This is a genomic window from Mesorhizobium sp. P160187 (genome assembly GCF_057766425.1).
Map to the genome: position 1 here is coordinate 1,010,563 of NZ_JBYMDX010000004.1, position 112,800 is coordinate 1,123,362.

The following is a 112,800-nucleotide window of genomic DNA, read 5'->3' on the forward strand; positions in this document are numbered from 1 at the left end:
GCCTATTTCGCCGACGACAAAGGCCGCATCGTCACCGAGATGTCGGTGGTGCGCCATGGCGAAGAGCAGATGACTCTGATCACCGCGGCGGTAGCGCAGTGGCACGATTTCGAATGGCTGAAGTCGCGCCTGCCGAAGGACGCAGCTTTCACCCTCACCGACAGGACCGAAGACTATTCGACGCAAATCCTCGCCGGCCCCAGTTCGCGCAAGATCCTGGCCGAGGTCTGTGGCGCGGATCTCTCGCTGCCCTGGCTGACGCATCAGGAAACCACCATCGCCGGCCGCTGGGCGAAGCTGGTGCGGGTATCCTTCGCCGGCGAACTCGGCTGGGAAATCCACACCAAGGTGGGAGACACCGCCGCCATCTTCGACGCCGTCTGGACGGCGGGACAAAAACACGGTCTGAAACCGTTCGGCATGTACGCGCTGGATTCGCTGCGCCTCGAAAAGGGCTACCGGACCTGGAAGGGCGACCTGTCGACCGACTATACGGTCCTGCAGGGCGGGCTCGAGCGCTTCGTCAAATGGGACAAGCCCGACTTCCGCGGCAAGGCAGCCCTGCAGAACGAAAAGCAGCAAGGCGTGAAGAAGCGCTTCGTCACGCTGGTGGTCGAAAACCCAGGCGATTGCGACGCGCCGTCCGTGTCGACGCTCTGGCATGACGGCAAGATCGTCGGCGAGACGACGTCCGGCGGCTGGGGGCATCGCATCGACAAATCGATCGCGCTCGGCATGCTGCGCGCCGACCTGGCTGAACCCGATACCGCGATCGAGATTGAAATTTTTGGCGATCGTTTCAGGGCGGTCGTGCAGAAAGACGAGCCGCTGTGGGATCCGAAAAACGAAAGACTGAGAGCATGAAGAAAGTCATTCTCACCGATGGCGGCATGGGCCAGGAACTGGTCCGCCGCAGCCGCTCCGAGCCGACGCCGCTCTGGTCGGCCAGGGTGCTGATCGACGAGCCGGATCTGGTGCGTGACCTGCATGCCGAATTCATCCGGGCCGGCGCTCGCGTCATCACCATCAACACCTATTCGGCAACGCCGGAGCGGCTCGCGCGGGAAGGAGCAGAAGACCTCTTCAAGCCTTTGCAGAAGCGCGGCATCGAATTGGCAAGACAGGCACGCGACGAGGCAGGCGATGCAGCGATCGCCGGCTGCCTGTCACCGCTGTTCGGCAGCTATGCGCCGGCGCTGACCATATCGTTCCAGGAGACGCTGGACATCTATCGCCGCATCGTCGCAGAGCAGGCCGATGGCGTCGACCTGTTCCTGTGCGAGACCATGGCCTCAGCCGAGGAAGGCCGTGCGGCCGTTACCGCTGCGTCGGAAAGCGGCAAACCTGTCTGGGTATCTTGGACGCTCGCCGATCACGGCGCGGCGCGGCTGCGCAGCGGCGAAACAATAGCGGCAGCGGCGGACGCCCTCGACGGCCTGACGGTTGCAGCGCGCCTGGTGAATTGCTGCCGGCCAGAAACTATCGCCGCGGCACTGCCCGAATTGATTGCCCTCGGCGGCCCGGTCGGCGCCTATGCCAATGGCTTCACCTCTGTCGAAGCGCTCAAGCATGGCGGAACGGTCGAAGTGCTGCACGCACGCCACGACCTTGATCCGGATGCCTATGCCGACCAGGCGCTCGGCTGGGTCGCCGCTGGCGCCACCATCGTCGGCGGCTGCTGCGAAGTCGGCCCTGCCCACATCGCCGCGTTGCGCGATCAGCTCGAACAGGCCGGCCACGAAATCTCGGGAGTATCCTGATGCCCAGACCCTCATCGCGCATTTCCGGCATCGTGCCTTCGGGCAAAGATGGCTGGGAGGTCCACACCGAGGCATGGGCCCGCAAGGAGGCCGGCCAGGACATCATCATGCTGTCGGTCGGCGACCATGATTTCGATACGCCGAGCCAGACGATCGAAGCCTGCGTGACGGCGGTTCGCGGCAGCAACCACCACTACACCCCGCTTCCCGGCGTTCCGCGCCTGCGCAGGGCGATGGCGGCGGCCTCGACCGCTTGCACCGGGGTCGAGACGGCACCTGACCAAGTCATCGCCACGCCGGGCGGCCAGGCTGCCCTTTACGCGGCCGTGCAGGCCGTTCTCGACCAGGGCGACCACGCTATCGTGGTGGCGCCCTACTACGCGACTTATCCCAACACGTTCAGCGCCGCCGGCGCCAGCTTCACCGTCGTCGAGACACCGGCCGAAGACGGTTTCCAGCCGCACGCCGAGATGATCCGCGCGGCGCTCAAGCCCAACACGCGCGCCATTTTGATCAACACGCCGAACAACCCGACCGGCGCCGTCTATTCGCGTGAGCGTCTGGAAGAGCTGGCCGAGATCTGCCGCGAGCACGATCTCTGGCTGCTGTCGGACGAGGTCTACTGGACGCTCGGCGGCGGCGAGCACATCTCGCCGCGCGGCCTGCCCGGCATGGCCGAGCGCACGCTGGTCATCAATTCGATGTCCAAGAGCCACGGCATGACCGGCTGGCGCATGGGCTGGCTGACCGGCCCGACGCAGATGATCACGCTGTTGACCAATCTCAATCTGGTGACGACCTACGGCCTGCCGGCCTTCATCTCGATCGCCTGCGCCGAGGCGCTGGAGAACCGCTATGGCGTCAAGGAAATCGCCGAGCGCTATGCGGCGCGCCGCACCGTCCTGCTCGACGCCGTGCGCGGCATGAACAATATCAGCGTGCACGGCTCGGAGGGCGGCATGTATGTCATGCTCGACATCTCCGCCGTCGAGCCCGACGACGAGAAATTCGCCTGGGCCTTTCTCGACCAGGAGAGTGTCGGCGTCATGCCGGGTTCCAGCTTCGGCAAGGCCGCTGCCGGCCACATCCGCATCAGCCTCTGCCAACCGGAGCCGGTGCTTCAGGAAGCCGCAAAACGCCTGCGCCGCTTCGCATCCGGCTATCGCCGCGAGGCCGCATGACCAGAAGCATTCCCACCAAGGCCCGCGCGGTTATTATCGGCGGCGGTGTCTCCGGCTGTTCGGTCGCCTACCACCTGGCCAAGCTCGGCTGGACCGACATCGTGCTGCTCGAACGCAAGCAGCTGACCTCGGGTACGACCTGGCACGCCGCCGGCCTGATCGGCCAGCTGCGCGGCTCGCAGAACATGACGCGGCTGGCCAAATATTCGGCCGACCTCTACGTCAAGCTGGAAGCCGAAACGGAAGTCGGCACCGGCATGCGCCAGGTCGGCTCGATCACCGTGGCGCTGACCGAGGAGCGCAAGCACGAGATTTACCGGCAGGCCTCGCTCGCCCGCGCCTTCGATGTCGATGTGCGCGAGATTTCGCCTGGTGAAGTCAAGGAGATGTACCCGCATCTCAACGTGTCCGACGTGGTCGGCGCCGTGCATCTGCCGCTCGACGGCCAGTGCGATCCCGCCAACATCGCCATGGCGCTGGCCAAGGGTGCCCGCCAGCGTGGCGCCGCCATCGTCGAGAATGTGAAGGTCACCAAGGTCCATACCAAGGCCGGTCGCGTCACCGGTGTGTCGTGGGCGCAAGGCGAGGACCAGGGAACGATCGAGGCCGACATCGTCGTCAACTGCGCCGGCATGTGGGCGCGCGAGCTCGGCGCCCAGAACGGCGTCACCATCCCGCTGCATGCCTGCGAACATTTTTATCTCGTCACCGAGCCGATCCCCGGGCTCGGTCGTCTACCGGTGCTGCGCGTTCCCGATGAATGCGCCTACTACAAGGAAGACGCCGGCAAGATGATGCTCGGCGCCTTCGAGCCTGTGGCCAAGCCCTGGGGCATGGACGGCATCCGCGAGGATTTCTGCTTCGACCAGTTGCCGGAGGACATGGAGCATTTCGAGCCGATCCTCGAAATGGGCGTCAACCGCATGCCGATGCTGGCAACCGCCGGCATTCACACCTTCTTCAACGGCCCCGAAAGCTTTACCCCCGACGACCGCTATTATCTCGGCGAAGCGCCGGAGCTGTCGGGCTACTGGATGGCGACCGGCTACAATTCCATCGGCATCGTCTCGTCCGGCGGCGCCGGCATGGCGCTGGCGCAGTGGATCAATGACGGCGAAGCGCCCTTCGACCTCTGGGAAGTCGACATCCGCCGGGCCCAGCCATTCCAGAAGAACCGTAGGTATCTCAAGGAGCGTGTCTCCGAAACACTCGGCCTGCTCTATGCGGATCACTTCCCCTACCGGCAGATGGCAACGTCCAGGAATGTCAGGCGCTCGCCCCTGCACGAACACCTGAGGGCGCGCGGCGCGGTCTTCGGCGAAGTCGCCGGCTGGGAGCGCGCCAACTGGTTCGCCCGCGAAGGGCAAGAGCGCGAATACCGCTATTCCTGGAAGCGGCAGAACTGGTTCGACAACCAGCGCGAGGAACACCTGGCGGTCCGCAACAAGGTCGGCCTGTTCGACATGACCTCGTTCGGCAAGATCCGTGTCGAGGGCCGCGATGCCTGCGCGTTCCTGCAAAGGCTCTGCGCCAACGACATGGACGTGGCGCCGGGCAAGATCGTCTACACTCAGATGCTCAACCAGCGCGGCGGCATCGAGAGCGATCTTACCGTGTCGCGGCTGTCGGACACGGCCTATTTCCTCGTCGTACCGGGCGCGACGTTGCAACGCGATCTCGCCTGGCTGCGGCGGCATGTCGGCGAGGAATTCGTTGTCATCACCGATGTGACGGCGGCAGAAAGCGTGCTCTGCCTGATGGGTCCGGATGCGCGAAAGCTGATCCAGAAAGTCAGCCCTAACGATTTCTCCAACGACAACAATCCGTTCGGCACCTTCCAGGAGATCGAGATCGGCATGGGCCTCGCCCGCGCCCACCGCGTCACCTATGTCGGCGAACTCGGCTGGGAGCTTTATGTCTCTACCGACCAGGCTGCCCATGTTTTCGAGGCGATCGATGAGGCGGGGGCGGATGTCGGCCCGAAACTTTGCGGCCTGCATACGCTCGATTCCTGTCGCATCGAAAAGGCGTTTCGGCATTTCGGCCACGACATCACCGACGAGGACAATGTGCTGGAGGCCGGCCTCGGCTTTGCGGTCAAAACCGCCAAGGGCGAGTTCATCGGCCGCGATGCGGTGCTGAAGAGAAAAGAAGCCGGCCTGTCGCGCCGGCTGGTGCAGTTCCGTTTGAAAGACCCTGAACCCCTGCTCTTCCACAACGAGGCGATCCTGCGCGACGGCAAGATCGTCGGCCCGATCACATCGGGGAATTACGGCCACCATCTCGGCGGCGCGATCGGACTGGGCTATGTGCCCTGCCAGGGCGAGAGCGAGGCGGATGTGCTGGCCTCGTCATACGAGATCGAGATCGCCGGCGAGCGTTTTGCGGCGGAAGCATCGCTGAAGCCGATGTACGATCCCAAGGCGGAACGGACGAGGATGTAGCACCTTTTTACCCTCCCCTTGTGGGGAGGGTCGGCTCGCAGTCGGAGCGAAGCGGCGATTGCGAGACGGGGTGGGGGTGCGCCCTACGAGACCCCCCACCCCGCTTCGCAAAAGCCGCCTTGCGGCACTTGCTGCGCGACCCTCCCCACAAGGGGTAGGGTGAAGAAGCTTAAAACCGCTCCAGCTTCGCCCGCACTTTCACCAGAAACGCCGCCCTCGTCCTTGGCGTCGAGGCGTCCATCAGGTAGTGCGCCAGGAAAAACGTCCGGCAGCGGCGGGCGCACAGCGCGCGCATACCGCGCAGCAAGGTCTTGCGGCCGGGCTGGCCGACGACGACGCTCCACCAGGTCGGCGCGCCGCAGGTGGTAATGACGCCGACCCTGGTGACATGTGTCATCAGCGACGTGATGCGCCCCTTGCCCAGCTTGAAGGCGACATCGGTCGCCCAGACCCGGTCGAGCCAGCCCTTCAGCATGGCCGGCAGCCCGTACCACCAGGTCGGATAGATGAACAGGATCGCCTCAGCCCAGGCGAGATGCTCGAAATGCGGTTTTAGGGCCGGATCCTCCGGCGCCCGCTCATTGTAGGCGCGTCGCTCTTCGCAGCCCATCACCGGATCGAATTTCTCCGCATAGAGGTCGAGCAGCCGCACCTCCCAGCCGCGTGCCTTCAGCACATCGACTGCGGCATCTCTGATGGCGGCGCAAAAGCTTTCGGGCACCGGATGGCAATAGACCACCAGCACGCGCATCAGAATTCATCCATCCCGGCCGCGACCTTGGCCATGAAGGCTGCCCGCGTCTCGTCGGTCGACAGGTTCATCGAATAATGCGCGAGGTAGGACACCGAGGCGCCGGGCCTGATCGTCGCGCGCAGCATCCGCTTGACCAATCTGCGTGGCGGATCGCCCATCAGCATGGCGCGGAAGCGGCTGCCGCCATAGGTGGTGACGGCGGTCAGCTTGCGGATGTTGTGGAGCGAAGGCTGCGCCTTGCCGTCGACCAATTTGAACGACACGCCGGGCAGAAACACGCGGTCGAAAAAGCCTTTCAGGATGGCCGGGAAGCCGTAGTTCCAGACGGGATATGACAGCACCAGCGCCTCGGCCTTGAGCAGCCGCTCGACATAGGGCGCGGCCGGGTCCGCAGGGCTGCGTTGGTTATGATAATCCAGCCTCTCCCCGCGCGTCAGCCTGGGGTCGAAATCCTCTGCATAGAGATCGCAATCGTCGACCTCATGGCCGGCGGCCGTCAGCCGCTCGACGATCGTGCGGTGCAGACCTGCATTGAAGCTGGTCTCCACCGGGTGTGCGTAGAGGACGAGGACTTTCATGGGGAAATACTTGCGAGGTGGGCGCGAGGCACCCTCCTCTGCCCTGCCGGGCCGCGGCGTTCAGGCTGCCAATCTCCCCCCTTGCGGGGGAGATGTCCGGCAGGACAGAGGGGGGTGCTCAAGCTCAAACCTCTGCTCATTCTGCTTTCTGCAAACCCCTGAACAAAAAAGTCCGGCCCGAGCGATAGTCGTAATCCGGATTTTCCCAGGCGATCATCTTGCCGGGATTGAGCAGGCCTTGCGGATCGGTCTCGCGCTTGAAGGCGAGCTGGATTTCATCCGTCTGCTTCATGCCGCCCTCTTCCAGTGTGTAGCGGTGCGGGTTGAAGATCGGGCAGCCGTTCTCCTCATGCAGCCGGATGATTTCGTTGAGCCGCGCCTCGGTGGTGAATTTCACCAGCGGCAGGCCGAAGCAGGTGATGTTGCCGTCGAGGCGCACGAATTCGAGATGCGAAAAGACCTCGTTCGGAAACATCGCGTCCATCTTCTCCACCAGCGCCAGCTGGTTGGGAAACGGATAGAGCGATTGCAGATAGGTGATCGCGGGATCGACCCGCAGTGCCCTGAGCGTGGTGTGGTTCCACGCCAGTTCGAAGCCCGGCGGCAGGCCCTTTTTCTCTTCGTCCGTGGCCGTCGCCGCATTGAAGATGACTTCGCCGCCGGTGCGGCGGGTGAAGGCGAGGAACGCGTCTAGCCCATGCCGGGCAACCATGACGACGCAGATGCTTTGCCCGTCCCGGAAGAACTTCTGGTGGCGCTTGAAATAGAGCTGCGGCACGGGCGCGGCGATCGGCGTGATCAGCTTGGTCAGGATGCCGTCCTGGCGTGCCAGCGCGTTGCCGTAGCGGGCTGCCGGCATGAAAGCGTCGAAGCCGACGATCACGTCGATCCATTCATAGGCTGCAGTCAGCGGCATCTCGAGCTCGGTGATGATGCCGTTCGTGCCATAGGCGTGGGTGACCTTGTGCAGGTCCTCGCCGGTGAGTTCGAGCGCCTTCGGCTCCGCCTCCATAGTGACGACGCGCAGGCGCAGCACATTGCCGAAATCACGCAGACCGCCGAAATTGATCGAACCGACGCCGCCCGAGCCGCCGGCGATGAAGCCGCCGATCGAGGCGGTGTTGTAGGTCGACGGCGACAGCCGCAGTTCCTGCCCGGAATGCGCGCGCGTCGCTCTGTCGATGTCGGCGAGGATCGCGCCCGGCCCGGTGACGACGCGGCCCGGCGCTATGGCCTTGATCTCGTTCATCTCGGCAAGGTTCAAAACCACGCCGCCCGATAGCGGCATCGCCTGACCGTAATTGCCGGTGCCGCTGCCGCGCGGCGTCACCGGAACGCCATGACGGTGGCAAGCGGCAAGCACGCGGATCAGTTCGGCCTCGTTCCTGGGCGTCACGATCAGGTCGCCGGTGACGTGGTCGAGCTGCTGCTTCAGCACCGGGCTGTACCAGTAGAAGTCGCGGCTCTTCTGCTGGACGATGGCCGGATTGTCGTCGAGCTTTATCCCGTCGAGATCGCGTTTGAGCGCCGAAACATCCATCATTCCACCATCAGTTCGTCGAGCTCGGCATAGTCGGGCAATTGCCTGTCGATCGCTCGGCCGTTGCGCACGACGATGCGATCCGATTCGGGCCGCGACAGCAATTCCGTCCAGCTCCGCCCTTTGAAGACGATGAAATCGGCGCTGCCACCGGCTGTCAGTGTCCCGACACCGTCGAGCCGCATCACCTTGGCCGGCGTCGCCGCCACCGTCTGCGGCCAGTCGCCGACCGGATGGTCGAAATGCAGGATGCGCGTCGCCATGCGGTAGACCTCCAGCATGTCGAGATCGCCATAGGCATAGAACGGATCGCGGGTGTTGTCGGAGGCCACCGCGACCGGGATGCCCCTCGCCTTCATCTCATGCAGCAGCGTCACGCCGCGCCAGCGTGGCGTGGTCTGGTCGGCACGCCGGTCCTGCAGATAGAGATTGCACATTGGCAGCGACACCACCGCCAGCCGCGCCTTGGCCACCTTGTCGAGTGTATCGAGCACGTCGAGATCCGGCTGGCGCGCCAGCGAGCAGCAATGTCCCACCAGCATGTTGCCCTCAAAACCGTTCCACAGTGCCGCCTCGGCGATCTTCTTCAGCGATATCGCCGCGATGTCGTCGGTCTCGTCGGCGTGGAAATCGAGATCGAGCCCGTGCTTGTTCGCCTCGGCGAACACCTTGTCGAGAAGCTCTTCGAGATCCGGCACCATATAGGTGACGACGCCGAGCACGCCCTTGGCCGCAGCCACACGCTTGGCCAGCCTCTCGAACCACTTTCTGTCGCGCACGCCTTCGATGCCGAGCAGGCAGGCTGCCTGCAATTCGATGCGGCCGCGCCATTTCTCCCGCATCGCCTCGAACACCGGCCAGGAGATTTCCTCCTGTGGCGGCACGCTGTCGAGATGCGTGCGCAGCGCCTTGGTGCCGTGCGCGTAGGCCGAGCGCAAAGAGAAATCCATGCGCCGCGCCACGTCCTCGGCGCTCCAGCGCGCTGCACGGTCGGCGCTGGTGGCATTGAGCGCGCCCATGAAACTGCCGTCGGGATTGGGTTTGCGCGGCCAGATATGGCCCTTGTCGATGTGGGTGTGGCAATCGACGAAGCACGGCAGGATGATGCGGCCGGCAAGGTCGATGGCGGTGGCTGGCGCTTTTGATTTCTTGTGCGCGGCGATGCTGGAGAGCTTACCGTCGGCGACGGCGATGTCGGCCAGCGCGAAGCCGTCAGTATCGTAAGTGGTGGCAAGACCTGATGTCAGCGACCGGTGAAGGCGGACGTTGGTGAGATGGTACGAGCCAGAGGTCGGTATCAAGGACCGCCCCCCTCTGCCCTGCCGGGCATCTCCCCCTCAAGGGGGGAGATTGGCAGCTTTGCCGACGACGTCCAATCTTTGACCTCAACCTTTGGCGAAAACCGATGTGACATCCAATCTCCCCCCTTGAGGGGGAGATGGCCGGCAGGCCAGAGGGGGGTGTTTCGCGCCAGCATCTCAATCACGTCACCCAACCCCCTACCGCTCATGCTTCAGCGCGCTCTCGTGCCAGCGGCGCAGGATGAGATGCGACACGAGCGACAGCACCAGGAAGATCAATATGCCGGTGAGCGAGATCAGGATCAGCGCCGCGAAAAGCCTTGGCGCGTTGAGGCGGTAGCCGGCCTCGATGATGCGCGACGCCAGCCCCGACGACTGCCCCTGCGCGCCCGCGACGAACTCGGCCACCACGGCGCCGATCAGCGACAGGCCGCCGGCTATCTTCAAGCCTCCTAGAAAATACGGCATGGCCGCCGGCAGTCTGAGATAGCGCAATTGCTGCCAGCGCGTCGCGCCGTTGAGCTTGAACATGTCGCGCAGATTGCGGTCGACCGAATTGAGGCCGAGCGTGGTGTTGGACAGGATCGGGAAGAACGCAACGATCCAGGCGCAAAGCAAAAGCTTCACCGTCTGGTTGTCCACATAGATGTTGATGAGCGGGAAGACCGCCACGATCGGCGTTACCTGCAGCACGATGGCGAAGGGAAAGAACGACATCTCCACCCATTTCGATTGCGCAAACAGCACCGCCAGTCCGACGCCGCCGACGACCGCGAGCAGCAGGCTGAGAAAGGTTATGCGCAACGTGACCAGCAGCGCGGAGAACAGGAGCCCGGCATCGCTATAGAGCGTCCACAGCACCACGCCGGGGCGCGGCAGGATATATTGCGGGATCGCGTTCCACACGCAGATGCGGTCCCACAGCCAGATCGCCAGGATCATGATCGCCAGCGGCAAGACCCACCGGCCGATCCGCTCCAGCCGCTCCTGGCGTACTCGGCCGGCCTCTTCCGCGTCGAGCGTTGCGGCATTCTGGTCAATGGCCGTCATGGTGCGGTCCGGCTGATGTGTTGATGGCGTTGACCAGGATGTCCGAGGCCTGGCGGCAGAGCGCGGCATAGTCGGGCGAAGTGCGGAACACCTCGTCGCGTGGATAGGCGGCATCGATTGCCAACTCGGCATGGACGCGGCCCGGCCGCGCCGCCATGACGACGACGCGGTTGGACAGGAACACGCTTTCGAAGACGCTGTGGGTGACGAAGACGACGGTGAAGCGCTCGTCCTGCCACAGCTCCAGAAGGTCGTTGTTGAGCTTGAAGCGGGTGATCTCGTCGAGTGCCGCGAACGGCTCGTCCATCAACAGAATGCGCGGCTTCGTCACCATGGCGCGTGCGATCGAGACGCGCATCTTCATGCCGCCGGAAAGTTCGCGCGGCACGGCGTTTTCGAAACCGGTCAGGTGCACCCGCTCCAGCATCTCCATCACCACCGGCGCCGCTTTGGCACGCGACACGCCTTTCAGCCTGAGCGGCAGCCAGACATTGTCGAAGACATGGGCCCAGGGCAGCAGCGTCGGTTCCTGGAAGACGAAGCCGATATTGGCGCGGTCGATCGAACCGCCCCAGTCGAGCTGACCGGATGTCGGCGTCGACAGGCCCGCGATCAGCCTCAACGCCGTTGACTTGCCGCAGCCGGACGGCCCGAGAAGGCTGACAAAATCGCCCTCGCGGATGGCGAGATCGACGTCGCTCAATGCAGTCACGCCATTGGAAAACACCTTGCCGACATGGCGCAGCGTCAGCAGCATCGGGCCTTCACCCGATGCCGTCATGGGCGCCTGCGCCATCTTTTCCAGCTTCACGACTACTTCTTCAGCTCGATCCCGACACCTTTGTTGATGAAGGCCAGCGTGTAGGCCTTCTTGATATCGATGCCCTCGGGCGTGACCTTGGCCTTGACCATCTTGTCATAAAAGCTCTTGATCCGGTCTTCGTTCATGGCGCCGATGCCGAGCTTTTCGGTGTCGCCGGAATCGGCCAGGCCGAACTTCTTCATCTGCTCGATCGAGAAGGCAATCTGCTCGTCGCTCATGTCGGGATTGTCTTTCTTGATCATCTCGTTGGCGGCCTTGTTGTCGCCGTAGAGGTAGTTGTACCAGCCCTTGGCCGAGCCATCGACGAAGCACTGGACCACCTCCGGCCGCTTGTCGATCGTGTCCTGCATCACCTCGATCGTCGTCGAATAGGTGTCCCAGCCATAGTCGGCGAGCAGGAACTGGTTGGGCACGAAGCCGCCTTCCTTCTTGACCGCAAAAGGCTCCGAGGTGACGTAACCCTGCTGGATCGACTTCTTGTTGGCCAGGAATGGAGCGGTGTTGTAGGTGTAGGGCACGCGCTTGGCGGCATCGAAACCGAGTTCGATGACCATCCACTGGAAGAAGGTCTGGACGCCCTCGTCGCCGAGAATGTACTGGTCGGCGTTCTTCAAATCCTCCCACTTGTCCAGCCCCTGCCCCGGGTGGGACATGATGACTTGAGGGTCCTTCTGGAAATCGGCGGCGACGACGCGCATCGGGATGCCCTGCTGGACGGCGTCGAAGGCCGACAGCAGATTGCCGCCCATGTAGAAATCGAGCTTGCCGGCCAGCAGCAGCGGCCGCCCGCTGACCTGCGGACCTCCCTGCGAAATCGTCACGTCGAGGCCACATGCAGCGTAGGTGCCGTCGGCGACGGCCTGGTAGTAGCCGCCATGCTCGGGCTCGGCCAGCCAGTTGGTGCCGAAGGTGACCTTCTCGTTTGCTGCCGCGCCGAACGTGCCGGCTCCAAGCAGCGCGACCGCAAGCGCTGAAATCTTCTGTTTTCCGTACATCGACACCACCCTTTGTTGGCTCCGGAGCGTCACGCGCCGGGCTCGACACCATTGATCCAAGAAGCAAGACACATGCCACCGCCCGGGCCGCCTGCTTGCGCGGCAGTCACTGCCAACACCGGACGGGTCATGCTGTGCGGGAGGCATCGTGCCTATTTTTTGGACGCCTGTCCACAATCGCCCTTGTGCCATGCACCACATCTTGAACGTACTATCGGTCACGTCTTAGGCTGGTCTCGCAGACAGGAGATTGCCATGTTCAGATACCTCGCGCCGAAGTCGATCAAGCCGCCTTTCGCCCGCTACAGCCACGGCGTCGAGGTGCCGCCAGGCAAGCGGCTGGTTCTGTGCTCCGGCCAGGTCGCCATCACGGCGGACGACGAGATCCCCGAGGATGCCGGCGCGCAGGCCGAGCTCTGCTTTCAAAACATAGCGGCGATTCTGGCTGAAGCCGGGCTGGGGCTAGGCGACATCGCGCGCATAAACGCCTACGTCACCGACCGCGCCTTTCTGCGGCCCTATATGGACGTCCGCGACCGCTTGTTTGCCAGCCCCGCGCCCGCCTCGACGCTGATGATCGTGTCAGGCTTTGCGCGGCCGGAATTCAAGGTCGAGGTCGAGGCGATTGCTGCCGGGTGATCGACAGGCGACGTTTGGCGCGCTAGGTCTCCCTCACAGTCAAGAGGCATGACATGACCGTTGCAAACAGACGCGTGTGGTGGGGCGACTACCGGACCACCGAATACGCCGCGATCGATCCGGAGGCGACGATTGCCGTGCTGCCGGTGGCGGCGATCGAGCAGCACGGCCCGCATCTGCCTGTATCAACCGACACCTCGATCATGAACGGCATGCTGGAGACGGTCATCGCCCGCCTGCCCGGCGATCTCGACATCCGCATCCTGCCGGTCCAAACGGTCGGCAAGTCGAACGAGCATCTGCAGGCGCCGGGCACGCTCACCCTGCCGGCGGCCACCCTGGTCGATGCCTGGACCGAGCTTGGCCTGTCCGTTGCCCGCGCAGGCGTAAGGAAACTGATCGTCGTCAACTCGCATGGCGGCAATGAAGAGATCATGGGCATCGTCACGCGCGAGCTGCGCGTGCGTGAGAGGATGCTGGCGGTGAAGACCAGCTGGCAGCGCTTCGGCCGCCCCGCCGGCATGTACACCGAGCTGGAAGACCGCCATGGCATCCATGGCGGCGACGTCGAGACCTCGTTGATGCTGCATTTTCGCCCGGAGTTAGTCGACATGGCCAAGGCCGACAATTTCGCCTCCAAGGTCGCCCGCGCCGAAACCGAATTTGCGCTGCTGCGCCACACCGGAACGCACGCTTTCGCCTGGATCGCTGGGGATCTCAACCCCAACGGCGTGGTCGGCGATGCCAGCATTGCCACGGCCGAGAAAGGCCGACTGACGGCGGAGCATCAGGCCGACGGCTTCATCACCCTGTTGAAGGATGTGCGCAAGGCGAAGCTTGCCGACTGGCTGGCATAGCGGGCCGCCTTAGCCGTCGATCTTCAACACGAAAGGCGTACCCTCAAAAGCATCGGCGCCGCGTCCGATCGCCTCGATCGCTTCGATCATGCGGCCTTGTCGTGAGAGCAGAGCATCCGCGACGGCGATCAACCGTGGATTGGGTGTCGCCGAGGGCGAAAGCTTCCGCAATGTCTGCGCAAGTTCGACTTCGTCGCGCTTCGGGGCGAGCGCCGCCGCAATGATATAGGCCGAGGCGGTCGAGCGGCTGATGCCGGCATAGCAATGGACGACCATGGGTTTGGCGCGGTCCCATTTCCGGGCGAAATCGAGCAGATTGCGCACATGGCCTTCGCCGGGCATGGTCATGCCGTCCTGCGCCACCGCGATGTCGTGCATGACCAGATGCAGGTGGTTTTCCCTCGCGATTGAGGCCGGCCGCGTCACCTCGGTGCCGGCAGCGAGCAGCGACAGCACGCGCTCGGCGCCGCTTTTGGCCACCGTCTCCTCAAGCTTTGCCAGCGAACAGATATGGATCATGGCGCGATCTCCTTCGACCCATCGTCGCGCCGTGCGTGCCAGTCGGCAAGCGCCGATTCGAGCCGCTGCCATTCCTCCTGACTTCCAGGCAGCCCCGCGCGGAGCACCTGGGGACGCTCGGAAAAATGCCTGAGCAATATGCCGCGCTCACCGAGCGTCGAAAACAGCCCCGGTGCATCGGCAAGCCGGAGATAGCGAAACAGCGTCGTGCCGCCGGCGACAGCAACGCCAAAGCGCGAAAGCAGCGCATCGAGCCGCGCCGCATCCTGCGCCAGCCGCCGCCGCATGTCGGCCTGCCAGCCGCTGTCGGCAAGCGCGCGGATGCCGTATTCGAGCGCTGGGCCGGCGACCGCCCAAGGGCCGAATTGCGTTTCAAGCCTTTCGACCGTCACCGCATCGGAAAGTGCGAAGCCGAGCCGCAGGCCGGCGAGACCGAAGAACTTGCCAAACGAGCGCAGCACGACGATGCCGCCCCGCCCGACATCGCCGGCCAGGCTTTCCGCGTGCGGGCCGACATCCATGAAGGCTTCGTCGACGACCAGCAGACCGCCTATGGCGCGCAATGTCTCGGCAAGCCGAAGCAGCCTTTCCCGCGACACGACTCGCCCGTCGGGATTGTTGGGATTGACGACGATGGCAATTTCGCCTCCGGCAAGCGCCTCGAAATCGTCGACCTCCGCCACCGCATGGCCGGCAATCGCGGCGGCCCTGGCATGCTCGGCATAGGTCGGCCCGAGCACCAGCGCCTTGCCGGGGCTGACCAGCGAGGCGACGCGCGGCAGCAGGATCTGCGTGCCCGGGGCGACCGCCACATTCTCGGCCGAAGGCGCGCCATAGGCGCCGGCCGCGACCCTGGCCAGCTCACGCAGGCGCGCGGCCTCCGGCAATCGTGACAGGGCGGTGGCGGGCAGCTCGAAAAGCGGGTAGGAGTGCGGATTGATACCTGTCGAGAGATCGACGAAAGGTTGTGGCGCGTGAGGGAAGAGCGCCCTCGCCCGGCCAAGGGATCCACCGTGATCCACCACAGTAATCGCTCCATCAGAAAGCTTCATGTCGATCCTGATCGCTTTCCTGTCGCTCGCCATCGAACGCATCCTGGGTTACCCGGACTGGCTGTTCCGTGCCGTCGGGCATCCCGTCACCTGGTTCGGCAGGCTGATAGCCTTTCTCGACCTCAGGCTCAACCGCGACACTGATTCCGACGCGCTGCGTCGCCGCCGCGGCGTGCAGGCGCTGCTGGTGATCGTGCTGGTGCCGGCGGCAATCGCCTTCATCGTGCAAATCCTGCTCTGGCAGCTCTTTCCTGCCGGCATGATCATCACGGCAATCCTGGCCTCGTCGCTGCTGTCGCAAAAGAGCCTTACCGAACATGTCGAGGCGGTGGCCGATTCGCTGGATACCGGCGGGCTGGCGCTCGGCCGCATTGCGGTTGCGCGCATCGTCGGCCGCGATCCCGAGAAGCTCGACCATGCCGGCGTCAGCCGCGCCGCCATCGAAAGCCTGGCCGAGAATTTCTCCGACGGCATCGTTGCGCCCGCCTTCTGGACAGGTGTCTGCGGTCTGGCCGGCGGCGTCGCCTACAAGGCCGCCAACACCGCCGATTCGATGATCGGCCACCGCACCCCGCACCACGAGGCCTTCGGCCGCGCGGCGGCACTCTTCGACGACTGGATCAACCTGCCGGCGTCCCGGCTGACCGCGTTGCTGATCGTTGCCGCCGCCTTTCTCGTTGACGGCGCCGATCCCCGCAACGCCTGGCAAGCAGTGCGGCGCGACGCCAAAAAGCACCGCTCGCCCAATGCCGGCTGGCCGGAAGCGGCAATGGCCGGCGCACTCGGCCTGGCGCTCGCCGGCCCGCGCAGCTATCGCGGCGTTGTCGTCGAGGACGCCTATATGGGCGAAGGCGGTAGGCGCGCGGCGGAAAGCCAGGACATCAGGCAGGCGCTGAAATTGTACCAGGTCGCCGACTATCTGCTGATTGGGCTGTTCGGGTTGCTGTCGGCGGTGCTTATCGCGGTGACGTTCTGAGAGCTTACCGTCGCCCTTCCTCAACCCCGGCGGCTGGGCATAGGCGCTAAGATAGGTATTGCCCTGCGGAATCGGGTGTGATTCTACACTGCGATGACACACGAATCGCTTGTTGATGACGGCTGGGCCGAGACTATTGAGCTTCTGGGCGGCGAAGAGTTGATCGCAGCAAGCGCCCGCGAGACGAAGGCGTTCCTGCGCCCGCGCGGCGTCAGGTCGGCGAGCGACCTGTTGCGCCTGACACTGGCTTACTGCCTTGGCAAGGTTGGCATGCGGGGCGTCGTGGCCTGGGCGGCGGCGAGCGGGATTGCCGACATTTCGGACGTGGCGTTGCTCGGCCGGCTGCGCAATGCAGGACCATGGCTGCAGCAGTTGATTGGGCACCTTTTGAAGCGCGAGGATGCAGGTTTGGCCAAAGGCCGACTGGTTCGCATCCTCGATGCGACAGCGGTTGCCAAGGCCGGTGCGTATGAGAAGAAGAACAATGGTCTTTGGCGCATGCACTGCGCCTTTGAGCTTGAGCGCGAGCAGTTCGACTTCCTCGAGATCACCGACCAGAGCGAAGCCGAGTTGATCGACCGCGTGCCGGTGGTGCCGGGCGAGATCCGCATCGGTGACCGCGCCTATCTGCAGGCCGAGCGGATCGCCAAGGTGATGGCGCAAGGCGGCGATGTTGTTGTGCGCGCGTCGTGGAAAAACGCGCGATGGCTCGACGCCAACGGCAGGGCGTTCGATCTCATCGGCTACCTGGAGAACTGCCGGGAGGAAGTCTGCGAAACGCCTGCCCGGCTGGCACTCAAGAAGGGCGAGCCTGTGAAGATGCGCCTGATCGCCTTGCGCAAATCCGAGGCCGCGGCACAAGAAGCGCGGCGCAAAATCAACAAGGAAGCCAGGGCCAAGGGCAACAAGGTTCAACCGCAGACGCTGATTGCGGCCGGCTTAGTCCTGCTTGTGACCTCGCTTGACCGGGAGGAGTTTCCCGCCGATACGGTCTTCAAGCTCTACCGCATGCGCTGGCGCATCGAGCTCGCCTTCAAGCGCCTGAAGAGCCTGATCGGGCTGCGCTCTCCTCCCGCCAAGGACCCAAGGATCGCAAAGCCTTGGATCTTTGCACACTTCCTCATCGCGCTTGTGACCGAACCCCTCTCGCAGGAGTTGGGTGTCTCTCCCCCTTGAGCGACGGGCGCCCGCTACTGTGGCGCGCAACCCGCCAGATCGTCGCCTCTCTGATCGCGACCATCTTTACTCAACCTTCCTTGGCGGCCCTGCGCCAAAATCTCCATGCCTTGCGATATCGCTGGCGCGAACCACCACGAAAGCGCAAGTTTCAGTCCATGCCAAAGCTATCTTAGCGCCTATGCCTTTGAGGGGGAGATGGCCGGCAGGCCAGAGGGGGGCGCGAAGCGCCGGGGTGGGGGACTGCGCCCTACGAGAACCCCCACCCCAATCCGCTTTGCGGATCGACCCTCCCCACAAGAGGGAGGCTAAGAAATCGCACAAGGGGGAGGTAAGCGCCCTAAAACTCAATCCCCTGCTGTGCCTTCACGCCGGCCGAAAAATGATGCTTCGTCACGCCCATCTCCGTCACCAGATCCGCCGCCTCGACCAGCGCCGGCTTGGCGTTGCGGCCGGTGACGACGACATGCAGACCTTCGCGCCGCGCTTTCAGCGCCGCCACCACTCTGTCGAGATCAAGATAGTCGTAACGCAGCGCGATGTTCAGTTCGTCCAGCACGACGAGGCTGATCGAGGGATCGGCGATCAGCTCCAGCGCCTTGGCCCAGGCGGCTTCGGCCGCCGCAATGTCGCGCTTCAGATCCTGCGTCTCCCAAGTGAAACCCTCGCCCATCGTGTGCCAGACGACGCGGCCGCCAAACGCCGCGAAGGCATCCTTCTCGCCGGTGTGCCATTTGCCCTTGATGAACTGGACGATGCCGACGCGCTTGCCATAGCCGAGCATGCGCAGCGCCAGCCCGAAGGCAGCCGTGGTCTTGCCCTTGCCGGGTCCGGTGTTGACGATCAGCAGCCCCTTCTCGACCGTCTTTTCCGCGACCTCGGCGTCCTGCACCGCCTTGCGCTTGGCCATCTTGGCGCGATGGCGCTCTTCGTCTTTTGCGTCGATGTCAGTCATTATTTCACCTTGAGCGGCAGCCCCGCCACTATCAGAAGCACCATATCAGCTACCACCGCGATCTGCTGGTTGAGCCGGCCGGCGGCATCGCGGAACCGGCGTGCCAGCGCATTTTCGGGCACGATGCCTTGTCCGACTTCGTTGGAGACCACGAACCACGGTCCGCGCGGCCGCGAAAGCACATCGGCCAGCCGCCGGCACTCCCCCTCCAGATCATGATCGGCCAGCATATGATTGGTTAGCCAAAGCGTCAGGCAGTCGACAAGCACCGGCTGGCTGTCCGGCAATGCCTCGAGCGCACCGGCAAGATCAAGCGGGGCGTCGATGGTCGCCCATCCCTCGCCGCGGCGCGAGCGGTGCTGCGCGATGCGCTCGCGCATTTCGCCGTCATAGGCTTGCGCGGTGGCGATATAGGCCCATGGCGGCGGCAACGCCGTTGCCAAAGTTTCGGCATGCGCGCTCTTGCCAGAGCGCGCACCGCCGATGATGAAGGTCAAACTGCGATCAGGCAAAGCTGTCGCGCAGGCTGGTCGCGGTGCCGGTGAAGCGCGCGCGCACTATGCCGACAACTGCGCCGAGCACCAGCCAGAACACCAGATTGGTCAGCGTCACCGCCACCACGAACTGATGATGCAGGCCCTCCGGGATCGGCGTTACGAAACTGTCAGGCTGCGGCGCGCCGACAATATGCGGGGCGACGATCAGGACGACGGCGAGCACGGTCAGGGGCGCCGACGTGCGGAAGGTGATAAGGGCAAGACCGATCGCGGTTGCCATCACCGTTGCCCACCACCAGATCTGGCGCTGTATGAGATCGGCCGCCGGCATTGCCGGCAGTTCCGGCGGCAGGCCGAGCCCCGGCGCCAGCGTGAACACGGCAAAGCCCGCCAGACCCCAGAACACGCCCTGGCGCCAGCTGCCGATGCCGCCGGCGAATTCGGAAACCGCCACCAGGACCAGCGCGAAGCCGATGCCGGTGACGATATTGGCGACGACACTGAAGGCGAAACGCTCGAAGCCGTCGGCCGGTGCCCAGCCTTCGTCCTCCGCCGGCGCGGCTGCTTCAGCCGGTGCTGCGCTGCTCACCGCATTTTCCGCCGGCGCGGCGGTGCTCATGGCATTGGTGTCCGCAGCGTTGGCGGCGGGCACCGCGGCATGCTGATGCTCGTGGCCGCCACCAGCCTTTTCGTAGACCTCCGCCTTGAGGATCAGCGGCACGGTGGCGTAGGCCTGCATGCAGGCGAGAGCGACACCGGCCACGAGCCCTGCGATCGCCGCGATGAACACGACGTTGCGAAACAGGTTCATGATGTCAGATCCTCGTCAGTGGCAGGGAAACGCCATCGAATGGCGATAGTCGTGCGCCGCATTGTGGACCGCATCGATGTGGGAGAAACCGACAACGCCGACGACGAAAATGCCCAGAAACGCGCTAAGCACGAGCTGCATGAAGCGCGACTGCGAGGAGACGGAAGCGCCGAGGGAGACGGAAGCGGTATTCATATCTTGTCCTTTCGCCCTCCACCCGAGGGCATCGAAGTCAGTTCCCTGTCGCCGGCAGGTCTCCTGGCTCGCGGATCAGCGCCCTTCCCCACCTTCCCGAAGAAAAAATCCCCAGTGGCTTGGAGAGGACTACCGCACACAGTTGCGGGGGCAGCCACGGCATTGGGCAACAAGTCAGCCCTCACCGCATTCCCTCTTGGTCCCTAACGGAACCGACGACATGCATGACTATAGGCTGAAACGGCCGCATCCGGCAAACCAAATTCCGCCGGCCAACAGCGCGAATGCGCCATGCGGCGTTACGGGTTCAACGCGGTGATCCGCTCGGCAACCAGCCGCTGCAGCCGCCACAGATGGCGATCGTGAATGCCGCGCTCTTCAAGGTTTTTCACCGTGTTGTAGAGATAGTCGGCGCCCGACCCCCAGTGCCCGCAGGACGTGGCCAGCCTTTACCTTGCCCTCGTCGAGCGGGCCGGAATAGGTCAGGCCGTTGCGGTTGATGACGAAGGCCAATGCCCTGAGCGGTCCGGCCTCGCTTTCAAGCTTCAGCATGCGCGGCCGGTAGCTTGTCGGCTTCAGCGTGACTTCGCGCCGGAAAAGCCGGCCCAACTGCTCGCGCCGGTTATTGTCGGTCAGCCGAAAGGCGACGCCCTTGCATTGTCCGCCACGGTCCAGCGCCATCATCAGGCCGGGGCTGTCCTTGGTGCCGCGCCAGCGCGTCATGTTCATGCAAAAGGACCGATGCCAGCCGCGCGCCAGCGCAACGCGGTCCTCGACATAATCTATTTCCGGTTTCCAGATCAGCGAATCCATAGCCGAACAGCCATAGCGGTTCGCTGTCCGGGAGTTCGACCTGCAATTCATCCAGCAGCGCGTCATAGTCGGCTTCATCGAGATGCATCGCGTCCGGATCCGGCCCGGGGTCCCTGATCTCGCGCCAGCAGCGCGCGACCAGCTCCGGCGTAAGCGACATCTGTCGTGCGGCCACTTCCGAATCCCCCCAATTTCCGAATGTCCCGTGTCCACGACATGATTATGCGCCGCGCCTGCAACCGGCAATGCGGCACTCTGATTGACAAACGATTTGCCGGGGTGTCGGCTGACGCTTCATAGGAAGCCAGCCATGCATCCCAGCCCGAGCGAGCGCGACCCCATAACGGCCTGAGCCGGGCCGAACCGACGCTACCGTCGTCGGCCTATTGGGATAGCGAGGCTTACCAGCGCGATCTCGACGCCATCTGGCACAAAAGCTGGCTGCTCGTCTGCCGCGAGGCCGACCTCGCCCAGCCGCTGGCGTTCAGGACATTCCGCGTCGGCACGCAGGAAATCGTCATTCTGCGGGACGAGACCGGCGAACTGCGCGCCTTCCACAACACTTGCCGGCATCGCGGCTCGCAGCTTTGCCAGAAAAGCGAGGGCCGGCTGAAAGCGCGGCTCATCACGTGCCCCTACCACGCCTGGTCCTACTCGCTGCGCGGCGATCTCGTGCGCGTTCCCTCGAAATCGCTGCCAGATGGTTTCGACAAGGCAGATCATCCGCTCTACCGGGTGGCGCTGTCGGTGTGGCGCGGCTTTGTCTTTGTGAACCTTCAGCAGGCTGCGGCCGGCTCCGCCGGGACCTCCTTCGATCCCGCATCCGGCGACCTCGCCAACTGGCCGCTGGAAACGCTGGTATCAGGCAATGTCCTGCGCAAGGTGATGAACTGCAACTGGAAGATCTTCTGGGAAAACTTCAACGAGTGCCTGCATTGCCCGGGCGTCCACAAGGACCTGTCTCGGCTGGTGCCGATATACGGCCGCGGCCTGATGAGCCGGCACGACGACCCCGACTGGGTCCGCCATGCCGACAATGACGCGCCGGAGTTTTCGGGTGGCCTGCGCGCCGGCGCCGAGACCTGGTCGCGCGACGGACATGCCCATGGCCCGGTCTTACCGGGCCTGACGCCAGCCGAGCGTGCGGCCGGACAGACCTATGCCACCAGCCTGCCCTCGATGTTCATCGTCGGCCATGTCGATTATGTCAGGACGGTGCGACTGATGCCGCTCGGTCCCGAACAGACCGAACTCACCGCCGAATGGCTGTTCGCGCCCGAGGCGCTGGCTGAGACGGACATCGACAATGTCGTCGCCTTCGGCACCCAGGTGCTGGAGGAGGATGCCGCGATCTGCGAGATCAATCAGAAAGGCCTGCGCTCGATGCGCCACCAGGCCGGCGTGCTAATGCCGGAGGAGTACGATCTGCATCGCTTCCACAACTGGGTGCGCGAGCGGCATGCGGCCTCCTGATCAAAGCGACTTCGGCAGATAGCGCCAGGTGATAAAGCCGCAAACCGCGGCCAGAATGCCCAGCGTCACGAACACCGAGCCGAGGCCGAAAAACGCCAGCACCACCGAATAAACCAGCGGCGGCGTCAGCTCGGAAAAGTCGAGATAGGTGCGGTAGACCGCGGCCATCTGCGCCCGCTCATAGGACCGCACCGAGCGCATGAAGGCGGTCGAGCCCAGTGCATCGAGCGCGATGGTGAAGAAGGCGCCGCAGAGCAGGAAAAAGCCCGTAAGCAGCGGCGCGGTAGTGCCGACCGCGCCCGCCGCAAGCAGCGTCGCCGACATCGCGAAATAGGCGAAGGTCATGGTGCGCCGGCCGCCGAAGCGTTTTCCCGCTTTGCCCCAGAAGATCGCCATGAACAACAGCGCATTGCCGGCCGAAACCAGCAGGCCGCCGGCAAGCTTGCCCTCGCCGGTAATCACCATGAACAGCGGCCCGTAGACGAAGAACGTCGTCCAGAAGCAGGAGCGGCCGAAGGCGATCAGCCAGGCCAGCCTAAGCCTGGGTTGTGCTACGAAGCGGCCGATATTGGCCAGCGGATTGGCCGGCCGTGTCTTGCCCGGCCGGATCGACCGGTTGTCGCCCAGCCTGTAGGTCCAGAACAGCGCCAGCAAGGCCAACGCAAACACCGCGACCGCGCCATGCGCGGCATAGATGCCGTAGCGTGTGTAGAGGAAGATGCCGAGTGTCGGCCCGCCGGTCCAAGCCAGCATCGACCACGCCATGCGCAGCGATTCGGCCTGCATGAAATCGGTCTTGCGGATGTGATCCATGATGTAGAGGTTGAGCGTGATCGACAGCGCGCTCGCCCCCATGACGCGGCACAGCATGCCTGCCAGTTGCCCGGCAAGCGTGTGGGTGACGAAGAACAGCGAGCCCATCGCCAGCAGGCAGGCGCCGGCGGTATAGACCCAGCGCCGGGCAAACCTGCGGATCAAGATCGGCATGAACAAGGTCACCGACAGGCCGAGCAGCGCCACGATGGTGTATAGGATCGAGACGATCTGCTCGTTGTGCAGAATCTCATAGGCCTGGATCGGGATGACGCTCGATACCGTGGCGCGGGCGAAGGATTCGACCGCATAGAGCGAGGCAAAGGTGCGGGCATCCGCCGGACGCAGGGCCGGAAGCCAGATCGGATGGCGCACATGGGTGGACATTTGATCCCCAAATCAGACTCGCAGCCCAAATCTGCGCTGGCGCTTCCTCCGCCGGTAATAGGAAACCGACCCCTTCCCGGCAAAAAGCGAATTCGGCCAAAGGCTTTCCGGCTCTGGCCTAAAGCGCCGCCCGATGCAGCCGCACGGCGCGACCCGGAGCGTAGAGGGCGGCCTTCTTTTGTCCGGTGCAACCGTGATAGTCGTCTTTGGGGCTGAATCAGATCGCGAGACCATGAGCATCCATACCGCACCCCCTGGAGATCAACTGAAGCGAGATCAACCGAAGCGCATCGTCGCCATCGATGTCGTACGCGGCATCGCGCTGATCGCCATGGCGAGCTACCACTTCACCTGGGATCTCGAAAATTTCCACTACACCGATCCCGGCCTCACCGCCGTCGGCTGGTGGAAGATCTATGCGCGCTGCATCGCCTCGACCTTCCTGTTCCTGGTCGGCGTCAGCCTGTTTCTCGCGCATGGCAGGCAGATCCGCTGGACCGGCTTCTGGAAACGCTTTGCCATGGTCGCCGTCGCGGCAGCCGCTATATCGGCGGTCACGTACTTCATCACGCCGGACAGCTTCATCTTCTTCGGCATCCTGCACGAGATCGCGCTGGCCAGCCTGCTCGGCCTTTTGTTCTTGCGGCTGCCGTCCTTGCTGACGCTTTTCGTGGCAGCTTTGGTGATCGCAGTCCCCCTCTATCTCCGATCCGAAGCCTTCGATCATCCGGCGCTGTGGTGGGTCGGCCTGTCGGCGATCAACCCGCGCTCCAACGATTACGTGCCGCTGTTTCCCTGGTTCGGCGCCGTACTTCTCGGCATCGCCGCGGCAAAGTTTGCGTCCACCACCGGCCTGCTGGCGCGGCTGGCCACGCTGGGATCAGGAAGCTGGACCAGGCCGCTCACCTTCATCGGCCGCCACAGCCTGGCTTTCTACCTGATCCACCAGCCGCTGCTGTTCGGCTGCGTCTGGCTGTTCTCGCAGATTGCGCCGGCGCCCGTCGAAACAAGGGAAGTGATCTTCCTCAAGGAATGCCAGGTATCTTGCGAACAGCAGCGCGACACGGAGTTCTGCACCAGCTATTGTGTGTGCATGCTGGACACGCTGCAAAGCGAAGCGGCATTCGACCGGCTCTACAATGGTGACCAGACCCCGGAGTTCAAAGCGCATCTCGGTGAACTCGCCGGCATCTGCACCGCAAGGACGGAGGAGAGTCCGATGACGCAGGGAGGGCAACAATGACCGACAAGCTCACAAAACCCGGGCTGGCAAAACCCGATCTACCGAGACCACGGCTGATCCCATGGCCGCCGCTGATCTACATCGCCGCCATTGCCATCAGCATCGCGCTCGGCCTGTTCTATCCCCTGCCCTGGATCGGCGACCTCTTGGGCGACCTTTTGTTTGCCGCCGGCTTTGTGGTGCTGTTTGCCGTCGCAGCCCTCTGGTTCACCGCTATCCGCACCATGATCCGGGCCAAAACGACGATGAACCCCAATGGCTTGCCGGAGCATCTGGTGACGTCTGGCCCGTTCGGCGTCACGCGCAACCCGATGTATCTGGCCAACACGCTGCTTTTGATCGGCGTCGCCTTCGTCTCGGGGATCATATGGTTCCTGCCGCTGGCCCTGATCGCGGCTTTTGCAACGCAGAAGGTCGCCATCGAGAGCGAGGAGAAGGTGCTGTTCGCCAAATTCGGCAAGAAGTACCGCGACTATGCGAAGCGGGTCAGGCGCTGGATCTGAGGCGGCGTGTGGTCGCCGGCAGGGCCGCACACTTCAGCGATTAGCCGAAACGGCTGTCTCGTCGTCATCCACGGGCGAAGCAAGGAGCGCAGCGACGCAGCGCAGACCCGAGGATCCATGCCGCGACTTCCAAGCGCCGCCATGGTCCAGAATTCTGCAGCGCTGCACTCCACGGCCAATGTCACGGAATGGATTCTAGGGTCTCCGCGGCGGAGCTTCGCTCCTGCTTCGCCCTAGAATGACGAAGTGTGGAAGGCCTCCGCTAATCGCGAACGTTTGCGACGGGCGCGCAAACGCTCGACGGTCCGCTCAGGTATTCACCCCCAGCTCCACCAGCCGCTCGACGCAAGACTCCTCAGCCTGGTCGAGCTCCGCCAGCGTCTCCTCGAGATCGCGGCGCTTCTGCCTGAGATCCTCGCGCTTTTCCTCGATGCGCTTGATCATCAGGTTGAGTTGACCGACCTCGCCGGGCGGTTCCTTATACATCTGGATGATTTCGCGGATCTCGTTGATCGAGAAGCCGAGCCGTTTCCCGCGCATGATCTGGCGGATCAGATGCCGGTCCGACGGACGAAACAGCCTTGTGCGGCCACGCCGCACCGGTTGCACCAGCCCCTCGTCCTCATAGAAGCGCAGCGTCCGCGTCGACACGTCGAATTCGCGGGTCAGTTCGGTGATCGAATAATATTCCCGCATCTTTGCTCCAAATGTCGGAACATCGGAAAACACCCGGTCGCCCGGGATTCCAACGCATTCCGATCAACCCCGTTCCAAGCCGGACTCGGCATGAAACCCCGCGCAAGCCTCGCACCACATTTACGTAAAAGTCAATTGAACCCGCAACGCCTCTTTCTCAAGGGATAGCGAACCACCAGGTGGCCAGCCCCAGGAAGGCAAAGAAGCCAACGACGTCGGTGACGGTGGTGACGAAAACCGCCGACGCCACCGCCGGATCGATCTTGAACCGGTCGAGCAATAGCGGGATCAGGATACCGGCAAGGGCTGCCACGAACATGTTGATGATCATCGCCGCCGCTATGATGCCGCCCAGATTGGCATCGCGGAACCAGACGGCCGCGACGATGCCGATCAGCACGGCGAAGATGATGCCGTTGATGGAACCCACGCCCATTTCGCGGCGGATGATGCGGCCGGCATTGTAGATGTCGAGGTCCCTGGTCGCCAGCGCGCGCACGGTGACGGTCATGGTCTGCGAACCGGCATTGCCGCCCATGCCGGCCACGATCGGCATCAGCACGGCCAGCGCCACGATGTGCTCGATGGTGCGGTCGAACAGCCCGATCACCGAAGCCGCGAGGAACGCCGTCAATAGGTTGACCAGCAGCCAGGGCACACGCGAGCGCGAGGTCGAAAGAATGCTGTCGGACAACTCTTCGTCGCCGACGCCGCCCATGCGCAGCAGATCTTCCTCGGCCTCCTGCTGGATGACGTCGACGACGTCGTCGATGGTCAGCACGCCGACCAGCCGCTCGTTCTCGTCGACCACGGCGGCGGACAGAAGATCGTATTGCTCGAAGTCCCGCGCCGCCTCTTCCTGGTCCATGGTGGCCGGAATGGCGTGCCTCGTCTCGTGCATCACGTCTCCGACCTTGGTCGTGCGCTTGGTGCGCAGGATCTGGTCGAGGTCGATGGCGCCGAGCAACTTGAAGCTTGGATCGATGACGAAGATCTGGCTGAAGCGCTCGGGCAGGTTCTTGTCTTCGCGCATGTAGTCGATGGTCTGGCCTATGGTCCAGAACGGCGGCACGGCGACAAACTCGGTCTGCATGCGGCGACCGGCCGTCTCTTCCGGGTAGTCGAGCGAGCGGCGCAGCCTGATCCGCTCGGTGAACGGCAACTGCGACAGGATCTCGTCCTGGTCTTCCTTTTCAAGGTCTTCGAGAATGTAGACCGCGTCGTCGGAATCGAGGTCCTGCATGCCCTGGGCAATTTGCTCATTGGGCATATTGTCGACGATATCGCGGCGGATCGCCTCGTCGACCTCGGTCAGCGACGAGAAGTCGAAGTCGGCTCCGAGCAGTTCGACAAGGGCGCGACGCTGTTCGGGGTGCAGGGCCTCCAGCAGATCGCCAAGTTCCGACTGGTGCAGGTCGTCGACTTCGCGCTTCAGCGTCGGCGTATCGCGATCGGCGATCGCCGCCCCGATCTGGGCCAGGAATGATGACAGGACGGCGCCGTCCTCGCCATAGATGTCGGCGTGGGCATCGTCAGCGGCTTTGGCGCCGGTCTTCTGGTCGTCCTGGCGTTCCACCAGCGGCTCCCGCCATGGGAATTTCGGAAAAGGTGCCTGTCAGGTCTAGCGCGCAACGCACGGGAATATCAAACGAAATGCGCCCCGCCCTGCATATGGGGAGAGAGCGATTTCATCAGGATATGACGCCGCCCAGGATTCAGGCGGCGCGACAGCACATGTCGCTGGGGAAAGAGCACCCGAGCACGGTTGGGGCAGAATTGTCATGATGCAGGTCCTGCCATCTGCCGGACCCGCCCAGGCCAGGAACCAGAACAGCCGGAAGCCCTTGAAGATCAGGTCACAGACGCAGAAGGCAATCGAGGAACGGCGCGTGCGCGTGGTCGTCGCCGAACGCAATCCGCTCGTCATATCGGCGCTGCGCGACATGCTGGACTGCGACGGGCGCTTCGATCTCAGGGCCTGCGTGCAAAGCGGCAGGCATTTTCTGGACTTGGCAGCCGAAGCGGAATTCGACGTCGCCGTTATCGGCTGGAAGCTCTCCGACATGGACGGCGCCGATGTGCTGGCCGAGGTTTACAGCCGCAAGCTGGGCGTGCGCATCGCGGTGTTTTCCAACGACCACGACATCGGCATCCTGAAGCAGTGCGTGCGGCTCGGCGCCCAGGGCTACTGCTTCCAGTTCGACGATCCGGCGATCATCTTCGAGACCATCCTGGCCGTCGCGCATGGCCGCATCTGCATCCCCTACATCGACATCAACAAGGTCAACGACACACCCTTGTCGCTGCTCACCGTGCGCGAGCGCGAGTTGCTGGCGGTGCTGTCCGACGGCTGGACCAATCTGCAGATCGCGACGCGCACCGGGATTTCGGAGAACACGGTGAAATACCACCTCAAGAATCTCTACGACAAGCTCGACGTCCGCAACCGGGCGATGGCCGTCGCGCTCTACGCGCGGGAGAGGCGTACCCAGAAGCAGCCGTTGGGGTAGGCGAGCGACTGGCCGCGGGTAGGTCACCCGGGTAGGCAACCCCCACCCGCGCGCGGCAAGATGTTACCCCTTGAGGTGTTGTTGCCATTAGCCGTCGAGACGAAACTACCCTCACCGCTTTGCTGGATCAGGAGGAGTTCGCGACATGGCCGGTTTCACCCATCTTTTCATTCCCGGACCGACCAACATCCCCGAACAGGTCCGGCAGGCGATGAACCTGCCGATGGAGGACATGCGTGCAGCATCCTTCCCGGATCTCACGCTACCGCTGTTCGAAGACACCAAGACGGTGTTCAAGAACGAGACCGGCCGCGTTTTCATCTACCCCTCCTCCGGCACCGGCGCCTGGGAAGCGGCGATGACCAATGTGCTCAGCCCCGGTGACCGCGTGCTGATGTCGCGCTTTGGCCAGTTCTCGCATCTGTGGGTCGACATGGCCGAACGGCTCGGCTTCGAGGTCGATGTCATCGACTGCGAATGGGGAACCGGCGTGCCGCTCGAGCTCTATGCCGAGCGGCTCAGGGCCGACAAGGCGCACCGCATCAAGGCAGTCTTCTGCACGCAGAACGAGACCGCGACCGGCGTGACCAGCGACGTCGCCGGCTGCCGCGCCGCGCTCGATGACGCCAACCACCCTGCTTTGCTCTTCGTCGACGGCGTCTCGTCGATCGGCTCGATCGACTTTCGCCAGAAGGAATGGGGCGTCGATTGCGCGGTCAGCGGCTCGCAGAAGGGTTTCATGCTGCCCGCCGGCCTCGGTTTCCTCTCCGTCAGCAAGAAGGCGCTGGTGGCCTCGCGGAGCGCCACCCACCGCCGCTGTTTCTTCTCCTTCGAAGATATGATCCGCGCCAACGACGCCGGCTATTTCCCTTATACGCCGGCTACTCAGCTGCTGCGCGGCCTGCGCGCCTCGCTCGACCTGATCGCCGAGGAAGGGCTGGAAAACATCTTCGCCCGTCACCATCGCCTCGCCGAAGGCGTGCGCAAGGCGGTCGACGCCTGGGGCCTGAAGCTCTGCGCCAAGGCGCCGAAATGGCACTCCGATACGGTCAGCGCCATCCTGGTGCCGGACGGCGTCGACAGCGGCGATGTGGTCAAGCGCGCCTACCAGAAATACCAGACCGCGCTCGGCGGCGGCCTCAACAAGGTGATCGGCAAGGTCTTCCGCGTCGGCCATCTCGGCTGGCTGAACGAGGTGATGGTGCTGGCCTCGCTCTCGGCCGCCGAAATGGCGCTGCTCGACTGCGGCGTACGGCTGGCGCCCGGCTCCGGCGTCGGCGCCGCCATCCAGCACTTCCGCGCCTCGGCCGCCGTGCCGGTCGCCGAAGCCGCCTGAGGGAGCCAACGATGAGCCACACCATCAACCATCTGAAGAAACTCCGCCTGCAGCGCAGCGAACTGGCGGTTCCCGGCTCCAGTCCGGAAATGATCGACAAGGCGGCCAACAGCGCCGCCGACTTCATCTTCCTCGACATCGAGGACGCCGTCGCCCCGCCCGACAAGGAGCGCGCCCGCAAGAACATCATCCAGGCGCTCAACGACATCGACTGGCGCGCCAAGGGCAAGACCGTCTCGGTGCGCATCAACGGGCTCGACACCCATTACATGTACCGCGACGTGGTCGACGTCATGGAGCAGGCCGGCGACCGGCTGGACACCATTTTGGTGCCGAAGGTCGGCGTGCCGGCCGACCTCTACATGGTCGAGGCCATGGTCAACCAGATCGAGATGGCAAAGGGTTTCAGGACCCGCGTCGGCCTCGAGGCGCTGATCGAGACCGCGCTCGGCATGGCCAATGTCGAGGCGATTGCCGCGACACCCGGCCGGCTGGAAGCCATGCATTTCGGCGTCGCCGATTATGCGGCAAGCTGCAAGGCGCGCACGGTCAACATCGGCGGCCTCAACCCCGACTATCCCGGCGATCAGTGGCATTTCGCTCTGTCGCGGATGACCGTCGCCTGCCGCGCCTATGGCCTGCGCGCCATCGACGGACCGTTCGGCGACTTCTCCGATCCGGAGGGGTACATCGCCGGCGCCAGGCGCGCCGCCGCCCTTGGCATCGAAGGCAAATGGGCAATCCATCCCTCGCAGATCGCGCTCGCCAACGACGTCTTCTCGCCACCGGAAAAAGAGGTGACGCGCGCCAGGCGCATCCTCGAAGTGCTGAAGGAGGCGGAGGCGCAGGGCAAGGGAGCGGCCGCACTCGACGGCAAGATGATCGACGCAGCGTCGGAACGCATGGCGCGCAATGTTTTGGTGGTCAACGAGGCAATCGAACGGGCCAGCCAATTGTCTAGCGAGCCGCGTGTCGCCGCGCATTGACCGTTCAGGGAGGACAAAATGGACATCCACGAATATCAGGCCAAGGAACTGCTGGCACGCCACGGCGTGCATGTGCCGCGCGGCGGGCTGGCCTACAGCCCCGAGCAGGCGACTTACCGGGCGCGCGAGATCGGGGGCAGCAAATGGGTCTTGAAGGCGCAGGTGCATTCCGGCGCCCGCGGCAAGGCCGGCGGCATCAAGCTCTGCGCCAATGACGAGGAAATCTCCAACGCGGCCGAGGGCATGCTCGGCCGCAAGCTGGTGACCCAGCAGACCGGCCCGCGCGGCAAGCTGATTTCGCGCCTCTATCTCGAGGAAGCCGTCGATATCGCGCAGGAGCTCTATGTCGGCTTCGTTCTCGACCGCAAGGAAGAGCGCGTCATGATCGTGGCGTCCGCTGCCGGCGGCATGGAGATCGAGGACATCGTCGAGAAGGCACCGAACTCCATCCTGCGCACATCCGTCGATCCCGGCGTCGGCATGCAGCGTTTCCAGGCCCGCGAGATCGCCTTCGGCCTCGGCCTCGACCACAATCTGATCGGCAAGGCGACCGAAACCATCTTCGCCTGCTATCAGGTGTTTCGCGACTACGACGCCTCGATGCTGGAGATCAATCCGCTGGTGGTGACCCGCGACGGCAATTTGATCGCGCTCGACGCCAAGATGTCGTTCGACGAGAACGCGTTGTTCCGACGGCCGGAAATCTCCGAGCTGCGCGACAAAAGCCAGGAAGATCCGCGCGAAACTTTTGCCAGCGACCGTGGCCTCTCCTATGTCGGCCTCGACGGCAACATCGGCTGCATCATCAATGGCGCAGGGCTCGCCATGGCGACCATGGACATGATCATGATCGCCGGCGGCGAACCGGCCAACTTCCTCGACATCGGTGGCGGCGCCTCGCCCGAGCGGGTGGCGAAATCCTTCCGCGCCGTGCTCGGCGACAAGAATGTCGAGACCATCCTGGTCAACATCTTCGCCGGCATCAACCGCTGCGACTGGGTCGCCGAAGGCGTCATCAAGGCGATCCGCGAGGTCGGCGTCAACGTGCCGCTGGTGGTCCGTCTCTCCGGCACCAGGGCCGAGGAGGGTCGCCGCATCCTGGCCGATTCCGGCGAGGCGGTGATCGTTGCCGACACGCTGGCCGAAGCCGCCGAAAAGGCCGTCGCCGCATGGCGCGCGGCCACTAAGAAAAAAGCAGCCTGAGGGAGGTCGAGAAAATGGCAATCCTGCTCAACCGCAGCACCCGCGTCATCGTCCAGGGGTTCACCGGCAAGATCGGCAGCTTCCATGCCGAGGACATGAAACGCTACGGCACCAAGCTGGTCGGCGGCGTCACGCCCGGCAAGGGCGGCCAGAAGCATCTTGGCCTGCCCGTCTTCAACACGGTCAAGGGCGCGGTGCGCGAGACCCGCGCGGAGGCCAGCATCGTCTTCGTGCCGCCGCCTTTTGCCGCCGATTCGATCATGGAAGCGGCCGACGCCGGCATAAAACTCTGCGTCTGCATCACCGACGGCATCCCGTCGCAGGACATGATGCAGGTCAAGCGCTACATGCTGCGCTACCGCTACGAGGACCGCATGCGGCTGATCGGGCCGAACTGCGCCGGCGTCATCACGCCCGGACAGGCGCTGATGGGCATCATGCCCGGCAGCATCTATCTGCCTGGCCGCGTCGGCATTGTCGGCCGCTCGGGAACCCTGGGCTACGAGGCGGCGTCGCAGATGAAGTCGCTCGGCATCGGCGTCTCGACCAGCGTCGGCATTGGCGGCGACCCGATCAACGGCTCGTCCTTCAAGGACATGCTGAAACTGTTCGAACAGGATGACGACACCGACGCGGTGGTGATGATCGGCGAGATCGGCGGACCGCAGGAAGCCGAAGCCGCGATCTGGGCGCGCGATAATATGCGCAAGCCCCTGATCGCCTACATCGCCGGCCTCTCCGCCCCCAAAGGCCGCCGCATGGGCCACGCCGGCGCCATCATCTCGGCCTTCGGCGAGTCGGCGCAGGAAAAGGTCGAAATCCTGAAGGAGGCCGGTGTGATCATCGTGCCGACGCCGTCCTCGTTTGGTGAGGTGGTCGCCGATACGCTGTCACGTATGAAGAAGGCCGCCTGAACAGCGGCCTTCGCGTTCGACCGCGCCTCATGCCGCCTTGTCGGCTGCCGGCTTCGCGACCTTGGTGCGGGTGGCGCTGCGGCGGCCGTCGACGCTGACCGGAACGTCGCCGTCGACCGTGGCGCGACGCACCACCCGGTGCTGGTCGCCATAGTCGTTGACGGCGTAGTGCTGCGTCGCGCGGTTGTCCCAGATCGCCACATCGCCGGCCTTCCAGCGCCAGCGCACGGTGTTCTCCGGCGCGGTGACATAGGACTGGAAAACCTCGTAGAGCTTCGCCGAATCGCTTTTGGAAAGACCGATCAGCCGTTGCACGAAATTGCCGAGCAGCAGCGTGCGCTCGCCTGTTTCGGGATGGACGCGGACGACGGGATGCTCGGTCTCGTAGATCGTCGAGGTGAAGATTTCCTCGAAGTGCTTCTTTTCCGCAGCACTCGCACGCGGCCGCACCGCGGCGTAATCGTAGGCGTTGCTGTGAACCGCCCAAAGATTGTCGGCGAGCAGCTTCAACGGCTCGGGCAGATCCTGATAGGCGGCCGCGGTGTTCGACCAGATGGTGTCGCCGCCGGCCGGCGGTATGACGACGCCGCGAAGAACGCAGAATTTCGGATAGGCGTCGACGAAGGTGACATCGGTATGCCATTGGTCGGCGCGACCGCCGCCACGGCTGGAATCGAGTTCGAGAATGGACGCCGTTCCCTTGACGGGACCTTGGGTCGGATGCGGGACGAGGTCGCCGAGACGCTGGCAAAGCGCTCCTGCCCGGCATCGTCGAGATGCGCCTGGTCGCGGAAGAACACCACCTTGTGCCGCAACAGGATCTGGTTGATCGCCGCGACCGTCTGCTGTGGCAGGTCGCCGGAGAGCCGAATGTTCCTGATCTCTGCGCCGACGCGTCCGGTAAGCGGGACAATATCGGAAACCGGGATGATCTGCTCTACGGGGGTAAGTCTGGTCATGGGAACCTCTTCCTCTAAAGCCGCGGGCTGGTGGCAATGCTCCGCCGTCTGCCGGCCGCATAGCGATCGGCGGAGCAACTCCCTCATCGGGAGCCGACTTGCTTGGCAACGAGAGCACTGATCTCAGCTCAGGAGGCGAAGGCCGCCAAGACTTGCGAGCAGTACCGAGATCCCATTCAAAGCGTAATTCTACAAATTCCATAGACATTTCTTTTCAAAGTTCGGCGGCCCTGAGAAAAATGCCTTCTGTCCAATTCGTTCGTGAGCGGCAGGCGGTGGAGCGCTGCGCGACGCGGCCCGCACCAGTAGTGACGCTGTCGTATCCCCTTCGATATTGGAGATGGCGGGTGAATTGCATGCCTGATATTGATGGCTTCCACGCATCACGCAGGCGCCGAGATGACAGACTCCGATAAGGCTGACGCTGTCGAGCAATTGCTCGATACGCCTGACCTCGCCACCGCGCTGGAAAGCGACCAGTTCAAGAAATTTCTCGACCAGATGCCGATCGCGATCGCCGTCTCGGAATTGATCGCGAAGGAACGTGTCGTCTACGCCAATCCCGAATTCGAGAAGCTCTCGGACCTCAAGGCGCCGAAGCTTGCGCGGGAAAACTGGGCGGCCCTTTCCGGCAGGGGGCTTCATCGGCAGAAGGACAGGCCGCTCGCCGAGGCTGTCGTTGAAGACACCGATTTCGTCGGCACATTTCGCCTCGAGCGCGGCGAGGACAAGCCGGCAATCGTCGACGTTTATTCCAACGTTATCGAGGACGACAACGGCAAGCTCTGCTTCCGGCTGGTGGCGCTTGTCGACGTCACGGCACACGGTGAGACCGAGGACGCGCGACCCGCGGAGGAGCTCATCCGGGAGAAGGACACCCTGTTGCGCGAACTGCAGCATCGGGTGAAAAACAATCTGCAGATGATCACCGCTTTGATCCGGATGGAAACCCGCAACGCCACCGAACCGGACCAGAAGCGTTTCGAAAGGCTTGCCGGCCGGGTAGACGCATTGGCAATCCTCTACCAGACATTGTCGGCTGACCAGCAGAAGGATGAGGTGGATCTTGGCGTGTATCTTAGCCAGATCGCGTCCGCCGTCATGGCGTCGCACGCAGTCGAAGGTATCCGCCTCGACCTTAAGGTGGATACCTATCCGGTATCCATCAACGTTGCCATGCCGACAGGCCTGGTCGTCAATGAGTTGCTGACCAACGCTCTCAAACATGCATTCGTCGGGCGCGATGGCGGCACGATCACGCTGCACAGCGTCGTCAGCGGCGATGGTTGCCGGGTGACTGTCGCCGATGATGGGATCGGTCTGCCGACGGGTGAGACCTGGCCCAGGCCAGGCAAGCTCGGCTCTTTGATCGCGCGGTCGCTGACCGAAAATGCCAAGGCGCAATTCGACGTCAAGTCGAGTGCCGGCGAGGGAACCAGGGTCACCATCGTCTTCAAGCGATCGGCGGCGACGGACTGAGGCTATGCAACGGCGCGCCGGCAAATCCCGGCCGGACAGGTGCTTCGGGCGCTCGCGGGTGTGGCCTTAAGTCGCAAACGATTTGGCTGCAGAAGCGGGGCGCCGGGCTTCTTTGACGGTGCGATAAGCACCATATGTGGTCCACAGCCCTCCAAAACGAGAGAAGCTCGCTCCGGCGGGTCGCACCGCGGCCGTCAGCCGGCAATGGCTATGAACCAGGAAACTGAAAACCATCATGCATGAAAATATCAGACCAGCGTCTAGAGACGTCCCCCTCATTCAGCTAGGCCTCAACCAGTGCCGCTTCCCGGTGAGCGAAGACCGCTCGGTACCCGGTGGCTACCGGTTTTGTGCCGGGCCAACGTCGCCGGATCGCGTCTATTGCGATCACCACCACACCGTCGTGACGGCCGTTGACCCTCGTCGAGCCCGTCCGGGTCTCCATTTCCCGCAACGACGCGCCGCTTAGGTCGCCCAGAAAGCCGTCCCCTGCCCCGCCACCCGGTGCAGGAGGCTGGCAGCGCGAGCTAACGTGTTCGCGTTGCGGTTTCTGCAAACTCCTGTTGCAACTCTGCAGCGGCCGGTTCAATCGCCAAAGCGATGATTCGGCCTCGACAGCCTGAAGTCGCAACGATTAAATGGCCGAAAAATAACTGGTGCGGTCGAGAAGACTCGAACTTCCACGGGTTGCCCCACAGCGACCTCAACGCTGCGCGTCTACCAATTCCGCCACGACCGCCCGTGGTAGGAGCCGGAACGAACCGGCTCGCGGCGTGTAGCAAATCGTTTCCGGCGAAACAAGGGCGCCGCGCGCAATAATCGCCGCGAATTGGCATATCGGTCTCTACAGCGCCGCGCGTCCTGTGGTACGCGCAAAGGACGGCGAACTGGACGTTTCAGCCGGATACCGCCATATGAAGGGCGAATGCATTCCGCCCCAGAGCGCAAGGCGGTTTTGCCAAGCGGCGTGCATTAAGCGAAAAACGAAAAGCCATGACCGAACGCAGCCAGATCGCCACGTCGTTCCTGCCCTTGCCCGGGTCAGCGCCGGTCGAATGGCGCATCGAGCCTGGCCTGGCCGGCTACACCGATGCGCTGGCCCTGATGGAAGCGCGCGCCGAGGCGATCCGCACGGGTGCGGCCGCCGAGATGGTCTGGCTGGTCGAGCATCCGCCGCTTTACACCGCCGGCACCAGCGCCCGCATCGAGGATTTGATCGACCCCGACCGTTTCCCGGTGTTTGCCGCGGGGCGCGGCGGCGAATACACCTATCACGGGCCGGGGCAGCGGGTTGCCTATGTCATGCTTGACCTGAAGCGCCGCCGCGAGGATGTGCGCGCCTTCGTCGGCGCGCTCGAGCAGTGGATCATCGGCACGCTTGCCGCCTTCAATGTACGCGGCGAACGCCGCGAGGACCGCGTCGGAGTCTGGGTGGTGCGGCCCGAGCGCCCGTCCCTGCCCGACGGCTCGCCGGCTGAAGACAAGATCGCGGCCATCGGCATCCGGCTGCGGCGCTGGGTGAGCTTTCATGGCATTGCCGTCAATGTCGAGCCGGATCTCAGCCATTTCAGCGGCATCGTGCCATGCGGCGTGCCGGATCACGGCGTCACCAGCCTCGTCGACCTCGGCCTGCCCGTGACCATGGCCGATTTCGACCTGGCGCTGAAATCCGCCTTCGAGGATGTTTTCGGGGCAGCGGAGTCAACTTCTGCAGAACCGGCTCGCAAGGCCGGCTGAGTCTCGCCTCGACCAACGCTCAAAGCAACCGCGCCGAGGCCCACAACAGCCCGAAACCGTGAATGGCGAAGACGGCCAGCAGCGCGCCGGCCATGGCGAAACGGTCGAAGATGCGGATCGGCTTCAATTCGTGGCGCGGTTTTACCCCGCTACCCACTGTCATCAGGCTGAGGATGGCAAAGACGGCGCCCGCCACCAGCAGAAAGGTTTGGGAAAAGCCGGCCAGCCAGCCAAGCCACAGCAAGGCCGAGAGCAGGGAAAACGAGGCGAGCGCCAGGGCGACCGGCCCCGGGCAGATCTGGCGCAGTACCTGGCCGCCGTCGAATTTCCAAACCGGCACCAGATTGGCGATGTTGAACAATGCGGCAAAGCCCGCAAGCGTCGCCAGAAGGGCCGCGGCAAGCCGATGTCCCTCGCCGGACGCGAGCCCGCTGGCGGCGATCAGCAGCGGAACCAGGAACGCGGAAAAGCCGGCGCCCATCAGCGCCACGAAGGCGACCTCGAAGCGGCTGTCATAAGGCCGGCCACCAATGGCGAGGCCGCCGAGCAGCGGGATAAAGATCATCCGCGCCTTGCGATGACCGGTCAGCCGAAAGGCCGCCATGTGGCCGAGCTCATGCAGGGCGACCACCGAGGTCAGGATCGCGGCCAGCGCCAGGCCGCCGAGATTGAGCCCGAAGAACGGCCACAGGATGAAAGCCGAAAGAACGGCGAAACCGACCTGGCTCAGCGGATGCTCGAACCAACCGCCCTTGCGATATTGTCCGGTCCTCGCCCAGATCTCCAGCTTGCCCAGCTCGCGGCGCATGGCGAAGTAGCGGAACACCAGGAAGGCGACGCCGCGATAGCGATCGGTCTGGCTGAGCGTGACGCGCGTGCCGGCGCCTTCCGAGGTGAGTTCGGTGGTCTCGTAAAAATCCTTCCAGAACGACGCGTCGAGCGCGGTATCCTCGATGACCCGCATCGAAAAACGACTGCCTTCGACGACGTCCTCGAAGCGCGACCCGCGCTCGATCGGCTGGCCGTCGCGGCCTTCCCAGGACAGCAGGATGCGGGTCGTGCCCTGCCCGTCCAGCGGCTGGGCCTTCAGTATCTCGCCGGACCAGCCGGCATCACTGCCTAGCGGCCACAGCGCCTGCCAGAGGCGCTGCCGGTCCATTGCGACCACGCGGCTGAGCCTCACCGTGCGCAAACCGAGCGGCGCGGTCATCAAAAGGAAAATCAATCCGAGATTACCGGCCACGAGAAGGGCCGTCACGATCGGCGACACCTGAGATTTTTGCTCCCTGTATTTGGCAGGGCACCCTAGCGGCACGGCGGCAAGAAAGGCTTAACGGCACAACGCCCCTCCTGCCCGCCTAAAACACTGTGGCGAACAGCAGTTGCATCACATGGCGCCGATCCAGACGGCCATGGAAACGAGAAATGCACTCATGCACACCAACGAAACGACGTCCTGAACAAGATCGCTCATAACTCTCTCCTGTTGTTGCTATGTTCGTATTTTGTTCTAACTTTGTTCGAAAGTCAATGAGCGGAAAGCGGCATACCGACGAATCCTGGCAGCCGGTTTGGGCAGGGTTAAGGAAAGGTTGACGGGGTGACGGCAGTGCTGACGCAGGGCGCATCGCATGCCTTTGCGATCGGCCGAAACGCCATCACTTCGTCATCCTAGGGCGGAGCAAGGAGCCCAGCGACGCGGCGCAGACCCTAGGATGACGAAGTTGGGGCCTACAGCGGAACGACCTTACCGTCCGCCAGCGTCACCCGGCGGTCCATGCGCGAGGCGAGCTCGTGATTGTGGGTGGCGATCAGCGCGGCAAGGCCGGACTGCTTGACCAGCGCGCCAAGCGCCTCGAAGACATAGGACGCGGTGACCGGGTCGAGATTGCCGGTCGGCTCGTCGGCCAAAAGCAGCAAGGGCGCATTGGCGACGGCACGGGCGATGGCGACGCGCTGCTGTTCGCCGCCGGACAGCTCCGACGGCCGGTGCGAAGCGCGCTTGCCGATCTGCATATAGTCGAGCAGCTGTGCTGCGCGCTCCGACGACTCCTTGCGCGAAAGCCCTTTGATCAGCTGCGGCATCATGATGTTTTCGAGCGCCGAAAACTCCGGCAGCAGATGATGGAACTGATAGACGAAGCCGACATCGTTGCGGCGGATTGCCGTGCGTTCGTCGTCGGAGAGCCGTCCGCAGGCGCGGCCGGCCAGAATGACGTCACCGGCGTCGGGGCGCTCGAGCAGGCCCGCCGTATGGAGCAGCGTCGACTTGCCGGTGCCCGACGGCGCCACCAGCGCCACCATCTCGCCGCGCTTCAGCGAAAAGTCGGCGCCGTTCAAAATGGTGAGCTTGCGCGGCCCCTGGACATAGTGCCGCTCGACGCTCTTCAGCTCGATAATGATCTCGGACTTCATTCGTATCTCAAGGCCTCGACCGGATCGAGCCGTGCGGCGCGCCATGCCGGAAACACGGTCGCCAGGAAGGACAGGCCGAGCGCCATCAGGATGACATAGGTGGTCTCGCGCGGGTCCATCTTTGCCGGCAGCTGGCTGAGGAAATAGAGCTCCGGATTGAACAGCACCTTGCCGGTCATCCAGGAGAAGAACTGGCGGATGGATTCGATGTTCGTGCAGATGAGAACCCCGAGCAGCACGCCGGCGAGCGTGCCGGTGACGCCGATCGCAGCACCCGTCATCAGGAAGATGCGCAGGATGGCGCCGCGCGAGGCGCCCATTGTGCGCAGGATGGCGATATCGTGGCCCTTGTCCTTCACCAGCATGATCAGGCCGGAGATGATGTTGAGCGCCGCCACCAGCACGATCAGCGTCAGGATCATGAACATGACGTTGCGCTCGACCTGCAGTGCTGAAAAGAACGTCTCGTTGCGCTGGCGCCAGTCGACCATGTCGATCGGCCGTTGCGCCGCCGCATCGACCAGCGGTTTCAGCGCGTCGACATTATCGGGATTGTCGACATAGATCTCGATCGTCTGCGCTCTGCCGTCCATGTTGAAATAGAGCTGCGCTTCGGAAAACGGCATGTAGACGATGGAGCTGTCATACTCCGACATGCCGACCTCGAAGATCGCCGCCACCTTGTAGCCCTTCAGCCGCGGCGTCGTGCCCATCGGCGTCACATCGCCGTCCGGCGAGATCAGCGTGATGGTGTCGCCGAGCACAAGGCCGAGATTCTCCGCCATGCGCTTGCCGATGGCAACGCCATCGCCGGAGTCGAAGCCGTCAAGCGTGCCTTGCTTGACGTTTTGGGCGACGATGGCGATCTTGCCGAGGTCTTCGGCCCTGATACCGCGCACCAGCGCGCCCATGCCGCCGCCGACATTGCCCTGCGCCAGCACCTGGCCGTCGATCAGCGGGATCGCGTATTTGACGCCGGCCACGCCGTTGATGCGGGCTGCGACCTGCGCATAATCCTCAAGCGGCGAATCCAGCGGCTGCACGATCAGATGGCCGTTGACGCCGAGGATGCGGGTCAGAAGTTCGGCTCGAAACCCGTTCATGACAGCCATGACGACGATCAGCGTGGCGACGCCCAGCATTATGCCGAGGAAGGAGATCGAGGCGATGACCGAGATCACCGTCTCCTTGCGGCGCGACCGCAAATAACGCCAGGCGACCATGCGTTCGAACATGGAGAACGGGCCGGCGACCGGAGACTTGGTGACCGGAGACTTGTCAACCGGAGACTGGGCTACCGAAGACTTCGCTGCCGCGGCTTCGCTCATGCGGTTGCACCGAAGCGTTTCCTGGCCTCCGCGACCGGCAGCGTCTCGCGCTCGCCGGTCCGGCGGTTCTTGATCTCGATCTCGCCGGCGGCCACGCCGCGCGGCCCGACGATCACCTGCCAGGGCAGGCCGATCAGGTCTGCGGTGGCGAACTTGCCGCCCGGCCGCTGGTCGGTGTCGTCGTAAAGCACATCCTTGCCGGCGCCGGTGAAGGCGGCGTAGAGCTCGCCGCAGACGCGGTCGCACTCGGCGTCGCCGGCCTTCATGTTGATCAGGCCGATGTCGAACGGCGTCACCGCTTCCGGCCAGATGATGCCGTTGTCGTCATGGCTGGCCTCGATGATCGCCGCCACCAGCCGCGACGGACCGATACCGTAGGAGCCGCCGGAAACGAAATGATCCTTGCCGTCGGGCCCGGTCACCTTGGCGCCCATGGGCTTGGAATATTTGTCGCCGAAATGGAAGATGTGGCCGACCTCGATGCCGCGTGCCGAGACCCGGTCGGCTTCGCCAAGCTTGTCCCAGGCCGCCTCGTCATGCATCTCGTCGGTGGCGGCGTAAGGCGTCGTCCACGTCTTGACGATGTCGGCGATCTCGCCGTCATTGCCGAAGTCGGTTTTCTCGCCGGGCACCTGGAGCGACAGATATTCGCGGTCGCAATAGACCTGGCTCTCGCCGGTGTCGGCCAGGATGATGAATTCATGGCTGAGATCGCCGCCGATCGGCCCGGTGTCGGCCCGCATCGGAATGGCCTGCAGCCCCATGCGCGTGAACGTCCGGAGATAGGATACGAACATGCGGTTATAGGCGGCCTTCGCGCCCTCGAAATCGAGGTCGAAGGAATAGGCATCCTTCATCAGGAATTCGCGTGAACGCATGACGCCGAAGCGCGGCCGCACCTCGTCGCGGAACTTCCACTGGATGTGGTAGAGGTTTAGCGGCAAGTCCTTGTAGGACTTGACGTAGGCGCGCACGATCTCGGTGACCACTTCCTCATTGGTCGGACCGTAAAGCATGTCGCGGTCCTGCCGGTCCTTGATGCGCAGCATCTCCTTGCCATAGTCGTCATAGCGGCCGCTTTCGCGCCACAGATCGGCCGACTGGATGGTCGGCATCAGGATTTCCAGCGCGCCGGCGCGGTTCTGCTCCTCGCGGATGATGCGGCAGACCTTGTCCAGCACCAACTTGCCCAGCGGCAGCCAGGAAAAGCTGCCCTGCCCCTGCTGGCGGATCATGCCGGCACGCAGCATCAGCCGGTGCGAGACGATCTCGGCCTCGCGCGGATTTTCTTTCAGGATGGGCAGGAAAAACTGCGACAAACGCATGGACAGGTCCGTGAGAGAGGAGGCTGCGCCGGAATCGGCGCGGCTGGCTTGCTTGCCCCGGCTTCATAGCTATTTCGTGACGGAATGGAAACCCGACCGGCCGCATCGGTCCGAAATCGCAAAAATCGATTCTTCTTCCAAAGACCTTCGCACCGAAAACGATAATGCTTTTGATGTAAAATGATGACCCTGACTCCGAAGTGCTCACACACGCTTTGCGCGTCCGGGCGACGCGGCACACCTGACCAGATTAAGGCGGCAGCCCCGGTGTTGTTCGTTTCGCAAGCAAAGCCTGCCGCACTATTGTGCACTGCAGCACAGATTGCCCGATTGCGGGCAAAATTCTGCGTGACAATTTCATCAGGGTTAGGCTAGTGTGCCCCGATAACCGAGAGGGTGGAGAAAAATCTGCTCTCCTACGCGGTCAAAGTCTTGGGAGGATGCGATCTAGGCGCGGTTACCCGCTGCCGCCGGAAACCGGAAAACAGATCGGAACGCGTTTAAATTGCAAGGCCTTGTGCCTTGCATTTTTTTTGCCGATCATCTGGTTAGATCAACCTGTTCCCAAATCAGGTGAGCTTGCGCAGCCTGACACCCAGCCGTGATTCTAATGCGGGTGGGCCATGCCTGGCCGCCGATTGCGCATCGCAAGCTGGTGAGACAAAACCTGAGTTTGGCGCTTCGAAAACAGGCACGAACACCCCACCCGATCTGTCGGCGGGAAAGTGTTAGTTATCCGGTGTCTGGCTGGCTTCGGGGATGAAGTGGGGGACTTCGTCGAGGCTGTAACCCAGCCCGTGCGTCAGGCTGTAGAAAACCCCCATGACGACAGCCGTGACGATGGTGGTGCGGATCACGGCGCGCAGCATATGCGGTCCGCGCGGCGCGCTCGCAACCGTGCCCAGCGTCACGTCATGGTCGTCATCCTGCGTCTTGACGCTGAACGGCAGCACGATGAACAGCATCAGCCACCAGGTGATGAAGAACAGCGCGGCAAACGAAATCCAGCTCATGCCTGCTCCAGTTCGACCAGCGTGCCGAAGAAATCCTTGGGATGCAGGAACAGCACCGGCTTGCCGTGGGCGCCGGTTTTGGGATTGCCGTCGCCCAGCACGCGGGCGCCGCTCGCTTTGAGGTGATCGCGCGCGACAAGGATGTCGTCGACCTCGTAGCAGACATGATGCATGCCGCCCGAGGGGTTCTTCTCCAGAAAGGCCGCGATCGGCGACCGTTCGCCCAGCGGCTCCAGGAGTTCGATCTTGGTGTTGCCGACATCGACGAACACCACCGTCACGCCATGCTCGGGCAAAGCCTGCGGCGCAGTCACCCGCGCGCCAAGTGTATCGCGATAGGCCGCGATCGCCGCGGCCAGGTCCGGCACGGCAAGCGCTACATGGTTCAGGCGTCCCAGCATGAAGTGCTCCACAAGTTAAGGGAGTAGGGAATGGGCAGTAGGCAGTAGTGATACATCTGCATTGTTCTCCACTGCCTACTGCCTACTGCCTATTCCCTCACCTCGTCACAAACACCGTCACCAGCGGCTTCTTGCCCCAGGCTTCGTTGGCGGCGCCGCGCACGGCGCGGCGCACCGCTTCCTGCACCAGGTCGAGGTCCTTGCGGCGCTGGCGAGGGATCGAGTCCACCGCGCCGACGGCCGCGTCGAGCATCAGATCTTCCATGTTGTCGCCGCGGGCATCGGCCTCGGCGACGCCGATGGCGACCAGGTCTGGATCGCCGGCGAGCTCATATTTGTCGTCGAGCACGACATTGACCGCGACATGGCCGGCGAAGGATAGCTTGCGCCGGTCGCGTATGCCCATCGCCTGGTCGGTGCCGATCAGCCTGCCGTCCTTGTAGATGCGGCCGAACGGCACCTGGTCGATGATCGTGGCCGGACCCGGCGCCAGCCGCAGCATGTCGCCGTCGCGCACCTGCGCCACCTGGCCGATGCCGGAGGTCGACATCAGCGACCCCTGCGCCACCAGATGCGCGGCTTCGCCATGCACGGGAACGCCGATCTGCGGCCGCACCCACTCATACATCCTGCGCAATTCGCTGCGGCGGGGATGGCCGGAGACATGCACAAGCGCGTCGCCATCCTCGATGATCTTGATGCCGAGGTCGATGAGGCGGTTCTTGATCTCGAGGATCGCCTTCTCGTTGCCGGGAATGGTGCGTGAGGAAAACACCACCGTGTCGCCGGCGGTCAGCGACACCGACTTCATCTCGTCGCGCGACAGCTTTGCCAGCGCCGCCAGCGCCTCGCCCTGGCTGCCGGTGCAGATGATGACCAGGTTCTCGCGCGGGATGAAGCCGAAATCCTCCTCGGCGATGAACTCCGGCAGCCCGTCCATGTAGCCGAGCTCGCCGGCGACATCGATGACCCGCTTCAGCGAGCGGCCGAGTACCAGGCACTGGCGGCCGGCATCGCGCGCCGCCTTGGCGATGGAGACGATGCGTCCGACATTGGAGGAGAAGGTGGTGACGGCGACACGGCCGACAGCGCTCTGGATGACGCCCCTGAGGCCTTCGCCCACCGCCACTTCCGACGGCGATTCGCCTTCGCGCAGCGCATTGGTCGAATCGCAGACCAGCGCCAGCACACCCTTGTCGCCATAGGCGCGAAACCGCGCCTCGTCGGTTTTCGGACCGATCGTCGGTTCCGGATCGATCTTCCAGTCGCCGGTATGGATGACGGTGCCGGCCGGCGAGGTGATCGCCAGCGACATCGGCTCGGGGATCGAGTGCGCCACCGGAATGGCCTCGATCGAGAACGGGCCGACAGTGAATGTTTCGCCTGCCCGGTAGATCGTCACCGGAATTTTCTTCGGCGCGCCCTGCTCGCCCTGGCGCTTGGCGTCCAGCAGGCCGGCGCTGAACGGTGTCATCCACACCGGCGCCTTCAGCTTCGGCCAGATGTCGAGCAGCGCCCCGTAATGGTCTTCATGCGCATGGGTGATGATGATGCCGCGCAGGCCGGCGAGGTTCTCCTCGATGAAGCGCGTATCGGGCAGGATCAGGTCGACGCCAGGATGCGCCGCATCGGGAAAAGTCACGCCGACATCGACGACGATCCACTCGCGCGCGCTAGGCGGCCCATAGCCGTAAAGGGCGAAGTTCATGCCGATCTCGCCGACGCCGCCGAGCGGCACGAAGACGAGTTCGGCGTTTTGCGCTTTCGCCATCAATTTTCCCTTCCCGGCCCTTGCGGCCAGCCCCTAAATCTTTGCCGACGCGACGGCGCCGAAATGCACGTCGCCGGCGGCTACCGTCACGACCGACCCCTCATCATCGCGGATCACGAAACGGCAGTCCGCGTCAATGGTCTCGAAGGTACCGCGCACCACATTCCCGTCAATCCTGACAGCAACCTCGCCGCCAAGCCCCGCCGCGCGCGATAGCCAGCGACGCCGGATGGCGTCGAGCCCGCGTCCGTCATCCCACAGCCGGGCATTGTCGGTCCAGGCATCGGACAGCGCCAAGAACAGCGTTTCGGCGTCGCATGTCGCGCCCAGCGCCTGAAGCGATGTCGCCGGATACGGCAAATCCGGCGGATGCGCCACCACATTGACGCCGATGCCCACCGCCACCGCGAAACGGCCGCCATCGAGAATGGCCGATTCCAGCAGGATGCCGGCCAGCTTGGCGCCGGAGGCCAGCACATCGTTCGGCCATTTCAGCTCGAAGCGGTTCTGCCCCTGGCTGGCGCCGTCGAGGCCGATAGCGATCCTGCCCTTCGGCACCACGGCGTCGAGCGCATCGGCCAGCGACAGGCCGGCGACGAAGCCCAGCGTCGCCGCCAGACGCAACTCACCGCCGGTGATGACCAGCAATGTCGCCGCCAGATTGCCCTCGGGCGATACCCAGGCCCTGCCGCGGCGGCCACGGCCGCTTTCCTGCTTCTTGGAAACGACCCACAATTTGCCGGGATCGCCTGCCCTTGCATGGTCCAGCGCCAGCGTGTTGGTGGAACCCACACTGTCATGCGCCTCGAGCCGGAACCCTTCCGTCTCAGAGGTTGGAGCCAGCCGAAATGCCATCCGGTCAGAAAAATGTCTTGGCGGCGGCTTCGGCGTAGGTCGCGATCGGACCGCCGATCAGCACATAGAACAGCACGAAAGCGCCGGAGACACCAAGCACGAGGCGCAGCTCAACCGCCATCGGCACGAAGCCGCCGGCCGGTTCGTCGAACCACATGATCTTGATGATACGCAGATAGTAGAACGCGCCCACGACCGAGGCCAGCACGCCGATGATCGCCAGCGCATAGAGGTTGGCGTTGATGGCGGCGAGGAAGACGTACCATTTCCCCCAGAAGCCGGCGAGCGGCGGGATGCCGGCCAGCGAGAACATCAGGATGGTCAGGATCGTCGCCATGATCGGATTGGTCGACGACAGACCGGCGAGATCGCTGATCTGCTCGACATTGCCTTCCTTGCGCCGCATGGCGAGGATGAAGGCGAAGGTGCCGAGCGTCATGACGAGATAGATCAGCATGTAGATGGCGACGCCGCGCACGCCGGCCTGGCTGTTGGCGGCAAGGCCGACCAGCGCATACCCCATATGGCCGATCGAGGAGTACGCCATCAGCCGCTTGATGTTGGTCTGGCCGATGGCGGCAAAGGAGCCGAGCGCCATCGAGGCGATCGAGATGAAGACGATGATCTGCTGCCAGTCGGAAGCGATCGGCTTGAAGGCGCCCATGGTGACGCGCACGATCAGCGCCATCGCCGCCATTTTGGGGGCAGCCGCCAGGAAAGCGGTGACCGGCGTCGGCGCGCCCTCGTAGACATCGGGCGTCCACATATGGAACGGCACCGCGGAAATCTTGAAGGCAAGGCCGGCCAAAACGAAGACCAGGCCGACGACGAGGCCGAGCTGGCGCTCGCCGCTGCCCAGCGCGGAGGAAATTTCCTGGAAGCCTACATTGCCGGTGTAGCCGTAAATGAGGCTGATTCCGTAAAGCAGCATGCCCGACGATAGCGCGCCGAGCACAAAATACTTCAAACCGGCCTCGGTCGAACGCAGATTGTCGCGATTGATCGCGGCCAGCACGTAAATCGCCAGCGACTGCAGCTCGAGGCCGAGATAGAGCCCGATCATGCCGTTGGCCGAGATCATCAGCATCATGCCGAGCGTGCAGAGCAGGATCAGCACCGGGTATTCGAACTTGTCGAAATGCTCCTGCCTGGCGAAGCGCATCGACATCACCAGCGTCACCGCCGAACCGATCAGCGACAGCACCTTCATGAAGCGGGAGAACGGATCCTGGATGAAGGCGTTGCCGTAGGCTGCGCCCTGTCCCGTGGGAAAGATCAGCCATAGGCCTGCGATCACCAGCACGGCGACGGCAAGGACAGTCACCAGAATGGCAGTGTTGGCGCGCGAATAGGCGCCCACCATCAACAGCGCCAGCGCGCCGATGGCGAGGATCAGCTCCGGCGTCGAGAGCGAAAGGCTGGAATAAAGGTCCGGCGTCATGGTTCGCAAAACCTCTGGTCAGTTCGCCGCCGCGGTCTGCGCGGCGCCGATGGATGCGGTGACATTGGTGACGAGCGCCTTGACCGACTGGGCCGTGGCATCGAAGACGGGAGCGGGATAGACGCCGAAGAAGATGACTAGCACGACCAGCGGGTAGATGATCGCCTTCTCGCGCGTCGACAGATCGAGCAGGCCCTTCAGGCTTTCCTTGGTCAGCGCGCCGAAGATCACCCGGCGGTAGAGCCAGAGCGCGTAGGCCGCCGACAGGATGACGCCGGTGGCGGCGAAGAAAGCCACCCAGGTGTTGACCCGGAACACGCCGAGCATGGTCAGGAACTCGCCGACGAAACCTGACGTGCCCGGCAAGCCGACATTGGCCATGGTGAAGATCAGGAACACCGTGGCGTATTTCGGCATGTTGTTGACCAAGCCGCCATAGGCGTCGATCTCGCGCGTGTGCATGCGGTCGTAAATGACGCCGACGCACAGGAACAGCGCGCCCGAGACGAGGCCGTGGCTCAGCATCTGGAAGATCGCGCCCTGCACGCCTTCCTGGTTCATGGCGAAGATGCCCATGGTGACGAAGCCCATATGGGCGACGGAGGAATAGGCGATCAGCTTCTTCATGTCCTCCTGCATCAGCGCCACCAGCGAGGTGTAGATGATGGCGACGACCGACAGCGTAAACACCAGCGGCGCGAACATTTCCGAGGCCAGCGGGAACATCGGCAGGGAAAAGCGCAGGAAGCCGTACCCGCCCATTTTCAACAGGATGCCGGCCAGGATCACCGAGCCCGCCGTCGGCGCTTCGACGTGGGCGTCGGGCAGCCAGGTGTGCACCGGCCACATCGGCATCTTCACCGCGAAGGAGGCGAAGAAGGCCAGAAATAGCCATGTCTGCATGTGGGCCGGGAAGTTGTGGGTCAGCAGCGTCGGGATGTCGGTGGTGCCCGCCTGGAAGAACATCGCCATGATGGCGAGCAGCATCAGCACCGAGCCGGCCAACGTGTAGAGGAAGAACTTGAACGAGGCATAGACGCGGCGCTTGCCGCCCCAGACGCCGATGATGATGAACATCGGGATCAGGCCGGCCTCGAAGAAGACGTAGAACAGCACGATGTCGAGCGCGCAGAACACGCCGATCATCAGCGTTTCCAAGAGCAGGAAGGCAATCATGTAGGCCTTGACGCGCTTGTCGATCGCTTCCCACGACGCCAGGATGCAGAGCGGCATCAGGAACGTCGTCAGGATGACGAACAGCATCGAAATGCCGTCGACGCCCATATGGTAGGAGATGCCGGAATCCAGCCAGGCAAACTTCTCGACGAACTGGAAGCCGGCCTGCGAATTGTCGAAGCCGGTCCAGATGAACAGCGAGATGATGAAGGTGGCCGCAGTCGTCGTGAACGCGATGGCGCGGATGTTGCGACGCGCATTCGGGCTGTCATCCCTGATGAACAGGATCATCAGCACACCTACGAGCGGCAGGAAGGTGACCAGCGAGAGGATTGGCCAGGCGGTCATCAGAGCATCATCCAGGTGACGAGTGCGGCCACGCCGATCAGCATGGCGAAGGCATAGTGATAGAGATAGCCGGTCTGCAGCTTGACGACGCGGTCGGTGACGTCGACGACGCGCGCCGAAATGCCGTCAGGACCGAGCCCGTCGATGATGGTGCCGTCGCCGGTCTTCCACAAGAACCTGCCCAGCGCCTTTGCCGGCCGCACGAACAGGACGTCGTAGAGCTCGTCAAAGTACCATTTGTTGAGCAGGAAGGCATACAGCAGCCGATGGTTGGCGGCGACGCTCCGGGGCAGTTCCGGCGAGCGGATGTAGAACTTCCAGGCGACTGCAAAGCCGATGACCATGGCGACGAACGGTGCCAGCTCGACCCACAGCGGCAATTGATGGATGTCGTGCAGGATGTGGTTGTCCGGCAGCGTGAACAGCGACGCCTTCCAGAATTCGGCATAGGCTTCGCCGATGAAGGCGCCATGAAAGATAACGCCGGCAAACAGCGCGCCCGCAGCCAGGATGAACAGCGGCACCAGCATCACCGGCGGCGATTCATGGACATGGTGCATGACGTCGTGGCTCGCCCGTGGCTCGCCGTGGAAGGTCATGAAGATCAGCCGCCAGGAGTAGAAGGAGGTGAAGCAGGCAGCGATGACCAGCAGGACGAAAGCGAGGCCGGCGACCGAATTGTGGCCGGCAAAGGCAGCCTCGATGATGGCATCCTTGGAGAAGAAGCCGGCTGTGCCGATGACGGTCACCGGAATGCCGACACCGGTCAGCGCCAGCGTGCCGATCACCATCATCCAGTAGGTCTTCGGAATGAGCTTCCGCAGGCCACCCATCTTGCGCATGTCCTGCTCGTCGGACACGGCATGGATGACCGAGCCGGAGCCCAGGAACAGCAGCGCCTTGAAGAAGGCGTGCGTGAACAGATGGAAAATCGCCGCGCCATAGGCGCCGACGCCGAGCGCGACGAACATGTAGCCGAGCTGCGAGCAGGTCGAATAGGCGATGACGCGCTTGATGTCGTTCTGAACCAGGCCGACGGTCGCCGCGAAGAAGGCGGTGAAGGCGCCGATGAAGGTCACCACCGTGAGTGCCGAATGCGACAGTTCGAACAGCGGCGACAGCCGCGCCAGCATGAACACGCCGGCCGTGACCATGGTGGCGGCATGGATCAGCGCGGAAACCGGGGTCGGTCCTTCCATGGCGTCCGGCAGCCAAGTGTGCAGCGGCACCTGCGCCGACTTGCCCATGGCGCCCATGAACAGCAGCAGGCAGACGATGGTCATGGCCGCCTGCTTGTCCAGCGCATAGCCGAGGAAGGTCAGTACTGCCGCCCCTTGCGGCGCGCCTTCGGCCGGAATGAACGTCGCGGCATTGGCGAAGATGGTGCCGAGATTGACCGAGCCGAACAAAACGAAGACGCCGAAAATGCCGAGCGCAAAACCGAAATCGCCGACGCGGTTGACGACGAAGGCCTTGATGGCCGCGGCATTGGCCGACGGCTTCTTGTACCAGAAGCCGATCAGCAAATAGGACGCGAGACCCACGCCTTCCCAGCCGAAGAACATCTGCACCAGATTGTCGGCCGTCACCAGCATCAGCATGGCGAAGGTGAACAGCGACAGATAGGCGAAGAAGCGCGGTCGGTTCGGATCGTGGTGCATGTAGCCGATCGAATAGATGTGGACCAGCGCCGACACCGTGTTGACCACCACCAGCATGACCACCGTCAGCGTGTCGATCCTGAGCGCCCAGGACGCGTCGAGCCCGCCCGACTGGATCCAGCGCAGCACCGGCACGGTGAACACCTCGCCCTCGCCGAAGCCGACGGAGAAGAAGGCGACCCAGGACAGCACGGCCGAGATCACCAGGAAGCCCGAGGTGATGTATTCCGATGCCTTGGCGCCCAGCGAATTGCCGAACAGACCGACGATCAGGAAGCCGAGCAGCGGAAGGAAGACGATCGCTTGATACATGTTAGCCCCGTCAACCCTTCATCTGGTTCACGTCTTCGACCGCGATCGAGCCGCGGTTGCGGAAGAAGACGACGAGAATGGCAAGACCGATGGCCGCTTCGGCGGCGGCGACCGTCAGCACGAACAGGGCAAACACCTGGCCGACGAGATCGCCCAATGCCGCCGAGAAGGCAACGAAATTGATGTTGACCGCCAAAAGGATCAGCTCGATCGACATCAGGATGACGATGATGTTCCTGCGGTTCAGGAAGATGCCGAACACGCCCAGCGTGAACAGGATCGCCGATACGGTCAGGTAATGTGCGATGCCGACGACCATCTCAGAGCCCCTCGCCCGACTTGACCTTGCGGATTTCCATGCCTGTCGCCGGCGTGCGGCCGACCTGGGCGGCGATCGACTGCCGCTTGACCCCTTCCTTGTGGCGCAGCGTCAGCACGATGGCGCCAATCATGGCGACCAGCAGGATGAGGCCCGAAATCTGGAAGTAGTAGAGGTAGTCCGTATAGAGGATGTCGCCGAGTGCTGCGGTGTTTGTCCGCGCGGCAAGATCCGGGATGGGTTTGGAGACCGTCGAGGCCAGTTGCGGCGCGAAGGTGTAGCCGCCGAGCACCACGATCAGCTCGGCCGCCAGGATCAGCCCGACCAGCGCGCCGATCGGCGCATATTGCAGGGCGCCTTCCTTCATCTCGGCGAAGTCGACATCGAGCATCATGACGACGAACAGGAACAGCACCATGACCGCGCCGACATAGACGACGAGCAGGATCATCGCCAGGAACTCGGCGCCGGTCAGCATGAACAGGCCGGCGGCGTTAAAGAAGGTCAGGATCAGGAACAGCACGGAATGCACGGGGTTGCGCGACGAAATGACCATGAAGGCCGACGCCACCGCGACAAAGGCGAAGAGGTAGAAAAAGGCCGCCTCTAGTCCACTCAGCATTGGGGATCCCCCGGGTTCCTGTCCAAACAGGACATCCGTCCTGTTTGATTTCTGCGACCGCCTCAGGCCGGCAAGTTGCGTTGTCCTTAGACGAGGGCCCTCGCCCCGTCCATGCGTCAAATGTCAGCGGTAAGGCGAGTCCAGCGAGATGTTGCGCGCCAGTTCGCGCTCCCAGCGGTCGCCATTCGCCAGCAGCCTGTCCTTGTCGTAGTAAAGCTCTTCGCGCGTCTCCGTCGCGAACTCGAAATTCGGCCCCTCGACGATGGCGTCGACCGGGCAGGCTTCCTGGCAGAAGCCGCAATAGATGCACTTCACCATGTCGATGTCGTAGCGCACGGTGCGGCGCGTGCCGTCATTGCGGCGCGGGCCGGCCTCGATGGTGATCGCCTGCGCCGGACAGATCGCTTCGCACAATTTGCAGGCGATGCAGCGTTCCTCGCCATTGGGATAGCGGCGCAGCGCGTGCTCGCCACGGAAGCGCGGGCTGGTCGGCCCTTTCTCGTGCGGATAGTTGATCGTTTCCTTCGGCGCGAAGAACTGGCGCATCGACAGGAAGAAGGCGCTGACGAAATCCTGCAGCAGCAGCGATTTTGCGGCCTGGCCAAAAGCGGACATCACGCAAACCCCGTGATTTTGAGGAAGGCCGCGGTGGCAACGACCATGAACAGGGAGATCGGCAGGAACACTTTCCAGCCCAGCCGCATCAGCTGGTCGTAGCGGTAGCGCGGCACGAAGGCCTTCACCATCGAGAACATGAAGAACATCAGGCAGATCTTGAGCACGAACCAGATCACGCCGGGCACCCAGGTGAAGGGGGCGAAGTCGAAGGGCGGCAGCCAGCCGCCGAGGAACAGGATGGTGGCCAGCGCGCACATCATCACCACGGCGACGTATTCGCCGAGGAAGAACAACAGGAACGGCGTCGAGGAGTATTCGACCATATGGCCGGCGACGAGTTCCGACTCGGCTTCCACCAGGTCGAAGGGCGGGCGGTTGGTCTCGGCCAGCGCCGAGATGAAGAAAATGACGAACATCGGGAACAGCGCCAGCCAGTGCCAGTCGAGGAAGCTGTTGGGCAGGCCAAGCTTGGTGCCCAGCCCATCCTGCTGCGACAGCACGATGTCCGACAGGTTGAGCGAGCCGACGCAGAGCAGCACGGTGACGATGACGAAGCCGATCGAGACTTCGTAGGACACCATCTGCGCCGCCGAGCGCAGCGCGCCGAGGAACGGGTATTTCGAGTTGGACGCCCAGCCGCCCATGATCACGCCATAGACCTCGAGCGAGGAGATGGCGAAGACGTAGAGGATGCCGACATTGACGTTGGCGATCCCCCAGCCCGCATTGACGGGAATGACCGCCCAGGCCGAGATTGCCAGCACGGCCGACACCAGCGGCGCCAGCAGGAACACGCCCTTGTTGGCGCCGGACGGAATGACCGGTTCCTTGAAGACGAATTTCAGCAGATCGGCGAAAGCCTGCAGCGTGCCCCACGGGCCGACGACGTTCGGGCCGCGGCGCAATTGCACCGCCGCCCAGATCTTGCGGTCGGCGTAAAGCAGGTAGGCAACCCCGATCAGCAAAACGACGATCAGCACGACCGACTTTAAAAGGATGATCAGCGTCGGCAGCACGTAGAAGGAGAAGAAGGTGTCCATGTCTACTCTGCCGCCTGCCTGAAGCCGTTTTTCGCCAGCGCCGAGCATTCCGCCATGACGGCGGAGGCCCGCGCGATCGGGTTGGTCAGATAGAAATCCGTGACCGGCGAGGTGAAAGTGCCCTTGTTCAGCCGCCCGCCGAGCTTCGCCACCCTAGCGACGTCATCGGCATTGCCGGCTTCGACATGATCGATGCGGGCGAGATGCGGGTATTCGCCATAAAGTTTGGCGCGCAACTGCTGCAGCGAATCGAAGGGTAGTTTCTTGCCCAGCACATCGGACAATGCCCTCAGGATCGCCCAGTCTTCGCGCGCGTCGCCCGGCGCGAAGCCCGCGCGGTTGGTCTGCTGCACGCGTCCCTCGGTGTTGACATAGGTGCCGGACTTTTCGGTGTAGGCGGCTCCCGGCAGGATGACATTGGCGCGGTGCGCACCGGCGTCGCCATGCGTGCCGACATAGACGACGAAGGCGCCGCCGGTCTTGGACATGTCGACCTCGTCGGCGCCGAGCAGGAACAGAACCTCGCTCTCCCCCAGCATGCCGGCAACGTTCTTGCCGCCCTTGCCAGGCACGAAGCCGACATCGAGACCGCCGACGCGCGCGGCCGCAGTGTGCAGCACGGCAAAGCCGTTCCAGTCGGCGCGCGCAGCGTTGACGGCCGTGGCGAGTTTCGCCGCCTGGCCGAGCACCGCCGCGCCGTCGGCACGCGACAGCGCGCCCTGGCCGACGATGATCAGAGGATGCGTCGCCTTCTTCAGCACCTGGAAGAACTTGCCATTGCCGTCGGCCAGATCTTTCAAGGACTCCGGACCGGCGCCGAGCTGTTCGTAGTCGTAACGCGTGTCGCCGACCTCGCCGATGACGCCGACCGGCAGATTGCCGATCCGCCAGCGCTTGCGGATGCGGGCATTGAGCACCGAGGCCTCGAAGCGCGGATTGGCGCCGATGATCAGCACCGCGTCGGCCTGCTCGATGCCCTCGATGGTCGGGTTGAAGATGTAGCTGGCGCGGCCGAGCGCCGGATCGAGTGCGGCGCCGTCCTGGCGGCAATCGGTGTTCCTTGAGCCCAACGCAGCCATAAGCTGCTTCAGTGCGTAGATTTCCTCGACGGCGGCAAGATCGCCCGAAATCGCGCCGATTTTCTCGGGCGCGGCATTCGACACCGCATCCCTGATCGCAACGAACGCTTCGGCCCAGCTGGCCGGCGCCAGCTTTCCGTCCTTGCGGACATAGGGGCGGTCGAGGCGCTGCGTTCGCAATCCGTCCCAGATGAAGCGGGTCTTGTCGGAAATCCACTCCTCGTTCACCGCTTCATTGACGCGCGGCAGGATGCGCATCACCTCCCGGCCGCGGCTGTCGACGCGGATTGCCGAGCCGACGGCGTCCATGACGTCGATGGATTCGGTCTTGGTCAGCTCCCACGGCCGTGCCTGGAAGGCGAAAGGCTTCGACGTCAGCGCGCCGACCGGGCAAAGGTCGATGACATTGCCCTGCAGCTCCGAGGTCATGGCGCTTTCGAGATAGGTGGTAATCTCGGCATCCTCGCCGCGGCCGATCAGGCCAAGCTCGGAAATGCCTGCAACTTCCGTGGTGAAGCGGACGCAGCGCGTGCAGTGGATGCAGCGGTTCATAACCGTCTTGACCAATGGGCCGATATACTTGTCTTCGACCGCGCGCTTGTTCTCGTGATAGCGCGAGGAATCGACGCCGAAGGCCATCGCCTGGTCCTGCAGGTCGCATTCGCCGCCCTGGTCGCAGATCGGGCAATCCAGCGGATGGTTGATCAAGAGGAATTCCATCACCCCTTCGCGGGCCTTCTTGACCATCGGCGTGTTGGTGAAGATTTCAGGCGCCTCACCATTCGGACCCGGACGCAGGTCGCGCACATTCATGGCGCAGGAGGCCTGCGGTTTGGGCGGCCCGCCCTTCACCTCGATCAGGCACATGCGGCAATTGCCGGCGATCGACAGCCGCTCATGGAAGCAGAAGCGCGGCACTTCCGCGCCGGCGTCCTCGGCCGCCTGCAGCAGCGTGTAGTGGTCGGGTACAGTGATCTCTTTCCCGTCGACCTTGAGCTTTGCCATCAATTGCCCCCGGCGGTCTGCGCCGTCTCATATGCCTGAAACAGATCGCTCAGCCTGATGCCATTGATCATCATGCCGGCGACTTCAGCGTTTTCTATCTTCAGATTGCTCATATTCACATTGCTGAAAAACGCGTTCGAGAGGTTCGCGTCGTCCACCACGGCCGCCGACAGGTCGACGTTGTGAAACTGCGTGTTCGACAAGTTCACATCGTCAAATCTGGAGTTGCTGACGATGGCATTGCGCACATCGAGAACATCGCTCCTGTCGTGGATCTCCATGCCTGCCACCCCTACTTCTTCGCCTTGGCAGCCAGCGTCAGCGCCGCGGCCTGGCGGGTCCACTCGTCGCGGCCGATGCGGCCGGTGAGCGACAGGTAGTCCTCGACCCAGGCGATCTCTTCCGGCGTCCACGCCGCGATCTGGGCAAAGGTCCAGATGCCGAGGCCGTTCAGCACCTTTTCCAGCTTCGGCCCAACGCCGGTGATCGCCTTGAGATCCGACGGCTTGGCCGGACGCGCCATGGCCTTGGGCTGTCTGAAATCCTCCGGCATCAATCCGATCGTCGCGCCTTCGGCGACGGCATCGGTCTTCTCCGGCTCGGCATCGACGGTGCGAGCGGCAATATCGGTCACATCCTGGGCAAAACTCTGCGCCTCGGCGATCAGGGTTCTGGTCGCCGCGCGCGCCTTGGTGGCCGGCGCGGTCTCGGAGAACTCTTGGGTGCGCTGCTCGAAATCGTCGATGATCGGCTGGAAAATCCGCTGCGATGCCTCGGCAGCACCCGACAAGGCGCCGAGCCACACGCCAAATGCATGGTTGGCAAGGCCGAAGCCCAGCGCCGACATCGCGGCGGCACCAGCGACAGGATGCGCGAGAAGGTTGACGGCGCTGGCCATCTCCTTCGGCATCATCCTGGTCAAATCCTGGTTCATCTTTTCAAGCTGGTCCAAATTGGGCATCAAAGGGTTCGAATACTGCGCCATAGACATCTCCTGGTCGTTTCTTCGCTTGCCCCGCCCCGCTGTGTCAGTCCCGGGCTTGCGCCCGTATTTCAAATCTACTCAGCCGCCACCATCACCGGTTCGGCCCGGTGCGCGTTGCGCGAAAACTCGTCGATGCGCCGCTCCACCTCGCCGCGGAAATGCCGCATCAGGCCCTGGATCGGCCATGCCGCGGCATCGCCCAGCGCGCAGATCGTATGACCCTCCACCTGTTTGGTGACGTCGAGCAGCATGTCGATCTCGCGCTTCTGCGCCTCGCCGCGCACCAGCCGCTCCATCACCCGCCACATCCAGCCGGTGCCTTCGCGGCATGGCGTGCACTGGCCGCAGCTCTCATGCTTGTAGAAATAGGAAAGCCTGGCGATCGCCTTCACGATATCGGTCGATTTGTCCATGACGATGACAGCCGCCGTGCCGAGGCCGGATTTCAGGTCGCGCAAAGCATCGAAATCCATCGGCGCATCGATGATCTGCTCGGCCGGCACCAGCGGCACCGAAGCGCCGCCCGGAATGACCGCGAGGAGATTGTCCCAGCCGCCGCGAATGCCACCGCAATGCGTCTCGATCAGCTCGCGGAACGGGATCGACATCGCCTCTTCGACGGTGCACGGATTGTTGACATGGCCCGAGATGCAAAACAGCTTGGTGCCGACATTGTTGGGGCGGCCGAAGGACGAGAACCAGGCGGCGCCACGGCGCAAAATGGTCGGCGCGACCGCGATTGACTCGACATTGTTCACGGTAGTCGGACAACCGTACAAGCCGACATTGGCTGGGAATGGCGGCTTCAGCCGGGGCTGGCCCTTCTTGCCTTCGAGGCTTTCGAGAAGTGCTGTTTCCTCGCCACATATATAGGCGCCGGCGCCGTGATGCATGTAGATGTCGAAATCGTATCCGGACGTGTTGTTCTTGCCGATCAGCCTGGCCTCGTAGGCCTCGTCGATGGCGCGCTGCAGCGCCTCGCGCTCACGGATGAACTCGCCGCGCACATAGATGTAGGCGGCGACCGCGCCCATGGCGAAGCCGGCGATGAACGAGCCCTCGACCAGGGTGTGCGGATCGTTGCGCAGGATATCGCGGTCCTTGCACGTGCCGGGCTCGGACTCGTCGGCGTTGACAACGAGATAACTCGGCCTTCCATCGCTCTGCTTGGGCATGAACGACCATTTCAGCCCGGTCGGGAAGCCGGCGCCGCCACGGCCGCGCAGGCCGGACGCCTTCATCTCATTGACGATCCACTCTCGCCCCTTGGCGATGATGCCGGGCGTGTTGTCCCAGGCGCCGCGCGCCATCGCGCCGGCCAGTGACTTGTCGAAGAGCCCGTAGATGTTGTTGAAGATGCGGTCTTTGTCAGCCAGCATGACTTACCTCTTTCCCCGCAAGACGATCGAGACCCACACCAGCACGCCTATGCCGGTCGCGGCCATCGATTCCAGGGTATCCGAAAACGGCAATTCGACGAGGCGCCGAAGCCCCTCCAGAAGGATGTTGGCAGCAGCGATGCAGACAACGCCGATGACAATGCTGCGCAGCGACAGCAAAGATCCGGTGCTTTGCGCTTCAGCCATCAACGTGGCTCCTTGCCGAAGACGCGGATGTATTCGGCGACGCCGCCCTTGGCGAGCGCCTTGGCCTGCTTGCCCCAGTCGTCGCGCTCGATGCGGCCCTGGAAAGCGAGATATCCATCCACCCAGTCGCGCTCGGCCTTATTCCAGGATGCGACCTGTGTGAAGGTGAAGATGCCAAGCGAATGAAGGATGCCCTCGATCTTCGGGCCAATGCCCGAGATCAGCTTGAGATCGTCGACCGCAGCCGGCCTGTCGATTCCGGCCGGACGGCTCTTGTCCTCGAGCGACGGCTTTGCGGGTCTGGCTGTCGGCGCCTTGACGGTCGGGGCCACCGGGGCGTTGGCCGCTGGCGCCTTGAATTCCGGAGCGATGAAGGCAGCTGCCGGCGTGGAGGTGGTCTTCGGGCCATTACGCTGCTTGGCGACCTTCTCGACTTCAGGCGCCGCGGTGTTGGCGTTGGCGGCCGAATGCAGGGGCGCCGGGACGCTCGCCGCTTTTTCCGCCGCCGGTGCAACCTTGGCCCTGGAGGGCGACTTCAACGCCGAGCTGGTTTCCGGCGCATCGGTTTTCGGTTTGCCGGCGTTGGATGGCGCGACCGGGGCGGCCGCTGCAGGAGCGGCAGGAGCCGGAACAGGCGCCGCAATGATTGCGTCGGGCGCCGCGTGGGCAGCCTTGCTCGCCGCCCTGGCTTCCTTGTCGCGCGTTGCTTTGAGGATCGCCTTTTCGCTCTTCAGCGTCGTCAGGCCAGGCGCCGGCTCCGAGCCGGTTCTGCCGTTTTGCGGTCCCGTGGGAACCGAGGCGCCCTTGCCCGCATCGTAAAGATCGATGATTTCGGCCAGCCGCTCGGGGGTGAGATCCTCGAACGTATCCTTGAAGACCATCACCATCGGCGCGTTGACGCAGGCGCCGAGGCATTCGACTTCCTCCCACGACAGTGTGCCCTTGTCGTTGGTGTGGAATTGGTCGTGATGGATTTTCGAGCGGCACACATCCATCAGCGCTTCCGAGCCGCGCAGCATGCAGGGCGTGGTGCCGCAGACCTGGATATGTGCGCGCGTGCCGACCGGATTGAGCTGGTACTGCGTGTAGAAGGTCGCGACTTCGAGGCCGCGAATGCGCGGCATGCCGAGCATGTCCGAAATCGTCTCGATCGCCGCCTTGGTGACCCAGCCTTCCTGCTCCTGCGCAATCATCAGCAAGGGAATGATCGCCGACTGCTCGCGGCCCTTCGGATATTTCTTGATCCATTGCTTCGCAACCGCCGCATTCGCCCGGTTGAAGGCGAAGGAGGCTGGCTGGACGCTTGCTTCTGCGAGACGGCGGACTGACATTTAGCGATCGGGCCCCTGCTCTGCTACGAGAGCTATTGCGGTTTCACATTCTTTCTGATGAGAAAACGGAATGCGTTCGGCAGATCGAGCAACACTCGCAAATCGCTCTGCGGGCAACATGTATTGCCACAGCCCCAGAACAGTTTGCCTTACTTGAGGCGAGATCCATGCCATGACCGCATCAGCGTCGATGTCATCGTCGAACAAGTGCTCGTAAAAAGCGACACCAGCCGCATTCCAAATCTGTTTGTTCGGGTGAACGGCAGCCCATTGGGCGAACCCGTGCATTCTACCCAGCTTGTCGACGTCATTGTCGCGGTGGGCAAGGCGCGTCTTGGGTAGCAGGGTAAAAAAGAAGTCATAGATCGAACAGTGCTGAGTCGAGTTGTAAGAAGCCTCTGCGAACTCGACCGGCAGCATGGCTTTTGCCAATTCGCGCCACCGCGGTAGGGCAGCGTCGGCATTCCCTCGAACACCGACCTGAGAGCGCACTGTAGGATTGGCTGCCGCCATCACCGATCAACCTCCCCGAAGACGATATCGAGGGAACCCAGGACGGCAGTGACGTCGGCCAGCATGTGGCCGCGGCAGAGGAAATCCATGGCTTGCAGATGCGCGAAGCCGGGCGCGCGCAGCTTGCAGCGATAGGGCTTGTTGGTGCCGTCGGAGACGAGATAGACACCGAACTCGCCCTTCGGCGCCTCGACGGCAGCATAGACCTCGCCGGCCGGCACGCGATAGCCCTCGGTGTAGAGCTTGAAATGATGGATCAGCGCTTCCATCGAGCGCTTCATCGCCTGGCGCTTCGGCGGCACCACCTTGCCGTCGAGGTTCGACACCGGCCCGGTGCTCTCCTTGCCGAGCAGAAGGTCGACGCACTGGCGCATGATTTTCGCCGACTGGCGCATCTCTTCCATGCGCACGAGATAACGGTCGTAGCAGTCGCCGTTCTTGCCGATCGGGATGTCGAAATCCATCTCGGAATAGCATTCATAAGGCTGCGACTTGCGCAAATCCCAGGCCGCACCCGAGCCGCGCACCATGACGCCGGAAAAGCCCCAGGCCCAGGCGTCGGCAAGCGACACGATACCGATATCGACATTGCGTTGCTTGAAGATGCGGTTGCCGGTAAGCAGCCTGTCGAGGTCGTCAAGCGACTTCAGGAACGGGTCGATCCACTTGCCGATGTCCTCGACCAGCTTCGCCGGCAGATCCTGGTGCACGCCGCCGGGACGGAAATAGGCCGCATGCATGCGCGAACCGGAAGCGCGCTCATAAAACACCATCAGCTTTTCGCGTTCGACGAAACCCCACAGCGGCGGCGTCAGCGCGCCGATATCCAGCGCCTGCGTCGTCACATTGAGGATGTGCGACATGATGCGGCTGAGCTCGGAATAGAGCACGCGGATCAACTGGCCGCGCTTCGGCACTTCGATGCCGAGCAACCGCTCGGTGGCGAGCGCGAAGGCATGCTCCTGGTTCATCGGTGCGCAATAGTCGAGCCGGTCGAGATAGGGCACTGCCTGCAGATAGGTTTTGTGCTCGATCAGCTTTTCGGTGCCGCGATGCAGCAAGCCGATATGCGGATCGACGCGGTCGACCACCTCGCCGTCAAGCTCCAGCACAAGACGCAAAACACCGTGCGCCGCAGGGTGCTGCGGTCCGAAGTTGATGTTAAAGTTGCGGACGGAGGTTTCAGCCATTCTGGCGCCTCTGGCGAAGAGTCAGTAGTGAGTAGTGAGTAGTGATCATCAATCTCAATGCCTGCTTCATTCCGCCTGCTTGGCCTGCACCGTTCGGATAAGAGATCTCATCATTTTTCCAATCTCTTCGCATCGCAGCGGCAGCTCAATCTCATTGTCTTTTCGCAGCAGGCCAACCCGACATGCCAGCAGTATGTGTGTCTCCAGTTCCTTCAACGAGCCTTGCGCCATGCGCAAAAATTGAACGAACGACCCTCTGTTCTCCCGACCGTATCCCTCCGCGACGTTCGCTGCGACCGAAACCGCCGATCGGCGCATCTGAGAGGTCATGCCGTAAATCTCATCCCTCGGAAACTCTTTGGTGAAACGGTAGCAATCCTCAGCAAGCGTCATCGCCGATTGCCACACCTTCAAGTCGCGATAAGATTCGATCCGTTGCTCCAAATCTTTTGCTACTGACTACTCACTACTTCCTACTCACTGTTTCGCCTTCTCATCGCCCGGCAGGACGTAGTCCGTCCCTTCCCATGGCGAGAGAAAATCGAAGTTCCTGAATTCCTGCTTCAATTCCACCGGCTCGTAGATCACGCGCTTGGCTTCGTCGTCGTAGCGCACCTCGACGAAACCGGTCAGCGGGAAGTCCTTGCGCAGGGGATGGCCCTCGAAACCGTAGTCCGTGAGGATGCGGCGCAGGTCCGGATGGCCGGAGAACAGCACGCCATAGAGATCGTAGGCCTCGCGCTCATACCAGTCGGCGCCGGGATAGACAGCGGTGAGCGACGGCACCAGCGTCTCTTCGTCGGCCTGCACCTTGATGCGGATGCGCAAATTCTGCTTCGGCGAAAGCAAATGATAGACGACATCGAAACGCTTGACGCGCGACGGGTAGTCGGCGCCGCAGATATCGATGATCGAAATGAACTGGCAGCCCGAATTGTCACGCAGGAAGCTTGTCACCTCGATCAGATTGTCTGTAGCAACCGAGATCGTCAGTTCGCCATAGGCAAGCACCGCATCGGTGACGCGGCCCGGCAGCTTTTCGCCGAGATAGGTCGACAGTTCGCTCAGGGATGCGGCCATGGGTCTACCGTTCGATCGTGCCGGTGCGGCGGATCTTCTTCTGCAGGAGAAGAATGCCGTAGAGCAGCGCTTCGGCGCTCGGCGGGCAGCCGGGCACATAGATGTCGACCGGCACGATGCGGTCGCAGCCGCGCACCACCGAATAGGAATAGTGATAATAGCCGCCGCCATTGGCGCAGGAGCCCATCGAGATGACGTAGCGCGGCTCCGGCATCTGGTCGTAGACCTTGCGCAAAGCGGGGGCCATCTTGTTGGTCAGCGTTCCCGCCACGATCATTATGTCCGACTGGCGCGGCGACGCGCGAGGAGCCACGCCAAACCGCTCCGAATCATAGCGCGGCATCGAGGTGTGGATCATCTCGACGGCACAGCAGGCGAGACCGAAGGTCATGAACATCAGCGAGCCGCTGCGTGCCCAGGTGATCAGCGCCTCGGTCGAGGTGACCAGAAAACCCTTGTCGGCCAGTTCATTGTTGATCTCGAGGAAGAACGGATCGTCGGAACCGACCGGACGTCCGGTATTGGGGTCGATCAGGCCTTTGGGCTTCGGCGCGACGAGCGTTCCGGAACTGTCGTTCAATCCCATTCCAGCGCTCCTTTTTTCCACTCATAGGCAAAGCCGATGGTCAGCACCGCCAAAAACACCATCATCGACCAGAAACCGAGCATGCCGATCTTCGAGAACGACACCGCCCACGGAAACAGGAAGGCCACTTCCAGATCGAAGATGATGAACAGGATCGACACCAGGTAGAAGCGGATGTCGAATTTCATCCGGGCATCGTCGAACGAGTTGAACCCGCACTCGTAGGCGGAAAGCTTCTCCGGATCGGGATTGCGATAAGCCACCAGGAACGGCGCGATGATAAGCGCCAGGCCTACAACTGCGGCCACGGCGATGAAGAGGACGATGGGCAGGTATGAACTGAGGAGTACGTTCATGCTCGGCTTTCCGTTGGCGGCCAATCCACTTTGATTACAGCAACCAACCCTAATGCGGAAGCGCGACAGTTTAACCGCTGAACCGTTTTAGGTGCCTTTGCTGCAACGCGGCGAGGGTTAGCGCACGGCTTTCAGCGAAGCAAGTCAAACCTTGTTCAAAAGACAGTGCTGGACGGCAGGCCGGGAAAAACTGGTCCGATCTCCTCCTGTTTGATTTCCTTCATCTTTCACTCCACTTTTGTCTCCTGACACGTCTCCCGCCATTTGCCTGCTAGCATGACAGGAATCGCCGGCTAAAGGCGGGAAAATGGTTCGAGGCAAGACACTTTGACGAAGGACAAAATCTCACTCCCCACGGCCAGGCGCATCGCGCTCGCCGCGCAAGGATTTCTCGATCCCCGCCCGGTCGGCACGCCCGATCGCCGCCACCTCGCCCGCGTGCTGTCGCGCACCGGCCTGCTGCAGATCGATTCCGTCAGCACCGTGGTGCGCGCCCACTATATGCCGCTCTATTCGCGCCTTGGCCCCTACCCGCTCACCCTGCTCGACAATGCCGCAATCACCCGCAAGCGCACCGTGTTCGAGTACTGGGCGCATGAGGCCTCGTTCCTGCCGGTCGAGACCTACCCGTTGATGCGCTGGCGCATGCAGCGCGCCGAGCAGGGCGACGAAATGTATCTCGGCCTCGCCAAATGGGGCCGCGAGCACGCCGCCTATATCGAAGAGATCTACCGCGCGGTCGCCGAGCGCGGCCCGATTGCCGCTTCGGCACTGGAAGGCCAGAAAGGTTCGGGCGGCTGGTGGGGCTGGAGCCACGCCAAGCACGCCTTCGAATGGCTGTTCTGGGCCGGACGCATCACCACGGCGCACCGCCGTGGCTTCGAGCGTTTCTACGACCTGCCCGAGCGCGTTCTGCCGCAGGCGATCCTCGATCTGCCGGTGCCGGCGGCCGAGGACGCGCACCGCGAATTGCTGCGCATTTCCGCCCGCGCCCACGGCATCGCGACGTCGGGTGACCTGCGCGATTATTTCCGCTTGTCGCCGGCCGACATGAAGGGCCGGTTGGAGGAACTGGTTGAGATGGGCGAGTTGCTGCCGGTAAACGTCGAAGGCTGGGACAAGCCGGCTTACCTCTATAGGGACGCCCGCCTGCCGCGAAAGATCGAGGCCCGCGCGCTACTGGCGCCCTTCGATCCGGTGGTCTTCGAGCGCTCGCGCACCGAGCGCCTGTTCGATTTCCACTACCGCATCGAGATCTACACCCCGGCTGACAAGCGCCAATATGGCTACTACGTGCTGCCCTTCCTGCTCGGCGACCGGATCGTCGCCCGCGTCGATCTCAAGGCCGACCGCCCGGCCAGCGTGCTGCGCGTCCACGCCGCCTACGCCGAACCCGGCGCGCCGCCGGAAACTGCCGCAGAGCTGTTCGAGGAATTGAAGCAGATGCAGGGCTGGCTTGGCCTTGAGCGCATCGAAGTGGCGCCGGCCGGCAATCTGGGGAAACCCCTGGCCGACATCGCCATGTCGTAGCAGCGCGTTGACACAACTCCCCGCAGCAGCCTAAATCCGCTCCAGACGGTCCCCTGCCCGCAACGGCAAGGGCCAAGAGGGAATGCGGTGCGGGACGAAAATCCCAAATCCGCGGCTGTCCCCGCAACTGTAAGCGAAGAGCCAAGGCCGAAAGCCACTGGGTAACACCGGGAAGGCGGCTAACCAAGGCGATGACCCGCGAGCCAGGAGACCTGCCGTCTGAGACAAAGTATCCGATCGCCTGGCGGGTTTCCGGGCAAGGAGCACGGTTTTTGGACCAGAACAGCAGTTTTTCGGCTGGCACAGCGGACATTGCGTCCAGGGACAACGACGCCCTGACCGGCGTGACCGTCATCGTCTGCGCCTCCTGCCGCGATGAGACCGGTTCCGACGCCCATCCGCGCGCCGGCGAATTGCTGGCTGAGGACACACGCCGCGCCGCTGCCGGCGATATCCGGGTCCGCACCGCCGAATGTCTCGGCAATTGCAAGCGCCGCCTCAGCGCCGCGATCCTGCGCGATGGCTGCTGGAGCTATGTCTTCGGCGATCTGACCGCAACCAGCGGCGCCGACCTCGTTACCGGCGCAAAGCTCTTCGCGACTTCGGCCGACGGCCTCATCCCGTGGCGCGGCCGGCCCGATAGCCTCAAGCGCGGCCTCGTTGCCCGCATCCCACCCCTCGACATGCTGAAGGACTGACGATGAACGCTTCAAACCCGGCCGCCAACCTCTCCCGTGTTCCCTGCACTGTCGTTACAGGCTTCCTCGGCGCCGGCAAGACGACGCTGGTCCGCCATCTCCTGGAAAATGCCGGCGGCAAGCGCATCGCCATCATCGTCAACGAGTTCGGCGACATCGGCATCGACGGGGAAATCCTGAAAGGCTGCGGCATCGACACTTGCCCCGAGGAAAACATCGTCGAACTGGCCAATGGCTGCATCTGCTGTACAGTCGCCGACGATTTCGTGCCCGCCCTCGACAAGATCCTCGCGCTGACACCGAGGGTCGACCACATCCTGATCGAGACCTCGGGCCTCGCTCTGCCCAAGCCGCTGGTCCAGGCGTTCCAGTGGCCGAGCGTGAAGAGCCGGGTAACCGTCGACGGTGTCATCGCCGTGGTAGACGGCCCGGCGCTGGCCGAAGGCCGCGTCGCCAACGACATGGACGCTTTGCAGGCACAGCGCGCTCAGGACGAGACGCTCGACCACGACGATCCGGTCGAAGAAGTCTTCGAGGACCAGATCGCCTGCGCCGATTTGATCATCCTGTCGAAGAGCGATCTAATGGACGCCCCCGGTTCGGCCCGCGCCAACGCCATCATCAATGAACATTCCGCCCGCGCCGTGAAGATCGTGCCGACCGCACATGGCAAGCTCGATCCCTCGGTGCTGCTCGGCCTCGGCCTCGCCGTCGAGGACGACATCGAGAACCGCAAATCGCACCATGACGGCGCCTTCGACCACGAGCATGACGATTTCGACACCTTCATCGTCGACATCCCCTCGATCACCAACCCGGACGAACTGGCCAAGCGCGTCGCCACGGTTGCCGAGGAACAGAATGTGCTGCGTGTGAAAGGCTTCGTCGATGTCGGCGGCAAGCCGATGCGGCTTTTGCTGCAGGCCGTCGGCCCGCGCGTCAATCATTACTATGACCGCGCCTGGGCGGCTGAGGACGACCGCCGCTCGCGTCTTGTCGTCATTGGCCTGAAAGGACTGAACCGCCCGGCGATCGAGCGTATACTCGCCGGCTGATCCAAACCACGAGCCGAAATGCATATACTCACCACCACATCCGCCTCGCTCGACGATCTCGCCGAGCCCGTCGATCTCGGGCAGACGCCGGCGGATATCGTGGCGCTGTCCTTCACCGACAGCGACCTCGCCGGCCTCGCGGCGGCGTGGAAGGCCGATGCCGCCCGCCTGCCGTGGATGCGGCTGGCGGCGCTGCGCGACCTGCGCCATCCCATGTCCGTGGACCTCTGGATCGACAGCGTCGCCCGCCACGCCAAGGTGATTTTGGTGCGCATCCTCGGCGGCTACGACTGGTGGCGCTATGGCTGCGACCAGCTTGCCGCGACTGCCCGTGCGAACGGCATCAAGCTGGCGCTGCTGCCGGGCGAGAGCCACGACGAGGATCTCAGGCTGATCGAAGCCTCGACGCTGCCCCGCGCGGAGCTGGACGGCCTGCTGGGCTATTTCCGCGAGGGCGGGCCGGAGAATATGGCAGCGCTGATGCAAAGATTGGCGGGGCTGGCGGGACGGGATGCGGCTTCGGCTGACCCGGTTAGCGTGCCGAAAGCTGGTTACTACGAGCCAGGTCGCGGCGTGGTGGGCAAGTTGGATTTGGCCAATGTCGGCGTTCCTTCACACCCCCCTCTGTCCTGCCGGACATCTCCCCCGCAAGGGGGGAGATCAGCCGTCACCAAAGCCGGCTCCTCTTCGGCCCCGTTGAACAGGAAGCTGTCTGGGTCATCTAAGATTGGCGAAACCGTTGACGACAGATCAATCTCCCCCCTTGCGGGGGAGATGTCCGGCAGGACAGAGGGGGGTGGGCGGGAACTCGGCGCAGACAACATCAACTCTCCCATCATCCCCATCCTCTTCTACCGCTCGATGCTGCTGGCCGCCGATGTCGCGCCAATCGATGCCCTCTTTGATGCACTCCGCCAGCGCGGCATGAGACCGGTCCCGATCTTCGTCTCCAGCCTGAAGGACCCGACGTCGCTGGCCTTCGTCGAGACCGCGCTCGCCTCGCTCAACCCCGCCGCCATCATCACTTCAACCGCCTTCGCATCCGGCGCCGAACCCGGCGTCCAAACCCTGTTCGACCGGGCCTGCGTGCCGGTCTTCCAGGTCATCGTCGCCACCACCCGCCGCGACGTCTGGGACAACAACCAGCGCGGCCTGGCGCCGGCCGACCTTGCCATGCATGTCGTGCTGCCCGAACTCGACGGCCGCATCCTGGCCGGCGCGATTTCCTTCAAGGGCGAGAGCGAGACCGACCCGGCGCTCGGCCACCGCGCCTTAGCGAACCGCCCGGAACCGGATCGCGTTGCGCAAGTGGCGGAGCGTGTCGCGGCGTTCATCAAGCTGCAGCAGACGCCCCGCGCGACGCGTAAGTTGGCGATCCTCATTCCGGACTATCCGAGCGCGCCCGGCCGCACTGGCTATGCAGTGGGCCTGGATGTGCCGTCCAGCGTGCTGGCCATGCTGCATGACCTGAAGGAGCAGGGCTATCGGGTTGAAGGGATTCCGCAAACGCCGCGTGAGTTGCTGGACGCGTTGGAGCGGAGAGGCGATGGGCTGGGGTTGGAGGAGTATCTGGACTTCTCAAAGGATTTGCCGGCTGACGCACTGGCTGCAGTCGAGGCGGCATGGGGCGCCCCTTCACCCTCCCCCTTGTGGGGAGGGTCGGTTCGCGACATTCGCGAAGCGGATGGCGCGAAACGGGGTGGGGGTAGCGGTGCACCACCCCCACCCGGCCCTGCGGGCCACCCTCCCCACAAGGGGGAGGGTAAGAGCGGCTTCCCCTTCCGCGCCGCCACCTTCGGCAACATCACTGTCGCTCTCGCCCCCGACCGTGGCCGCTCGGCCGACCGCCGCGCCGATTACCACGACCCGACGCTCCCTCCCCGCCACGACCTCATCGCCTTCGGCCTGTGGCTGCGCAAATCGCTCCGCATCCATGCTCTCATCCATGTCGGCGCTCATGGCACGCTGGAATGGCTGCCCGGCAAGACGGTAGCGCTCTCACAAAACTGCTTCCCCGAGATCGTCACCGGCTCGTTGCCCGTCATTTACCCCTTCATCGTCTCCAATCCCGGCGAAGCGGCGCAGGCGAAGCGGCGTATCGCCGCCGTCACGCTTGGCCATCTGCCGCCGCCGCTGACCGGTGCCGGCCTAGACGAAGGGCAGCACAAGCTCGAACGCCTCGTCGACGAATATGCCCAGGCCGACGGCCTCGACCGCCGCCGCCGCGATCGTCTGGCCAAGCTGATCGTCGACACGGCGCAAAAGACCGGCTTCGCCTCCGAAGCCGGCGTCGCCGGAACCGATGCGCCCGACGAGGCGCTGCGCCGCATCGACGCCTGGCTCTGCGACCTCAAGGATTTCGCCATCAAGGACGGCCTGCATATTTACGGCCGCGCGCCAGACGACGAACCCGACGCCATGCGCCGGCAAAGCGCCGAAGCCGAGAAGGCCGCGCTGCTGGCGGCGCTCGACGGCCGCCACGTCAAGGCCGGCCCGGCCGGGGCGCCTGCGCGTGGCCGCTCCGACGTGCTGCCCACCGGCCGCAATCTCTTCACCTCCGATCCGCGCACCATGCCGACGCCGACCGCCTATGATCTGGGCCGATCGGCGGCGGAAGAGGTCGTGCGCGGCTATATGCAGTCACATGGCGACTGGCCGCGTTCTCTGGTCATCGACCTCTGGGGCTCGGCCTCGCTGCGCACCGGGGGCGAGGAGATCGCGCAAGGCCTGGCGCTGATGGGCTGCCGGCCGCAATGGGACAGTGCCACCGGCCGCATCACCGGCATCGAGGTGCTGCCGCCGGCCACGCTCGGCCGTCCGCGCATCGATGTCACCTGGCGGATTTCGGGCCTGTTCCGCGACATGTTCCCGACCCAGATCGCGCTGATCGACGCCGCTGCCAAGGCCGTTGCCGCGCGCGACGAGGACAATTCGGAAAACCCGCTCGCCGCCAGAACCCGTGCCGATGGCAAGATCGGCCCGCGCATCTTCGGCACCTCGCCCGGCACCTATGGCGCCGGCGTCGAGGACCTGTTGTCGAGTGGCGACTGGGCCGCGCGCGAAGAAATCGGCCGCGCCTATCTCGATGCGACATCGCATGCCTATGGCGGCGCCGAGGGCGAAGGCATTGCCTCCCCCGGCGCTTTCGAGACCCGCATCGCCGAGGCCGATCTGCTCGTCCACACCGGCGACGATCCCGGCCGCGATATTCTCGAGGGCTCCGCCGATGTCGCCTTCATCGGCGGCTTTTCGGCCGCCCTTGCGGCATTGGGCCGAAATGCCGACGTCATCGTGCTCGACACCACCGACCCGCAAAAGCCGAAGCCGCGCTCGGTCGGCGAGGCTGTGTCGCGGGTTGTGCGGGCGCGAGCCGTCAATGCGCGTTTCATCGCCGGCCAGATGCGGCACGGCCCGCGCGGCGCATCGGAATTCGCCGAGACGGTCGATCGCCTCATCGGCTTTGCCGAAACCACGCACGCCATTTCAGGCGCGCTGATCGAGGCCGTGCATGATGCCTATGTCGGTGCTCCCGATGTCCGCGCCTTCATCCTGCGCGAAAACCCGGCCGCAGCCAAAGTCATCGCCGAACGCTTCCTGTCGGCGCGCCGGCGTGGGCTGTGGCATCCCTTGCGCAACTCGATCGACGACGATCTCGCGGCGTTGATCGCCGAGGCCGAGGCGCTCGGGGTCGCGGTATGAACGCCTTCTCGCGCCGCGGCGCCTGTCCGGCTCTCTCGGCGCCGATGCAGACCGGCGATGGCCTGCTGGTGCGGCTTAATCCTGTAGCTGGAGGTCTTTCGCCCAAGCTTTTGATCCGACTCGCCGAATCCGCCCTGCGGCACGGCAACGGCATCATGGAAGTGACCGCACGAGGCAGCCTGCAGATACGCGGCCTGACAGCGGAAAGTGCTGGGCTGCTGGCGGCGGAGGTGGATGCGCTGGGCATCGCCGTGCGCACCGGCGTGCCGGTCGAGACCGGGCCGCTGGCCGGCATCGATCCGCGGGAGATTGCCGATCCGCGAGCTTTGGCTGAGCGGGTCAGGGCTGCGGTCGAGGAAGCTGGGCTGACGCCAAGGCTAGGGCCGAAGGTTTCGGTGGTTGTCGATGGCGGCGGGCAGTTGACGATGGATGGGGTGACGGCCGATGTCAGGCTGAAGGCGGTGCGGGACGGCGCTAGCGTTCTGTGGACTGTATCTGTCGCTGTTGACGGCCAAAGCGCGAGACTGCTTGCGACGGTTGGGGACGATGCAGCGCGCGATATCACTGTCGCTGCTCTTCGAATGGTTGCAGAGAAGGGCCGCGACGCCCATGCAAAGGATTTGTCTGAGAGGCAATTGGCATCTCTTGCCGATTGGCTATGTTTGACAAGTTTGCGCGAGGCGCCCCCCTCTGTCCTGCCGGACATCTCCCCCTCAAGGGGGGAGATTACGCTTTCACCGATGATTTCACTAATCTCCGGTGTTGTTAAGGAAAAGCCGGCGTCGAAGCTGCCGATCTCCCCCCTTGAGGGGGAGATGTCCGGCAGGACGGAGGGGGGTGTGCAGGATCGCCGGCCTATCGGTCTTTTCCCCTTATCCAACGACACCACCGCTCTCGGCATAGCCCTCCCCTATGGCAGCGTGCCGGCCGAAAAACTCATCGCCCTCGCCCAAAGCGCCCTGTCCCTCGGCGTCGCCGAAATCCGCCTCGCCCCCGGCCGCGCCTTGCTTTTCCTCGGCCAACCATCGTCCGCAAACCACCTCCTGCAAGCCACCGCCACCGCGCTCGGCTTCGTCACCACCGCCGCCGACCCGCGCACCCGCATCGCCGCCTGCCCCGGCACCCCTGCGTGTGCCTCCGGCCGCATCGCCACGCGCGACATCGCCGAGACAATCGCCGCCGAAAACGCTGATATCCTCGACTTCACACTGCACATTTCCGGCTGCGCCAAGGGCTGCGCTCACCCCGGCTCTGCCGCGCTAACAATCGTCGGCGGCGAAATCGGAGCCGGACTTGTCGTGAACGCGACGGCAAAGGCCCTTCCTGCGGGCTACAGGCCGGGCTATGACGCCGCACGCTGCGTCAGTCGCGTCGCGGCGATGGTCCGCAGCGCACGATTTCAGGGCGAAACCGCCGCCGCCTGCCTGACAAGGCTCGGGCCGGCGGCAATCGCCGAAAGCTACCGACAGGAATAAGCATGGCCGCCTACGACTACATCCATGACGGCAACGCCATCTATGAGCGCTCTTTTGCCATCATCCGCGCCGAGGCCGATTTGTCCCGCTTTTCCGAGGCCGAGGCGGACGTTGCCATCCGCATGATCCATGCCTGCGGCCAGGTCGAAGCATCAAGTCATTTTGTTTTCTCCAGCGATTTCGTCGCCGCCTCCCGCAGCGCCTTGGCGGCCGGCGCGCCGATCTTCTGCGATGCCGAAATGGTCTCGCATGGCGTCACCCGCGCCAGGCTGCCGGCCGGCAATGAGGTGATCTGCACCTTGCGCGACCCGCGCACGCACGACATTGCCAAGGAGATCGGCAACACCCGCTCGGCGGCGGCAATCGATCTGTGGGGCGAGCGTATGGCCGGTTCGGTGGTCGCCATAGGCAATGCGCCGACGGCACTGTTCTATCTCCTGGAAAAATTGCGCGACGGCGCGCCGAAGCCGGCGGCGATCATCGGCATGCCGGTCGGCTTCGTCGGGGCCGCCGAATCCAAGGATGCGCTGGTGCAGAATTCCTATGGCGTGCCCTACGCCATCGTGCGCGGCAGGCTTGGCGGCAGCGCCATGACTGCAGCCGCCCTCAATTCGCTGGCGAGGCCCGGCCTGTGAACGCAGCTGTCAAAGAAGATCTGGCAAAAGGCCGCCTCGTCGGCGTCGGCACCGGTCCCGGCGATCCCGAACTCTTGACGCTGAAAGCCGCGCGCGTCCTGGCCGCGGCCGATGTCGTTGCCTATTTCGCCAAGCGCGGCAACAACAGCAACGCGCGCGCCATCGTCGAGGCGCGTTTCCGGCCGGACATGCTGGAACTGCCGCTTCTCTATCCCGTCACCACCGAGATCGACAAGGATCACGACGACTACCGTTCGCAGATCACCGATTTCTACGAGGAGTCGGCCGAGAAGGTCGCCGAACACCTCGAAGCCGGCCGCATGGTCGCCGTGCTCTCCGAAGGCGACCCGCTGTTCTACGGCTCCTACATGCACCTGCATGTCCGGCTGGCACACTGCTTCCCGACCGAAGTCATCCCCGGCGTCACCGCCATGTCGGGCTGCTGGTCGCAGACCGGCGTGCCTATCGTCCAGGGCGACGATGTGCTGACGGTTTTGCCCGGCACGATGAGCGAATTCGAACTGACACGCCGTCTCGCCGACACCGATGCCGCCGTCATCATGAAGGTCGGCCGCAACCTGCCCAAGATCAGGCGGGCGCTGGAAGCCACCGGCAAACTGACCCGCGCCGTCTATGTCGAGCGCGGCACCATGGCCGGCAGCGTTTCGTTGAAGCTCGCCGACAAGCCGGACGACAAGGCCCCCTATTTCGCCATCGTGCTGGTCGCCGGCTGGTCCGGCCGGCCTGGCGTTATGGGAGGCACGCCGTGAGCGGCCGGCTCACCGTCATCGGCCTTGGGCCCGGCAATGCCGATCAGGTGACGCCGCAAGCCAGCCGCGCCGTCGCCGAGGCAAAGTTCTTCTATGGCTACAAGCCTTATCTCGACCGGCTTGATCTTCGCCCGGATCAAACCCGCGTCGCCTCGGACAATCGCGAGGAACTCGCCCGCTCCAAGGACGCGCTGGTAAAGGCGGCGGACGGCCATGACGTCGCCGTCGTCTCCGGCGGCGATCCCGGCGTGTTCGCCATGGCGGCCGCCGTCTGCGAGGCGATCGAGGCCGGTCCGGCCGAATGGCGCACCGTCGATGTCACTGTCGTGCCGGGCGTCACCGCCATGCTGGCGGTTGCCGCCCGCATCGGCGCGCCGCTCGGCCATGATTTCTGCGCCATCTCGCTGTCCGACAATCTGAAGCCGTGGGACTTGATCGAACTGCGCCTGCTGGCGGCGGCCGGCGCCGGCTTTGTCATCGCGCTCTATAACCCGATCAGCAAGGCGCGCCCTTGGCAGCTCGGTCGTGCCTTCGAATGCCTGGCCGCCATCCTGCCCGGCACCACGCCGGTCATCTTCGGCCGCGCCGCCGGCCGCCCGGACGAGCGCATCGAGGTCTTTTTGCTGGCCGATGTCGACGCGCAAAAAGCCGACATGGCGACCTGCATCATCATCGGTTCGCCGGAAACACGGATCATCAAGCGCGGCGACAAACCGGCGCTGGTCTACACGCCGCGCTCCGCGACGGGGTCGAGCAAATGATCGACCCAAAATTTATCAACAAGAGCGGCGAGTTCATCGACGGTCTCGGTCGAAGGCACCTCCGGCAGGAAGGGCCTGCGCACCATCACCACCTCGATACCGAGCGCCCGCGCCGCGGCGATCTTGCCGTAGGTGGCCTCGCCGCCGCTGTTCTTGGATACGACGACATCGATGCGGTGCTCCTCGAGCAGAGCGCGTTCATCCGCCTCGCGAAACGGCCCACGCGCCAGCAGGTAGGCCGCATCCGGCACCGCCAGTTTCGGCTCGACCGGATCGACGCTGCGGATGAGGTAGTGATGCTGCGGCGCCGCCTCGAAAGCCGCGACCTCTTGCCGGCCGAGCGTCAGGAAGGCGCGGCGCGGCGTCGATCCAAGCGCGTGCACCGCATCGCCTGTCCTATCGACCTGCGTCCAGCGGTCGCCGTCGACAGGCTTCCAGCCGGGACGGCGCAGCGCCAGGATCGGCACACCGGTCAGGCGCGAGGCTTGCGCCGCATTGGCGGATATCTGCGCCGCATAGGGATGTGTGGCGTCGATCAGCAGGTCGATGCCCGCCTCCCTGAGATAGGCGGCCAGCCCGTCGGCGCCGCCAAATCCGCCGCTGCGCACCGGCACGCCTTGCGCGACCGGGCTTTCGGTGCGGCCGGCCAGCGACAGGGTGACACGGAAATCTTCCACCAGTTTTTCGGCCAATTGGCGCGCTTCTGTCGTGCCGCCAAGGATCAGAATCTTCTTCATGAGCACCATGTTGAACAGCGTCGGCGCTGCCCCTCACCCCTACCCTCTCCCCGTGAAGAACGGGGAGAGGGAGGCGTCAGCGCCGGAGCGTCTCCCTTCTCCCCGTCACCACACGGGGAGGTGAGGAGTGGTCTGGCTGGCAGACGAAAAGTCAATTGCTTGACTTTTCGAACGACGAACGCCTCAGGCGAATGAGGGGCGGCGCGACATGTCAAAAAAACAGCCCACGCCAAAATGGCTCGCAATCGTCGGCATCGGCGAGGACGGTTTAGCGGGTCTCGGCGACGAGGCCAAGCGGCAGATCGCTGACGCCGAGACCGTCTTCGGCGGCAAGCGGCATCTGGCGCTGGTGGCTTCGCTCATCAAGGGTGAGCAGCGCCCATGGCCGGTGCCATTCGATGCCGACATGGCAGACGTGCTGGCGCTGGCCGGCCGGCGCGTCTGCGTGCTCGCCTCCGGTGATCCATTCTTCCACGGGGTCGGCGCCACCCTTGCCCGCAAGGTCAAGCCTGAAGAGATGCATGTCATCCCCGCGCCATCGGCGATTTCGCTGGCTGCCGCCCGGCTCGGCTGGGCGTTGCAGGACATCGAGACGATCTCGCTGCATGGAAGGCCGCTCGACCTGATCCGGCCGCTGCTGCATCCCAGGGCGCGCATCCTGGCGCTGACATCGGACGGCGACGCGCCAGCGACAATAGCGCGCCTGCTCGTAGAGCTCGACTTCGGCGGTTCGCGGCTGACCGTTCTGGAAGCGCTGGGCGGACCGAACGAGAAGCTTCGCTCGGCACGTGCCGACGCTTTCGATCTCAGAGACATCAATCCACTCAACGTGCTGGCGCTTGAGCTTGAATCAACACAAGAGGCCCCCATCCTGCCGCTGACCGTTGGCCGCGCCGACCATCTGTTCGAGCACGACGGCCAGATCACCAAGCACGACATCCGCGCCATGACGCTTGCGGCGCTGGCGCCGAGGCGTGGCGAATCGCTGTGGGACATCGGCGCCGGTTCCGGCTCCATCGGCATCGAATGGATGCTCGCTCACCCCTCGATGCGCGCTATCGCCATCGAGGCCAACAGCGACCGCGCCGCCCGCATCATCCGCAACGCCGCGCATTGCGGCGTGCCCGGTCTTGTCGTGGTGGAAGGGTCGGCGCCCAAGGCACTGGCCGGGCTGGACACGCCGGATGCGATCTTCATCGGCGGAGGTGGCAGCGACGCCGGCGTACTGAACGCCGCCATCAAGGCGCTGCCATCCCGTGGCCGTCTCGTTGCTAATGCGGTGACGCTGGAGATGGAGGCGCTGCTTCTCGCGGAGCACATCAAGCGCGGCGGCGACCTTACCCGCATCACCATTTCCCGCGCTTCTCCTGTCGGTTCGATGCAGGCCTGGCGCCCGGCCATGCCGGTCACCCAGTGGAGCTGGGTGAAGCCATGATGGTGGCGGGCATCGGCAGCCGGAAGGGCGTGAGCGTCGAAGACGTGCTCGCGGCGATCGAAACCGCCCTCGAAGCGCACGGGCTGGCGATAACGGCGCTGTCGGCCTTGGCGACCGCCGCGCTCAAGAAAGACGAAGAAGCGATCTCTGCCGCTGGCCGCACGCTTCACCTTCCCGTCATCATCGTTGATGACGCAGCACTTCAGGCCGTCTCGTCGGAGGCACTCAGCAAATCCGATCTCTCGCAGGACCTCGCCGGCACACCCTCCGTCTCAGAAGCCTCCGCCCTTGCCGTTGCCGGCCCCGGTGCAAAGCTGCTTGGTCCACGCACCGTGCTCGGCCCGGTCACCTGCGCCATCGCCATCAGCGGAGACGCGCCATGACCGTGCATTTCATCGGCGCCGGTCCCGGTGCCGCCGACCTCATCACACTGCGCGGCGCCAAGCTGCTGGCAAGCTGCCCGGTCTGTCTGCATGCCGGCTCGATCGTCGCGCCGGAATTGCTGCAACACTGCGCACCGGGGACCAAACTGATCGATACGGCGCCGATGTCACTCGACGAAATCGAGGTCGAATATGTGACAGCCCACCAGGCCGGCCACGATGTCGCCCGCCTGCATTCCGGCGACCTCTCGGTGTGGAGCGCCGTGGCCGAGCAGATCCGCCGGCTGGAAAAACACGGCATTCCTTACACGCTGACGCCGGGCGTTCCCTCTTTCGCCGCCGCAGCCGCAGCCCTTCGCCGCGAACTGACCATTCCCGAGGTGGCGCAAAGCCTGGTGCTGACCCGCGTCTCCGGCCGCGCCTCGAAAATGCCGCCGGGCGAAACGCTGGCCGGCTTCGGCCGCACCGGCGCGACGCTGGCCATTCATCTCGCCATCCACGCCATCGACCGAGTCGTCGCCGAATTGTCGCCGCATTATGGCGGCGATTGCCCGGTGGCGATCGTCTTTCGCGCTTCATGGCCGGACGAGCGCGTGCTGACCGGCACGCTCGCCACGATCGAGGCACTGCTCGCCGCCGACCCGATGGAGCGCACGGCGATCATCTTCGTCGGCCGCTCGCTGGCAGCGGAAGGTTTTGACGAGAGTTCATTGTACGACGCCCACTATCAGCGGCGTTTCCGGGGACGGGACGGATTGTGAGCGGTAAAAGCGAAAACACCACGCTCGAACAGGCCCTTGCCCGGCTGAACTTCAAGCCGCGCCGGCTTGAGCCGGGCCATGTCTGGCTGGCCGGCGCCGGCCCCGGCGATCCCGGCTGCCTGACGCTGGAAGTGCTGGCGGCTTTAGCCGAGGCAGATGCGCTGGTCTACGACGCGCTGGTCTCGCCCGACGTCGTCGCTGTCGCGGAAAAGGCCGAACTGTTCTTTGCGGGAAAGCGCGGCGGCAAGCCGTCGATGAAGCAGGACGACATCACCGCTCTGCTGGTGCGGCTGGCGCGCGATGGCCGCCGCGTCGTCCGGCTGAAGGGTGGCGATCCCTATATTTTCGGCCGTGGCGGCGAAGAGGCGCTGGCGCTGGCGCGCGAAAAAATCCCGTTCCGCGTCCTGCCCGGCCTGACATCGGGGCTGAGCGCGCTGGCCGCCACCGGCATTCCCGCAACCATGCGCGGCATCAACAAGGCGATCATCCTGGCGACAGGTCATGCCGCCGGCACAGATGACGATCTCGACTGGGGCGCGATCGCCCGCACCGGCCAGCCGGTGGTCATCTATATGGGCATGGCCAATCTGCCTGTTATCGCCGCGTCGCTGCTCGAAGGCGGGCTGGCGCCGTCGACGCCGGCGGCTGTCATCGTTTCGGCGACGACACCGCAGGAGCGGACCGTCGTCGCGACACTCGCCACCATTTCCGAAGCGGCCGCCGCGGCGGAATTGGCCTCGCCGGCCCTCATTGTCGTCGGCGGCATCGTCGCCATGCGCGCAGCACTGGCGGGTAACGCATGACCCGCGCCATCATCATCGGCGCTCCGCGTTCCGGCTCCGGCAAGACCAGCGTCACCATCGGCATTTTGCGCGCGCTCGCCCGGCGCGGCATCAAGGTGCGCGGCGCCAAGTCCGGCCCCGACTATATCGATCCGGGTTTTCATACCGCCGCAACCGGTCTGTCCGGCGTCAACCTGGACAGCTGGGCGATGTCGCCTGACCTGCTCAACGCGTTGGCCGGCAATGCCACCGAGGATGCCGATTTTATCTTCCTCGAAAGCGCGATGGGCCTGTTCGACGGCATCCCGGCCGGACAAGGCCGCACCGGCTCGGCCGCCGATCTGGCGCGGCTCTACCACCTGCCGGTGCTTTTGGTGCTCGACGTCTCGGGACAGTCGACGACGGCGGCCGCCGTCGCCAAGGGTTTTGCCACCTACGACCCGGATGTGCGCATGGCCGGAATCGTGCTCAACCGTCTCGGCAGCGAGCGCCACCGCAAGCTGTGCAGCGAGGCGATCGAAACGCTCGGCCTGCCGGTCGTCGGCGCCATCCTGCGCGATCCCACGCTCAATTTGCCGGAGCGCCATCTCGGCCTCGTCCAGGCCGGCGAATATGCCGACCTGATGACGCATCTCGACCGCCTCGCCGACATGGTCGAGAAATCCCTCGACCTTGACGCCATCATGGCGCTGGCCGCGCCGTTTTCGCCGGCATCAGGCAGTTTCGAACATGCCTTGCAGCCGCCCGGCCAACGAATCGCGCTCGCCGAAGACGCCGCCTTCACCTTCCTCTATCCGCACGTCGCCGCCCACTGGCGTCAGGCCGGCGCCGAGATCGTGCCGTTCTCGCCGCTAGCCGACGAAGCACCGGTGCAGAATTGCGATGTCTGCTGGCTGCCCGGCGGCTATCCCGAGCTCCACTCCGGCAGCCTCGCGGCGGCGACCAATTTCCGAGCTGGCATGGCCAGGTTTGCCGAGACCAAGCCGATCCATGGCGAGTGCGGCGGCTTCATGGTGCTGGGCGAAGCGCTGGAGGACGCGGCCGGCGAGACGCACGCCATGCTTGGCCTGCTCGGCCATTCCACCAGCTTTGCCAAGCGCAAGATGAACCTCGGCTACCGCGAGGCACGCCTGCGGGTCGCCTGTCCGCTGGGGCCGCAAGGCGCGCTGATCCGTGGCCATGAATTCCACTATGCGCAGATGATCGCCACCGGCAATGACGAGCCGCTGGCCGACCTCGCCGACGGCCAGGGCAATCCACTCGGCACCTCCGGCTATCGCCGTGGCCATGTCAGCGGCACCTTCTTCCACGCCATTGCGAGGGGTGCATGACCTCCGTGCCCTCGCCCCGGCAAGCGCTCGACGACGTCGCGCTTTGCCTCGTCTTCTTCACCCGGCTGCCGCTGCCGGTCTTCGACCTTCGTGGCCGCAGCCTGGCCGATGCGATCTGGGCGGCGCCTGTCGCCGGCCTCGCCGTCGCTGTGGCTGGTGCTGTCGTCTACGCCGCGGGCGTACAACTCGGCCTTGCCCCCGGCCCGGCAGCAGCCCTTGCGCTTGCAGCAACCCTGCTCGCCACGGGCTGCCTGCATGAGGACGGGCTTTCCGATGTCGCAGATGGCTTTGGCGGCGGCAAGACACGCGATAAAAAACTGGAGATCATGCGCGACAGCCGCATCGGCGCCTATGGCGCAGCAGCTCTTGGCCTGTCGATGCTCATCCGCTGGAGCGCGCTGTCGCAACTGGCCAATCCGACAGGCGTGCTCTTCGCGCTGATCGCCGCCCACGCCGCATCGCGCGGCCTGCTCGGCGCGTTCATGCATCTGGCGCCGGCGGCGCGCAGTGACGGCCTGTCTGCCGGCGCCGGGACCGTCTCGACCCAGACAGCTGTTCTCGGCGCCGTGCTCGGCGCCATCCCGCTTCTGACCCTGGGGCTCGGCGGCGCCTTTGCCGCACTGATCCTGCTCGCTCTCGTGTTCAGCGCCTTGCGCGCGCTCTGCCTCAACCAGATTGGCGGCCACACCGGTGACACGATCGGCGCCCTGCAGCAGTTGGGCGAGATCACGGTCCTGCTCGTCGCTTCCATTTCCCTGTCCTGATTCTTCCCCGGAGATTCCTTCCCCATGCCCTTCAAATCATTCGATGAACTGCGCGCCGCCTGTTTCGATCTGCCTGCCGGCAGCGATACCGCGGCCAATGCAGTCGCCCGCCGCCAGGACACGCTGACGAAGCCGCAAGGCAGCCTGGGCCGGCTGGAAACCCTCGCCGCCTGGCTGGCACGCTGGCAGGGCCGCGACATGCCGAAACTCGACCGCGTCAAAGTCTTCGTGTTCGCCGGCAATCACGGCGTCACCGCGCAGGGCGTGTCGGCCTTCCCGTCGGAAGTGACCGTGCAGATGGTGGCGAATTTTGCCGGCGGCGGCGCCGCCATCAACCAGCTTGCCCGCATCGCCGGCGCGGAACTCGACGTCATCCCGCTCGATCTCGATCATCCGACAGGCGACTTCACTGACGTGCCGGCAATGGACGAAAAAAACTTCCTCGCCGCCGTCTCGGCTGGCTATGACGCGGTGACGAACGACCTCGACCTCGTCTGTTTCGGCGAGATGGGCATCGGCAACACCACGCCGGCGGCCGCCATCTCGACCGCCCTGTTCGGCGGCGGCGCTGAAAAATGGACCGGGCGCGGCACCGGCGTCGACGATGCCGGGCTGAAGCGCAAGGTCACCGCCATTGAATCCGGCCTCAAGCGCCATGCCGACGCGCTGTCCGACCCGCTGAAGATCGCCGCCGCCCTTGGCGGCCGCGAACTCGCCGCCATCTTCGGCGCCACGCTCGCCGCCCGCCGCAAGAACGTCCCGGTGCTGCTCGACGGCTTCGTCTGCACGGCAGCGGCAGCTCCCCTGGCGCGACTGCACCCCTCAGGCCTCGCCCACACCATCGCCGCCCATGTCTCGGCCGAATCCGGGCACCGCCGCCTGCTCGAAGCGCTCGGCCTGCCGCCGCTGCTCGACCTCGGCATGCGGCTCGGCGAAGGCTCCGGCGCCTGCCTCGCCGTCAACATCGTCCGCTCGGCACTGGAATGCCATGCGAGGATGGCGAGTTTTGCCGAGGCTGGCGTTTCGGAGAAGTAAACCAGAGCGGTTTAGGGGACCGCCTTGGTAAGAAGCATCTTTTATTCCTGAAAACTCTTCAGTAGAGTTGGAGGATGATGAAGCTCCGTCCGCTTGCTGCTGCTATAGCTATCGCCGCGGTTCTTGCCGGTGTGTATCGGCGTAGCGGATACACAACCTATGGACCGCTCGACACCGCTATCCTCGTTGTCTTTCTGGTATTCTTCTGGTGGCTGATCAGCGACTTCTCAAGAAGAAAAGCCCGCGTCGATGCTGATGGACGTCAGAGCACGGATGGCGGGATCGCTTTTCGGTTCGGCAGATTTCTGCGTCGGGTTTTTCGACGTAGCAATCGCGGCCTTTGACACGGCAAATTGTAGGCCGAAATGACATTGCGCCGTGGAACCGGTCGCCTCGTTTCTGGGCGCGCGGCTCAGAGGATCACCGGAATAGCAAGTCTACACCGGAATGCCCTCGGCAGGCTCGCGCCACCACCGACGCATGCCGAAGACGCGTTAAAGCGTCTCTGATACCAAGGTCTTCCACCAACTTTTCTAGAAATTTGGTGGGTGCGCACAGGATTGAACTGTGGACCCGCTGATTAAGAGTCAGCTGCTCTACCAACTGAGCTACGCACCCACTCGGCCGGCAAAAACCGGCGTTGGCGGGCATATAGCCGCCGATACCGGTCCTGTCCAGCCCTGCCGGAATCATTTCCCGACAAATCGCTCCGGGCTTCGGTTTCGAGTGTTGCAGCGAAGCAAAAACCAGAGTCGTCGGCGGGACAGCGCCCCCCTCTGCCCTGCCGGGCATCTCCCCCACTTGGGGGGAGATTGGCAGCCTTGCCGTTTCGCCTGTCTTTCGGCGTTGGAGATTGGCGAAAGCCAATGCGACATCCGATCTCCCCCCTCGTGGGGGAGATGTCCGGCAGGACAGAGGGGGGCTTGAAGGATCGCCGACAGCGACGATCTCAGCCACGGGCTCAAACGAACAGCTTGCCTTCCGCCACCTTGATGGCATGGCCGCCGATGCGCGCCGAGGCCAGTTTTCCGCCCTCGACAGTGAGTTCGAGCCGGATACGCGATGGCCGGCCCATCTCCAGCCCCTGCTCGATCCACAGCTGCGAAATGCCGTCGGTCGGGCCATCGAACTGCATGATGGCGCCGGCAAAGGCCGCCGCCGCCGACCCGGTCGCCGGGTCTTCATAGGACGGCGTGCCCGGCACGATCATACGGACATGGAAGGCGCTGTCATGCTTCACCGTCTGGCGGCAATAGACATACGGGCTGGCGAAAGCCCATTCGCTCTTGCGCGGCGCCAGTTCGGACCAAGCCTGGTTGTCGAGCTTGACCCGGGCCGCAGCCTCCAGATTGGCGACCGGAATGGTGACGTAAGGCACGCCTGCCGACCAGAACGACACCAGGTGATTCTCGAAGCCGATCTCGTGCGGCGCCAGCCCGAGGGCGGCGCCGATCGCCTCCGGGTCGGCATCGAGCTTCAGCGGCTCCGGCAGCTTCGCCAGGTCGAACTCGGCAAAGGTGGCGCCATCGTGCCGGCTGACGGCGCAGCGCACCGGGCCGATATTCTCCTCCAGCACGAAGATGCCGGCTTCGCCCTCGCCTGTCAGTTCGGCCAGCGCGATCGCGGCGCCAACTGTCGGATGTCCGGCGAACGGCATCTCATAGTCGGGCGTGAAAATGCGGATGCGGTTGCGATGTTTTGGATTGTCCGGCGGCAGCACGAAGACCGATTCGGACAGGTTGAACTCGCGCGCAATGGCCTGCATGGCGGCTGTATCCAGCCCTTGGCTGTCGAGCACGACGGCCAGCGGATTGCCGGCCAGCCGTTCCGTCGTAAACACATCGTAAAGCAAGTAATTGCGCGTCTGCATCTTGGAAAACCTTCCGCCTCAATCCGAACATGGCCGAAATTTAATTTGATATTCGAACCACCAAGCCTGATCTGTGCACATATAGGGACATTACGTTTTCATAGGGGTCCGGCGTGGACCAGCTTGTCAATCTGCCAAAGACGGAATCGGATTCCGCCATCGAGGCGGCGCTTGGACTTGACCAGAGTGGTGTGCGCAAGACGCGCCGCCGTGGCTGGCTTTACGCGCTGCTGGCGCTGATCGCACTTGCCGCCGGGTTGGCTGGCTACCAGTGGTTTGCCGGCTCCCCGGCCAAGATCGACTACACCACCACGCCGGCTACCATTGCCGACCTCACCGTCGCGGTTTCGGCGACCGGCACGCTGCAGCCCCTCACCCAGGTCGACATTTCAAGCGAGCTGTCCGGTATCATCCGCTCGGTCTCCGCCGAGGAGAACCAGCAGGTCAAGGAGGGCGACGTGCTGGCGACGCTCGACACGGTGAAACTCGAGGTCCAGATCGAACGCGCCGAAGCCTCGGCCAAGGCCGCTGCCGCCAATGTCGAGGACGCCACGGTAACCCTGAAGGAGAACGAAAGCGCCCTCACCCGCGCGGCCGAACTGACCAGGCGTGGCATGGCGACCGATCAGTCGCTCGAGGCGGCGACTGCCACGCGCGACCGCTCCAAGGCGGCGCTCGATAGTGCGCAGGCCAATCTCGCCATCGCCCAGGCCGATCTCAAGGCGCAGCAGACCGACCTTGCCAAGAGCACCATCTATGCGCCGATCGACGGCATCGTCTTGACGCGTTCCGTCGACCCCGGCCAGACGGTCGCCTCCTCGCTGCAGGCGCCGGTTCTGTTCATCATCGCCGCCGATTTGAGGAACATGGAATTGGTGGCGGCGGTCGACGAGGCCGATATCGGCGCGGTCAAACCAGGCCAGCATGCACGCTTCACCGTCGATGCCTTTCCGGAGCGGCCGTTCGACGCCGAGATCCGCGACATCTCCTACGCCTCGGTCACCACCGACGGCGTCGTCACCTACAATGCACGGTTGGAAGTCGACAATAACGAGCTTTTGCTGCGGCCCGGCATGACCGCCACGGTTTCGGTCGTCACCAGGCAGGCCAAGAGCGTGCTCACCGTGCCTTCAACAGCGTTTCGCTATCGGCCATCGGCACCTGCTGCCCGCGCGTGGAGCCTCAGCGATCTGTTCACCGGCCGCATGGGTCGTGGCGGCAACCGCCGCCAGCCGGTGAAGGCGCCCACCGACGGCTCACGCACGCTCTATGTGCTGGAGAACGGCCGGCCGCACCCGGTCAACGTGAAGATCGGCTCCACCGACGGCGAACTGACCGAGATCACCTCCGGGCTGGATGAAGGTGCAGAGGTTATCACGACCTCGCAGCTGCGGAGCTGACGCCATGGCGGGCCTCATCGGTTTCGACACGGTCTGGAAGAGCTATGGCCAGGGCGAAGCCAAGGTCCATGCGCTGGCCGGCGTCGACCTCGCCATCCAGCGTGGCGAATTCGTCGCCATCATGGGCCCGTCCGGTTCGGGCAAATCGACCGCGATGAACATCATCGGTTGCCTCGACACGCCGACGGCCGGAACCTACTCCTTCATGGGCATCGACGCCGGGCGGCTCGACCGCAACCGCCGGGCGCTTCTGCGCAATCTCTATATCGGCTTCGTCTTCCAGGGTTACAATCTGTTGCCGCGCACCACGGCGGCGGAAAATGTCGAGCTGCCGCTGATCTATCGCGGCGCGCCGGCCCGCGAGCGCCGCGATCTTGCCATGCAGGCGCTGGCGGAGGTCGGCCTGGTCGGGCGCGAACATCACACGCCGGCCGAACTCTCCGGTGGTCAGCAACAGCGCGTGGCGATCGCGCGCGCCATCGTCACCAGGCCGACGCTGCTCGTCGCCGACGAGCCGACCGGCAATCTCGACACCGCCCGCACGCATGAGATCATGGAGTTGTTGACGCGGCTGAACCGGGAGCTCGGCTTGACCATCGCCATGGTCACCCACGAGGCCGATGTCGCCGATTATGCCGAGCGCACCATCCGCTTCCTCGACGGCCACGTCGCGTCCGACACGGCCAAGTCGGAGTTGGCGTCATGATCTGGGAAACCGTCCGCCTCTCTCTGCGCTCCATCCGCCGCAATGTGCTGCGCTCGTTCCTGACGCTGCTCGGCATCGTCATCGGTGTCGCCGCCGTCATCGCCATGCTGACCATCGGTTCGGGCACCACGGCCAAGGTCAAGTCGGACATCGCCAAGCTCGGCTCGAACCTGCTCGTCGTCCGTTCCGGCCGCCCGGCAGGCACTGGCGGACCAGGCGGGCTCGACCAGGCGGTACGGCCTCTGGCCGACAAGGATGTAGCCGCCCTCGTAGCCCACCTGACCGGCGCGCGCGCCATCGCGCCGGCGTCGCAGAAACAAGTCCGCGTCATCTTCGGCACCGAGAGCCTGACCTCGGGCGTCACCGGCACCGACAGCGCCTATCTCGACGCCCGCGACTGGAAGCTGGTGTCGGGCCGCCCATTCAGCGATTCGGAGACACGCTCGGGCACCGGCGTCTGCCTGATCGGCGAGACGGTGCGCCAGCAATTCTTCGGCGCCGGCGAACCCGAGGGCGAGATCATCCGCGTCAACCGCACCTCGTGCAAGATCATCGGCCTGCTCGAACCCAAGGGCTATACCGGCTTCGGCCAGGACCAGGACAATGTCGTCTTGATGCCGCTTGCCGCCTATCAGCGCCGCATCGCCGGCAACCGCGACATCGACAACATCTACGTCGCCGCCGACGACCGCACCCCGACCACCGAATTGCAGCCGCGAGTCGAGGACATTTTGCGCGACACCCGCCGCATCACGCCGGACCGCGAAGACGATTTCTCGATCCGCGACATGACCCAGATCGCCGACGCCATGGCCAGCGCCACCACCACCATGACCGGCATGCTGGGCGCCGTCGCGGGCGTCAGCCTGCTGGTCGGCGGCATCGGGATCATGAACATCATGCTGGTCTCGGTCACTGAGCGCACCCGCGAGATCGGCATCAGGCTCGCCATCGGCGCGCATGAAAAGCACATCCTCATCCAGTTCCTGGTCGAGGCGACGGTGCTGTCGCTGCTCGGCGGCATTATCGGCATCCTGATCGGCCTGGCGCTGGCCGGCCTCGCCTCGGCAACGCTGGCCATACCGTTTGCGCCGAGCCCGGCGGTCATCCTGCTCGCCGTCGGTTTTTCGGCGCTGATCGGCATGGTGTTCGGCTTCTTCCCGGCGCTGCGCGGCGCCAGGCTCGACCCGATCGACGCGCTGCGCCACGAATAAGCGCCAGATCAGCTCCACCGCAACCAACCGCTATCCACAAGGATGGGTGCTTGTCGACATCGGCAATACTTGTTGTCGTCCGGTCTGCGATGCTAATTTTAGAGCAAAGCATCTAGTCAAGGAGTTGCAATGAGCAAGAAGGCGCGGCTAATTCTGACGATGGTGATCATCGAAGGCGCCCTTGCGGGACTTTGGTGGTATCTCGCCCGCTACGGCATGGCCAATCCCGATCGTGTCACCGCCGATTTTCAGGCAGTCGTCGGCCAGACGATGGGCATGGTCATGGGTGGATTGCTGGGCATCGGCGTTATCCTGTTCCTCGTCGCCGCCCGCAACGACCGCAAGGCGGCGCAGAACAATCCGCGCCGTTAGCCCCCGCCACCGCCAAAATGCCACTCGACCAGCGGCTTCATATGCGGTGCCAGCCCTTCCGGCAGGTCGGCGGCGTGGCGGATGATCACCGGCCCCTCGATCTCCGGCTCGGTCTCGGTCGCGACGAAGGCGCCGATGCGCCGCGCAACCTCGTCGGCCGGCGCATCGACGTGGTAGCGGCGGAAGAGGACCGTGCCGGTCGAAGTCGACAGCGCATGGTAGCGCTTGCCGCGCGCAGCGCCTGTCAGGTCAAGCCCGGTCTCCTCGCGCACTTCACGGATCATGTTGAAATCGACATCGACGCGGCCATCGCGAAAATCGATCGGCTCGAACGAGCCGGCAGCGAAGTAGACACTGCCGGCCGGGACCGTGTGCGCGCCCATGCGGATCGCCACCAGGGCGTTGTCGCCGGCGACCAGCATGGCGTGGCCATAGGCATGCTCGGCGCCCGTCCCCTGCCGGTTCTTTCGCCACAGCAGGAAGGTCGAGTACTTCACCGCGTGACAACGCCCGACGATCCGCTTGTCGCGCCAGGCGAGCGCCGAGAGCAGCACCACCGTGCCGTCGAACAACGCCGGATTGGCCGTGACCTCGCGCCGCCAGTTGTCAGTGATCGCCTGCGCGTTGTCGCGCTCGAACGGATGCGGGCCGGGGTCGAGCCGGACGTCGATTTCGTCGACGGGCAGGATGACGTTGCGCGGCAGGTCGAAGCTCACCGTGCTCAAGCCATGTCCAGGGTAATTGCGACGGGACAATGGTCCGACGCCTTCGGCCGGTCCCAGCCGGCGCGCGGAAAGCGCTCCACCGCCTGTCCGGCCGGAAAGATGGTGCGCCAGGGCTGGCCGTTGCGGATGATGTCGGGAACCGCCGTCGCATTCTTCGCCGCCAGCCCTTTCGACAGCAGGATGTAGTCGAGCTGGCACAGATGCCGCTCCTTCGGCCCGCGCGTGTGGTAGAAACTCCAGCGGTCCATCTCCGGCCGGCGTTCGACGACATTCTCGCAAAAGCCGCCGGCGGTGAGCACATCGATACAGGACTGGCTCTCGTCGATCACCTGGAAGCGGTAGCCGTCGATAGCGTCGCCCTCGATCTTCACCCGCTGCCGGTAGTCGTTCATGTCGCCGCAGATCGCCCAGTTTTTGTCGGCTGCGTGCTCTTTGCCGAAGCGCTCGTCGATAATGCGGCGCACCGCTTGCGCCTCGGCGATGCGCACCGGCATCGTCGCCTCGCGGCCGTCGAGCCCATTGCGCGGCGAGCCCATCGATTTGAAATGGACGAGGTAAAGCGTCAGCGGCACGCCGCCGACCTTGATGTCGACCTCCAGGCAGTCGCGCCGGAAGATGCGTTCATTGGCCAGGTTGCCGAGCGCCTCGAGTTCAGGCGTGTGCAATCCGAACTGCTCGAACGTGACATAGGCATGGCTGGTCATGCGCACGAACTCGATCGGCTGACCTTGCGCGGTCTCGTTGCGCATCATCACGGCAACGTCGATGCCGCGCGAATCATTGCCGGCGGTGGTGTATTTCTGCCGGTAACCCTCGCCCACCATCTTGAAGAGATAGCCGTACTCGAAGGCCTTCAGCGCCTCGATGTTGTCGACCTCCTGCATGCAGATGATGTCCGCACGGGTGGCGGCAATGGCGAGCGCGGTCAACTGGCGCGTATCGTCGGATTGCGCGATGGCGCGCGCCTGCTCCAGCATCCGGTATTCGGCTTCGCTCTGGATGTCGAAAAGCGCCAGCGTGCGGTCTTCGTTGAGCTGGTTGCGGAAGCCCGAGAAATCGAACCTGTTCATCAGGTTTTCGACATTGAAAGTGGCGAGGCGCAGCGACATGGACTGACCTTTGCCTGCAAGCGCCCATGAAAACAAGGGCTGCTTGTCATGGCTGATGGAACCTTTCTGTTCATCCTCCGTTCAGACGCCAAGGTCCATCAATAGGCCACTTCCCTGGGGTATCCGGGCGTGGGGCCTGTATCACTTGGAGAGTGCAATGAGCTCGCTCTTTTCGTCCACAGTCAAATCCGGGCTGTTAGCGCTCGGTCTTTTCTCGGGTCTCACGGCGCCATCCGCCGCCGGCCCGATCCTGCAGCCAAACCTGGCGGTGCCGACAAGCACCGCATTGTCTGACATCACACCGGTTCGCGACAGCTGGGCGGGCGGCAATGACCGCCGCTCCTTCAACGATTGGCAGTGGCGCCGCCACGACGGCCGTCACTTTGCCCGGTCAGGCAACTGGAACAACGGCAACTGGAATGGCGGCAACTGGAACGGCGGCGACAACTGGCGCTGGCGCCATCACCGTCACCATCGCGGCCGTGATTTTGACAGCGGCGCCGCAGCAGTTCTCGGCCTCGGCCTGGGTCTCGGCCTCGGCAGCATCTACAACAACGGCTACTACAACAACGGCTATTACAATGACGGCTATTACGTGCAGCCGGCGCCCCGCCGCTATTACCGCACGCAGCGTCTGTCCAGCGCCCATGTCCAGTGGTGCTACGACCGCTATCGGTCCTACCGGGCCTGGGACAACACGTTCCAGCCCTATGGTGGCCCGCGCCAGCAATGCTGGTCGCCCTACAGCTGAACTATAAACGACAATACACGACGGCGCCGCCCCATCGCGGCGCCGTTTTCATTTGGGAAAGACGGCTGGTCTCGGTCACCGCTAACCATATGTTTATCGGCTCAGCCTATCCGTGATATCGTGCCCCATCTGACGATCGCGCCGATCCGGTCGCGAAGGACGTGCCGTCATGGCCGACAACGAATTGCGAAACAAACACCGGCAGCGCGTGCTGAAAGGCGCGACGATTCTGACCGGCCTCACCAATTCCGAGGTCAAGTGCACGGTGCGCAACATGCATGCCGGCGGCGCCGAGCTGAAAGTGTCTATTGACGCGCGCGTGCCGGACGAGTTCCTGCTCTATGTGCCGGTCGACGGCATCGGCTACAAGGCCATCGTGCGCTGGCGCCGCGACGACCGCATCGGCGTAGAGTTCACCGGCACCGAGCCGAAGCCGCATTGGCACTATGGCTGAGCGTCCTGATCGATAAACCGGCATGAAAGAGCCGGCGGATCGCTCCGCCGGCTCTTTGCTCCCAATCCTGACGACTGCGGGTTAGTTCTTGGCCTTGTCGACCAGCTTGTTCTTGGAAATCCAGGGCATCATGGCGCGCAGCTTGGCGCCGACTTCCTCGATCTGGTGGCTGTCATTGTTGCGGCGGATGCCCTTGAAGCGCGACATGCCGGCGCGGTATTCCTGCATCCACTCCGAGGTGAATTTTCCGGTCTGGATGTCTTTCAGCACGCGCTTCATCTCGGCCTTGGTCTCGGCGGTAATGATGCGCGGGCCTGAGACATATTCACCCCATTCGGCGGTGTTCGAGATCGAGTAGTTCATGTTGGCGATGCCCCCTTCATAGATCAGGTCGACGATCAGCTTGACCTCGTGCAGGCACTCGAAATAGGCCATTTCGGGCGCATAGCCGGCTTCCACCAGGGTCTCAAAACCGGCGCGGATCAGTTCGACCAGGCCGCCGCAGAGCACGACCTGCTCGCCGAACAGATCGGTCTCGCATTCCTCGCGGAAATTGGTCTCGATGATGCCCGAACGGCCGCCGCCGACGCCGCAGGCGTAGGACAGAGCGAGATCGAGCGCGTTGCCGGAAGCATCCTGGTTGACGGCGACCAGGCACGGCACGCCGCCGCCCTTCTGGTATTCGCCGCGCACCGTGTGGCCGGGGCCTTTCGGCGCGATCATGACGACATCGACGGTCGACTTCGGCTCGATGAGGCCGAAATGCACGTTGAGGCCGTGCGCGAAGGCAATCGCGGCGCCGTCACGTATGTTTGGCGCGATTTCGTTTTTGTAGATGTCGGCCTGCAATTCGTCAGGCGTCGCCATCATCATCAAATCGGCCCATTTGGCAGCGTCCGCCACGCTCATCACCTTGAGCCCGTCGGCCTCGACCTTCTTGGCCGTCGCCGATCCCGCCTTGAGGCCGATGGCGATTTCCTTGGCGCCCGAATCCTTGAGGTTGAGCGCATGCGCCCGGCCTTGGCTGCCATAGCCGATGATGGCGACCTTCTTGCCCTTGATCAGATTGAGATCGGCGTCGCGATCGTAATAGACACGCATCTTTTGCTTCCTTCCCGTAGAGATTAGAGGCCTTGCGGCCCGGTTTTTGCTCCATAAAGAGCGAGAAACTGCTGCGTTGCCCGGACGGCATCGCCGCCGATCGCCGCTTCAGTCAATTCCAGCCTGTCGCCGAGCAGGAGACGGATCTGCACGTCGCGGGCGACCAGCCCGAAAAAGGTCCGGAACGCCATTTCGGCATCCGTAAAGTCGAGCAGCCCGGCCTGCTTGCCGGCAAGCAGCACCGGCTTCAGCCGTCTGGCCAGCGCGAAACGGCCATTCTCCAGCACGATGGCGCCGAGATCGTCCTTTCCGGATCCGGCATGGCCGACCGCGACGCGGTTCAGCGCGATCGAGGTATCGCTCGAAATCACCTTCAGCCAGTCCGAGGCGAAGCCTTCCAGGCTTGCCGTCAGCGAGGCAAGATCGAGCCGCTCACCGTCGACCGGCACCACGCGCACTTTCGATGCCTGCCACTGCACGGTCGCCGTCAGCAGTCCGTCGCGGTCGCCGAACCATTTGTAGAGCGTTTCCTTCGAGCAGCTGGCGCGGCGCGCCACCGCCGTCATGGTCAGATTGTCGCCCTCCTCGACCAGCAGCCGCAAAGCCGCGTCCAGGACGGCCTTTTGCCGCTCTGTCAGCACTTCGCTGGTATCGATCTCGGCCCTTGCCTGCAACAATTTCCTGCCCATTCGATGAGGTCGCCGGGTCGCCTCAAACGGCGTACCGTACGTTACGGTTCGGCATATTGCGCAATCCTATGCTCGACGCAAGGGGTCAGGTAGAAAAATCGTCGACGTGAGAGCCGCCGAGCAAACCACGAGATTCTGACGGATCAATCATCGGCGGGCGGATGGCGCAGCTCTCCAAGCAGGCTCGCCAGTATCTTCAGCTCCTCGGCGGAGAGTTTTGCGCCGACCAATTCCGCAATCGACCGTCCATAGACAGCCCACATCCGTCGCCGCGTCTGACGGCCCTTGGCCGAGATGCGGATGGTCTGGCCGCGGCCGTCATCGGCAGCCCTGAGCTTCTCGACCAGTCCGTCTGCCTCGAGGCGCGCCAGAAGCCGCGAGATGTTATACTGCGCAAACAGTGTGCGCTCGGTCAGCTGGAATGGCCGCAGCCCGCCCTCACCCGCCTCGGCGAGTTCATGCAGCACGTCATACCAGTCGAGCGGCGGCAAGCCGCTAGTCTTCAAAGCCTCTTCCGCCTTTTCGATGAGCTGGCGCGAAACCCGCATCAGGCGGGCCCAGGCCTTGACGGCTTCGGGCGAAGGCGTGGTTGTTTTGATCATGACCCATCCTAGGCGGTAGATGCAGTTGCATCAAGCTTGACGGTCAATGCACTTGCATCTATATGCATGCAACTGCATCGATCCGGGAAAGATCCATGAAACACGAAATTTGCAAAGTCGCCGACGTCCCACAGACGGGCAGCCTGATCGCACCGTTCTTCGGCCGCGAGGTCCATGTCTGGCGCAGCGGCGAGCGTGTCCGTGCCGCCGCCAATGTCTGCCTGCATTTCGGCGGGCCGCTCGGCTGCAAGGACGGCAAGCTGGTCTGCCAATGGCACGGTGCCGCCTTCGATATGGAAAGCGGCGATCGGCTTGAAGGTCCGGCGCTAAAAGCGTCGCGACTGATGTTCCTGTCGACGCGCGTCGAGGACGGCGCGTTGAACTATGTCTGGGGAGAGTGACATGCCTGAGAAGAATGAAATGACTGGCAAGCTCATTCTGGTCAGCCATCATCTGTGCCCCTATGTCCAGCGCGCCGCGATCTCGCTGACTGAGAAGGGCGTGCCGTTCGAACGCGTCACCATCGACCTCGCCAACAAGCCGGACTGGTTCAAGGCGATTTCGCCGCTGGGCAAGGTGCCGCTGCTGATCGTCCACGCAAATGGCGAGGAGACAGTGATCTTCGAATCCGGCGTCATTCTCGAATTCCTCGAGGAGACGCAAGCCAATCCTCTGCATCCGGCCGACGCCTACGCCCGCGCCAGGCATCGCGCCTGGATCGAGTTCGGCTCGGCGACATTGAACGCCATCGGCCGGTTCTACTCGGCATCGACGGAGGCCGCCTTCCTGGCGGAATCCGCAGCGCTGTCAGCCATGTTCGATCGTGTCGAGAACGAATTGGCCGACCAGGCCGGACCGTGGTTCAGCGGCCAGCGCTTTTGCCTCGTCGACGCCGTCTACGGCCCGGTCTTCCGCTATCTCGACGCCTTCGACCGGATCGGCAATTTCGGCCTGCTGGACGGGAAGCTGCGGGTCCAGGCCTGGCGCAAGGCGTTGAGCGAACGCGCCTCGATCAAGGGTGCCGTGGCGCCGGACTATCCGCAGCGGCTGCGTCTATTCCTGCGTGCGAGAAATTCGTTTCTCTCGACCCTGATCCCGCCGGATGATCTGGCCAGTGCACCTCCTCTAGCCCGATCCGCCTGAACGGATCGATCAGCGTGCCGGCCACCATCGAGGCAAGCACGCTTGGCACTGCCGGGATTTTGGCGATGGTTGCCACCAGCCTGTCGCGGAAGAAGGGCAGCATCGTGCCGTCCGACTGGTAGAACGGCGTCAGCGCCAGCGACAGCAGCTGGAAGATTCGGACATGCCATCGCCGCGCCCGGGCGTAGCTTTCCAGCGCTGCCTCGACGTTGCCCGTTTGTGCCAAGGCATGGCTGAGTGCTGCCGCGTCGAGCAGCGCCATGTTGGCGCCTTGCCCGAGCTGCGGGCTGGTCGAATGCGCGGCATCGCCGATGACGGCCAGCCTGCGGCCGGCCGGCAGCTTCATCGTGTGGTGGCCGTAGCGCGCCAGCGACAGCTGGTCGAAGCTGTCGATCTGACTGGTGAACGCCTCGCACTGTGGCCACAGCGAGACCAGTCTCGCCTTCCAGGCGTCGAGCCCTGCCGCGCGCACGTTTTCGGCATCCGCCGGCTTCAGGCTCCAGAAGAACGCCGCCATCTTTTCCCCGCCCGGCTCCGGTCGGCCGATCGGCAGGACGCCGATCATCACGCTGGCCTTGTCGTAGCGCTGCAGCAGCGCATTTTCGTCGAAGCCTTGGCGCCAGCCGAGCGAGGCCCAGAACGCGCCGTAAGTGAGCTGCCGCGGCTCGGCCGGATCGTTGAGGCACCGGCGCAGCTTCGAACGCGAGCCGCTGGCGTCGACGACGAGGTCGAACGGCCCTGCCCTGCGGCCCCCCACCGTTCGGCTCTTGTCGAAGATCAGGCTTGCCCGCTCACCGACGTCCAGCGCCTCGATCTCGACACCGGTTTCGATGGCGATGCCTTGGCGCTGCACGGCGCGGAACAACACGTTGAACAGCGCCGCCCGGTGCACCGCCAGCCCGAAGCGGCCGCCAGGCTGCGCGTCGTAGCGCACGGCGAGCACGGTGCGGCCGGTCGAGGCATCGGCGCCATGCAGACGCTCGATGCGGCTGCCGAGCGCCAGAATGTCGTCGAGCAGGCCGAGATCGGCAACCACGCTCAGCCCGGTCGGCTGCAGGATCAGTCCGGAGCCGACGGGCTTGGGCTCCTCGAAACGTTCGAAGATGGTGACGTTATGGCCCGCACGCTTGAGAAAGAGCGCGGTGGCGAGCCCCGCCGGGCCGGCGCCCGCAATCGCGATGTCTAGAGATTTTTCCATTGCCCGCCCAACCACTGGCGGGACAATCCTTCAGCGCCATTGTCAAATCAAGCCATTGCTGCATGGACCAAAATATCAGCCACCGGCGTCGAAGGCAGCGCGCGCCTTGCGCACCGCACCATGGTTGAGTTCGGCCCACAGGATCAGTTGATGCAAGGCGCCGAACATCGAACGGCCGAGATCGGTCAGGCTGTATTCGACGCTTGGCGGCTTGGTCGGGAACACTTCGCGATGAACAAAGCCGTCGCGCTGCAGATCGTGGAGCGTCTGGGTCAGCATGCGCTGCGAGATGTCGGGCACCAGGCGCCGCAAGTCGCCGAAACGATAGGGCTGCTCGGCGAGCGCCGCCATCAGCAGCGAACTCCATTTGCCGTTCACACCCTGCATCACGTCGCGAACCGGGCAATCGGCAATGTTTGCGCCATCGCTGGTGGCTTTGAATATATTGAGCTTGGTTCTCAGATTGACGACCTTGCCGTCCATGGCTGCTGGTTCCCTGGCGGTGCCTACCTCCCTAAAAACTGCCTTCTTTACGGTGGCCGGTCAATTCTTATTTTAGTGCTGGTCTCTTTTTGAGACTGTCAGAAGCACCCGCCACCCGGCGCAATTTCAGGATCCCCCATGACCGCAACCCTTCTCGTCACCGGCGCTTCCGGCCAGCTTGGCCGCGGCGTCATCAACCACCTGCTGGACACATTAAAGGTCCCCGCAAACCGCATCATCGCCACCACCCGTACACCCGCCAACCTTGCCGATCTGGCGGCGCGCGGCGTCGTCGTCAGAGCCGCTGACTTCAACGACCCGCAATCGCTTGCCGAGGCCTTCGCGGGAGCCGACCGGGCACTCGTCATCTCGACCAACGAACTTGAGGTACAGGGGAAGCGGCGCGAGCAGCAGCTTGCGGCGGTGACGGCGGCCAAACAGGCTGGCGTCGGCCACCTGCTGTACACCTCGATGCCCAACCCCGAGCCTGGTTCGCCGGTTGTTTTCGCGCCCGACCACTACGACACCGAACAGGCGATCAAGGCGAGCGGCATCCCCTACACGATCTTCCGCAATGGCTGGTATAACGAGAACCTGTTCATGGCGTTGCCGCAGGTTCTGGCATCGGGTCAGTGGTACACCTCCGCCGGCGACGGCGCCATTTCCTACGGCACGCGCGACGATTTCGCGGCGGCGATCGCAGCGGGGCTCGCCTCGGACAGCAGCGAAAGCGCGACTTACACGCTGACCGGCCCCAGTGCGTATACGGCTGCCGAAGTGGCGGCGTTGGTCACCGAAGTCACCAGCAAGCCGATCCAGGTCATCCAGCTTTCCGACGAAGCCCTGACCGAGGGAATGAAGTCGGCCGGCCTGCCTGAACCCTTCGCAAAGGTGCTGGTGTCGTTCGACGCTGCCGCCCGCGCAGGTGACCTCGGCATGGTGACCGACGCGGTCGAAAAACTCTCCGGCCGAAAGTCGGTGCCGCTGAAGCAGTTTCTGGAGACGAACAAGGCTGCACTGGCCGGCTGAAAGCTGCCGTTGCGGGACGCCGAGCCCTTACGATTCGGCCTCCCGCACAATTACTTACGTCGCTTGACCAGTCCCAGCCGGATCAGGCTTTCGCCCGTGGCAATCAAAGCATCTTCGCGCGAGCGTGGCGCCCAGCCGAGCACGCGCACCGCCTTGGCGTTGGTGGCGTTCTTGATCTTGCCCAGTTCCGTTGCGAGCTGTGCCGCTTCCGGATTGAACAGCCCGATGATGCGCACCAGCCAATCGGGAAACTCCCGCGTCGAGACGCGCGACGCCGCCGGCCCGAGCCGCGTCTTCAGGGTCTGCGCGATCTCGCGCACCGTCATGAAATCGCCGGCGACAGCGAGGAACCGTTCGCCCTTGGCGGGGGGGTGGGTCATGGCGCGAACATGCAGATCCGCCACGTCGCGCGCGTCGACGACGCCGAAGGACAGGCGCGGCAGCCCAGGCACGGCGCCGTTCAGCATGCGCTGGACAAATTCGGTCGAGGTCGAATGGTCCGCGCCGAGCACCGGTCCAAAGATGCCAACGGGATTGACGACCGCAAGTTCCAGCGCGCCGCCCTGCTCGGCGATGAAATCCCAGGCCGCGCGCTCGGCGAGCGTCTTGGACTTCACATAGGCGCTGACCTTGCCTGCCGGATCGGTCCAGTTTTCCTCGTTGAAAGGCTGCCCATCCGCGCGCATCTTGCCATAGCCGACGGCCGCGAAGGATGAGGTGAGCACGACGCGCCTGACCCCGGTATCCCGCGCCGCCCGCAGCACGCGCAACGCGCCCTCGCGTGCCGGAAGGATCAGGTCATCCTCATGCGTGGGCACGCCGGGCGGAAAAGGTGATGCGACATGCAGCACGTAATCGCAGCCGGCCACCGCCGCCGGCCAGCCTGCGTCGGCCATCAGATCGGCATGGGCGAATGAAAGGGCGTCACCGGGCTCCGTGCCACCTGCCTTGAGCATGGCGAGCACATCGGCTTCGCGCCTGGCCGATCGCACGGAGGTGCGGACGCGGTAGCCGGCCTTCAACAGTTCGAGGATGCAGTGAGCGCCGAGGAAGCCGGACCCGCCGGTGACCAGCACCAATTCGCCGCTCATATTAGCCTCCTCGACGATTTATCCGTTCGAGACCCTCAGATCGCCACCTGCGTGCCGATCTCGACCACACGTCCGGTCGGGATCTGGAAATACTCCGTCGCATCGGCCGCCGAGCGGGCGAGCCCGATGAACAGCTTGTCCTGCCACACCGGCATGCCGGAATTGGGCGATGCCTTGAGCGAGCGCCGCGACAGGAAGAACGACGTCGTCATGATGTCGAACTTCCAGCCCTGCTTGCGGCAGATCGCCAGCGCGCGCGGAATGTTGGGCTGCTCCATATAGCCGAAGGTCAGCGTCACCCGCATGAACAACTCGTTGACTGTCTCCATCTTGACCCGCTCGCTGTCGGGCACCAGCGGCTGCGGTGCGGTGACCACCGACAGAATGACGTTCTGCTCGTGCAGCACCTTGTAGTGCTTCAGGCTGTGCATCAGCGCTGTCGGCGCGCTTTGCGGATCGCTGGTCAGGAACACGGCGGTGCCGGACACCAGCTGCGGCTTCTTCTTCAACAGATTGCCGGCGAGGAAATCGAGCGGGATTTCGTTGCGCCGGGTCTTGTCGAACAGATAGCGGCTGCCGCGCACCCAGGTCCACATCGCCAGAACGATGGTGAAGGCCACCGCAAGCGACGCCCAGCCGCCCTCGAACACCTTGACGATGTTGGAGGCAAAGAAGCCGATGTCGATGAACGCGAACACCGCCGTCATCGCCACCGCCACCCACAGCCGCCATTTCCAGATGCGTGTCATGACGACGAACAGCAGCACCGTCGTCACCAGCATGTTGCCGGTCACCGAGATGCCATAGGCGGAGGCGAGCTTGCTCGATTCGCCGAAACCGACGACCAGCAACATCACCGCCAAAGCCAGCAAAACATTGACGCGGGGCATGTAGATCTGGCCCGACTGCCGTTCCGACGTGTGCAGGATTTCGAGGCGCGGCAGCATATTGAGCTGCACCGCCTGCCTGGTCAGCGAGAAGGCGCCCGATATGACCGCCTGGCTGGCGATGACCGTCGCCGCGGTTGCCAATACCACCATCGGGATCAGCGTCCAGCCTTCGTTCATCTCGAAGAATGGATGGCCGACGTGACCGTTCTTCGCCAGCACGAAAGCGCCCTGCCCGGCATAGTTGAGCAGCAGGCAGGGAAACACGATGGCCAGCCAGGCGAGCACGATGGGCTTGCGGCCGAAATGGCCGAGATCGGCATAAAGCGCTTCGGCGCCGGTGACGGCGAGGAAGATGGCGCCGGTGGTGACGAAGGCGACATCGGGCGAATTGATCAGGAAGGCGACGATGTAGTGCGGGCTGACCGCCCACAGGATTTCGGGATCGGCGATGATGTGGTTCAAGCCCGAAAGACCGATAGCCAGGAACCAGACCGCCGTGATCGGGCCAAAGATCAGCGCCACACCGCCGGTCCCGAAGCGCTGCACCGAAAACAGGATCGCCAGGATGACCAGCGTCAGCGGCACGACGTAGGGCTGGAAGGTCGGGGTAACGACATTCATGCCTTCAACCGCCGAAAGCACCGAGATTGCCGGCGTGATGACGGCGTCACCGAAGAACAATGACGCGCCGACAATACCGATGGCCAGGATGATCGCCGAGCGGGTCGGGAAACTGCCGCGCGCCAGCGCCATCAGCGACAGCACGCCGCCCTCGCCTCGGTTGTCGGCTCTGAGCACGAACATGATGTATTTGATGGTGACGATAATCGTCAACGACCAGATGATCAGCGACAGCACGCCCAGAATATCGCCGCGCTCGGCGATTTCGCCGCCGGAGGACGCAACAAGCGCTTCCCGGAAGGCGTAGATCGGGCTGGTGCCGATGTCGCCATAGACCACACCGAGCGCGCCCAGCATCAGAACTTTGGTGCTGTGCTGTTCGATTTCGGGATGGCTCGATTGTTCGACGGGTTCTGCCTCAATACCAGCATTGGTAAGGGCCATGGACGACACTCCGATAAGCGCGCGGTGCTCTACGCTTGCTGCGATGCAATATCAAGTGCCGTGACGGTAGGGCTACCATGTTCCCAGCGCAGGGCTTGCCCCGCAATGACCGGTGCGTGGCGTCAAAGGCTGCCGGAAACCTCAGATCGCCACCTGCGTGCCGATCTCGACCACACGTCCGGTCGGGATCTGGAAATACTCCGTCGCATCGGCCGCCGAGCGGGCGAGCCCGATGAACAGCTTGTCCTGCCACACCGGCATGCCGGAATTGGGCGATGCCTTGAGCGAGCGCCGCGACAGGAAGAACGACGTCGTCATGATGTCGAACTTCCAGCCCTGCTTGCGGCAGATCGCCAGCGCGCGCGGAATGTTGGGCTGCTCCATATAGCCGAAGGTCAGCGTCACCCGCATGAACAACTCGTTGACTGTCTCCATCTTGACCCGCTCGCTGTCGGGCACCAGCGGCTGCGGTGCGGTGACCACCGACAGAATGACGTTCTGCTCGTGCAGCACCTTGTAGTGCTTCAGGCTGTGCATCAGCGCTGTCGGCGCGCTTTGCGGATCGCTGGTCAGGAACACGGCGGTGCCGGACACCAGCTGCGGCTTCTTCTTCAACAGATTGCCGGCGAGGAAATCGAGCGGGATTTCGTTGCGCCGGGTCTTGTCGAACAGATAGCGGCTGCCGCGTATCCAGGTGGTCATGATCAGCCCCATGAGGCAGGCAACGGATATTGACACCCATCCGCCTTCCACGATCTTGACGACATTCGCCAGGAAGAAACCCATGTCGATGGTGCCGAACAGCAGCGCCAATGCCAGGGCGAGCCCAAGCTGCCATTTCCACAAATTGCGCATGACAACGAACAGCAGAATGGTTGTCATCAGCATCTCGCCGGTCACCGAAATTCCGTAAGCGGAAGCCAGCGAACTCGAGCTGCCGAAGCCGACAACCAGCAGCATCACTCCCATAGCGATGAGCAGGTTGACGCGCGGCATATAAATCTGGCCGCTCTGCATTTCGGACGTGTGCTGCACCTCGATGCGGGGCAGCAGGTTGAGTTGCACTGCCTGACGTGCCAGCGAAAAAGCACCCGAGATCACCGCCTGACTGGCGATCACGGTGGCGGCCGTTGCCAAGCCGACCATTGGCATCAGCGCCCAATCCGGCAACATCTCGAAGAATGGATTGGTCGGCCTGCCGCCATTCGCCAATACAAAGGCGCCCTGGCCGAAGTAGTTGAGCAGCAGGCAAGGAAACACCACGGAAAACCACGCGAGCACGATCGGCTTGCGCCCGAAATGTCCAAGGTCGACATAAAGCGCCTCGGCCCCCGTTACCGCCAGGAACACTGCACCAACGGTCACGAAAGCGGCGGTCGGCGTGCCGGCTAAGTAGGCGATCGCATAATACGGGTTGATCGCCAACAGCACCGAAGGATCATCCATCAGGTGGTAGAGCCCGGAAACGCCGATGGCCAGGAACCATAGCGCCGTCACCGGCCCGAATACTGCCGCCACCTTCCCCGTGCCGAAGCGCTGCACGGAGAACAGAAATGCCAGGATGACCAAGGTGATCGGAACGACATAGGCCTCCAGCGTCGGTGTCACCACTTCCAGGCCCTCAACTGCCGACAGCACGGAAATGGCCGGAGTTATGATAGCGTCTCCGAAAAAAAGCGACGCCCCGCAAAGTCCGATGCTGAGGATAAGCTTGGCGCCTTTTGGATAGGCGCTGCGCGCCAGCGCCATCAGGGACAGCGTGCCGCCCTCGCCCTTGTTGTCGGCGCGAAGCACGAAAGCGACGTATTTTATGGTGACGATAATCGTCAGCGCCCAGACGATCAGCGACAGCACGCCCAGGACATCTATGCGCGTGTCGGTACCAGGCGAAGCGTGAAGCGCCTCGCGGAAGGCATAGATCGGGCTGGTGCCGATATCGCCATAGACGACGCCAAGCGCGCCCAGCATCAGAACTTTGGTGCTGTGCTGTTCAGTGTGCGAGTGGTTAGGTTGTTCGACGGGTTCAGCCTCGCTACCGATGCTGGAAAGAGCCATCGACTACTCCCCGATCATCGCGCGGTGCGCCTTGCTTGCTGTCATGCGATATCACCTTCGACACGAGCCTTCCACCGCTACCAACCGCAAGCCTTCAGAAACCGCCCCACCGTGCCGGCCATGCCATACTCCAACGCATCGGCTGTCAACCCGTGTCCGATAGACACTTCGGCCAATGCCGGAATGCGCTTTGCCAATGCCGGAAGGTTGTTCACCACCAGATCGTGCCCGGCATTGACCTGGAGCCCGGCGGCGAGTGCGGCATCCGCGGTTTTTCCCAATCTTTCCAGCTCCTTCCGCGCCTTGGCGGAATCGGAATGGTAGCTGCCGTAGGGCCCGGTATAGAGCTCGATGCGGTCGGCGCCGGTGTCGCGCGCGGCATTGACGCCGGTGGGATCCGGATCGGAAAACAACGACACGCGGAAGCCCCCTTTTTTCAGACGCTTGACGATCGGGTTAAGGAACGCCGCCTCGGCGGCAAAGTTCCAGCCATGGTCTGATGTCGCCTGCGCCGGATCGTCGGGCACCAGCGTCACCTGCTCCGGCTGGTGCCTTTCCACAAGCGCCAGAAAATCCTCGGTCGGGTAGCCCTCGATGTTGAATTCCGCCTTGGGAAACTCGTCGTCGATCAACGCCCGGATCTCCGGCAGGTCGGAATGCCTGGTGTGGCGCTCGTCGGGCCGCGGATGAACCGTCAGCCCGTGCGCGCCGGCCGCCAACGCCAGGCGGCCGAGCCCGGTGACGCTCGGCCACGGCAGGTCGCGGCGGTTGCGCAGCATGGCGATGGCGTTGAGATTGACCGAGAGTTTCGCGGGCATGGCGTGAGGTCCGGCTGTTTGTGCAGCGCATCTATACTGCCTTTGATGGGAACAGACAGGGGCTTTCGGGTGTTCCAGGGATGACATCTGCTCGCAAGGGGGAACCCAGCCAATGAATTTTCTCCAATCCGTGCCCGCGATCCGCCGCCTCGAAACCGACCGTGAGGACCTTTTCGCCATCGACGTCGTCGGCCATGTCTCGGCCGCCGACGGCGAAAATCTGTTCGGATTGCTGGAGGCTGCCTACGCGCTGCACCCGAGGATCGACGTCTTGGTGCGGCTGGTCGATCATGAGGGCGTCGACTGGATCGATATGGACGACGAGACGCTGAAACAAGGTACGGTTCATGCGCTAGAGCATATCGCCCGGTGCGCGACGATCGGTGAGCCCGACTGGATAGCGGATGCGCGGAACTTCCTTCCGGCTTCGCCACCCATCGAGTTCAGGCACTTCGCGGCCGAGGATGAAGCGGATGCCTGGCAATGGCTGGGTGCGACGCCACTCAGCCCTGCTGCGCCGGCTGCTACCTGACGCCGGCTATCTAACGCCAGCTATCTAACAATCGTCAGCCGCTCTGCCGCCCGCGTTATGGCAGTATAGAGCCAGCGCTGGCGGGTTTCCTTGAACGCCCAGCTCTCGTCGAACAGCACGACATCGTTCCACTGCGAACCCTGCGCCTTGTGCACGGTCAGCGCGTAGCCATAGTCGAAATCGTCAAAGCGCTTCTTCTGCTGCCAGGGGATATCGGCGTCCGGATCCTCGAAAGCCGACTTGAGCAGCTTGATCTTGGCGACGCCGCGGTCGGGATCGTCCTCCTCGGGCGAGACCAGAAGGTTGATGCCCGGCTTCACCGTTTCGCGCGACGAGGTCATCACCTTCCACAGCGAACCGTTGAGCAGGCCCTTGGCGGGGTCGTTGCGCAGGCAGACCAGCTTGTCTCCGGCCTGCGGATAATCGGCATTGAAACCCTTCAGCTCGCGCAGGCGCTGATTGTAGCGGCGGCGTGTTCGGTTGGTGCCGACCAACACCTGGTCCGCCTTCAGCACCAACTCCTGGGTGACGTCCTCCTTGCCGATGACCTGCGCGGTGCCGTAGTCGCCGCGCATGAACTCGCGGCCCTCGCGCACGTCGAGCGCCAGCTGGATGATCGGATTGTCGCGCGCCTGGCGGTGGATTTCGGTCAAGAGCACATCCGGCTCACGCTCGGTGAAAAAGCCGCCGCCCGAGATCGGCGGCAGCTGCGCCGGATCGCCAAGCACCAGGATCGGCGTGCCAAAACTCAGAAGGTCGCGGCCAAGCTGCTCGTCGACCATCGAGCATTCGTCGATGACCACCAGCTTCGCCCGTGAAATAGGGCTTTGGCGATTGAGCGAGAAGGTCGGCGACATCGAGGTCTTGCCGGTCACCTCGTCCGACACCGATTCCTCGCCCTTCGGCCGGTAGATCAACGAATGGATGGTGCGGGCATTGACCGCGCCCTTGGAACGCAGCACCTGCGCCGCCTTGCCGGTGAAGGCGGCGAACTGCACCTGGCCGTCGACATGCTCGGCAAAATAGCGCGCCAGCGTGGTCTTGCCGGTGCCGGCATAGCCGAACAGCCGGAAGACCTGCGGCCGGCCCTCTTTCAGCCAGCGCGCCACCGCCTTCAACGCCTCATCCTGTTGGGGAGAGAATTCCATCAGCGCGAGAGATCGGATTCGCAAGGGAAAGACAAGGCCGCCACCTCAATGCCGGAGGCGCTCAGGCTAACAGCGCCGAAACCGAACGTAAAGGGAACAAGCATTGAGAACGGAGGGCAATCGCTTCAAACCGCCAGCGCTGCCCCTCATTGCCCTGCCGGGCATTTCTCCCCGTATACTACCGGGAGAAAAAGGCTGGCCGCAGCCTCGGCGCCATCATGAGATGCTTAAGATTGGCGAAACCATCGACGCGAGCGACCCCTCTCCCCGTCGCCATACGGGGAGAGGATGCCGGCAGGCAGGTGAGGGGCGGCGCAAACACTGCGAGGACTTCATCCCTCACCAATCCCCGGATCGTTCTCCAACAAAATCGGCTTGCCGTGCGGCGTCGCATGCGCGGCGCGTTCCCAGGCGGCGGCGAGACTGTCGACATCGCTTTTTCCCGCCACACCCTTGGCCACCAGCAGCGTTTCCAGCGCCGCCAGCCAATGCTCGTAATAATCGTGGCCATCGCTTGCGGCGCCCGGCTTCTTCACTTGCGCCGACAGCGCATCGGCCCATTCGCTCCACGAAAACAGGCCCTTGTCATGCAGCGCCACCGTCATGGCGAAGGCTTCGGCCTGCCAGGGTTCGGCGAATACCGGTTCGTCCAGACCCGCCGGCAATGCACCTTCAGGCCGGCTCAAGATAGCTCTCCCAGGCATCGATCGAGACGGTCAGCGTCGAGTCGGCGCCCTCGCCCCAGATTTCCAAGCCATCGAAGACCACGGTATAGACCCATTGCGGGTTTTCACCGTTGCCACGCGCGTTGCTGTCAGGAAAGACGAAGCCGTCACGCACGGCCTCGATGATTCCGTGCTTGCCGCGCGCATAACGCGGCAGCCTTGTGTGGGCGGTGGGATTGAAATTCCTTGTCCGCACCGGATCGCCGGCCTTGAAGAGCGGCGCCGTCTCGACCGGCCGGTCGCAGGGACTGCCCTTGGCCAGCACCGCCGGCACGTTTTCGGCCTTCAGCACCCTTTTGGGAGTCGCAGCCGGATCGACCGCCCGACCCTCCGTCAGATCGCGCTCGCTGACGAAGCCATGGCGCTTCAGCAGCACCTCGAGCGCTTTGATCCATATCTGGTAGTAGCTTGAGGAATAATAGACGGCCGGATGCAGCGATTCCCTGGCGTGCCGGCTCTCGTCGATGTTCCAGGCGCCCATGGCGCCGGCGGTCAGCGTCACGCCCAGCGCCCGCCTCTCCCAATCCGCATGAAAATACGGTTCGTCCTTTTCGGGCACGACCGGCCCGAAACCCATCTGTCCGCCTAGATCCTGCGGCCCGTTCATGCCGGTACCTTCTTTGTCCCGGGTTCCTTAGCCACCGCCGTGCCGATCATCGCATCGCGGCTGACCAGTTCGGCGAGATGGTCCTCGCTCCAGCCTTCGGTACCGCTAGGCCGCATCGGCACCACGAGATAGCGCAGTTCGGCAGTCGAATCCCAGACGCGGATCTTTTTCTCCGCCGACAAGGTCAGCCCGAACTCCTCCAGCACGCCGCGCGGATCGATCACGGCGCGCGAGCGATAGGGCGGCGCCTTGTACCAGACCGGCGGCAGGCCGAGCACCGACCACGGATAGCAGGAGCACAGCGTGCAGACGACGAGGTTGTGCGTCTCGTCCGTGTTGAACACCGCCTGCATGTGCTCGCCCTGGCGGCCGGTGTAGCCCAGCGAGGTGATCGCCGCAGTCGCGTCGCGCTTCAGCCACTCGGCAAAGGCCGGATCGCTCCAGGCTTTCGCCACCGCCCTGGCGCCGTTGCGCGGCCCGATCTTGGTCTCGTAGGTGTCGACGATGACGTCGATCGCCGCCGGATCGATCAGGCCTTTTTCGGTGAGGATGGTCTCCAGCGCGCGCACGCGCGCCGCAAACGGGTCAAGTTCGTTGTCGTGGTCATGATCATGGGACATGACCGCAGACTAGGATCGCCAGCCCATGGCCGCAAGCATGACGGCTTGGGCCACGGGCTATCGCCTATTCGGCGGCGGCCTTCTGGGGTTCGATGAGCCGGTCCTCGGGGCCGAACAGCGACGCCTGCTCGCCGGTCGCGACGGCATGCAGCGCCGGCTTGTTCTTCTTCGAGGAGAAAAAGCCCATCAGCCAGCCGGAGAAATTCTCGAAATAGACATAGATGACAGGGGTGACGAACAGCGTCAGCGCCTGCGACGCCAGGAGGCCGCCGACCACGGCGACACCGAGCGGCTGGCGCAGCTCAGCACTGGCGCCGGTGCCGAGCGCGATCGGGAACGTGCCCATCAGCGCCGCCAACGTCGTCATCATGATCGGCCTGAAACGCATCAGGCACGCCTTGTGTATGGACTCCTTGGCCGACATGCCTTCTCGTCGCAGCTCCAGCGCGACGTCGACCATCATGATGCCGTTCTTCTTGACGATGCCGATCAACATCAGGATGCCGATCACCGCGATCACCGACAGGTCCATGCCGGCAAAGCGCAGCGCGACCACGGCACCCAGCACCGCCGAAGGCAGGCCGGTCAGAATGGTCAGCGGATGGATAAAGCTCTCATAGAGGATGCCGAGTACGATATAGATGGTCAGAATGGCGCCGCCGATCAGCAGGCCCTGATTGGCCAGCGAATCCTGGAAGGTCTTGGCGGTGCCGGCAAAGCTGGTCGAAATCGCCGGCAGCATGCCGATCTGCTCCTTCAGCGCGGCGATGCGGGCCGTGCTGTCGCCCAGCGCCACGCCTTGCGGCAGGTTGTAGGAGATGGTCACCGCGGGCAGCTGGCCGAGCTGGTTGACCGTCAGCGCGCCGGCGGTGCGGTCGACGCGGGCAAAGGCGCCGAGCGGCACCAGGCTGCCGCTTGCCGTCCTGACCTGGATGGCCAGCATGCGCTCGGGCGACCATTCGATGTTGGGATCGAGCTCCATGATGACTTCGTAGCTGTCGGCCGAGCCAAAGATCGTCGAGACCTGCTCCGTGCCGAAGCCGCCATAGAGACTGGAGCGCAGCGTGTCGGTGTCGATGCCGAGCGACGCCGCCTTGTCGCGATCGACCACCAGCGTCGCCTGCAATGAATTGTTCTGCAGATCGCTGGTGACGTCGGTGAAATTCGCATGATCGGCCGCCATCGCATCGTTGAGCTTTTGCGCCCATGTGTCGGTCAGGCCGGTATCGAGGCCCTGAACGACGAGCTGGTAGGCGCTGGCGGAAGAACGCGCGCCAAGCCGCAGGTTCTGCACCGGCTGCATATAGGCATCGATCCCCGGCACAGTGGCCAGTTGCCGCCGCAGATCGGACAGCACCTTGTCGATGTCGGGGCGCTGGCTCTTGTCCTTCAGCTGCACATAGAGCTGGCCCTGGTTCAGCGCATTGTTGCCGCCGCCGGCTGACCAGGCGACATGCGAGACATAGGGCGAACGCGAGAAGACACTTGCCGCCTGGTTCTGCAGCTTGACCATGGCGTCGTAGGAGATGTCCTGCCTGGCGATCGTCGTCACCGAGATCTGGCCGATATCCTCTTGCGGGAAAAAGCCTTTCGGCGAGACCTCGATCAGCCAGACCGACCCTGCCGCCGTGCCGGCGAAGACGAGGAACACCAGAAAAGTGTGGCGTAGGCAGAAGGTCAAAAGCCGGTCATAGCCGCGGGTGACGATATCCTGCTTGTGGCCGGGGGCATGCTTGTCGCGATCGGCCTTGGTCACCGACAGCAGGCGCGAACACAGCATTGGCGTCAGTGTCAGCGACACGAACATCGAAGCCAGGATGGCGACCGTTACCACGACGGCGAATTCGTTGAAGATGCGGCCGATGACGCCGCCCATCAAAAGCACGGGGATGAACACCGCCACCAGCGAGATCGAGATCGAGATGATGGTGAAGCCGATCTCGCGCGCGCCTTTCAGCGAGGCATCGAAGGCCGAGAGACCGTCCTCCTCCATGTGGCGAAAGATGTTTTCCAGCATGACGATGGCGTCGTCGACGACGAGGCCGACTGCGAGCGTCAGGCCCATCAGCGAGATGTTGTCGATGGAAAAGCCGAACAGGAACATGGCGCCCAGCGTCGCGATCAGCGAAATCGGCACCGCCACGGCCGGAATGATGGTTGCGGTCACCCGGCGCAGGAAGACGAAGATCACCATCACCACCAAAGCGATGGTCAACAGCAGCGTGAACTGGACGTCGTCGACGGCCTGGCGGATCGAGGTCGAACGGTCGTTGAGCAGCTTGATGTCGGCGGCGGCCGGCATTTGGTCCTTGAACGACGGCAGCATCGCCTTGACCTTGTCGACGACGTCGACCGTGTTGGCGTCGGGCTGGCGCTGCACCGCCAGGATGATGGCGCGCGTGCCGTCGTACCAGCTTGCGGTCGTCGTGGTCTCGACCGAGTCGATGACGCGCGTCACCTCGCCCAGCCGCACCGGATGGCCGTTCTTGGTGGCGATGATGAGGTTGGAGAACCCGGCGGCATTGGTGAGCTGCGTGTTGGCCGTGATGGTCAGCTGCTGCTTGTCGTTCTGCAAGACCCCGAGCGGCGTGTTGGAATTGGCCGACGCGATTGCCGTCTGCAGCTGGTCGATCGAAATGCCGCGCGCCGCCAGCGCCGTCGGGTCGATCTGCACGCGCACCGCATATTTCTGCTGGCCGAAGATCGACACCTGCGCCACGCCGTCGATGGTCGACAGCGAGGGCGAGATGACGTTTTCGGCGAAGGCGTCGAGGTCGGTGAGCGGAACCGTGTCGCTGACCAGCGACATCAGAAGGATCGGCGCGTCGGCCGGATTGACCTTGCGATAGCTCGGCGGCGACGTCATCTCCGGCGGCAACTGCCGCTGCGTGCGCGCGATCGCCGCCTGCACGTCGGCGGCCGCCGCGTCGATATCCCGGTTGAGCACGAACTGGATGGCAATGGACGTGCGTCCCAGCGAATTGCTGGTCGAGATCGAATCGATGCCGGCGATGGTGGCGAACTGCTTGATCAGCGGCGTCGCCACCGAAGTGGCCATGGTTTCGGGCGAAGCGCCGGCCAGGGTGGCCGAGACATTGACGACCGGGAATTCGGCGCTCGGCAGCGCCGCCACCGGCAGGAACTTGTAGGCAAACAGCCCGCCCAGCACGAGGGCGAACGACATCAGCAGCGTCGCGACAGGCCTTCTTATGCAGAATTCGGAGATCATTGGGCAGCTCCGCCGGCTTTGTCGGCTTCCGCCACCTTGGGCGCTGCCTGACGGCCGGCAGTTGCCTTGCCTTCATGCACGCTGGCGCCGTCCTTCAGCCTGGTTTGGCCCTCGACGACAACCTTCTCGCCCGACTTGACGCCCTCGCTGATGGCGCTGTTTTCGCCTTCGGTCAGCGCCACCTGCACCGGCCGCATCTCGACCGTATTGTCCAGTTTCACGACATAGACGAACGGCCCCTTCTGGCTGGGCTGGACCGCAACCGTCGGGATGGATGTCATCTGCGGCATGATGCCGGCGTCGAGCACGACATTCACATACTGGCCGGGCCACAGTGAAAGATCGCCGTTGGGAATGCTCGCCCGTGTCGCGATGGTGCCGGACGCGGTGTCGACGCTGGAATCGACGAAGTCGAGCGTGCCCTTGCCGATCGGCGTCGGGTCGCCATCCTTGGTCAGCGTCACCGCGCCTTGCTGCGGGTTGGCCAGCGCCTTCTGCAGCAGCGCCAGGTTGCTCTCCGGCAGGTTGAAGTTGACTTGCAGCGGATCCATCTCGGTGATCGTCACCAGCGGCGTGGCCGTGCTCGAGTTGCCGTTGCTCAAGGTGACCAGGTCACCGACCGAAACGTTGACGGCGCCCAGCCGGCCGGCAATCGGCGCCTTGATGCTGGCGAAGCCGAGCTGGACATTGTCGGCGTCGATCGTCGCCTTGTCGGCGTCCACGGTCGCCGCGGCAGCCTTTTGCGCCGCCACCGCCTGATCGTAGGTCTGCTGCGTGCCGGCCTGCTTGGCGACGAGATCCTTGGCGCGCTGAAGGTCGGAGCCCGAACTGGTTAGCAGCGCCTGGTCCTTGGCGAGCGTCGCCTGATCCTTGGCAAGCTGCGCCTTGAGCGCCCTGTCGTCGAGCGAGAACAGCAGGTCGCCGGCCTTCACCATCTGGCCGTCCTTGACGTCGATCGATACGATCTGGCTGGACACGCGGGCGTTGATGTTGACCACGGCCGGCGAAGACACGAAGCCGATGGCGTAACGGCGGATCGGAAAATCGGCCATTGTCGCGGTGGCCGAGACGATCGAGGCCGAACGAGCGCCATTGCCGCCTGCACCGGATTTGCCGCCAGCATTGTCGGCCGAAGCCTTGTCCGATCCAACCGGCTTGTCCGCTGCTGCCGTCTGCCTGGCGCCCGGCAGCATCTGCTGCAGACTGCTCGTCGCCGCCGGCGAAAAATAGACCCACGCCGCGGCGACACAGGCCGCTGCCACCACCACCGCCAGAACGACTTTTCCGCGCATCGACTAAAAGCCCTATGATCCGACACGCCGAACCCGGTGGTCTCATTCTACCCAATCACGGCGCCTTGCCGCGATCTCGCCGAAGTAGATAGGACGCACATTTGTCGGAAAAGGGCCAAAACACGGCATTACGAAGATTTAATGTGCACTGCACAATGACTATGCAGCCGGCTCAGCAGTCGGAGAACCAGCCAGGATGCGGTTGAGATTTCAGGCCGGATGCGTCTATTTCAGCATCGGCCAGAGCGTCGCCGCCAAGAGCACGCCCATGGCGATGTTGAACCATTTCAGCCGCACCGGATCCGACAGGAATCCGCGCAGCGCCGTGCCGAAGCCGGCCCACACCGAGACGCTCGGCAGGTTGACGACGGTGAAGGCGATCGCGATCAGCGCCACCGACAGGAACGGGTGGTCCGGATTGGAGTAGACGGCCATGGCGGTGATCGCCATCACCCAGGCTTTCGCATTGACCCACTGGAATGCGGCTGCCTCGATGAAGCGCATCGGCCGTGCCTCCGTCTCCCCCTTGCTGGACAGCGAGCGCGACATGGCGATCTTCCAGGCGAGATAGAGCAGATAGGCAGCGCCGGCGATCTTCAATCCGGTGTGCAAGGCCGGAAACGCCGTCAGCACCGCGCCCAGGCCGAAGCCGACGGCAAGCAACAGCACCAGGAAACCCATGCTGATGCCCAGCATATGCGGAATGGTTCTGACGAGGCCGAAATTCACGCCCGACGCCAAGAGCATGAGGTTGTTCGGCCCCGGCGTGATCGAGGTCACGAAGGCGTAGACCAAAAGGGCAAGGAAAGCGTCGAGGGTCATGACGGCTCACAAAGGTCAGCAATGCTGACTTAAATCGACAGGGCGCTGGACGCAACCTCATTCCATTGGTCCAAAGCGCCCCGCCGTGATCCGTCTATCCCGAGCCAGCCAGGCCGGCACAGTCTACCTGCCGTGGGCCCGCGCCGACAACAGGCTGGGAGCGGCGGCCGCCTCCTGATGGCCAGCCACACGCCGCAGGCCTTTGCGCCTCGGCGTGTTCCCGGGAAGCTTCACGCCATGCGCGAGGCCGAGGGCAGCCAGGATGCGGATGAAGAGCCAGCCGAGATCGATCTGCCCGCGTTCCAGGCCGAGCTTTGCGGATTCGGGAAACGCATGGTGATTGCCGTGGAAACTCTCGCCAAAGGTCACCAAGCCGAAACGCGGCAGGTTGTAGCCCTGCACGGCAACGCCATCGACGCGCCAGCCCTGCTGCCCGCTGCGATGTGCGAAATGCCCGACCAGCCAATGCCCGGTCAGCGACACGGAGATACGCACCGCAACGCCCCAGACCACCCAGCTCCACCCGCCGAGCAGCAAGAAAAGGATCGCCCACGGCAGTTGCTGCAGCATCCAGGTCCGCTCGACGAATTTGTAGAAGCGGTCGTTTCTGATCGACGGCTCGATGACGAAGTCAGGCGGATTGCGCAACGCCACGGCGCAATGCATTTGCCAGAAAGCGTCGGTGAAGAAAGGCCGGCGGTGGGCGTGCAGGTCGTGACAAGCCGTCTGGCGCTGCGCCCAGTCTCGTATGTCATGCGCATAGATCATGCCGAACGGACCGGCCATGCCGACGAGCGTGCCGAGATAGACCAGCGCGTGTTCGAGCCAGATGTGAACCCTGAACGAGCGATGGATGAGCAGGCGATGCATGCCGACCGAGTGTCCGGCGCAGATCGTCACCGCCGTCGTCGCTACGAACAGGGCGAAAGCGCTCCAGCTGAAGGTCAGCGGCCCGAACACCAACGCAATCAGCGTCATCGCGCCGACCCAGATCGACTTGGCCGGCATCCAGACGACCTCGCCATCTTCGGCATCGCTCAAGGGCTGCGAGATCATTCTGCCTGTGGATATGATCTTCATCGGCACCCCTCCTCTGCAGGAAACATTTCCGTACCAAAGAGCCTTGCCTTCCGGCGCGCCGGCGCTTATTTAGGCAATAAGCTAACTATCTACTATTCCGATTTAGGTATTTAGGCAATAGACTAAATACCGGAAGCGAAACGACAGAGGCAGGCGGTGATCGAAGACAATGCAGCGGATGGCGACACGGCTATCGGGGCAAGCAGCGCCATACAGCGCGTGTTCGAGGCGCTGTCATCGCAGCCGAGGCGCAAGATCCTCGCCTATCTCGCCCACTCCTCGCTGACCGCGGGCGAGATCGCGGCGCGCTTCGACATGTCGAAGCCGTCGATCTCGCAGCATCTGAGCATCCTGGAGACGGCCGGCCTCATCGCCAGGGAGCGGCAGGGACAATTCATCCGCTACTCGCTGGTCCAGAACAATCTGGTTAACACGCTGAACGGCTTCGTCCAGGACGTCTGTCCGGTATCACGCCCGATCAAAAGGGAGAGTAAGAATCTGGCGAGCGGCAAGGTCGATCCCAAGCCGGTAAAATAGTTGGACTGAGACTACATCCCCTGCGGGCCCCGGTTCATCGCCGCCACGCCGGTGCGGCAGATCTCGACCAGGCCGAGCGGC

General features: G+C 63.9%; 110 protein-coding genes, 2 tRNA genes, 4 pseudogenes and 2 riboswitches (2 of these 118 cut by a window edge). Of the genes and pseudogenes, 47 read left to right on the forward strand and 69 right to left on the reverse strand.

Translation table 11 applies throughout. From position 1 onward, the window contains the following. The 4 genes in view from AC3CCE_RS21925 to AC3CCE_RS21940 are tightly spaced (each overlapping or abutting the next) and all read left to right on the forward strand, a layout consistent with a single transcriptional unit that may run on beyond the window. Positions 1-864, forward strand: the end of a protein-coding gene (locus AC3CCE_RS21925) for a GcvT family protein (RefSeq protein WP_352625887.1). 1,590 nt of this gene lie to the left of the window's left edge; 864 of the gene's 2,454 nt are visible here — the last part of the coding sequence; the start codon falls outside the window, past its left edge; it ends in the stop codon at positions 862-864. Further along, entirely contained in the window at positions 861-1,760 is a 900-nt protein-coding gene (locus AC3CCE_RS21930) for a homocysteine S-methyltransferase family protein (protein WP_352520548.1), read from the forward strand. The genes AC3CCE_RS21925 and AC3CCE_RS21930 overlap by 4 nt, the downstream gene beginning before the upstream one ends. Further along, positions 1,760-2,941: a pyridoxal phosphate-dependent aminotransferase gene (locus AC3CCE_RS21935; RefSeq protein WP_023706109.1), complete on the forward strand. Its 1,182-nt coding sequence runs from the start codon at positions 1,760-1,762 to the stop codon at positions 2,939-2,941. Before AC3CCE_RS21930 ends, AC3CCE_RS21935 begins: the two co-directional genes overlap by 1 nt. Then, entirely contained in the window at positions 2,938-5,385 is a 2,448-nt protein-coding gene (locus tag AC3CCE_RS21940; RefSeq protein WP_352625886.1) for a GcvT family protein, read from the forward strand. The genes AC3CCE_RS21935 and AC3CCE_RS21940 overlap by 4 nt, the downstream gene beginning before the upstream one ends. A 169-nt stretch (positions 5,386-5,554) precedes the next feature. Here AC3CCE_RS21940 and AC3CCE_RS21945 read toward each other — a convergent pair whose 3' ends face one another. From AC3CCE_RS21945 to AC3CCE_RS21975, 7 genes are all read right to left on the reverse strand, one after another. Next, complete coding sequence (locus AC3CCE_RS21945) at positions 5,555-6,136, reverse strand: NAD(P)H-dependent oxidoreductase (RefSeq protein WP_023690990.1); 582 nt, start codon at positions 6,134-6,136, stop codon at positions 5,555-5,557. Beyond that, positions 6,136-6,717 carry an NAD(P)H-dependent oxidoreductase gene (locus AC3CCE_RS21950; RefSeq protein ID WP_023700354.1) on the reverse strand — a complete coding sequence of 194 codons (582 nt, stop codon included), beginning with the start codon at positions 6,715-6,717 and terminating at the stop codon, positions 6,136-6,138. Before AC3CCE_RS21950 ends, AC3CCE_RS21945 begins: the two co-directional genes overlap by 1 nt. A gap of 136 nt (positions 6,718-6,853) precedes the next feature. Beyond that, positions 6,854-8,257 (reverse strand): FAD-binding oxidoreductase, encoded by a 1,404-nt coding sequence (locus AC3CCE_RS21955; protein ID WP_352625950.1) that lies wholly within the window; start codon positions 8,255-8,257, stop codon positions 6,854-6,856. Continuing rightward, complete coding sequence (locus tag AC3CCE_RS21960) at positions 8,257-9,558, reverse strand: cytosine deaminase (protein WP_352625885.1); 1,302 nt, start codon at positions 9,556-9,558, stop codon at positions 8,257-8,259. Before AC3CCE_RS21960 ends, AC3CCE_RS21955 begins: the two co-directional genes overlap by 1 nt. A 198-nt stretch (positions 9,559-9,756) precedes the next feature. Continuing rightward, the gene (locus AC3CCE_RS21965) at positions 9,757-10,608 is read right to left on the reverse strand and encodes an ABC transporter permease (RefSeq protein ID WP_023690276.1); all 852 of its coding nucleotides are present in this window, start codon (positions 10,606-10,608) and stop codon (positions 9,757-9,759) included. Continuing rightward, a complete protein-coding gene (locus AC3CCE_RS21970; protein ID WP_352625884.1) occupies positions 10,595-11,419 on the reverse strand; it encodes an ABC transporter ATP-binding protein in 825 nt (274 codons plus the stop codon). Before AC3CCE_RS21970 ends, AC3CCE_RS21965 begins: the two co-directional genes overlap by 14 nt. A gap of 2 nt (positions 11,420-11,421) precedes the next feature. Further along, positions 11,422-12,426 (reverse strand): ABC transporter substrate-binding protein, encoded by a 1,005-nt coding sequence (locus AC3CCE_RS21975; protein ID WP_023670774.1) that lies wholly within the window; start codon positions 12,424-12,426, stop codon positions 11,422-11,424. A gap of 255 nt (positions 12,427-12,681) precedes the next feature. Here AC3CCE_RS21975 and AC3CCE_RS21980 point away from each other — a divergent pair, with 255 nt between their 5' ends. Together AC3CCE_RS21980 and AC3CCE_RS21985 are read left to right on the forward strand one after the other, a co-directional pair. Then, positions 12,682-13,065: a RidA family protein gene (locus AC3CCE_RS21980; RefSeq protein WP_023690279.1), complete on the forward strand. Its 384-nt coding sequence runs from the start codon at positions 12,682-12,684 to the stop codon at positions 13,063-13,065. 53 nt (positions 13,066-13,118) lie between these two features. Next, positions 13,119-13,922 (forward strand): creatininase family protein, encoded by an 804-nt coding sequence (locus AC3CCE_RS21985; protein ID WP_023670776.1) that lies wholly within the window; start codon positions 13,119-13,121, stop codon positions 13,920-13,922. Positions 13,923-13,931: 9 nt separating this feature from the next. On the opposite strand, the gene AC3CCE_RS21990 is transcribed toward AC3CCE_RS21985, so the two are convergent. Together AC3CCE_RS21990 and cobD are read right to left on the reverse strand one after the other, a co-directional pair. Then, the gene (locus AC3CCE_RS21990) at positions 13,932-14,441 is read right to left on the reverse strand and encodes a tyrosine phosphatase family protein (RefSeq protein ID WP_023690280.1); all 510 of its coding nucleotides are present in this window, start codon (positions 14,439-14,441) and stop codon (positions 13,932-13,934) included. Then, positions 14,438-15,493 carry a threonine-phosphate decarboxylase CobD gene (gene cobD / locus AC3CCE_RS21995; RefSeq protein ID WP_352504525.1) on the reverse strand — a complete coding sequence of 352 codons (1,056 nt, stop codon included), beginning with the start codon at positions 15,491-15,493 and terminating at the stop codon, positions 14,438-14,440. Before cobD ends, AC3CCE_RS21990 begins: the two co-directional genes overlap by 4 nt. On the opposite strand from cobD, the gene cbiB reads away from it, so the two are divergent. Beyond that, entirely contained in the window at positions 15,492-16,469 is a 978-nt protein-coding gene (gene cbiB, locus AC3CCE_RS22000; RefSeq protein ID WP_352513552.1) for an adenosylcobinamide-phosphate synthase CbiB, read from the forward strand. The two genes, cobD and cbiB, sit on opposite strands and share 2 nt — an antisense overlap. Before the next feature lie 93 nt (positions 16,470-16,562). Further along, a complete protein-coding gene (locus AC3CCE_RS22005; protein WP_488377195.1) occupies positions 16,563-17,645 on the forward strand; it encodes a transposase in 1,083 nt (360 codons plus the stop codon). Positions 17,646-17,985: 340 nt separating this feature from the next. Here AC3CCE_RS22005 and cobO read toward each other — a convergent pair whose 3' ends face one another. From cobO to AC3CCE_RS22030, 5 genes and pseudogenes are all read right to left on the reverse strand, one after another. Beyond that, positions 17,986-18,600, reverse strand: a complete 615-nt coding sequence (gene cobO, locus AC3CCE_RS22010) for a cob(I)yrinic acid a,c-diamide adenosyltransferase (RefSeq protein WP_023731212.1) — start codon at positions 18,598-18,600, stop codon at positions 17,986-17,988. After that, the gene (gene cobU, locus AC3CCE_RS22015) at positions 18,600-19,112 is read right to left on the reverse strand and encodes a bifunctional adenosylcobinamide kinase/adenosylcobinamide-phosphate guanylyltransferase (RefSeq protein ID WP_488377196.1); all 513 of its coding nucleotides are present in this window, start codon (positions 19,110-19,112) and stop codon (positions 18,600-18,602) included. The genes cobO and cobU overlap by 1 nt, the downstream gene beginning before the upstream one ends. Then, entirely contained in the window at positions 19,105-19,908 is an 804-nt protein-coding gene (locus tag AC3CCE_RS22020) for a CbtA family protein (RefSeq protein WP_352513086.1), read from the reverse strand. The genes cobU and AC3CCE_RS22020 overlap by 8 nt, the downstream gene beginning before the upstream one ends. Before the next feature lie 15 nt (positions 19,909-19,923). Continuing rightward, the gene (locus tag AC3CCE_RS22025) at positions 19,924-20,103 is read right to left on the reverse strand and encodes a CbtB domain-containing protein (RefSeq protein WP_023670784.1); all 180 of its coding nucleotides are present in this window, start codon (positions 20,101-20,103) and stop codon (positions 19,924-19,926) included. Between the two features lie 36 nt (positions 20,104-20,139). Further along, positions 20,140-20,335, reverse strand: a riboswitch (cobalamin riboswitch). A 67-nt stretch (positions 20,336-20,402) separates the two neighbouring features. Next, positions 20,403-21,091, reverse strand: a pseudogene (locus AC3CCE_RS22030) (gamma-glutamylcyclotransferase). 302 nt (positions 21,092-21,393) lie between these two features. Here AC3CCE_RS22030 and AC3CCE_RS22035 point away from each other — a divergent pair. Both AC3CCE_RS22035 and AC3CCE_RS22040 read left to right on the forward strand, forming a co-directional pair. Then, positions 21,394-21,546: pseudogene (locus AC3CCE_RS22035) on the forward strand (Rieske 2Fe-2S domain-containing protein); the annotation flags it as partial. 42 nt (positions 21,547-21,588) lie between these two features. After that, positions 21,589-22,389 (forward strand): SRPBCC family protein, encoded by an 801-nt coding sequence (locus AC3CCE_RS22040; protein ID WP_352626247.1) that lies wholly within the window; start codon positions 21,589-21,591, stop codon positions 22,387-22,389. On the opposite strand, the gene AC3CCE_RS22045 is transcribed toward AC3CCE_RS22040, so the two are convergent. Beyond that, complete coding sequence (locus tag AC3CCE_RS22045) at positions 22,390-23,589, reverse strand: MFS transporter (protein ID WP_352546106.1); 1,200 nt, start codon at positions 23,587-23,589, stop codon at positions 22,390-22,392. A 232-nt stretch (positions 23,590-23,821) separates the two neighbouring features. On the opposite strand from AC3CCE_RS22045, the gene AC3CCE_RS22050 reads away from it, so the two are divergent. Beyond that, entirely contained in the window at positions 23,822-24,832 is a 1,011-nt protein-coding gene (locus AC3CCE_RS22050; protein ID WP_023670788.1) for an acetyltransferase domain-containing protein, read from the forward strand. After that, the gene (locus AC3CCE_RS22055; protein WP_031249167.1) at positions 24,829-25,335 is read left to right on the forward strand and encodes a methyltransferase family protein; all 507 of its coding nucleotides are present in this window, start codon (positions 24,829-24,831) and stop codon (positions 25,333-25,335) included. The genes AC3CCE_RS22050 and AC3CCE_RS22055 overlap by 4 nt, the downstream gene beginning before the upstream one ends. 309 nt (positions 25,336-25,644) lie before the next feature. On the opposite strand, the gene AC3CCE_RS22060 is transcribed toward AC3CCE_RS22055, so the two are convergent. After that, entirely contained in the window at positions 25,645-26,031 is a 387-nt protein-coding gene (locus AC3CCE_RS22060) for a MerR family transcriptional regulator (RefSeq protein ID WP_023685221.1), read from the reverse strand. Between the two features lie 157 nt (positions 26,032-26,188). After that, positions 26,189-27,607, reverse strand: coding sequence for a magnesium transporter (mgtE, locus tag AC3CCE_RS22065; protein ID WP_352626246.1), 1,419 nt, complete (start codon positions 27,605-27,607; stop codon positions 26,189-26,191). 313 nt (positions 27,608-27,920) lie between these two features. Between mgtE and AC3CCE_RS22070 the strand changes: the two genes are divergently transcribed. From AC3CCE_RS22070 to sucD, 5 genes are all read left to right on the forward strand, one after another. Continuing rightward, entirely contained in the window at positions 27,921-28,541 is a 621-nt protein-coding gene (locus AC3CCE_RS22070; protein WP_352626249.1) for a LuxR C-terminal-related transcriptional regulator, read from the forward strand. A gap of 145 nt (positions 28,542-28,686) precedes the next feature. After that, a complete protein-coding gene (locus AC3CCE_RS22075; protein ID WP_352626245.1) occupies positions 28,687-29,877 on the forward strand; it encodes an aminotransferase class V-fold PLP-dependent enzyme in 1,191 nt (396 codons plus the stop codon). A gap of 11 nt (positions 29,878-29,888) precedes the next feature. Then, positions 29,889-30,863 carry an HpcH/HpaI aldolase/citrate lyase family protein gene (locus AC3CCE_RS22080; RefSeq protein WP_352626244.1) on the forward strand — a complete coding sequence of 325 codons (975 nt, stop codon included), beginning with the start codon at positions 29,889-29,891 and terminating at the stop codon, positions 30,861-30,863. An 18-nt stretch (positions 30,864-30,881) separates the two neighbouring features. Further along, complete coding sequence (locus AC3CCE_RS22085; RefSeq protein WP_352626243.1) at positions 30,882-32,066, forward strand: malate--CoA ligase subunit beta; 1,185 nt, start codon at positions 30,882-30,884, stop codon at positions 32,064-32,066. Positions 32,067-32,080: 14 nt separating this feature from the next. Further along, complete coding sequence (sucD, locus tag AC3CCE_RS22090; protein ID WP_023670795.1) at positions 32,081-32,980, forward strand: succinate--CoA ligase subunit alpha; 900 nt, start codon at positions 32,081-32,083, stop codon at positions 32,978-32,980. 27 nt (positions 32,981-33,007) lie between these two features. Here the strand turns inward: sucD and AC3CCE_RS22095 are convergent. After that, positions 33,008-34,026 (reverse strand): annotated as a pseudogene (locus tag AC3CCE_RS22095) (TauD/TfdA dioxygenase family protein). A gap of 312 nt (positions 34,027-34,338) precedes the next feature. Here AC3CCE_RS22095 and AC3CCE_RS22100 point away from each other — a divergent pair. Next, complete coding sequence (locus AC3CCE_RS22100) at positions 34,339-35,418, forward strand: sensor histidine kinase (protein ID WP_023685214.1); 1,080 nt, start codon at positions 34,339-34,341, stop codon at positions 35,416-35,418. Between the two features lie 235 nt (positions 35,419-35,653). Then, positions 35,654-35,887 carry a GcrA family cell cycle regulator gene (locus AC3CCE_RS22105; protein WP_081726779.1) on the forward strand — a complete coding sequence of 78 codons (234 nt, stop codon included), beginning with the start codon at positions 35,654-35,656 and terminating at the stop codon, positions 35,885-35,887. A gap of 185 nt (positions 35,888-36,072) precedes the next feature. Here the strand turns inward: AC3CCE_RS22105 and AC3CCE_RS22110 are convergent. Then, positions 36,073-36,157, reverse strand: a tRNA-Leu gene (locus AC3CCE_RS22110). A gap of 254 nt (positions 36,158-36,411) precedes the next feature. On the opposite strand from AC3CCE_RS22110, the gene lipB reads away from it, so the two are divergent. Next, the gene (gene lipB / locus AC3CCE_RS22115; protein ID WP_352626242.1) at positions 36,412-37,155 is read left to right on the forward strand and encodes a lipoyl(octanoyl) transferase LipB; all 744 of its coding nucleotides are present in this window, start codon (positions 36,412-36,414) and stop codon (positions 37,153-37,155) included. A gap of 19 nt (positions 37,156-37,174) precedes the next feature. On the opposite strand, the gene AC3CCE_RS22120 is transcribed toward lipB, so the two are convergent. From AC3CCE_RS22120 to AC3CCE_RS22250, 27 genes are all read right to left on the reverse strand, one after another. Then, positions 37,175-38,425, reverse strand: coding sequence for a site-2 protease family protein (locus AC3CCE_RS22120; protein WP_352626241.1), 1,251 nt, complete (start codon positions 38,423-38,425; stop codon positions 37,175-37,177). A 461-nt stretch (positions 38,426-38,886) separates the two neighbouring features. After that, on the reverse strand, positions 38,887-39,570 hold the full coding sequence (locus AC3CCE_RS22125; RefSeq protein WP_023690966.1) for an ABC transporter ATP-binding protein: 684 nt from the start codon (positions 39,568-39,570) through the stop codon (positions 38,887-38,889). Next, complete coding sequence (locus AC3CCE_RS22130) at positions 39,567-40,898, reverse strand: lipoprotein-releasing ABC transporter permease subunit (RefSeq protein ID WP_488377197.1); 1,332 nt, start codon at positions 40,896-40,898, stop codon at positions 39,567-39,569. The genes AC3CCE_RS22125 and AC3CCE_RS22130 overlap by 4 nt, the downstream gene beginning before the upstream one ends. Then, positions 40,895-42,223, reverse strand: coding sequence for a proline--tRNA ligase (gene proS, locus AC3CCE_RS22135; protein ID WP_023735912.1), 1,329 nt, complete (start codon positions 42,221-42,223; stop codon positions 40,895-40,897). Before proS ends, AC3CCE_RS22130 begins: the two co-directional genes overlap by 4 nt. A 728-nt stretch (positions 42,224-42,951) precedes the next feature. Continuing rightward, a complete protein-coding gene (locus AC3CCE_RS22140; protein WP_352626240.1) occupies positions 42,952-43,236 on the reverse strand; it encodes a DUF1467 family protein in 285 nt (94 codons plus the stop codon). After that, the gene (mce, locus tag AC3CCE_RS22145) at positions 43,233-43,637 is read right to left on the reverse strand and encodes a methylmalonyl-CoA epimerase (protein ID WP_352626239.1); all 405 of its coding nucleotides are present in this window, start codon (positions 43,635-43,637) and stop codon (positions 43,233-43,235) included. Before mce ends, AC3CCE_RS22140 begins: the two co-directional genes overlap by 4 nt. 97 nt (positions 43,638-43,734) lie before the next feature. Beyond that, positions 43,735-45,408 (reverse strand): ribonuclease J, encoded by a 1,674-nt coding sequence (locus tag AC3CCE_RS22150; protein ID WP_352626238.1) that lies wholly within the window; start codon positions 45,406-45,408, stop codon positions 43,735-43,737. A 33-nt stretch (positions 45,409-45,441) separates the two neighbouring features. Beyond that, positions 45,442-46,263, reverse strand: a complete 822-nt coding sequence (locus tag AC3CCE_RS22155; RefSeq protein ID WP_023709242.1) for a biotin--[acetyl-CoA-carboxylase] ligase — start codon at positions 46,261-46,263, stop codon at positions 45,442-45,444. A 4-nt stretch (positions 46,264-46,267) separates the two neighbouring features. Beyond that, entirely contained in the window at positions 46,268-47,704 is a 1,437-nt protein-coding gene (nuoN, locus tag AC3CCE_RS22160; protein WP_352498752.1) for an NADH-quinone oxidoreductase subunit NuoN, read from the reverse strand. Between the two features lie 18 nt (positions 47,705-47,722). Next, positions 47,723-49,228: an NADH-quinone oxidoreductase subunit M gene (locus tag AC3CCE_RS22165; protein ID WP_023690959.1), complete on the reverse strand. Its 1,506-nt coding sequence runs from the start codon at positions 49,226-49,228 to the stop codon at positions 47,723-47,725. Continuing rightward, positions 49,228-51,201 carry an NADH-quinone oxidoreductase subunit L gene (nuoL, locus tag AC3CCE_RS22170; RefSeq protein ID WP_352626237.1) on the reverse strand — a complete coding sequence of 658 codons (1,974 nt, stop codon included), beginning with the start codon at positions 51,199-51,201 and terminating at the stop codon, positions 49,228-49,230. The genes AC3CCE_RS22165 and nuoL overlap by 1 nt, the downstream gene beginning before the upstream one ends. Before the next feature lie 10 nt (positions 51,202-51,211). Continuing rightward, on the reverse strand, positions 51,212-51,520 hold the full coding sequence (gene nuoK, locus AC3CCE_RS22175; RefSeq protein ID WP_023670810.1) for an NADH-quinone oxidoreductase subunit NuoK: 309 nt from the start codon (positions 51,518-51,520) through the stop codon (positions 51,212-51,214). 1 nt (position 51,521) lies between these two features. After that, entirely contained in the window at positions 51,522-52,142 is a 621-nt protein-coding gene (locus AC3CCE_RS22180) for an NADH-quinone oxidoreductase subunit J (RefSeq protein WP_023690957.1), read from the reverse strand. A gap of 123 nt (positions 52,143-52,265) precedes the next feature. Beyond that, positions 52,266-52,757: an NADH-quinone oxidoreductase subunit NuoI gene (gene nuoI / locus AC3CCE_RS22185; RefSeq protein WP_023685203.1), complete on the reverse strand. Its 492-nt coding sequence runs from the start codon at positions 52,755-52,757 to the stop codon at positions 52,266-52,268. Further along, on the reverse strand, positions 52,757-53,800 hold the full coding sequence (gene nuoH / locus AC3CCE_RS22190) for an NADH-quinone oxidoreductase subunit NuoH (RefSeq protein ID WP_023685202.1): 1,044 nt from the start codon (positions 53,798-53,800) through the stop codon (positions 52,757-52,759). Before nuoH ends, nuoI begins: the two co-directional genes overlap by 1 nt. A 2-nt stretch (positions 53,801-53,802) precedes the next feature. Continuing rightward, positions 53,803-55,884, reverse strand: a complete 2,082-nt coding sequence (gene nuoG, locus AC3CCE_RS22195; protein ID WP_023698336.1) for an NADH-quinone oxidoreductase subunit NuoG — start codon at positions 55,882-55,884, stop codon at positions 53,803-53,805. Further along, entirely contained in the window at positions 55,884-56,165 is a 282-nt protein-coding gene (locus AC3CCE_RS22200; protein ID WP_023685200.1) for a pentapeptide repeat-containing protein, read from the reverse strand. The genes nuoG and AC3CCE_RS22200 overlap by 1 nt, the downstream gene beginning before the upstream one ends. A gap of 11 nt (positions 56,166-56,176) precedes the next feature. Further along, the gene (locus AC3CCE_RS22205; protein ID WP_023685199.1) at positions 56,177-56,869 is read right to left on the reverse strand and encodes an NADH-quinone oxidoreductase subunit E; all 693 of its coding nucleotides are present in this window, start codon (positions 56,867-56,869) and stop codon (positions 56,177-56,179) included. A 74-nt stretch (positions 56,870-56,943) separates the two neighbouring features. Continuing rightward, complete coding sequence (nuoF, locus tag AC3CCE_RS22210; RefSeq protein ID WP_023670819.1) at positions 56,944-58,248, reverse strand: NADH-quinone oxidoreductase subunit NuoF; 1,305 nt, start codon at positions 58,246-58,248, stop codon at positions 56,944-56,946. Between the two features lie 3 nt (positions 58,249-58,251). Next, a complete protein-coding gene (locus AC3CCE_RS22215; RefSeq protein ID WP_023670820.1) occupies positions 58,252-58,455 on the reverse strand; it encodes a hypothetical protein in 204 nt (67 codons plus the stop codon). Continuing rightward, positions 58,455-59,786: an NADH-quinone oxidoreductase subunit E gene (locus AC3CCE_RS22220; RefSeq protein ID WP_352626236.1), complete on the reverse strand. Its 1,332-nt coding sequence runs from the start codon at positions 59,784-59,786 to the stop codon at positions 58,455-58,457. Before AC3CCE_RS22220 ends, AC3CCE_RS22215 begins: the two co-directional genes overlap by 1 nt. After that, positions 59,787-60,299, reverse strand: a complete 513-nt coding sequence (locus AC3CCE_RS22225) for a DUF7674 family protein (protein ID WP_023700376.1) — start codon at positions 60,297-60,299, stop codon at positions 59,787-59,789. Continuing rightward, positions 60,299-61,489 carry an NADH-quinone oxidoreductase subunit D gene (locus AC3CCE_RS22230; RefSeq protein ID WP_023685196.1) on the reverse strand — a complete coding sequence of 397 codons (1,191 nt, stop codon included), beginning with the start codon at positions 61,487-61,489 and terminating at the stop codon, positions 60,299-60,301. The genes AC3CCE_RS22225 and AC3CCE_RS22230 overlap by 1 nt, the downstream gene beginning before the upstream one ends. Positions 61,490-61,555: 66 nt before the next feature. Then, entirely contained in the window at positions 61,556-61,933 is a 378-nt protein-coding gene (locus AC3CCE_RS22235) for a four helix bundle protein (protein ID WP_031196361.1), read from the reverse strand. A 33-nt stretch (positions 61,934-61,966) separates the two neighbouring features. Continuing rightward, positions 61,967-62,569 carry an NADH-quinone oxidoreductase subunit C gene (locus AC3CCE_RS22240; protein WP_023685194.1) on the reverse strand — a complete coding sequence of 201 codons (603 nt, stop codon included), beginning with the start codon at positions 62,567-62,569 and terminating at the stop codon, positions 61,967-61,969. A 4-nt stretch (positions 62,570-62,573) separates the two neighbouring features. Beyond that, positions 62,574-63,155, reverse strand: coding sequence for a NuoB/complex I 20 kDa subunit family protein (locus tag AC3CCE_RS22245; protein WP_023670824.1), 582 nt, complete (start codon positions 63,153-63,155; stop codon positions 62,574-62,576). Then, entirely contained in the window at positions 63,146-63,511 is a 366-nt protein-coding gene (locus AC3CCE_RS22250) for an NADH-quinone oxidoreductase subunit A (RefSeq protein ID WP_023670825.1), read from the reverse strand. Before AC3CCE_RS22250 ends, AC3CCE_RS22245 begins: the two co-directional genes overlap by 10 nt. A 327-nt stretch (positions 63,512-63,838) precedes the next feature. Between AC3CCE_RS22250 and AC3CCE_RS22255 the strand changes: the two genes are divergently transcribed. The 8 genes from AC3CCE_RS22255 to AC3CCE_RS22290 all read left to right on the forward strand — a co-directional run bounded on the left by AC3CCE_RS22255 (position 63,839) and on the right by AC3CCE_RS22290 (position 74,134). After that, on the forward strand, positions 63,839-65,041 hold the full coding sequence (locus AC3CCE_RS22255) for a winged helix-turn-helix domain-containing protein (RefSeq protein WP_352626235.1): 1,203 nt from the start codon (positions 63,839-63,841) through the stop codon (positions 65,039-65,041). 29 nt (positions 65,042-65,070) lie between these two features. Further along, positions 65,071-65,275, forward strand: a riboswitch (cobalamin riboswitch). Between the two features lie 38 nt (positions 65,276-65,313). Continuing rightward, complete coding sequence (locus tag AC3CCE_RS22260) at positions 65,314-65,739, forward strand: DUF1636 family protein (protein WP_352460278.1); 426 nt, start codon at positions 65,314-65,316, stop codon at positions 65,737-65,739. A 2-nt stretch (positions 65,740-65,741) separates the two neighbouring features. Then, on the forward strand, positions 65,742-66,794 hold the full coding sequence (cobW, locus tag AC3CCE_RS22265; RefSeq protein ID WP_352514993.1) for a cobalamin biosynthesis protein CobW: 1,053 nt from the start codon (positions 65,742-65,744) through the stop codon (positions 66,792-66,794). 18 nt (positions 66,795-66,812) lie between these two features. After that, positions 66,813-70,493 (forward strand): cobaltochelatase subunit CobN, encoded by a 3,681-nt coding sequence (gene cobN, locus AC3CCE_RS22270; protein ID WP_488377198.1) that lies wholly within the window; start codon positions 66,813-66,815, stop codon positions 70,491-70,493. Continuing rightward, positions 70,490-71,968, forward strand: coding sequence for a precorrin-3B synthase (gene cobG / locus AC3CCE_RS22275; protein WP_352513047.1), 1,479 nt, complete (start codon positions 70,490-70,492; stop codon positions 71,966-71,968). The genes cobN and cobG overlap by 4 nt, the downstream gene beginning before the upstream one ends. Positions 71,969-71,970: 2 nt before the next feature. Continuing rightward, the gene (locus tag AC3CCE_RS22280) at positions 71,971-72,603 is read left to right on the forward strand and encodes a precorrin-8X methylmutase (protein ID WP_352513045.1); all 633 of its coding nucleotides are present in this window, start codon (positions 71,971-71,973) and stop codon (positions 72,601-72,603) included. Continuing rightward, positions 72,600-73,373 carry a precorrin-2 C(20)-methyltransferase gene (locus AC3CCE_RS22285; RefSeq protein WP_352513043.1) on the forward strand — a complete coding sequence of 258 codons (774 nt, stop codon included), beginning with the start codon at positions 72,600-72,602 and terminating at the stop codon, positions 73,371-73,373. The genes AC3CCE_RS22280 and AC3CCE_RS22285 overlap by 4 nt, the downstream gene beginning before the upstream one ends. Next, a complete protein-coding gene (locus tag AC3CCE_RS22290; RefSeq protein ID WP_352626234.1) occupies positions 73,370-74,134 on the forward strand; it encodes a precorrin-3B C(17)-methyltransferase in 765 nt (254 codons plus the stop codon). Before AC3CCE_RS22285 ends, AC3CCE_RS22290 begins: the two co-directional genes overlap by 4 nt. Here the strand turns inward: AC3CCE_RS22290 and AC3CCE_RS22295 are convergent. Continuing rightward, entirely contained in the window at positions 74,098-74,871 is a 774-nt protein-coding gene (locus AC3CCE_RS22295; RefSeq protein WP_032999802.1) for a cobalt-precorrin-6A reductase, read from the reverse strand. The two genes, AC3CCE_RS22290 and AC3CCE_RS22295, sit on opposite strands and share 37 nt — an antisense overlap. A 208-nt stretch (positions 74,872-75,079) precedes the next feature. Between AC3CCE_RS22295 and AC3CCE_RS22300 the strand changes: the two genes are divergently transcribed. From AC3CCE_RS22300 to AC3CCE_RS22335, 8 genes are all read left to right on the forward strand, one after another. After that, positions 75,080-76,306 carry a bifunctional cobalt-precorrin-7 (C(5))-methyltransferase/cobalt-precorrin-6B (C(15))-methyltransferase gene (locus AC3CCE_RS22300; protein WP_023714300.1) on the forward strand — a complete coding sequence of 409 codons (1,227 nt, stop codon included), beginning with the start codon at positions 75,080-75,082 and terminating at the stop codon, positions 76,304-76,306. After that, positions 76,303-76,689: a cobalamin biosynthesis protein gene (locus AC3CCE_RS22305; RefSeq protein ID WP_023712695.1), complete on the forward strand. Its 387-nt coding sequence runs from the start codon at positions 76,303-76,305 to the stop codon at positions 76,687-76,689. The genes AC3CCE_RS22300 and AC3CCE_RS22305 overlap by 4 nt, the downstream gene beginning before the upstream one ends. Next, positions 76,686-77,450 (forward strand): precorrin-4 C(11)-methyltransferase, encoded by a 765-nt coding sequence (gene cobM, locus AC3CCE_RS22310; RefSeq protein ID WP_023670837.1) that lies wholly within the window; start codon positions 76,686-76,688, stop codon positions 77,448-77,450. Before AC3CCE_RS22305 ends, cobM begins: the two co-directional genes overlap by 4 nt. Continuing rightward, positions 77,447-78,253 carry a uroporphyrinogen-III C-methyltransferase gene (gene cobA, locus AC3CCE_RS22315; RefSeq protein ID WP_352626233.1) on the forward strand — a complete coding sequence of 269 codons (807 nt, stop codon included), beginning with the start codon at positions 77,447-77,449 and terminating at the stop codon, positions 78,251-78,253. Before cobM ends, cobA begins: the two co-directional genes overlap by 4 nt. Then, positions 78,250-79,563: a cobyrinic acid a,c-diamide synthase CobB gene (locus tag AC3CCE_RS22320; RefSeq protein ID WP_352626232.1), complete on the forward strand. Its 1,314-nt coding sequence runs from the start codon at positions 78,250-78,252 to the stop codon at positions 79,561-79,563. The genes cobA and AC3CCE_RS22320 overlap by 4 nt, the downstream gene beginning before the upstream one ends. Then, positions 79,560-80,327: an adenosylcobinamide-GDP ribazoletransferase gene (locus tag AC3CCE_RS22325; RefSeq protein WP_352445529.1), complete on the forward strand. Its 768-nt coding sequence runs from the start codon at positions 79,560-79,562 to the stop codon at positions 80,325-80,327. Before AC3CCE_RS22320 ends, AC3CCE_RS22325 begins: the two co-directional genes overlap by 4 nt. 24 nt (positions 80,328-80,351) lie before the next feature. Next, positions 80,352-81,362 (forward strand): nicotinate-nucleotide--dimethylbenzimidazole phosphoribosyltransferase, encoded by a 1,011-nt coding sequence (gene cobT, locus AC3CCE_RS22330; RefSeq protein WP_352626231.1) that lies wholly within the window; start codon positions 80,352-80,354, stop codon positions 81,360-81,362. A gap of 74 nt (positions 81,363-81,436) precedes the next feature. Further along, positions 81,437-81,706 carry a hypothetical protein gene (locus AC3CCE_RS22335; protein WP_023690936.1) on the forward strand — a complete coding sequence of 90 codons (270 nt, stop codon included), beginning with the start codon at positions 81,437-81,439 and terminating at the stop codon, positions 81,704-81,706. 198 nt (positions 81,707-81,904) lie between these two features. Here AC3CCE_RS22335 and AC3CCE_RS22340 read toward each other — a convergent pair. Both AC3CCE_RS22340 and AC3CCE_RS22345 read right to left on the reverse strand, forming a co-directional pair. Continuing rightward, a tRNA-Lys gene (locus AC3CCE_RS22340) sits at positions 81,905-81,980 on the reverse strand. A gap of 343 nt (positions 81,981-82,323) precedes the next feature. Beyond that, positions 82,324-83,232, reverse strand: coding sequence for a PhzF family phenazine biosynthesis protein (locus AC3CCE_RS22345; protein WP_352626230.1), 909 nt, complete (start codon positions 83,230-83,232; stop codon positions 82,324-82,326). A 113-nt stretch (positions 83,233-83,345) separates the two neighbouring features. Between AC3CCE_RS22345 and AC3CCE_RS22350 the strand changes: the two genes are divergently transcribed. The 4 genes from AC3CCE_RS22350 to AC3CCE_RS22365 all read left to right on the forward strand — a co-directional run bounded on the left by AC3CCE_RS22350 (position 83,346) and on the right by AC3CCE_RS22365 (position 86,924). Continuing rightward, positions 83,346-84,632 (forward strand): efflux RND transporter periplasmic adaptor subunit, encoded by a 1,287-nt coding sequence (locus tag AC3CCE_RS22350; RefSeq protein WP_352626229.1) that lies wholly within the window; start codon positions 83,346-83,348, stop codon positions 84,630-84,632. A 4-nt stretch (positions 84,633-84,636) separates the two neighbouring features. Further along, positions 84,637-85,338: an ABC transporter ATP-binding protein gene (locus tag AC3CCE_RS22355; RefSeq protein WP_352626228.1), complete on the forward strand. Its 702-nt coding sequence runs from the start codon at positions 84,637-84,639 to the stop codon at positions 85,336-85,338. Then, complete coding sequence (locus tag AC3CCE_RS22360) at positions 85,335-86,552, forward strand: ABC transporter permease (protein ID WP_023685173.1); 1,218 nt, start codon at positions 85,335-85,337, stop codon at positions 86,550-86,552. Before AC3CCE_RS22355 ends, AC3CCE_RS22360 begins: the two co-directional genes overlap by 4 nt. Before the next feature lie 129 nt (positions 86,553-86,681). Next, a complete protein-coding gene (locus AC3CCE_RS22365) occupies positions 86,682-86,924 on the forward strand; it encodes a hypothetical protein (RefSeq protein WP_023690325.1) in 243 nt (80 codons plus the stop codon). Here the strand turns inward: AC3CCE_RS22365 and AC3CCE_RS22370 are convergent. Both AC3CCE_RS22370 and AC3CCE_RS22375 read right to left on the reverse strand, forming a co-directional pair. Continuing rightward, positions 86,921-87,640, reverse strand: a complete 720-nt coding sequence (locus tag AC3CCE_RS22370) for an NUDIX hydrolase (protein ID WP_023712689.1) — start codon at positions 87,638-87,640, stop codon at positions 86,921-86,923. The genes AC3CCE_RS22365 and AC3CCE_RS22370 overlap by 4 nt on opposite strands. 5 nt (positions 87,641-87,645) lie before the next feature. Beyond that, positions 87,646-88,758: an endonuclease/exonuclease/phosphatase family protein gene (locus AC3CCE_RS22375; protein WP_023712688.1), complete on the reverse strand. Its 1,113-nt coding sequence runs from the start codon at positions 88,756-88,758 to the stop codon at positions 87,646-87,648. A gap of 157 nt (positions 88,759-88,915) precedes the next feature. On the opposite strand from AC3CCE_RS22375, the gene AC3CCE_RS22380 reads away from it, so the two are divergent. Together AC3CCE_RS22380 and AC3CCE_RS22385 are read left to right on the forward strand one after the other, a co-directional pair. After that, positions 88,916-89,509 carry a BA14K family protein gene (locus tag AC3CCE_RS22380; RefSeq protein ID WP_023698358.1) on the forward strand — a complete coding sequence of 198 codons (594 nt, stop codon included), beginning with the start codon at positions 88,916-88,918 and terminating at the stop codon, positions 89,507-89,509. Between the two features lie 169 nt (positions 89,510-89,678). Beyond that, positions 89,679-89,963: a PilZ domain-containing protein gene (locus AC3CCE_RS22385; protein ID WP_023685169.1), complete on the forward strand. Its 285-nt coding sequence runs from the start codon at positions 89,679-89,681 to the stop codon at positions 89,961-89,963. 81 nt (positions 89,964-90,044) lie between these two features. Here AC3CCE_RS22385 and ilvC read toward each other — a convergent pair whose 3' ends face one another. From ilvC to AC3CCE_RS22400, 3 genes are all read right to left on the reverse strand, one after another. Next, a complete protein-coding gene (gene ilvC / locus AC3CCE_RS22390; RefSeq protein ID WP_013531065.1) occupies positions 90,045-91,064 on the reverse strand; it encodes a ketol-acid reductoisomerase in 1,020 nt (339 codons plus the stop codon). A 23-nt stretch (positions 91,065-91,087) separates the two neighbouring features. After that, entirely contained in the window at positions 91,088-91,753 is a 666-nt protein-coding gene (locus AC3CCE_RS22395) for a TetR/AcrR family transcriptional regulator (protein ID WP_245264573.1), read from the reverse strand. Positions 91,754-91,896: 143 nt separating this feature from the next. Continuing rightward, positions 91,897-92,355: a MarR family winged helix-turn-helix transcriptional regulator gene (locus AC3CCE_RS22400; protein WP_352626227.1), complete on the reverse strand. Its 459-nt coding sequence runs from the start codon at positions 92,353-92,355 to the stop codon at positions 91,897-91,899. A gap of 95 nt (positions 92,356-92,450) precedes the next feature. Between AC3CCE_RS22400 and AC3CCE_RS22405 the strand changes: the two genes are divergently transcribed. Beyond that, a complete protein-coding gene (locus AC3CCE_RS22405; protein WP_352626226.1) occupies positions 92,451-92,756 on the forward strand; it encodes a Rieske (2Fe-2S) protein in 306 nt (101 codons plus the stop codon). Between the two features lies 1 nt (position 92,757). Next, a complete protein-coding gene (locus AC3CCE_RS22410) occupies positions 92,758-93,498 on the forward strand; it encodes a glutathione S-transferase family protein (protein ID WP_352626225.1) in 741 nt (246 codons plus the stop codon). On the opposite strand, the pseudogene AC3CCE_RS22415 reads toward AC3CCE_RS22410, so the two are convergent. Both AC3CCE_RS22415 and AC3CCE_RS22420 read right to left on the reverse strand, forming a co-directional pair. After that, positions 93,461-94,696, reverse strand: a pseudogene (locus AC3CCE_RS22415) (FAD-dependent oxidoreductase); the annotation flags it as partial. The gene AC3CCE_RS22410 and the pseudogene AC3CCE_RS22415 overlap by 38 nt on opposite strands. A 75-nt stretch (positions 94,697-94,771) precedes the next feature. Continuing rightward, a complete protein-coding gene (locus tag AC3CCE_RS22420; protein WP_352626224.1) occupies positions 94,772-95,179 on the reverse strand; it encodes a winged helix-turn-helix transcriptional regulator in 408 nt (135 codons plus the stop codon). Positions 95,180-95,317: 138 nt separating this feature from the next. On the opposite strand from AC3CCE_RS22420, the gene AC3CCE_RS22425 reads away from it, so the two are divergent. After that, a complete protein-coding gene (locus tag AC3CCE_RS22425) occupies positions 95,318-96,208 on the forward strand; it encodes an SDR family oxidoreductase (RefSeq protein WP_023741658.1) in 891 nt (296 codons plus the stop codon). A 50-nt stretch (positions 96,209-96,258) separates the two neighbouring features. Here the strand turns inward: AC3CCE_RS22425 and AC3CCE_RS22430 are convergent, their stop codons facing one another. The 4 genes from AC3CCE_RS22430 to AC3CCE_RS22445 all read right to left on the reverse strand — a co-directional run bounded on the left by AC3CCE_RS22430 (position 96,259) and on the right by AC3CCE_RS22445 (position 102,127). Further along, positions 96,259-97,299 (reverse strand): SDR family oxidoreductase, encoded by a 1,041-nt coding sequence (locus AC3CCE_RS22430; protein WP_352626223.1) that lies wholly within the window; start codon positions 97,297-97,299, stop codon positions 96,259-96,261. 35 nt (positions 97,300-97,334) lie between these two features. After that, complete coding sequence (locus tag AC3CCE_RS22435) at positions 97,335-99,254, reverse strand: potassium transporter Kup (protein ID WP_352626222.1); 1,920 nt, start codon at positions 99,252-99,254, stop codon at positions 97,335-97,337. A 141-nt stretch (positions 99,255-99,395) separates the two neighbouring features. After that, positions 99,396-101,309, reverse strand: a complete 1,914-nt coding sequence (locus AC3CCE_RS22440) for a potassium transporter Kup (RefSeq protein ID WP_352626221.1) — start codon at positions 101,307-101,309, stop codon at positions 99,396-99,398. Positions 101,310-101,386: 77 nt separating this feature from the next. Further along, entirely contained in the window at positions 101,387-102,127 is a 741-nt protein-coding gene (locus AC3CCE_RS22445) for a pyridoxine 5'-phosphate synthase (protein ID WP_023702989.1), read from the reverse strand. 112 nt (positions 102,128-102,239) lie between these two features. Here AC3CCE_RS22445 and AC3CCE_RS22450 point away from each other — a divergent pair, with 112 nt between their 5' ends. After that, on the forward strand, positions 102,240-102,659 hold the full coding sequence (locus tag AC3CCE_RS22450; RefSeq protein WP_023682069.1) for a SpoIIAA family protein: 420 nt from the start codon (positions 102,240-102,242) through the stop codon (positions 102,657-102,659). 20 nt (positions 102,660-102,679) lie between these two features. On the opposite strand, the gene AC3CCE_RS22455 is transcribed toward AC3CCE_RS22450, so the two are convergent. The 8 genes from AC3CCE_RS22455 to AC3CCE_RS22490 form a co-directional block, all read right to left on the reverse strand. Further along, a complete protein-coding gene (locus AC3CCE_RS22455) occupies positions 102,680-103,807 on the reverse strand; it encodes an ATP-dependent DNA helicase (RefSeq protein WP_352626220.1) in 1,128 nt (375 codons plus the stop codon). A 332-nt stretch (positions 103,808-104,139) separates the two neighbouring features. Beyond that, positions 104,140-104,493, reverse strand: coding sequence for a nitrile hydratase accessory protein (locus AC3CCE_RS22460; RefSeq protein WP_352626219.1), 354 nt, complete (start codon positions 104,491-104,493; stop codon positions 104,140-104,142). Then, positions 104,480-105,139, reverse strand: a complete 660-nt coding sequence (gene nthB, locus AC3CCE_RS22465; RefSeq protein WP_352626218.1) for a nitrile hydratase subunit beta — start codon at positions 105,137-105,139, stop codon at positions 104,480-104,482. Before nthB ends, AC3CCE_RS22460 begins: the two co-directional genes overlap by 14 nt. Continuing rightward, entirely contained in the window at positions 105,136-105,759 is a 624-nt protein-coding gene (gene nthA, locus AC3CCE_RS22470) for a nitrile hydratase subunit alpha (RefSeq protein ID WP_352626216.1), read from the reverse strand. The genes nthB and nthA overlap by 4 nt, the downstream gene beginning before the upstream one ends. Positions 105,760-105,823: 64 nt before the next feature. Beyond that, on the reverse strand, positions 105,824-108,988 hold the full coding sequence (locus AC3CCE_RS22475) for an efflux RND transporter permease subunit (RefSeq protein ID WP_352626215.1): 3,165 nt from the start codon (positions 108,986-108,988) through the stop codon (positions 105,824-105,826). Next, a complete protein-coding gene (locus AC3CCE_RS22480) occupies positions 108,985-110,280 on the reverse strand; it encodes an efflux RND transporter periplasmic adaptor subunit (RefSeq protein WP_352626214.1) in 1,296 nt (431 codons plus the stop codon). Before AC3CCE_RS22480 ends, AC3CCE_RS22475 begins: the two co-directional genes overlap by 4 nt. A 225-nt stretch (positions 110,281-110,505) precedes the next feature. Then, the gene (locus tag AC3CCE_RS22485; RefSeq protein WP_023682076.1) at positions 110,506-111,102 is read right to left on the reverse strand and encodes a LysE family translocator; all 597 of its coding nucleotides are present in this window, start codon (positions 111,100-111,102) and stop codon (positions 110,506-110,508) included. Positions 111,103-111,225: 123 nt separating this feature from the next. Next, positions 111,226-112,182 (reverse strand): acyl-CoA desaturase, encoded by a 957-nt coding sequence (locus AC3CCE_RS22490; protein ID WP_352626213.1) that lies wholly within the window; start codon positions 112,180-112,182, stop codon positions 111,226-111,228. A 156-nt stretch (positions 112,183-112,338) separates the two neighbouring features. Here AC3CCE_RS22490 and AC3CCE_RS22495 point away from each other — a divergent pair, with 156 nt between their 5' ends. Further along, a complete protein-coding gene (locus AC3CCE_RS22495; protein ID WP_023702997.1) occupies positions 112,339-112,719 on the forward strand; it encodes a metalloregulator ArsR/SmtB family transcription factor in 381 nt (126 codons plus the stop codon). 11 nt (positions 112,720-112,730) lie between these two features. Here the strand turns inward: AC3CCE_RS22495 and ilvN are convergent, their stop codons facing one another. Continuing rightward, positions 112,731-112,800, reverse strand: partial view of an acetolactate synthase small subunit gene (ilvN, locus tag AC3CCE_RS22500; protein ID WP_023668352.1) — the end only. 503 nt of this gene lie beyond the right edge of the window; the window shows 70 of its 573 coding nt (coding positions 504-573); its start codon lies off the right edge, out of view — the gene reads right to left on this strand; the stop codon is at positions 112,731-112,733.

Coding starts and splice junctions, on each gene's coding strand:
- mce (WP_352626239.1), bottom strand. CDS start 43,637: ATGCTGGGACGCCTGAACCATGTAGCGCTTGCCGTGCCGGACCTGGCC.
- ilvC (WP_013531065.1), bottom strand. CDS start 91,064: ATGCGTGTCTATTACGATCGCGACGCCGATCTCAATCTGATCAAGGGC.
- AC3CCE_RS22245 (WP_023670824.1), bottom strand. CDS start 63,155: ATGGGATTGAACGACAGTTCCGGAACGCTCGTCGCGCCGAAGCCCAAA.
- AC3CCE_RS22165 (WP_023690959.1), bottom strand. CDS start 49,228: ATGACCGCCTGGCCAATCCTCTCGCTGGTCACCTTCCTGCCGCTCGTA.
- AC3CCE_RS22150 (WP_352626238.1), bottom strand. CDS start 45,408: ATGGCGAAAGCGCAAAACGCCGAACTCGTCTTCGTGCCGCTCGGCGGC.
- proS (WP_023735912.1), bottom strand. CDS start 42,223: ATGCGTTTGTCGCAGTTTTTCCTGCCCATCCTGAAAGAAAATCCGCGC.
- AC3CCE_RS21980 (WP_023690279.1), top strand. CDS start 12,682: ATGTTCAGATACCTCGCGCCGAAGTCGATCAAGCCGCCTTTCGCCCGC.
- nuoF (WP_023670819.1), bottom strand. CDS start 58,248: ATGCTGGCTGACAAAGACCGCATCTTCAACAACATCTACGGGCTCTTC.
- AC3CCE_RS22325 (WP_352445529.1), top strand. CDS start 79,560: ATGACCTCCGTGCCCTCGCCCCGGCAAGCGCTCGACGACGTCGCGCTT.
- AC3CCE_RS22335 (WP_023690936.1), top strand. CDS start 81,437: ATGATGAAGCTCCGTCCGCTTGCTGCTGCTATAGCTATCGCCGCGGTT.
- AC3CCE_RS21965 (WP_023690276.1), bottom strand. CDS start 10,608: ATGACGGCCATTGACCAGAATGCCGCAACGCTCGACGCGGAAGAGGCC.
- AC3CCE_RS22080 (WP_352626244.1), top strand. CDS start 29,889: ATGAGCCACACCATCAACCATCTGAAGAAACTCCGCCTGCAGCGCAGC.
- AC3CCE_RS21950 (WP_023700354.1), bottom strand. CDS start 6,717: ATGAAAGTCCTCGTCCTCTACGCACACCCGGTGGAGACCAGCTTCAAT.
- AC3CCE_RS22205 (WP_023685199.1), bottom strand. CDS start 56,869: ATGGCGCAGTATTCGAACCCTTTGATGCCCAATTTGGACCAGCTTGAA.
- AC3CCE_RS22380 (WP_023698358.1), top strand. CDS start 88,916: ATGAGCTCGCTCTTTTCGTCCACAGTCAAATCCGGGCTGTTAGCGCTC.
- lipB (WP_352626242.1), top strand. CDS start 36,412: ATGACCGAACGCAGCCAGATCGCCACGTCGTTCCTGCCCTTGCCCGGG.
- nuoN (WP_352498752.1), bottom strand. CDS start 47,704: ATGACGCCGGACCTTTATTCCAGCCTTTCGCTCTCGACGCCGGAGCTG.
- AC3CCE_RS22440 (WP_352626221.1), bottom strand. CDS start 101,309: ATGGCTCTTTCCAGCATCGGTAGCGAGGCTGAACCCGTCGAACAACCT.
- nuoG (WP_023698336.1), bottom strand. CDS start 55,884: ATGGCAAAGCTCAAGGTCGACGGGAAAGAGATCACTGTACCCGACCAC.
- nuoK (WP_023670810.1), bottom strand. CDS start 51,520: ATGGTCGTCGGCATCGCACATTACCTGACCGTATCGGCGATCCTGTTC.
- AC3CCE_RS22490 (WP_352626213.1), bottom strand. CDS start 112,182: ATGAAGATCATATCCACAGGCAGAATGATCTCGCAGCCCTTGAGCGAT.
- AC3CCE_RS22085 (WP_352626243.1), top strand. CDS start 30,882: ATGGACATCCACGAATATCAGGCCAAGGAACTGCTGGCACGCCACGGC.
- AC3CCE_RS22395 (WP_245264573.1), bottom strand. CDS start 91,753: ATGGGCAGGAAATTGTTGCAGGCAAGGGCCGAGATCGATACCAGCGAA.
- cobM (WP_023670837.1), top strand. CDS start 76,686: ATGACCGTGCATTTCATCGGCGCCGGTCCCGGTGCCGCCGACCTCATC.
- AC3CCE_RS21945 (WP_023690990.1), bottom strand. CDS start 6,136: ATGCGCGTGCTGGTGGTCTATTGCCATCCGGTGCCCGAAAGCTTTTGC.
- AC3CCE_RS22055 (WP_031249167.1), top strand. CDS start 24,829: ATGACCGACAAGCTCACAAAACCCGGGCTGGCAAAACCCGATCTACCG.
- cobO (WP_023731212.1), bottom strand. CDS start 18,600: ATGACTGACATCGACGCAAAAGACGAAGAGCGCCATCGCGCCAAGATG.
- AC3CCE_RS22045 (WP_352546106.1), bottom strand. CDS start 23,589: ATGTCCACCCATGTGCGCCATCCGATCTGGCTTCCGGCCCTGCGTCCG.
- AC3CCE_RS22140 (WP_352626240.1), bottom strand. CDS start 43,236: ATGAGCTGGATTTCGTTTGCCGCGCTGTTCTTCATCACCTGGTGGCTG.
- AC3CCE_RS22100 (WP_023685214.1), top strand. CDS start 34,339: ATGACAGACTCCGATAAGGCTGACGCTGTCGAGCAATTGCTCGATACG.
- AC3CCE_RS22445 (WP_023702989.1), bottom strand. CDS start 102,127: ATGCCCGCGAAACTCTCGGTCAATCTCAACGCCATCGCCATGCTGCGC.
- AC3CCE_RS22075 (WP_352626245.1), top strand. CDS start 28,687: ATGGCCGGTTTCACCCATCTTTTCATTCCCGGACCGACCAACATCCCC.
- AC3CCE_RS22025 (WP_023670784.1), bottom strand. CDS start 20,103: ATGAATACCGCTTCCGTCTCCCTCGGCGCTTCCGTCTCCTCGCAGTCG.
- AC3CCE_RS22400 (WP_352626227.1), bottom strand. CDS start 92,355: ATGATCAAAACAACCACGCCTTCGCCCGAAGCCGTCAAGGCCTGGGCC.
- cbiB (WP_352513552.1), top strand. CDS start 15,492: ATGTCGATCCTGATCGCTTTCCTGTCGCTCGCCATCGAACGCATCCTG.
- AC3CCE_RS21930 (WP_352520548.1), top strand. CDS start 861: ATGAAGAAAGTCATTCTCACCGATGGCGGCATGGGCCAGGAACTGGTC.
- nuoL (WP_352626237.1), bottom strand. CDS start 51,201: ATGTATCAAGCGATCGTCTTCCTTCCGCTGCTCGGCTTCCTGATCGTC.
- cobG (WP_352513047.1), top strand. CDS start 70,490: ATGAACGCCTTCTCGCGCCGCGGCGCCTGTCCGGCTCTCTCGGCGCCG.
- AC3CCE_RS22130 (WP_488377197.1), bottom strand. CDS start 40,898: ATGAGCGAAGCCGCGGCAGCGAAGTCTTCGGTAGCCCAGTCTCCGGTT.
- AC3CCE_RS22480 (WP_352626214.1), bottom strand. CDS start 110,280: ATGCGCGGAAAAGTCGTTCTGGCGGTGGTGGTGGCAGCGGCCTGTGTC.
- cobT (WP_352626231.1), top strand. CDS start 80,352: ATGCCCTTCAAATCATTCGATGAACTGCGCGCCGCCTGTTTCGATCTG.
- AC3CCE_RS21975 (WP_023670774.1), bottom strand. CDS start 12,426: ATGTACGGAAAACAGAAGATTTCAGCGCTTGCGGTCGCGCTGCTTGGA.
- AC3CCE_RS22430 (WP_352626223.1), bottom strand. CDS start 97,299: ATGAGCGGCGAATTGGTGCTGGTCACCGGCGGGTCCGGCTTCCTCGGC.
- AC3CCE_RS22435 (WP_352626222.1), bottom strand. CDS start 99,254: ATGGCCCTTACCAATGCTGGTATTGAGGCAGAACCCGTCGAACAATCG.
- nuoH (WP_023685202.1), bottom strand. CDS start 53,800: ATGGACACCTTCTTCTCCTTCTACGTGCTGCCGACGCTGATCATCCTT.
- AC3CCE_RS22455 (WP_352626220.1), bottom strand. CDS start 103,807: ATGGAATTCTCTCCCCAACAGGATGAGGCGTTGAAGGCGGTGGCGCGC.
- AC3CCE_RS22280 (WP_352513045.1), top strand. CDS start 71,971: ATGGCCGCCTACGACTACATCCATGACGGCAACGCCATCTATGAGCGC.
- nthB (WP_352626218.1), bottom strand. CDS start 105,139: ATGAACGGGCCGCAGGATCTAGGCGGACAGATGGGTTTCGGGCCGGTC.
- AC3CCE_RS21985 (WP_023670776.1), top strand. CDS start 13,119: ATGACCGTTGCAAACAGACGCGTGTGGTGGGGCGACTACCGGACCACC.
- AC3CCE_RS22240 (WP_023685194.1), bottom strand. CDS start 62,569: ATGGCCGCATCCCTGAGCGAACTGTCGACCTATCTCGGCGAAAAGCTG.
- cobW (WP_352514993.1), top strand. CDS start 65,742: ATGAACGCTTCAAACCCGGCCGCCAACCTCTCCCGTGTTCCCTGCACT.
- AC3CCE_RS22155 (WP_023709242.1), bottom strand. CDS start 46,263: ATGGCATTTCGGCTGGCTCCAACCTCTGAGACGGAAGGGTTCCGGCTC.
- AC3CCE_RS22405 (WP_352626226.1), top strand. CDS start 92,451: ATGAAACACGAAATTTGCAAAGTCGCCGACGTCCCACAGACGGGCAGC.
- AC3CCE_RS21935 (WP_023706109.1), top strand. CDS start 1,760: ATGCCCAGACCCTCATCGCGCATTTCCGGCATCGTGCCTTCGGGCAAA.
- AC3CCE_RS22050 (WP_023670788.1), top strand. CDS start 23,822: ATGAGCATCCATACCGCACCCCCTGGAGATCAACTGAAGCGAGATCAA.
- AC3CCE_RS22375 (WP_023712688.1), bottom strand. CDS start 88,758: ATGTCGCTGCGCCTCGCCACTTTCAATGTCGAAAACCTGATGAACAGG.
- AC3CCE_RS22420 (WP_352626224.1), bottom strand. CDS start 95,179: ATGGACGGCAAGGTCGTCAATCTGAGAACCAAGCTCAATATATTCAAA.
- AC3CCE_RS22355 (WP_352626228.1), top strand. CDS start 84,637: ATGGCGGGCCTCATCGGTTTCGACACGGTCTGGAAGAGCTATGGCCAG.
- AC3CCE_RS22180 (WP_023690957.1), bottom strand. CDS start 52,142: ATGCTGAGTGGACTAGAGGCGGCCTTTTTCTACCTCTTCGCCTTTGTC.
- AC3CCE_RS21940 (WP_352625886.1), top strand. CDS start 2,938: ATGACCAGAAGCATTCCCACCAAGGCCCGCGCGGTTATTATCGGCGGC.
- AC3CCE_RS22345 (WP_352626230.1), bottom strand. CDS start 83,232: ATGCAGACGCGCAATTACTTGCTTTACGATGTGTTTACGACGGAACGG.
- AC3CCE_RS22385 (WP_023685169.1), top strand. CDS start 89,679: ATGGCCGACAACGAATTGCGAAACAAACACCGGCAGCGCGTGCTGAAA.
- AC3CCE_RS22300 (WP_023714300.1), top strand. CDS start 75,080: ATGTCAAAAAAACAGCCCACGCCAAAATGGCTCGCAATCGTCGGCATC.
- sucD (WP_023670795.1), top strand. CDS start 32,081: ATGGCAATCCTGCTCAACCGCAGCACCCGCGTCATCGTCCAGGGGTTC.
- AC3CCE_RS22020 (WP_352513086.1), bottom strand. CDS start 19,908: ATGAACCTGTTTCGCAACGTCGTGTTCATCGCGGCGATCGCAGGGCTC.
- AC3CCE_RS22295 (WP_032999802.1), bottom strand. CDS start 74,871: ATGAAGAAGATTCTGATCCTTGGCGGCACGACAGAAGCGCGCCAATTG.
- AC3CCE_RS21955 (WP_352625950.1), bottom strand. CDS start 8,257: ATGGATGTTTCGGCGCTCAAACGCGATCTCGACGGGATAAAGCTCGAC.
- AC3CCE_RS22450 (WP_023682069.1), top strand. CDS start 102,240: ATGAATTTTCTCCAATCCGTGCCCGCGATCCGCCGCCTCGAAACCGAC.
- nthA (WP_352626216.1), bottom strand. CDS start 105,759: ATGTCCCATGATCATGACCACGACAACGAACTTGACCCGTTTGCGGCG.
- AC3CCE_RS22485 (WP_023682076.1), bottom strand. CDS start 111,102: ATGACCCTCGACGCTTTCCTTGCCCTTTTGGTCTACGCCTTCGTGACC.
- nuoI (WP_023685203.1), bottom strand. CDS start 52,757: ATGTCCGCTTTTGGCCAGGCCGCAAAATCGCTGCTGCTGCAGGATTTC.
- AC3CCE_RS22360 (WP_023685173.1), top strand. CDS start 85,335: ATGATCTGGGAAACCGTCCGCCTCTCTCTGCGCTCCATCCGCCGCAAT.
- cobD (WP_352504525.1), bottom strand. CDS start 15,493: ATGAAGCTTTCTGATGGAGCGATTACTGTGGTGGATCACGGTGGATCC.
- AC3CCE_RS22475 (WP_352626215.1), bottom strand. CDS start 108,988: ATGATCTCCGAATTCTGCATAAGAAGGCCTGTCGCGACGCTGCTGATG.
- AC3CCE_RS22125 (WP_023690966.1), bottom strand. CDS start 39,570: ATGAAGTCCGAGATCATTATCGAGCTGAAGAGCGTCGAGCGGCACTAT.
- AC3CCE_RS22220 (WP_352626236.1), bottom strand. CDS start 59,786: ATGTCAGTCCGCCGTCTCGCAGAAGCAAGCGTCCAGCCAGCCTCCTTC.
- AC3CCE_RS22105 (WP_081726779.1), top strand. CDS start 35,654: ATGCATGAAAATATCAGACCAGCGTCTAGAGACGTCCCCCTCATTCAG.
- AC3CCE_RS21990 (WP_023690280.1), bottom strand. CDS start 14,441: ATGATCCATATCTGTTCGCTGGCAAAGCTTGAGGAGACGGTGGCCAAA.
- AC3CCE_RS22200 (WP_023685200.1), bottom strand. CDS start 56,165: ATGGAGATCCACGACAGGAGCGATGTTCTCGATGTGCGCAATGCCATC.
- AC3CCE_RS22230 (WP_023685196.1), bottom strand. CDS start 61,489: ATGGCTGAAACCTCCGTCCGCAACTTTAACATCAACTTCGGACCGCAG.
- AC3CCE_RS22225 (WP_023700376.1), bottom strand. CDS start 60,299: ATGGCGGCAGCCAATCCTACAGTGCGCTCTCAGGTCGGTGTTCGAGGG.
- AC3CCE_RS22060 (WP_023685221.1), bottom strand. CDS start 26,031: ATGCGGGAATATTATTCGATCACCGAACTGACCCGCGAATTCGACGTG.
- AC3CCE_RS22005 (WP_488377195.1), top strand. CDS start 16,563: ATGACACACGAATCGCTTGTTGATGACGGCTGGGCCGAGACTATTGAG.
- cobN (WP_488377198.1), top strand. CDS start 66,813: ATGCATATACTCACCACCACATCCGCCTCGCTCGACGATCTCGCCGAG.
- AC3CCE_RS22365 (WP_023690325.1), top strand. CDS start 86,682: ATGAGCAAGAAGGCGCGGCTAATTCTGACGATGGTGATCATCGAAGGC.
- AC3CCE_RS22305 (WP_023712695.1), top strand. CDS start 76,303: ATGATGGTGGCGGGCATCGGCAGCCGGAAGGGCGTGAGCGTCGAAGAC.
- AC3CCE_RS22320 (WP_352626232.1), top strand. CDS start 78,250: ATGACCCGCGCCATCATCATCGGCGCTCCGCGTTCCGGCTCCGGCAAG.
- AC3CCE_RS22250 (WP_023670825.1), bottom strand. CDS start 63,511: ATGAACGTACTCCTCAGTTCATACCTGCCCATCGTCCTCTTCATCGCC.
- AC3CCE_RS22215 (WP_023670820.1), bottom strand. CDS start 58,455: ATGGCTGAAGCGCAAAGCACCGGATCTTTGCTGTCGCTGCGCAGCATT.
- AC3CCE_RS22425 (WP_023741658.1), top strand. CDS start 95,318: ATGACCGCAACCCTTCTCGTCACCGGCGCTTCCGGCCAGCTTGGCCGC.
- AC3CCE_RS22410 (WP_352626225.1), top strand. CDS start 92,758: ATGCCTGAGAAGAATGAAATGACTGGCAAGCTCATTCTGGTCAGCCAT.